The sequence below is a fragment of the Microvirga zambiensis WSM3693 genome, assembly GCF_016735695.1.
Classification (GTDB): Bacteria; Pseudomonadota; Alphaproteobacteria; order Rhizobiales; family Beijerinckiaceae; genus Microvirga; species Microvirga zambiensis.
Genome location: NZ_JAERQD010000003.1, coordinates 113,323 through 227,742, shown reverse-complemented (window position 1 = coordinate 227,742; position 114,420 = coordinate 113,323). Strand labels below are relative to the sequence as shown.

The 114,420-nt window shown below is 63.1% G+C and carries 105 protein-coding genes (2 of these 105 cut by a window edge); 46 read left to right on the top strand and 59 right to left on the bottom strand.

Annotated features, from left to right (window positions below; translation table 11 throughout):
• The 3 genes in view from JKL46_RS04560 to JKL46_RS04550 are tightly spaced (at most 4 nt apart) and all read right to left on the bottom strand, a layout consistent with a single transcriptional unit that may run on beyond the window.
• Positions 1-132: the 5' end (the start) of an MlaD family protein gene (locus JKL46_RS04560; protein WP_201830223.1), read on the bottom strand. It extends 1,446 nt beyond the left edge of the window; only the first 132 of its 1,578 coding nucleotides appear in the window; its start codon is at positions 130-132; the stop codon falls past the left edge of the window.
• A 2-nt stretch (positions 133-134) separates the two neighbouring features.
• A complete protein-coding gene (locus JKL46_RS04555) occupies positions 135-941 on the bottom strand; it encodes an ABC transporter ATP-binding protein (protein ID WP_201830275.1) in 807 nt (268 codons plus the stop codon).
• 4 nt (positions 942-945) lie between these two features.
• On the bottom strand, positions 946-2,094 hold the full coding sequence (locus JKL46_RS04550; protein WP_201830222.1) for an MlaE family lipid ABC transporter permease subunit: 1,149 nt from the start codon (positions 2,092-2,094) through the stop codon (positions 946-948).
• A gap of 79 nt (positions 2,095-2,173) precedes the next feature.
• On the opposite strand from JKL46_RS04550, the gene dgcA reads away from it, so the two are divergent.
• Positions 2,174-3,157, top strand: coding sequence for an N-acetyl-D-Glu racemase DgcA (gene dgcA, locus JKL46_RS04545; protein ID WP_201830221.1), 984 nt, complete (start codon positions 2,174-2,176; stop codon positions 3,155-3,157).
• Between the two features lie 71 nt (positions 3,158-3,228).
• Here the strand turns inward: dgcA and JKL46_RS04540 are convergent, their stop codons facing one another.
• Positions 3,229-4,422: an MFS transporter gene (locus JKL46_RS04540; protein WP_201830220.1), complete on the bottom strand. Its 1,194-nt coding sequence runs from the start codon at positions 4,420-4,422 to the stop codon at positions 3,229-3,231.
• A 157-nt stretch (positions 4,423-4,579) separates the two neighbouring features.
• Here JKL46_RS04540 and JKL46_RS36550 point away from each other — a divergent pair, with 157 nt between their 5' ends.
• Positions 4,580-5,080, top strand: coding sequence for a hypothetical protein (locus JKL46_RS36550; protein WP_201830219.1), 501 nt, complete (start codon positions 4,580-4,582; stop codon positions 5,078-5,080).
• A 5-nt stretch (positions 5,081-5,085) separates the two neighbouring features.
• Here the strand turns inward: JKL46_RS36550 and JKL46_RS04530 are convergent, their stop codons facing one another.
• Positions 5,086-6,093 carry a glycosyltransferase family 4 protein gene (locus tag JKL46_RS04530; RefSeq protein ID WP_201830218.1) on the bottom strand — a complete coding sequence of 336 codons (1,008 nt, stop codon included), beginning with the start codon at positions 6,091-6,093 and terminating at the stop codon, positions 5,086-5,088.
• On the bottom strand, positions 6,093-6,908 hold the full coding sequence (locus JKL46_RS04525; protein WP_201830217.1) for a UDP-2,3-diacylglucosamine diphosphatase: 816 nt from the start codon (positions 6,906-6,908) through the stop codon (positions 6,093-6,095). Before JKL46_RS04525 ends, JKL46_RS04530 begins: the two co-directional genes overlap by 1 nt.
• A gap of 183 nt (positions 6,909-7,091) precedes the next feature.
• Between JKL46_RS04525 and JKL46_RS04520 the strand changes: the two genes are divergently transcribed.
• From JKL46_RS04520 to JKL46_RS04510, 3 genes are all read left to right on the top strand, one after another.
• Positions 7,092-7,349, top strand: a complete 258-nt coding sequence (locus JKL46_RS04520) for a CBU_0592 family membrane protein (RefSeq protein WP_201830216.1) — start codon at positions 7,092-7,094, stop codon at positions 7,347-7,349.
• A gap of 111 nt (positions 7,350-7,460) precedes the next feature.
• On the top strand, positions 7,461-8,393 hold the full coding sequence (locus JKL46_RS04515) for an EamA family transporter (RefSeq protein ID WP_201830215.1): 933 nt from the start codon (positions 7,461-7,463) through the stop codon (positions 8,391-8,393).
• Positions 8,394-8,499: 106 nt separating this feature from the next.
• Positions 8,500-9,117 (top strand): helix-turn-helix domain-containing protein, encoded by a 618-nt coding sequence (locus JKL46_RS04510; RefSeq protein WP_201830214.1) that lies wholly within the window; start codon positions 8,500-8,502, stop codon positions 9,115-9,117.
• 163 nt (positions 9,118-9,280) lie between these two features.
• Here the strand turns inward: JKL46_RS04510 and JKL46_RS04505 are convergent, their stop codons facing one another.
• The 6 genes from JKL46_RS04505 to uraH form a co-directional block, all read right to left on the bottom strand.
• On the bottom strand, positions 9,281-10,216 hold the full coding sequence (locus JKL46_RS04505) for a c-type cytochrome (protein WP_201830213.1): 936 nt from the start codon (positions 10,214-10,216) through the stop codon (positions 9,281-9,283).
• 59 nt (positions 10,217-10,275) lie between these two features.
• Positions 10,276-10,713 carry a c-type cytochrome gene (locus JKL46_RS04500; RefSeq protein ID WP_201830212.1) on the bottom strand — a complete coding sequence of 146 codons (438 nt, stop codon included), beginning with the start codon at positions 10,711-10,713 and terminating at the stop codon, positions 10,276-10,278.
• Between the two features lie 131 nt (positions 10,714-10,844).
• Positions 10,845-11,159, bottom strand: coding sequence for a rhodanese-like domain-containing protein (locus JKL46_RS04495; RefSeq protein ID WP_201830211.1), 315 nt, complete (start codon positions 11,157-11,159; stop codon positions 10,845-10,847).
• Between the two features lie 226 nt (positions 11,160-11,385).
• Entirely contained in the window at positions 11,386-11,832 is a 447-nt protein-coding gene (lysM, locus tag JKL46_RS04490) for a peptidoglycan-binding protein LysM (RefSeq protein WP_099511264.1), read from the bottom strand.
• A 76-nt stretch (positions 11,833-11,908) separates the two neighbouring features.
• Complete coding sequence (puuE, locus tag JKL46_RS04485; RefSeq protein WP_201830210.1) at positions 11,909-13,351, bottom strand: allantoinase PuuE; 1,443 nt, start codon at positions 13,349-13,351, stop codon at positions 11,909-11,911.
• A gap of 1 nt (position 13,352) precedes the next feature.
• Entirely contained in the window at positions 13,353-13,706 is a 354-nt protein-coding gene (gene uraH, locus JKL46_RS04480) for a hydroxyisourate hydrolase (protein WP_201830209.1), read from the bottom strand.
• A gap of 211 nt (positions 13,707-13,917) precedes the next feature.
• Here uraH and JKL46_RS04475 point away from each other — a divergent pair, with 211 nt between their 5' ends.
• The 7 genes from JKL46_RS04475 to ligD all read left to right on the top strand — a co-directional run bounded on the left by JKL46_RS04475 (position 13,918) and on the right by ligD (position 22,974).
• Positions 13,918-15,144, top strand: a complete 1,227-nt coding sequence (locus JKL46_RS04475; protein WP_201830208.1) for a urate hydroxylase PuuD — start codon at positions 13,918-13,920, stop codon at positions 15,142-15,144.
• A gap of 45 nt (positions 15,145-15,189) precedes the next feature.
• Positions 15,190-15,624, top strand: coding sequence for a GlcG/HbpS family heme-binding protein (locus JKL46_RS04470; RefSeq protein ID WP_201830207.1), 435 nt, complete (start codon positions 15,190-15,192; stop codon positions 15,622-15,624).
• Positions 15,625-15,796: 172 nt separating this feature from the next.
• The gene (locus JKL46_RS04465; protein ID WP_201830206.1) at positions 15,797-17,383 is read left to right on the top strand and encodes a peptide ABC transporter substrate-binding protein; all 1,587 of its coding nucleotides are present in this window, start codon (positions 15,797-15,799) and stop codon (positions 17,381-17,383) included.
• An 85-nt stretch (positions 17,384-17,468) separates the two neighbouring features.
• A complete protein-coding gene (locus JKL46_RS04460) occupies positions 17,469-18,389 on the top strand; it encodes an ABC transporter permease subunit (protein WP_201830205.1) in 921 nt (306 codons plus the stop codon).
• An 8-nt stretch (positions 18,390-18,397) separates the two neighbouring features.
• Positions 18,398-19,540, top strand: coding sequence for an ABC transporter permease subunit (locus JKL46_RS04455; protein WP_201830204.1), 1,143 nt, complete (start codon positions 18,398-18,400; stop codon positions 19,538-19,540).
• A gap of 1 nt (position 19,541) precedes the next feature.
• Positions 19,542-21,176 carry an ABC transporter ATP-binding protein gene (locus JKL46_RS04450; protein WP_201830202.1) on the top strand — a complete coding sequence of 545 codons (1,635 nt, stop codon included), beginning with the start codon at positions 19,542-19,544 and terminating at the stop codon, positions 21,174-21,176.
• Between the two features lie 235 nt (positions 21,177-21,411).
• The gene (gene ligD, locus JKL46_RS04445) at positions 21,412-22,974 is read left to right on the top strand and encodes a non-homologous end-joining DNA ligase (protein WP_201830201.1); all 1,563 of its coding nucleotides are present in this window, start codon (positions 21,412-21,414) and stop codon (positions 22,972-22,974) included.
• 3 nt (positions 22,975-22,977) lie between these two features.
• Here the strand turns inward: ligD and JKL46_RS04440 are convergent, their stop codons facing one another.
• Positions 22,978-23,697, bottom strand: a complete 720-nt coding sequence (locus tag JKL46_RS04440) for a glutathione S-transferase family protein (protein ID WP_246529138.1) — start codon at positions 23,695-23,697, stop codon at positions 22,978-22,980.
• 55 nt (positions 23,698-23,752) lie between these two features.
• On the opposite strand from JKL46_RS04440, the gene JKL46_RS04435 reads away from it, so the two are divergent.
• Positions 23,753-24,577 (top strand): polyphosphate kinase 2 family protein, encoded by an 825-nt coding sequence (locus JKL46_RS04435; protein WP_201830200.1) that lies wholly within the window; start codon positions 23,753-23,755, stop codon positions 24,575-24,577.
• Between the two features lie 23 nt (positions 24,578-24,600).
• On the opposite strand, the gene JKL46_RS04430 is transcribed toward JKL46_RS04435, so the two are convergent.
• Positions 24,601-26,361: an adenylate/guanylate cyclase domain-containing protein gene (locus tag JKL46_RS04430; protein ID WP_343074013.1), complete on the bottom strand. Its 1,761-nt coding sequence runs from the start codon at positions 26,359-26,361 to the stop codon at positions 24,601-24,603.
• Positions 26,362-26,571: 210 nt separating this feature from the next.
• Here JKL46_RS04430 and JKL46_RS04425 point away from each other — a divergent pair, with 210 nt between their 5' ends.
• The 9 genes from JKL46_RS04425 to greA all read left to right on the top strand — a co-directional run bounded on the left by JKL46_RS04425 (position 26,572) and on the right by greA (position 35,171).
• Positions 26,572-27,408, top strand: a complete 837-nt coding sequence (locus JKL46_RS04425) for a universal stress protein (protein ID WP_201830199.1) — start codon at positions 26,572-26,574, stop codon at positions 27,406-27,408.
• Positions 27,409-27,425: 17 nt separating this feature from the next.
• Positions 27,426-28,340, top strand: a complete 915-nt coding sequence (locus JKL46_RS04420) for an SMP-30/gluconolactonase/LRE family protein (protein WP_201830198.1) — start codon at positions 27,426-27,428, stop codon at positions 28,338-28,340.
• A gap of 421 nt (positions 28,341-28,761) precedes the next feature.
• A complete protein-coding gene (locus JKL46_RS04415) occupies positions 28,762-29,697 on the top strand; it encodes a DMT family transporter (RefSeq protein WP_201830197.1) in 936 nt (311 codons plus the stop codon).
• 108 nt (positions 29,698-29,805) lie between these two features.
• Complete coding sequence (locus tag JKL46_RS04410) at positions 29,806-30,996, top strand: substrate-binding domain-containing protein (RefSeq protein WP_201830196.1); 1,191 nt, start codon at positions 29,806-29,808, stop codon at positions 30,994-30,996.
• Positions 30,997-31,006: 10 nt separating this feature from the next.
• Positions 31,007-31,786, top strand: a complete 780-nt coding sequence (locus tag JKL46_RS04405) for an ATP-binding cassette domain-containing protein (protein ID WP_201830195.1) — start codon at positions 31,007-31,009, stop codon at positions 31,784-31,786.
• Positions 31,779-32,504: an ATP-binding cassette domain-containing protein gene (locus JKL46_RS04400; protein ID WP_201830194.1), complete on the top strand. Its 726-nt coding sequence runs from the start codon at positions 31,779-31,781 to the stop codon at positions 32,502-32,504. The genes JKL46_RS04405 and JKL46_RS04400 overlap by 8 nt, the downstream gene beginning before the upstream one ends.
• The gene (locus JKL46_RS04395; protein ID WP_201830193.1) at positions 32,501-33,523 is read left to right on the top strand and encodes a branched-chain amino acid ABC transporter permease; all 1,023 of its coding nucleotides are present in this window, start codon (positions 32,501-32,503) and stop codon (positions 33,521-33,523) included. Before JKL46_RS04400 ends, JKL46_RS04395 begins: the two co-directional genes overlap by 4 nt.
• Positions 33,520-34,638: a branched-chain amino acid ABC transporter permease gene (locus tag JKL46_RS04390; RefSeq protein ID WP_246529137.1), complete on the top strand. Its 1,119-nt coding sequence runs from the start codon at positions 33,520-33,522 to the stop codon at positions 34,636-34,638. The genes JKL46_RS04395 and JKL46_RS04390 overlap by 4 nt, the downstream gene beginning before the upstream one ends.
• Before the next feature lie 65 nt (positions 34,639-34,703).
• Positions 34,704-35,171, top strand: a complete 468-nt coding sequence (gene greA / locus JKL46_RS04385; RefSeq protein WP_201830192.1) for a transcription elongation factor GreA — start codon at positions 34,704-34,706, stop codon at positions 35,169-35,171.
• A gap of 148 nt (positions 35,172-35,319) precedes the next feature.
• Here the strand turns inward: greA and JKL46_RS04380 are convergent, their stop codons facing one another.
• The 8 genes from JKL46_RS04380 to JKL46_RS04345 form a co-directional block, all read right to left on the bottom strand.
• Entirely contained in the window at positions 35,320-36,795 is a 1,476-nt protein-coding gene (locus JKL46_RS04380; protein WP_201830191.1) for a sensor domain-containing diguanylate cyclase, read from the bottom strand.
• A gap of 157 nt (positions 36,796-36,952) precedes the next feature.
• A complete protein-coding gene (locus tag JKL46_RS04375; protein ID WP_201830190.1) occupies positions 36,953-37,390 on the bottom strand; it encodes a RidA family protein in 438 nt (145 codons plus the stop codon).
• Between the two features lie 13 nt (positions 37,391-37,403).
• Positions 37,404-38,591: an acyl-CoA dehydrogenase family protein gene (locus JKL46_RS04370; RefSeq protein WP_201830189.1), complete on the bottom strand. Its 1,188-nt coding sequence runs from the start codon at positions 38,589-38,591 to the stop codon at positions 37,404-37,406.
• A 1-nt stretch (position 38,592) separates the two neighbouring features.
• On the bottom strand, positions 38,593-39,429 hold the full coding sequence (locus JKL46_RS04365) for an enoyl-CoA hydratase family protein (protein WP_201830188.1): 837 nt from the start codon (positions 39,427-39,429) through the stop codon (positions 38,593-38,595).
• The gene (locus JKL46_RS04360) at positions 39,426-39,935 is read right to left on the bottom strand and encodes a MarR family winged helix-turn-helix transcriptional regulator (RefSeq protein ID WP_201830187.1); all 510 of its coding nucleotides are present in this window, start codon (positions 39,933-39,935) and stop codon (positions 39,426-39,428) included. The genes JKL46_RS04365 and JKL46_RS04360 overlap by 4 nt, the downstream gene beginning before the upstream one ends.
• A 2-nt stretch (positions 39,936-39,937) precedes the next feature.
• Complete coding sequence (locus tag JKL46_RS04355; RefSeq protein ID WP_201830186.1) at positions 39,938-40,705, bottom strand: SDR family NAD(P)-dependent oxidoreductase; 768 nt, start codon at positions 40,703-40,705, stop codon at positions 39,938-39,940.
• Position 40,706: 1 nt separating this feature from the next.
• Positions 40,707-43,061, bottom strand: coding sequence for a bifunctional salicylyl-CoA 5-hydroxylase/oxidoreductase (locus tag JKL46_RS04350; RefSeq protein WP_201830185.1), 2,355 nt, complete (start codon positions 43,059-43,061; stop codon positions 40,707-40,709).
• Positions 43,062-43,134: 73 nt separating this feature from the next.
• Positions 43,135-44,784 (bottom strand): benzoate-CoA ligase family protein, encoded by a 1,650-nt coding sequence (locus tag JKL46_RS04345; protein ID WP_201830184.1) that lies wholly within the window; start codon positions 44,782-44,784, stop codon positions 43,135-43,137.
• A 385-nt stretch (positions 44,785-45,169) separates the two neighbouring features.
• Here JKL46_RS04345 and JKL46_RS04340 point away from each other — a divergent pair, with 385 nt between their 5' ends.
• The 7 genes from JKL46_RS04340 (at position 45,170) to JKL46_RS04310 (ending at position 51,347) form a co-directional block, all read left to right on the top strand.
• Positions 45,170-46,345: an ABC transporter substrate-binding protein gene (locus JKL46_RS04340; RefSeq protein WP_201830263.1), complete on the top strand. Its 1,176-nt coding sequence runs from the start codon at positions 45,170-45,172 to the stop codon at positions 46,343-46,345.
• 141 nt (positions 46,346-46,486) lie between these two features.
• Positions 46,487-47,407, top strand: a complete 921-nt coding sequence (locus tag JKL46_RS04335) for a branched-chain amino acid ABC transporter permease (protein ID WP_201830183.1) — start codon at positions 46,487-46,489, stop codon at positions 47,405-47,407.
• A 9-nt stretch (positions 47,408-47,416) separates the two neighbouring features.
• Complete coding sequence (locus JKL46_RS04330) at positions 47,417-48,448, top strand: branched-chain amino acid ABC transporter permease (protein WP_201830182.1); 1,032 nt, start codon at positions 47,417-47,419, stop codon at positions 48,446-48,448.
• Entirely contained in the window at positions 48,441-49,196 is a 756-nt protein-coding gene (locus JKL46_RS04325) for an ABC transporter ATP-binding protein (RefSeq protein WP_201830181.1), read from the top strand. Before JKL46_RS04330 ends, JKL46_RS04325 begins: the two co-directional genes overlap by 8 nt.
• Positions 49,196-49,894 (top strand): ABC transporter ATP-binding protein, encoded by a 699-nt coding sequence (locus JKL46_RS04320; RefSeq protein WP_201830180.1) that lies wholly within the window; start codon positions 49,196-49,198, stop codon positions 49,892-49,894. The genes JKL46_RS04325 and JKL46_RS04320 overlap by 1 nt, the downstream gene beginning before the upstream one ends.
• Positions 49,895-49,905: 11 nt before the next feature.
• On the top strand, positions 49,906-50,727 hold the full coding sequence (locus JKL46_RS04315) for an alpha/beta hydrolase (protein ID WP_201830179.1): 822 nt from the start codon (positions 49,906-49,908) through the stop codon (positions 50,725-50,727).
• Between the two features lie 74 nt (positions 50,728-50,801).
• The gene (locus JKL46_RS04310) at positions 50,802-51,347 is read left to right on the top strand and encodes a histidine phosphatase family protein (RefSeq protein ID WP_343074012.1); all 546 of its coding nucleotides are present in this window, start codon (positions 50,802-50,804) and stop codon (positions 51,345-51,347) included.
• 3 nt (positions 51,348-51,350) lie between these two features.
• Here the strand turns inward: JKL46_RS04310 and JKL46_RS04305 are convergent, their stop codons facing one another.
• Complete coding sequence (locus JKL46_RS04305) at positions 51,351-51,578, bottom strand: hypothetical protein (RefSeq protein WP_201830177.1); 228 nt, start codon at positions 51,576-51,578, stop codon at positions 51,351-51,353.
• Positions 51,579-51,695: 117 nt separating this feature from the next.
• On the opposite strand from JKL46_RS04305, the gene JKL46_RS04300 reads away from it, so the two are divergent.
• Complete coding sequence (locus JKL46_RS04300; protein WP_201830176.1) at positions 51,696-53,081, top strand: L,D-transpeptidase family protein; 1,386 nt, start codon at positions 51,696-51,698, stop codon at positions 53,079-53,081.
• A 111-nt stretch (positions 53,082-53,192) separates the two neighbouring features.
• Here JKL46_RS04300 and JKL46_RS04295 read toward each other — a convergent pair whose 3' ends face one another.
• Complete coding sequence (locus tag JKL46_RS04295; RefSeq protein WP_201830175.1) at positions 53,193-53,567, bottom strand: hypothetical protein; 375 nt, start codon at positions 53,565-53,567, stop codon at positions 53,193-53,195.
• A gap of 201 nt (positions 53,568-53,768) precedes the next feature.
• Entirely contained in the window at positions 53,769-53,966 is a 198-nt protein-coding gene (locus JKL46_RS04290) for a hypothetical protein (RefSeq protein WP_201830174.1), read from the bottom strand.
• Between the two features lie 373 nt (positions 53,967-54,339).
• Here JKL46_RS04290 and JKL46_RS04285 point away from each other — a divergent pair, with 373 nt between their 5' ends.
• Together JKL46_RS04285 and JKL46_RS04280 are read left to right on the top strand one after the other, a co-directional pair.
• On the top strand, positions 54,340-55,767 hold the full coding sequence (locus JKL46_RS04285; RefSeq protein ID WP_201830173.1) for a protein adenylyltransferase SelO: 1,428 nt from the start codon (positions 54,340-54,342) through the stop codon (positions 55,765-55,767).
• Positions 55,768-55,945: 178 nt separating this feature from the next.
• Positions 55,946-56,596, top strand: coding sequence for a hypothetical protein (locus JKL46_RS04280; RefSeq protein ID WP_201830172.1), 651 nt, complete (start codon positions 55,946-55,948; stop codon positions 56,594-56,596).
• 126 nt (positions 56,597-56,722) lie between these two features.
• Here the strand turns inward: JKL46_RS04280 and JKL46_RS04275 are convergent, their stop codons facing one another.
• The 13 genes from JKL46_RS04275 to glgA (JKL46_RS04215) form a co-directional block, all read right to left on the bottom strand.
• Entirely contained in the window at positions 56,723-57,292 is a 570-nt protein-coding gene (locus JKL46_RS04275; RefSeq protein WP_201830171.1) for a HupE/UreJ family protein, read from the bottom strand.
• Between the two features lie 12 nt (positions 57,293-57,304).
• A complete protein-coding gene (gene ureG / locus JKL46_RS04270) occupies positions 57,305-57,928 on the bottom strand; it encodes an urease accessory protein UreG (RefSeq protein WP_201830170.1) in 624 nt (207 codons plus the stop codon).
• Complete coding sequence (locus tag JKL46_RS04265; protein WP_246529135.1) at positions 57,925-58,638, bottom strand: urease accessory protein UreF; 714 nt, start codon at positions 58,636-58,638, stop codon at positions 57,925-57,927. The genes ureG and JKL46_RS04265 overlap by 4 nt, the downstream gene beginning before the upstream one ends.
• Complete coding sequence (locus JKL46_RS04260) at positions 58,619-59,092, bottom strand: urease accessory protein UreE (protein ID WP_201830169.1); 474 nt, start codon at positions 59,090-59,092, stop codon at positions 58,619-58,621. The genes JKL46_RS04265 and JKL46_RS04260 overlap by 20 nt, the downstream gene beginning before the upstream one ends.
• 1 nt (position 59,093) lies before the next feature.
• Positions 59,094-60,821, bottom strand: a complete 1,728-nt coding sequence (gene ureC, locus JKL46_RS04255) for an urease subunit alpha (RefSeq protein WP_201830168.1) — start codon at positions 60,819-60,821, stop codon at positions 59,094-59,096.
• Positions 60,821-61,441 carry an urease subunit gamma gene (locus JKL46_RS04250; RefSeq protein WP_201830167.1) on the bottom strand — a complete coding sequence of 207 codons (621 nt, stop codon included), beginning with the start codon at positions 61,439-61,441 and terminating at the stop codon, positions 60,821-60,823. Before JKL46_RS04250 ends, ureC begins: the two co-directional genes overlap by 1 nt.
• 9 nt (positions 61,442-61,450) lie before the next feature.
• Positions 61,451-62,164 (bottom strand): urease accessory protein UreD, encoded by a 714-nt coding sequence (locus JKL46_RS04245; RefSeq protein WP_343074011.1) that lies wholly within the window; start codon positions 62,162-62,164, stop codon positions 61,451-61,453.
• 115 nt (positions 62,165-62,279) lie between these two features.
• On the bottom strand, positions 62,280-62,975 hold the full coding sequence (gene urtE / locus JKL46_RS04240) for an urea ABC transporter ATP-binding subunit UrtE (protein ID WP_201830166.1): 696 nt from the start codon (positions 62,973-62,975) through the stop codon (positions 62,280-62,282).
• 2 nt (positions 62,976-62,977) lie between these two features.
• The gene (urtD, locus tag JKL46_RS04235) at positions 62,978-63,730 is read right to left on the bottom strand and encodes an urea ABC transporter ATP-binding protein UrtD (protein ID WP_201830165.1); all 753 of its coding nucleotides are present in this window, start codon (positions 63,728-63,730) and stop codon (positions 62,978-62,980) included.
• Positions 63,731-63,733: 3 nt separating this feature from the next.
• A complete protein-coding gene (gene urtC, locus JKL46_RS04230) occupies positions 63,734-64,870 on the bottom strand; it encodes an urea ABC transporter permease subunit UrtC (RefSeq protein ID WP_201830164.1) in 1,137 nt (378 codons plus the stop codon).
• Entirely contained in the window at positions 64,867-66,456 is a 1,590-nt protein-coding gene (gene urtB, locus JKL46_RS04225; protein WP_201830163.1) for an urea ABC transporter permease subunit UrtB, read from the bottom strand. Before urtB ends, urtC begins: the two co-directional genes overlap by 4 nt.
• 69 nt (positions 66,457-66,525) lie before the next feature.
• A complete protein-coding gene (urtA, locus tag JKL46_RS04220) occupies positions 66,526-67,782 on the bottom strand; it encodes an urea ABC transporter substrate-binding protein (protein ID WP_201830260.1) in 1,257 nt (418 codons plus the stop codon).
• A 278-nt stretch (positions 67,783-68,060) separates the two neighbouring features.
• Positions 68,061-69,587, bottom strand: coding sequence for a glycogen synthase GlgA (glgA, locus tag JKL46_RS04215; protein WP_201830162.1), 1,527 nt, complete (start codon positions 69,585-69,587; stop codon positions 68,061-68,063).
• Positions 69,588-69,838: 251 nt separating this feature from the next.
• On the opposite strand from glgA (JKL46_RS04215), the gene treZ reads away from it, so the two are divergent.
• The 4 genes from treZ (at position 69,839) to glgX (ending at position 81,195) form a co-directional block, all read left to right on the top strand.
• Positions 69,839-71,656, top strand: a complete 1,818-nt coding sequence (gene treZ, locus JKL46_RS04210) for a malto-oligosyltrehalose trehalohydrolase (protein ID WP_201830161.1) — start codon at positions 69,839-69,841, stop codon at positions 71,654-71,656.
• On the top strand, positions 71,653-76,527 hold the full coding sequence (locus JKL46_RS04205; RefSeq protein WP_201830160.1) for a malto-oligosyltrehalose synthase: 4,875 nt from the start codon (positions 71,653-71,655) through the stop codon (positions 76,525-76,527). Before treZ ends, JKL46_RS04205 begins: the two co-directional genes overlap by 4 nt.
• A 115-nt stretch (positions 76,528-76,642) precedes the next feature.
• Positions 76,643-78,907, top strand: a complete 2,265-nt coding sequence (glgB, locus tag JKL46_RS04200; RefSeq protein WP_425493235.1) for a 1,4-alpha-glucan branching protein GlgB — start codon at positions 76,643-76,645, stop codon at positions 78,905-78,907.
• A gap of 80 nt (positions 78,908-78,987) precedes the next feature.
• A complete protein-coding gene (glgX, locus tag JKL46_RS04195; protein WP_201830158.1) occupies positions 78,988-81,195 on the top strand; it encodes a glycogen debranching protein GlgX in 2,208 nt (735 codons plus the stop codon).
• Positions 81,196-81,214: 19 nt separating this feature from the next.
• On the opposite strand, the gene glgA (JKL46_RS04190) is transcribed toward glgX, so the two are convergent.
• The 3 genes from glgA (JKL46_RS04190) to JKL46_RS04180 form a co-directional block, all read right to left on the bottom strand.
• Entirely contained in the window at positions 81,215-82,666 is a 1,452-nt protein-coding gene (glgA, locus tag JKL46_RS04190) for a glycogen synthase GlgA (protein ID WP_201830157.1), read from the bottom strand.
• The gene (gene glgC / locus JKL46_RS04185) at positions 82,663-83,946 is read right to left on the bottom strand and encodes a glucose-1-phosphate adenylyltransferase (RefSeq protein WP_201830156.1); all 1,284 of its coding nucleotides are present in this window, start codon (positions 83,944-83,946) and stop codon (positions 82,663-82,665) included. The genes glgA (JKL46_RS04190) and glgC overlap by 4 nt, the downstream gene beginning before the upstream one ends.
• Positions 83,947-84,095: 149 nt before the next feature.
• Positions 84,096-84,434, bottom strand: a complete 339-nt coding sequence (locus tag JKL46_RS04180) for a DUF2934 domain-containing protein (RefSeq protein WP_246529134.1) — start codon at positions 84,432-84,434, stop codon at positions 84,096-84,098.
• A gap of 315 nt (positions 84,435-84,749) precedes the next feature.
• Between JKL46_RS04180 and JKL46_RS04175 the strand changes: the two genes are divergently transcribed.
• Positions 84,750-86,255, top strand: a complete 1,506-nt coding sequence (locus JKL46_RS04175; protein ID WP_343074010.1) for a phospholipase D-like domain-containing protein — start codon at positions 84,750-84,752, stop codon at positions 86,253-86,255.
• A gap of 3 nt (positions 86,256-86,258) precedes the next feature.
• Here JKL46_RS04175 and JKL46_RS04170 read toward each other — a convergent pair whose 3' ends face one another.
• From JKL46_RS04170 to JKL46_RS04160, 3 genes are all read right to left on the bottom strand, one after another.
• Positions 86,259-87,203, bottom strand: a complete 945-nt coding sequence (locus JKL46_RS04170; RefSeq protein ID WP_201830155.1) for a lysylphosphatidylglycerol synthase domain-containing protein — start codon at positions 87,201-87,203, stop codon at positions 86,259-86,261.
• An 81-nt stretch (positions 87,204-87,284) separates the two neighbouring features.
• Positions 87,285-88,058, bottom strand: coding sequence for an endonuclease/exonuclease/phosphatase family protein (locus tag JKL46_RS04165; protein WP_201830154.1), 774 nt, complete (start codon positions 88,056-88,058; stop codon positions 87,285-87,287).
• 152 nt (positions 88,059-88,210) lie between these two features.
• Positions 88,211-89,515 (bottom strand): O-antigen ligase family protein, encoded by a 1,305-nt coding sequence (locus JKL46_RS04160; protein WP_201830153.1) that lies wholly within the window; start codon positions 89,513-89,515, stop codon positions 88,211-88,213.
• Between the two features lie 517 nt (positions 89,516-90,032).
• Here JKL46_RS04160 and serA point away from each other — a divergent pair.
• From serA to JKL46_RS04145, 3 genes are all read left to right on the top strand, one after another.
• Positions 90,033-91,280, top strand: coding sequence for a phosphoglycerate dehydrogenase (serA, locus tag JKL46_RS04155; RefSeq protein ID WP_201830152.1), 1,248 nt, complete (start codon positions 90,033-90,035; stop codon positions 91,278-91,280).
• Positions 91,281-91,395: 115 nt separating this feature from the next.
• Positions 91,396-91,986 (top strand): hypothetical protein, encoded by a 591-nt coding sequence (locus JKL46_RS04150; protein ID WP_201830151.1) that lies wholly within the window; start codon positions 91,396-91,398, stop codon positions 91,984-91,986.
• 164 nt (positions 91,987-92,150) lie between these two features.
• Positions 92,151-92,768: a hypothetical protein gene (locus JKL46_RS04145; RefSeq protein ID WP_201830150.1), complete on the top strand. Its 618-nt coding sequence runs from the start codon at positions 92,151-92,153 to the stop codon at positions 92,766-92,768.
• A 31-nt stretch (positions 92,769-92,799) separates the two neighbouring features.
• On the opposite strand, the gene JKL46_RS04140 is transcribed toward JKL46_RS04145, so the two are convergent.
• From JKL46_RS04140 to JKL46_RS04125, 4 genes are read right to left on the bottom strand one after another with little or no spacing between them, the layout of a single operon-like run.
• Positions 92,800-93,759 (bottom strand): Rossmann-fold NAD(P)-binding domain-containing protein, encoded by a 960-nt coding sequence (locus tag JKL46_RS04140; RefSeq protein WP_201830149.1) that lies wholly within the window; start codon positions 93,757-93,759, stop codon positions 92,800-92,802.
• Positions 93,760-93,767: 8 nt separating this feature from the next.
• Entirely contained in the window at positions 93,768-94,730 is a 963-nt protein-coding gene (locus tag JKL46_RS04135; RefSeq protein ID WP_201830148.1) for a pyridoxal-phosphate dependent enzyme, read from the bottom strand.
• Positions 94,727-96,124, bottom strand: coding sequence for a M20/M25/M40 family metallo-hydrolase (locus JKL46_RS04130; RefSeq protein ID WP_201830147.1), 1,398 nt, complete (start codon positions 96,122-96,124; stop codon positions 94,727-94,729). The genes JKL46_RS04135 and JKL46_RS04130 overlap by 4 nt, the downstream gene beginning before the upstream one ends.
• A gap of 12 nt (positions 96,125-96,136) precedes the next feature.
• Entirely contained in the window at positions 96,137-97,252 is a 1,116-nt protein-coding gene (locus JKL46_RS04125) for an aminotransferase class I/II-fold pyridoxal phosphate-dependent enzyme (protein ID WP_201830146.1), read from the bottom strand.
• A 186-nt stretch (positions 97,253-97,438) separates the two neighbouring features.
• Between JKL46_RS04125 and JKL46_RS04120 the strand changes: the two genes are divergently transcribed.
• Together JKL46_RS04120 and JKL46_RS04115 are read left to right on the top strand one after the other, a co-directional pair.
• Positions 97,439-98,554 carry an aminotransferase class I/II-fold pyridoxal phosphate-dependent enzyme gene (locus JKL46_RS04120; protein ID WP_201830145.1) on the top strand — a complete coding sequence of 372 codons (1,116 nt, stop codon included), beginning with the start codon at positions 97,439-97,441 and terminating at the stop codon, positions 98,552-98,554.
• Complete coding sequence (locus JKL46_RS04115; RefSeq protein WP_201830144.1) at positions 98,551-99,192, top strand: helix-turn-helix transcriptional regulator; 642 nt, start codon at positions 98,551-98,553, stop codon at positions 99,190-99,192. Before JKL46_RS04120 ends, JKL46_RS04115 begins: the two co-directional genes overlap by 4 nt.
• Here the strand turns inward: JKL46_RS04115 and JKL46_RS04110 are convergent.
• The 5 genes from JKL46_RS04110 to JKL46_RS04090 all read right to left on the bottom strand — a co-directional run bounded on the left by JKL46_RS04110 (position 99,183) and on the right by JKL46_RS04090 (position 103,844).
• Complete coding sequence (locus JKL46_RS04110; protein ID WP_201830143.1) at positions 99,183-100,016, bottom strand: inositol monophosphatase family protein; 834 nt, start codon at positions 100,014-100,016, stop codon at positions 99,183-99,185. The two genes, JKL46_RS04115 and JKL46_RS04110, sit on opposite strands and share 10 nt — an antisense overlap.
• Positions 100,017-100,046: 30 nt before the next feature.
• Positions 100,047-100,883 (bottom strand): aldo/keto reductase, encoded by an 837-nt coding sequence (locus JKL46_RS04105; RefSeq protein WP_201830142.1) that lies wholly within the window; start codon positions 100,881-100,883, stop codon positions 100,047-100,049.
• 46 nt (positions 100,884-100,929) lie between these two features.
• The gene (locus JKL46_RS04100; protein WP_201830141.1) at positions 100,930-101,910 is read right to left on the bottom strand and encodes a S1C family serine protease; all 981 of its coding nucleotides are present in this window, start codon (positions 101,908-101,910) and stop codon (positions 100,930-100,932) included.
• 190 nt (positions 101,911-102,100) lie between these two features.
• Positions 102,101-102,313, bottom strand: a complete 213-nt coding sequence (locus JKL46_RS04095) for a hypothetical protein (RefSeq protein WP_201830140.1) — start codon at positions 102,311-102,313, stop codon at positions 102,101-102,103.
• A gap of 196 nt (positions 102,314-102,509) precedes the next feature.
• Entirely contained in the window at positions 102,510-103,844 is a 1,335-nt protein-coding gene (locus JKL46_RS04090; RefSeq protein WP_343074009.1) for a protoglobin domain-containing protein, read from the bottom strand.
• 259 nt (positions 103,845-104,103) lie between these two features.
• Between JKL46_RS04090 and JKL46_RS04085 the strand changes: the two genes are divergently transcribed.
• Positions 104,104-104,289: a hypothetical protein gene (locus tag JKL46_RS04085; protein ID WP_246529133.1), complete on the top strand. Its 186-nt coding sequence runs from the start codon at positions 104,104-104,106 to the stop codon at positions 104,287-104,289.
• 221 nt (positions 104,290-104,510) lie between these two features.
• Positions 104,511-104,708 (top strand): hypothetical protein, encoded by a 198-nt coding sequence (locus JKL46_RS36545; RefSeq protein ID WP_343074008.1) that lies wholly within the window; start codon positions 104,511-104,513, stop codon positions 104,706-104,708.
• Positions 104,709-104,720: 12 nt separating this feature from the next.
• On the opposite strand, the gene denD is transcribed toward JKL46_RS36545, so the two are convergent.
• The 4 genes from denD to JKL46_RS04060 all read right to left on the bottom strand — a co-directional run bounded on the left by denD (position 104,721) and on the right by JKL46_RS04060 (position 108,664).
• Positions 104,721-105,704 (bottom strand): D-erythronate dehydrogenase, encoded by a 984-nt coding sequence (gene denD / locus JKL46_RS04075; protein WP_201830138.1) that lies wholly within the window; start codon positions 105,702-105,704, stop codon positions 104,721-104,723.
• A 96-nt stretch (positions 105,705-105,800) separates the two neighbouring features.
• Complete coding sequence (locus JKL46_RS04070) at positions 105,801-106,811, bottom strand: TRAP transporter substrate-binding protein (RefSeq protein ID WP_201830137.1); 1,011 nt, start codon at positions 106,809-106,811, stop codon at positions 105,801-105,803.
• A 30-nt stretch (positions 106,812-106,841) separates the two neighbouring features.
• Positions 106,842-108,125: a TRAP transporter large permease subunit gene (locus JKL46_RS04065; protein WP_201830136.1), complete on the bottom strand. Its 1,284-nt coding sequence runs from the start codon at positions 108,123-108,125 to the stop codon at positions 106,842-106,844.
• A complete protein-coding gene (locus tag JKL46_RS04060; protein ID WP_201830135.1) occupies positions 108,122-108,664 on the bottom strand; it encodes a TRAP transporter small permease subunit in 543 nt (180 codons plus the stop codon). The genes JKL46_RS04065 and JKL46_RS04060 overlap by 4 nt, the downstream gene beginning before the upstream one ends.
• A 337-nt stretch (positions 108,665-109,001) precedes the next feature.
• Between JKL46_RS04060 and JKL46_RS04055 the strand changes: the two genes are divergently transcribed.
• A complete protein-coding gene (locus JKL46_RS04055; RefSeq protein WP_201830134.1) occupies positions 109,002-110,201 on the top strand; it encodes a mandelate racemase/muconate lactonizing enzyme family protein in 1,200 nt (399 codons plus the stop codon).
• 109 nt (positions 110,202-110,310) lie between these two features.
• Positions 110,311-111,687: an FAD-binding oxidoreductase gene (locus tag JKL46_RS04050; RefSeq protein WP_201830133.1), complete on the top strand. Its 1,377-nt coding sequence runs from the start codon at positions 110,311-110,313 to the stop codon at positions 111,685-111,687.
• A gap of 581 nt (positions 111,688-112,268) precedes the next feature.
• Here JKL46_RS04050 and JKL46_RS04045 read toward each other — a convergent pair.
• Both JKL46_RS04045 and JKL46_RS04040 read right to left on the bottom strand, forming a co-directional pair.
• Entirely contained in the window at positions 112,269-114,380 is a 2,112-nt protein-coding gene (locus JKL46_RS04045) for a response regulator (RefSeq protein WP_201830132.1), read from the bottom strand.
• Positions 114,377-114,420, bottom strand: the final stretch of a protein-coding gene (locus JKL46_RS04040; protein ID WP_201830131.1) for a HAMP domain-containing protein. It continues 5,806 nt past the right edge of the window; the window shows 44 of its 5,850 coding nt (coding positions 5,807-5,850); its start codon lies off the right edge, out of view — the gene reads right to left on this strand; the stop codon is at positions 114,377-114,379. The genes JKL46_RS04045 and JKL46_RS04040 overlap by 4 nt, the downstream gene beginning before the upstream one ends.

Sequence of the window (114,420 nt, the reverse complement as noted above, 5' to 3'; positions counted from 1 at the left end):
GAACACGATGCGGATGCTCTGGCGCGCCTGACCGCGCTCGCCACCGGAGAACCAGTAGACGAATCCGAACGCGGCCGCGATCACCGCCAGGGTGAAGAGGCCGATCAAGGCGTAATTTGCACGCGTTTCCATCGTTACCCTTGCGCGCCGCCGGCCATGACCGCGCGTGCCCGTTTCCCATGAAAGTAAGAGCGGAGCCACGGATGATCCGATTCGAGCATCGTCTCGATGGGACCTTCCGCGAGAATTTTTCCCTCGCCCAAAGCCGCGATCCGGTCGCAGACCGAATACAAGCTGTCGAGGTCATGGGTTACCATGAATACGGTCAGGCCTAAAGTCCGCTGTAACGTCGCAATAAGGTCGTCGAACTCCCCGGCGCCGATGGGGTCGAGGCCCGAAGTCGGCTCGTCGAGGAAAACAATATCCGGGTCGAGAGCGAGCGCCCGCGCCAGAGCCGCGCGCTTGATCATGCCGCCCGAAAGCTCGGAGGGAAGCTTGTCCGCAGCGTCCGGATTGAGTCCCACCATCTCGATCTTGAGCATGGCGATCTCGTCGAGCAGGCGGTCCGAGAGGTTCAGATATTCCCGCATCGGAACCTGGATGTTCTGCTTGACCGTCAGGGCCGAGAACAATGCCCCCTGCTGGAACAGCACGCCCCAGTGCCGCTCGAGCTGCCGGCGCTGTTCGACGGAAAGATCGTCCAGGTTCTGACCCAGCACCTCGATGGTGCCCGCCCGCTTGGGCACGAGCCCGAGGATGGCGCGTGTCAGCACCGACTTGCCCTGGCCGGAACCACCGACGAAACCTAAGATCTCGCCGCGGTAGACGTCGAGATCGAGACCCTTCAGGATCGTCCTCTCGCCGAATCCGACCTCGACCCCGCGCACGCGGATGATCACGTCGCGGTCCTTCGTCGGGTCGGTGTGGCGCCGTTCGAGCATCATCTCAGTAATTAATCGCTGCGAAGAACATGGCGAAGAGGCCATCGAGCACGATGACCATGAAGATCGCCTTTACGACCGAGGAGGTCACATGGCGGCCGAGCGACTCGGCGGACCCCTCGACGGCGAGCCCTTCCAAGGTCGCGATGATGCCGATGACCAGCGCCATGAAGGGCGCCTTGATCATGCCGACCAGGAAGGTGTTCAGGCTGACGGCGGCCCTGAGGCGGGTCAGGAAGATGTCGGGGCTGATGTCGCCGTAGATCCAGGTGGTCAGCCCGCCGCCCACGAGGGCTGCGATGGAGGAGATGAAGGTGAGCAGCGGCAGGCCGATCACCAGCGCCATGATGCGCGGAACGATGAGCACCTCGATGGGATCGAGCCCCATGACCCGCAGGGCGTCGATCTCCTCCCGCATCTTCATGGAGCCGATCTCCGCCGTGAAGGCCGAACCGGAACGGCCCGCAACCATGATGGATGTGAGCAGGACGCCCAATTCGCGCAACACGAGGATGCCGATCAGGTCGATGACGAAGGGCGTCGCCCCGAACTTGATCAGCTGGAAGATGCCCTGCTGCGAGACGATACAGCCGACCAGGAACGAGATCAGCACGATGATGGGCACGCCCCGGTAGGCGATCTGCTCCAGCTGGTTGATCACGGCCGTACCGCGGAAGCGGCCAGGATGGACGATGACCCGCACCAGTGCGGAGACGAGCTCGCCCAGGAAGCCGACGCCGCCGACGAGATCCTTGCCCGCGTCAACGACGGTTCTGCCCACATCGACGAAGAAATCGACCAGGCGGGAATGCCGGGGTCTCTGATCGCCCTGAAATTCCCGATAGGCCGTCTCTTCCATGAGGGTGGCCTGCTCGGGCGAGGCGTTGGCGATGTCCGCCTTGCCCTTGGCCGACAGCTCATGCCGGGTTCGGTTGAGGGTCCAGGCGCCGAGAGTGTCGAGCCGCTCGATGCCGCCCATATCGAAAATCAGGGGATAAGTCTCGACTTCCGAGGCGATCGCCTCGGCAACGGCCTCGACCCGTTCGGCATGGGGCGCCGTCCAAGGGCCGGACAGACGAACCGTCGTCTGCCCCTCGGCTCGCTCGATTGTCGCTTGCGGCTCGTGAGCCAAAGTGCTCTGCGCCACGATCATCCCTTCGGCACTGATTCCGTTTGGTGATAGCGTGTCGCTGCGCCACAAGTCGAGCCGTAGTTAACGAGAATCCGAGAGAATGCCCAAGCTCACAATCTCCATCGACCGTTTCCCCATCGCCGGAAAGTTCACCATCGCCCGCGGCTCCCGGACGGAGGCGGTGGTCGTCAAAGCCACGATCGAGGAAGCCGGCGCCATCGGCCACGGGGAATGCGTGCCTTATGCCCGCTACGGCGAGACGGTCGAGGGGGTCGCAGCCGCCATCGAAGCCGTCCGGCCCAAAATCGAGACCGGGCTAACCCGCGAGGCACTCCAGGACCTGATGCCGCCGGGAGCTGCCCGCAATGCAGTGGACTGCGCCCTGTGGGATCTCGACGCCAAGCGCTCCGGCATCCGCGCCTCTGTCACGGCGGGCCTGACCCGCTGGCCGCCGGCCACCACCGCCTACACGATCAGCCTCGACACCCCGGAGGGCATGGCGGAAGCCACGGCAAAGGCGGCCGAGCGGCCGATCCTGAAGGTGAAGTTCGGCGCACCGGACGGCGATATCGAGCGCATCAGGGCGGTCCGCCGCGCCGCGCCTCAGGCGACGCTGATCGCGGATGCCAACGAGGGCTGGACCGAGGCGAATATCGAGGCTCATCTCGCGGCCTGCGCCGAGGAGGGCTACGCGCTCGTGGAGCAGCCCCTGCCCGCTCAAGGCGATTCCTATCTCGGCCGCATCGAGCGGCCCGTTCCGATCCTGGCCGACGAGAGCGTGCACGACCGGGCTAACCTCGACCGTCTGGTCGGCCTCTATGACGTGGTCAACATCAAGCTCGACAAGACCGGCGGACTAACGGAAGCGCTGGCCTTGGCCGATGCGGCGGAGGCAAAGGGTTTCTCCCTCATGATCGGCTGCATGGTGGGAACCTCGCTGGCGATGGCGCCGGCCCTGGTGCTCGCACCCCGCGCCCGCTTCGTCGATCTCGACGGCCCCCTCCTGCTCGCCAGGGACAGGGAGCCTGGCCTGCGCTACGACGGCAGCATCGTCTATCCGCCGGAGCCAGCTCTCTGGGGCTAGAGCATCGGACCCAAAAGTGGACACCACTTTTGGGATCCATTCGATGCTCAATCTTTTGGGCAGCGCATCGTTCAGGGCGGAAAACCGGAACCACTTTTCCGCACGATGCGCTGATTCTTCTGAAGCCGGACGACCACGAGCATCAGCACAAATCCGATGGCGCCCAAGGGCGCCATCGCGGCGAAGACCCCTGCCCCCGCCTCGCTGTAGATCATGCCGCTGACGATCGTGGAGGCTGCCGTGGTGAGTGCGGCTAGAGAGCCGTAGATGCCCTGCGCCCGTCCCCGCGCCTTCATGGGCGCAAGTGCCGCGAGGGCCGCCATGGTTCCGATATGTGTGGCGGCGAAGGACAGGCTGTGCATCGCCTGGAGCACGAACATGAGCTCGGTGCCCGGCTGCAGCGACATGATCGTGAAGCGGATCACGGCCGCACCTGAGCCGATCAGGATCAGGCCGACGCCCGAGCTGCGGCCCACATGCCGGCCGAGATAGAGGAAGACCAGGATCTCCGCGATCACGCCGGCGGCCCAGAAATAGCCGATGACCGCATCCGAGAAGCCGATGGAGCGCCAATAGATGCTGGCGAAGGCGTTGAGCGCGCCGTGGCTCCCTTGCGTCAACGCTCCTGCGATCAGCACCAGCCAGAGGACCTGCGGTAGTTTCGGGGATTCGCTCTCCGTCGGGCCGGGTTCCTGGCTCACGGGCTCGGGAGCTCCTGCAGGTACGGCGACCAGCGTCGCGCCGATTCCGAGGATCGGGATGAGGGTCAGGGCCACGATCACGACATTGGGCCCGAAGGCTCCGACGAGATAGCCGCCGACGATATTGGTGATGAAGAACGCCACCGACCCGGCGCCCCGGATCCGGCCATAGTTCAGGCCGGGATGCCGCTGGACCGCATTGGTCGAAACGAGATCGTTGCCCGGGATGATGCAGGATTGCGCCACGGCCACGAGCGCGACAAGGACGACGATGGCGATGCTGCCATCGGCGAGCAGGAACAGGGGAAAGCCGATGAGCTGGCCGAAATGGCTCGCGAGCAGAAGCCGCCGCGCACCGACCGACCGGTCGGCGAGGCTCAGGAGCGGCGCGGTCGCCAGGATTCGCACGATGATCGGGATGGCGACCACGAGCCCGATGAGCGTCGGCGACAGGGACTTGCTCTGCAGCCACAGGGGAAAGAACGGCAGGTAGATTCCGTGGCTGGTGAAGCTGGCGGCCTGCAATGCACCCAGACGGAGTTCGAGAGCTTTGTGCGGATGCATCGGGAACGGGTCTTCTGGCGTCACATAGGAGGTTAAAAAGAGCAAGAACGCGGTGCACGACTCCCCTTGAAAGCCTTGCAGGGGTTGAGCTTGCCCGCGCTTTGCACACATCTGTTGGAGACGGGAATCAAGCCCGGCAGAGATGGATGTCGTTACCATGCCCGATGAAGAGACCGACGTCACGTTCGGCGACCTGGATTTCGACGCCATCGAGACAGCCGTCATGGAGACAGCCCGCGGCCGCTGGTTCCTGAAGGAATATGCAAGGCGCAACCGCCATGCGGACACGCAGACGATCCTCGAGGCCGTGGAACGGCTCAAGGAGCCGGTGGTCGATGAGAAGGCCGTCGCGCGGCTCCGATCCGATCTCGAGGAGATGGCCGTCGCCATCCGACAGACCAGGGAAGCCATACGCTCCTTCCCCATGATCGACGGCAATGATCCCTCGAGCGCTCCGTCGGAGGCCGAACTTCAGGCGGCCGCAGAGCAAAGGATCAGGCATATGGTCCTGACCTTCCAATACCTGGAACGGCACGTCCGGGCGATGATCGCCCTCTGCGATGCGAAGGCCGGACAGGCAGAGAATGCATCGGAACCAAGCCCTTTCGAGGGTGAGAAGGCCCGGCATCTCCATCCGCACCCCGCTTTCCTGATGTAGGCGATCTATGCTTCCGCGTGGGCTACCTCGATGTTCGAGAAGAACTGCCGCGCGCTCTCGTGCCAGGTGAAGGTCTCGCCGTAGGCGCGGCACTTGTCCCTGGGAAGCGCGAGCGCTGCGAGAGCGGCCTGCCTCAGATCCCGATCCAGGATGCCGCAGCCCGAGGCGCCGATTACATCGAGCGGGCCGGTGACCGGGAAGGCGGCGATTGGCAGGCCGGAGGCAAGAGCTTCCAGAAGGACAATGCCAAAGGTATCAGTGAGGCTCGGGAACACGAACACGTCGGCCGACGCATAGACCCGCGCCAGGTCCTCGCCCGATAGGGCGCCGAGGAAGCGGGTCTCCGGGTATCTCCGCTCCAGATCATCGCGGGACGGCCCGTCGCCGACGATCACCTTCGTGCCGGGCAGGTCGAGGCTCAGGAAGGCCTCGAGGTTCTTCTCCACCGCCACCCGCCCGACATAGAGGAAGACCGGCGATGCAGCGTCCAGCACCCGCTCGCGCCTCGGCCGGAACAGGCTCGTATCCACGCCCCGGGTCCAGCGCATGATGTTCTGAAAGCCTCGACCGGTCAGTTCCCGCTCGAGGGAGGGGGTGCTGACCATCATGGCGCGCGCGGCCCGATGGAACCGCTTGAGGGCCCTGTAGGACCAGGCTTCGGGAATCCTCGTGCGGGCCGCGACATATTCGGGGAAGCGAGTGTGATAGCTCGTCGTGAAGGCCCGCCCCTCGCGGGCGCATGCGAGGCGCGTCGCCAGCCCGATCGGACCCTCGGTCGCGATGTGAATATGGGTGGGCCTCATCGCCTCGAGATGGCGGGCGACGGAAGACTGCCACACCAGGGACAGGCGGATTTCCGGATAGGTCGGCATGGGCAGGGAGCGGAAGCGTTCCGGCGTCAGGAAGATCACTTCGGCGCCGAAATGCGGCGCCTCGTCCGCCATATGCTCGAGGGAGCGCACCACGCCATTGACCTGCGGGCGCCACGCGTCGGTCGCGATCAGAAGACGCATCAGGCCGCTCTCTCGCTGATCTCAGCCTCGACGAGGGTCGGGGATACCACGGCCACCGGCTTCGCCTCCGCCCAACGGATCAGCTCGAAGGTCCCGTCGTAATGTTCGACCACGGCCGTGCAGGATTCGACCCAGTCGCCGGTGTTCACATAGGCGATGCCGGAGAACTGGTCGTGCATGATCGCGTGATGGATATGACCGCAGATGACGCCGTCGGCCCCCTGGCGCTGGGCCTCGGCGGCCAGGAGCTCCTCGAAGCGGCTGATGTAGTTCACTGCGTTCTTGACCTTCAGCTTGGCCCAGGACGAGAGCGACCAATAGGTCAGGCCGAGGCGCCGGCGCACCATGTTGAGATAGGTGTTGACGAGCAGGGCCGCCGAGTAGGCTCCGTCGCCGAGAAGCGCGAGCCAGCGGGCGTGGCGGACCACGAGATCGAACTGGTCGCCATGGATCACGAGGTAGCGCTTGCCGTTCGCAGCCTCGTGCAGGGCGTAATCCGAAAGCTCGATGCCTCCGAGATTGACGCCGATGTAGTCGCGCAGGAACTCGTCGTGGTTGCCCGGAAGGTAGATGAGACGCGCCCCCTTTCGGACCTTGCGCAGGAGCTTCTGCACCACGTCGTTATGGGCCTGTGGCCAGTAAAAGCCCGATTTCAGCTTCCAGCCGTCGACGATGTCGCCGACCAGATAGATCGTGTCGGCATCGTAGACCTTGAGGAATTCCAGCAGCGCACCCGCCTGGCACCCCTTGGTGCCGAGGTGAAGGTCCGACAGGAACAATGTCCTTACGCGCACAGCATTCGCTTCCTGAGCCATGGGCTCCTCCGACGGGCTTGCTGAACAAACCAAAACCGGATTCGCGTCTCGTCCCCATGACGGTTTTCCTGCAGATTTGTGACGGCAGGCCGCAGCCGACCCTCCGCAGGTGAGGCAAAAGCCCGCTTTCAAGAGCAAAAGATTTGCCCTACAGGCTCCGCAGCGGATCGCGCGGAGATCGTGATGAACCTACCTGACCTCGTCGGGCTGATCGGGGTGGCGGCCTATTTGTCCGCCTATGGGCTGCTGCAGCTCGGCACCTTGAAAGTCGAGGACAATCGCTATGCGCTTCTCAACGCGTTGGGCGCATTGCTGATTCTCTATTCGCTGCTGTTCGACTTCAATCTGGCGTCTTTCGTGACCCAATCGGCCTGGCTGGTCCTGACGGCGATCGGCTACATACGCTCCCACATCAAGCGTTCGAGGGCGGTTCAATCCTGAGCCTATGCGTCCGACGCAGGGGCTTTGGCACCGATTAGGGGTTCACGGGGCGGCCCGTCCGTGATTGGTTGCGTTCCTCAAAGCGACGCCAGCCGTGAAAATCCATTTCCCGTGAAACCTCTTCTGGGGATCTCCCTCAAAGTCATATCCGCCGTCGTCTTCACGATGATGTCGGCGACCCTCAAGACGCTCACCGTCCGCTATCCCGTCGGAGAGATCGTGTTCTTCCGCTGCGCCTTCGCGCTGCTGCCGCTGCTGCTCTGGCTGAAATGGCAGGGGGATCTCATCAATGCGGTGCGCACGAAGAATGTGGCCGGGCATTTCAAGCGCGGCTTCATCGGCACGAGCGCCATGTATCTCGGCTTTGCCGCCCTCTCCTACCTGCCCCTGCACGATGCCATCGCCATCGGCTACGCCTCGCCGCTCATCGCCGTGATCCTGGCGGCGCTTCTTCTCAAGGAGACGGTGCGGGCCTATCGGTGGACGGCGGTGGGCATCGGCTTCGTCGGCGTCCTGATCATGCTGTCGCCCTACCTGAAGCTCGGGACGTTTGGCGGAGAACTGAATGCGGGCCCGACCATCGGAGCCATGTTCGCCTTCGCCGGAGCCTTCTGCTCCGCCGGAGCCATGATCCAGGTCAGGCGCCTGACGGAGACGGAAAAGACCGGCGCCATCGTCTTCTACTTCTTCCTCATGGCCGCCGGTCTGTCGCTCTGCACCATCCCCCTGGGCTGGCACATGCCGGATGCCATGGACCTCGCCCTGTTCATACTCGTCGGCATCCTGGGCGGCGTCGGCCAGATCCTGGTGACCCAGTCCTACCGCTTTGCCGATACCTCGGTGATCGCGCCCTTCGAATACACCACCATGATCTGGGCGCTGCTGTTCGGCTGGTTCCTCTTCGACGACCTGCCGACCGTCGCCGTTCTGGTCGGCGCCGCCATCGTCGCCGCCACCGGCCTGTTCATCGTCTGGCGCGAGCACAGCCTCGGCCTCCTGCGGACCAAGGAATTGCAGGCAACGCCCCAAAGGCCGGGCGTCTGATCCCGAAAAGGCGGCCCCTACTCCTCTCCGGCGCTTGACCCGTCCTGTCGATTACCCCACAACCGTTTTGAGGAACGAGCGTACGTTTTCCAGAACAGAGGCAGTCATGGGCGTCGAGGGCAAAGAACGGAGCCGGGACCTGGAAACGGGTGCGCAGGTTCTCTCCGGCAACATGGGCAAGACCATTCAGCGTCTGCGCAAGGCCTACAACCTGTCCCTGTCGGAGCTGGCCGAGCAGTCCGGCGTCGCTAAATCGATCATCAGCCAGATCGAACGCAACGAGACGAACCCGACGCTCGCCACCATCTGGCGCCTGAGCCAGGCCCTGGACGTCTCGATCGAGCGTGTTCTGGCCTCGGGCGACGAAGAGCCCTTCATCGACAAGTCGTCCAAGGCGGATACCCCTATCCTCGTCTCCGAGGACGGCAAGATGCGCCTCGCCATCATCGGCTGGCTCAAGACCATCGAATGGCTGCAATGGTACGACGTGCAGTCCGAGCCTGGCGGCGTGCTCGATTCCGACAGCCACCAGCGCGGCTCGGTCGAGTGCCTGTCCGTGCTCGAGGGCGAGTTCGAGGTCGAGGTCGGCGGGGTCGTGCAGCAGGCCAAGTCCGGCGAGAGCCTGCGCTACCGCTGCGATCGCCCCCATTCCGTGCGCTGCGTCGGCACCACGCCCGGCCGCGCCACCATGGTCTGCATCCTCAAAGCGGCGGTGATGGATTGAGGTCGTTCAAGTGGCGCCTGCGTCCTTATAGAACTCTGCATGTCATGGCCGGGCTTGTCCCGGCCATCCCGGTCCGAAAAGCGCCGCGCCTCACCGCATCGGGATCACCGGCCCAAGGCCGGTGATGACGTGAAAGGGCGTGCTTATTCTCGCACGCCCCTAACTATTCAGGCTTCTTGAACCCCACCCTTGGCGGCAGGGACAGCAGGTACTCCGCCATGGCCTGACGATCGGCGTCGGGGAGTTGAGCCGTGTTGCCGACGACTGCGCCCATCGGGCCGCCGACGGTGTCGAAATTGGGCGTTTCGCCGGTCTTCAGCACGGTCGCCACTTCCTCTGGGCTCCATCCGCCGATCCCGGTCGGATGCGGCGTGATGTTGGGCACGGTGCCCCTGCCGCCCTCGGGATCCGGGCCACCCGCAAAGCGGCGATCCTCGACGATGGCGCCCGCAAAATTGCGCTCGCTGTGGCACTCGGCGCAATGGCCCGGCCCGTTCACGAGGAAGGCGCCCCGGTTCCAGCTCGCGGGCTTCGACGGATCGGGCCGGAAGACCTGACCGTCCAGGAAGGCCAGCTTCCAGAGGCCGACGCCGCGGCGGATGTTGAAGGGGAACGGCAATTCATGATCCGGGGCTTTCCCTTCGACCACAGGGAGGGTCTGCATGAAGGCGAAGAGGTCGCCGAGATCCTCAGGGCTCATCCGCTGGTAGCTGGCATAGGGAAAGGCCGGATAATAATGGCGCCCGTCCGGAGACACGCCCTCGCGCATGGCGCGGATGAAATCGGCCTGCGTCCAGGAGCCGATGCCGTCCTGCTTGTGCGGCGAGATATTGGGAACGTGGAAGGTGCCGAACGGGGATTTCAGGGCATAGCCCCCGCCGAGGCGGAGCTTGTCGGCCTGATTGGGAACCGCGTGGCAGGAGGTGCAGCCTCCGGCGAAGAACAGAACGCGGCCGTTCTCCACGTTCGGCGTGCGGCCAGCAGCGGCAGCGGCGGGTTCCGGACGGATGAGGCGATAGGCCGAGGGCGATGTCAGGGCCAGGAATCCGATCACGCCGAGAACCGCCAGGGCAACCAGCCCGATGAGCGCCTTACGCATTCGCTGTTCTCCAAATGAAACGGGCGGCCGAAAGGCCGCCCCTTCCTCATAACCTCAGATCAGGAACTCTTCTTGCGGAACTCGTTGTGGCAGGTTCCGCAATTCTGAAGCACCTTCGGCATTTCCGCCTTGAACGAGGCCTCATCCTTGATGTTGGCCATGGCGGTCTGGGCGTCCTGGCTCATCTTGTTGCCGATCGACTCGAACTTGGCCTTGTTCTCCCAGATCGTCGGCAGGGCCTCCGTCTTCGGCGCGTCCTTCGAGTTCTCGGGAAAGAGGGTTACGAACGTCTTGGGGTTTTCCGCAAAGACCTTCAACCCGGCCTGGACTTTCGCGAGATCGAAAGGCTCCTGACCCCGCATCATGGCGCCGACAGGCCGCGTCTGCGCGGCCATCTCCTTCATGAGGTTCTGGCGCTGCTCGACGACATTGCTCTGGGCGATGGCGGCAGTCACTCCGAAGGCCACGAGGCCTGTGACGAAAAGTGTACGCTTCATATGTTCTCCCCTATGGGCGCGATTCGACGGTGTTCCTGCAAACCGTCGTCAGCGGGCCGGCATTAGCGCACAAGTCCTTAAGCTTGAGCACTACACTTTAGAACAAATCTATGTGAAGTGCTGCCGGTTCCCTATTCGATCGGCTCGCCTGCGGCCGCCCAGTCCTTGAAGCCGCCTTTGTAATGCTCGCGGATATCGAGACCGGCTCCCTGCGCGGCCTGGAGGGCCCTGACCGAGCGGACTCCGGCGGCGCAGGAGAACACGACCCGCTTGCCCTGCGGCAATGCGGCGGGATCGAAGGTCGACAGGGGATGGGACACGGCTCCCGGAATGTGCCCGGCGGCAAATTCGTTCGGCTCGCGCACGTCCAGAACGAGCGAGCCTTCGCGAAGCCCCTGCTTGACGGCCTCGCGGTCGAGATCGATGACCTTCGGCGCTTCACTCATGAAAAATCCTCCCTGCGATAGCCGTTCATATCGGCTTCGCAGGGAGGAACGCAATCTAACCCTAGCGGCAGTCCCATAAAACTCGAACCTCATCCTGAGGAGGTCGCGCAGCGACCGTCTCGAAGGAGCATCCAGTACTCTCTGGAGACGCCCTCGTCCTTCGAGACGCCGCCTACGGCGGCCCTCAGGATGAGGGCTAGGGTGGATGGCCTTTACGAGTAGACTCTCACGCCAGCGGCGGGATTCGCAGCACCCAGCCCGGCTGGATCAGGTCGGGATCCTTGACCGGCGGTGAATTGGCTTTGACGATCTCCGTGTATTTCGCGCCCTTGCCCTTGCCGTAATGCTTCTCGGCGATCTCCCAGAGGGTATCGCCCTTCTGCACCGTGTACATGGTCGAGGGCGACGAAGGCTGCTGGACCTTCAGCTCGGACGTGTCGACTTCGGCCACGCCATAGGTGTTGCCGAGGGAGAGAATGATCTTCTCGGCCTCCTCCTGGTTGGTGGCTTGGCCGGAGAGCTTCACCTTGTCGCCCTCGACCTGGATTCCGAGCTTCGTCGCATCGAACCCGTGACCCTGAACCTCCTGCTGCAGCTTCTCGGGAGTTGCGGCAGCGGCGCTTCCGCCGAAGATCTTGGCGCCTGCTTCCTTGATGAACTTGAACAGACCCATGTCGTCCTCCTCTGTTCCACCTGGCATGTGATAGCCAAGCTGTGATGAAGACGCGTGGTCGTGCCAACGGTTCCGCTCAGGCCAGGTTCGAGAAGACGTCGGCGAGCGACGGCAGACGATCCTTGAGCCGGAGCAGCGCGATGAGTTCGATCTGCACGACGGCGGTCTCGAACTCCTGGTCGGTCTCGTGGTCGAGCCTCTCCTCGAACGCCTCCAGGATCTCGTCCTTGGAGCGTCCCTTCACCGCCATGATGAAGGGAAAGCCGAATTTCTGCTTGTAGGAATCGTTGAGCTTCAGGAACCGGTCGCGCTCCTCCGGGGTGAGCCGGTCGAGCCCGGCGGAGGATTGCTCGCCGCGTGAATCGTCGGTGAGATCGGCAAGCTTCAGGCGCCCGGCGAGATCGGGATGGGCGTTGATGAGCGCGAGCTTCTGCTCGTGCGTCGCCTCGGAGAGCACCTTCACCATGGCGGCGTGAAGCCCCTCGGCACTATCCTGCCCGTTAGTGAGACCGGCATCGTAGGTGCGCTCGGCGATCCAGGGCGAATGCTCGAAGATGTCGCCGAAGAGCTCAACGAACAGCACCCGGTTCATGGTGCTGGGCTTCAGATCGACAGGACGATGGCTTCGGATCCAGTGCCGGGCGATGTCGACGCGCCTCGCGACCCAGACGTTCTCGTGGGAGGCGACGTAATCGAGGAAGCGGGCGAGCGCCGCGGCGCGTCCGGGACGGCCAACGAGACGGCAATGGAGCCCGACCGAGAGCATCTTCGGCGCGGTCTCGCCTTCCGCGTAGAGCGTGTCGAAACTGTCCTTCAGATAGGCGAAGAACTGGTCGCCGGAATTGAAGCCCTGCGGCGTGCCGAAGCGCATGTCGTTGGCGTCGAGCGTGTAGGGCACGATCAATTGCTGCCTATCGCCGTGCTGCTCCCAGTAAGGCAGTTCGTCCGCATAGGAATCGGCGCTGTAGAGAAAGCCGCCTTCCTCGGCGACGAGGCGGTTGGTGTGCTCGGAGGTGCGGCCCGTATACCAGCCGAGCGGGCGCTCGCCCGTCACCTCGGTGTGGATGCGGATCGCCTCGCTCATGTGGGCTTTCTCTTCCTCAGCGGAGAAGTCCCGGTAGTCGATCCATTTAAGGCCGTGGCTGGCGATCTCCCAATCGGCTTCCCTCATGGCGGCGACCGCTTCCGGGTTGCGCTTCAGGGCCGTGGCGACGCCATAGATCGTGACCGGCATGCCGCGCTCGGTGAACATCCGCCACAGGCGCCAGAAGCCGGCGCGGGAGCCGTATTCGTAGATCGACTCCATGCTCATGTGCCGCTGGCCGAGCCAGGGTTGAGCGCCGACGATCTCCGACAGGAACGCTTCCGAGGCGCGGTCGCCGTGGAGAATGTTGTTCTCGCCGCCCTCTTCGTAGTTGATCACGAACTGGACGCAGATCCGCGCGTCGTTCGGCCAATGCGGATGCGGCGGGTTGCGGCCATAGCCGACGAGGTCGCGGGGATAGGAGGTCTCGGTCACTTCAGCTTCCTCGATATGTGGAATAGCTCCAGGGCGAAACGAGGAGCGGCACATGGTAATGCCCGTCGGGCTCGGCGATGGTGAAGCGGATCGGCACCACATCGAGGAACGGCGGATCGGCAGCGGCCGTGCCTACGGATCGGAAATAGGCACCGACCTCGAAGACGAGCTCGTAAGTGCCGGTGCGAAACGCATTGCCGATCATCAGCGGCGCATCGGTGCGGCCATCGGCATTGGTGGCGGTCTTCACCACCGAACGGCGCTTTCCGCCATCGATGGCGAAAAGCTCGACGGCGACGCCCTTGGCGGGCTTTCCGTTGGCGGTATCGAGAACGTGGGTGGACAGGCGTCCCATGGAACCTCGTGCGGGGATGGAGGCGGATCGGATAGTCCCTGAAATCTGTCGGGCCGATGTCCCCCGCGTCAAGCCGCATCCGCAGAACAGCCCGCCAAAGGGCCGGCTTTTCGAGATCGACTTCCTGTTGAAAAAGCGCGGAACCGGGCCTTCCGCAAATGGTATCATCGCCCTACGGTAAGCGCTCTTTATACATCGCCCAAGGACCTGCATGATCGACCCGCAGATTTCCGAGTGGATCAGCCAGATCATCCGCTGGACCCACGTGATCACAGCCATCGCCTGGATCGGCTCGTCCTTCTACTTCATTCACCTGGATCTCAGCCTGAAGAAGCGGGAGGGGTTGCCGGAAGGCGTCGGCGGCGAGGCCTGGCAGGTCCATGGCGGCGGGTTCTACAACATGCGCAAGTACCTCGTTGCGCCGCCCGAGATGCCGAAGGAGCTGACCTGGTTCAAATGGGAGAGCTACGCCACCTGGATCAGCGGCTTCTTCCTCATCGTCTGGGTCTATTATCTCCACGCCGATCTCTACACCATCGATCCCTCCGTGCGGGCGCTCGAGCCCTGGCAGGCATCGGTCATCGGCATCGGCGGCCTCGCGGTCAGCTGGTTCGTCTATGAGGGGCTGTGCCGTTCGCCGCTCGGCAAGAACGGCATCGTGCTCGGCGTCGCGCTCTTCGTCTATATCCTGCTCGCGGCATACGCTTTTACGCAGGTGTTCAACGGCCGCGCCGCGTATCTTCATACCGGTGCGATGATTGCCACCTGGATGTCGGCCAGCGTCTTCTTCATCATCATCCCGAACCAGAAGAAGGTAGTCGCCGAGCTGCTGGCCGGCCGCTCGCCCGATCCGAAGCTCGGCAAGGAAGCGAAGCTCCGCTCGACCCACAACAACTACCTGACGCTTCCGGTCATCTTCCTGATGCTGTCGAACCATTATCCGCTCGCCTGGCAGTCGCGCTATGCGGTGGCCATCATCGGGCTGATCGTGATCGCCGGCGCCGTCATCCGGCACTTCTTCAACTCGCAGCATGCGGGCAAGGGTTCGCCCATGTGGACATGGGCCGTTGCCGCGCTCTGCCTCTGGACGGCGATCTGGCTCTCGATCATCGGCAAGCCCGGCTATGCCAACCTGTCGAGCGCTCCCCCCGCCGCGACGCCGGCTTTGGTCAGGGCGTCCTTCGACGAGGCGGTACTCACCATCCAGTCCCGCTGCTCCATGTGCCACGCGGCCGAGCCGGTCTGGGAGGGCATCGTCACCGCGCCGAAGGGCGTGCGCCTCGACACGCCGGAGGAGATCGCGCGCCATGCGGAGGTCATCCGCATCCAGAGCGTGCTCACCCACGCCATGCCGCCGAACAACGTCACCGACATGACCCTGGACGAACGCAGGGCTGTGGCGACCTGGCTGGCGGCGAAGGACACCGCCACGCGCTGAACGGCTGCGCCCACCGTCAATCATCATATTATATGGAGGAATAGAATGACCGATCTGAACCTGGAAACCGCCCAGAAAATCGCTGCCGCCACGCTCAAGACGGCCCGCGAAAAATCCTTCAAGCCGCTTGCGGTGGTCGTCTACGACGCCCGCGGCGCTCTCAAGGCTCTCCTCGCCGAGGACGGCACGAGTCTCAAGCGGGCTGAGATCGCCATGGGCAAGGCCTATGGTGCCCTGGCTCTCGGCGTCGGAACGCGCGCCCTGCACAAGATGGCGGTCGACCGGCCCTATTTCGTCGCCTCCGCCACCCATGCGGTCGGCGGCCAGCTCGTACCCGTTCCCGGCGGGGTTCTGATCAAGGACGCCCAGGGCGCGACACTGGGCTCCGTGGGCGTTTCGGGCGACACTTCCGATAACGATGAAATCGCCGCCGCGGGCGGGATCGAGGCCGCCGGACTGGTCTTCGACACGGGGGCCTGAGGCCCCCAAATATAATCAAGTCTTTGTTATTGCAGGTTTCTCTAAAATTTTCGGATAGTACTGGACATAAACAGTTGATTGATCAACAAATGGGGCAAGGTTACTGCCCTACCCGGCTTTAGCCGAGATAATTCCAAAACCCAGAGATAAAACCAGAAAGGGAACGCGTCCGATGTCATCATGGATCAAACGCACGGCTCTCGCTGCCGTCGCCACGGCCGCTCTTATCAGCGCCGCGTCGGCTCAGGTCGTCTATAACCGCGCCAATTCCGGCGAACCCGAGACCCTCGACACCCACAAGACCTCGACCGTGCAGGAAGCGCACATCCTGCGCGACATGCTCGAAGGCCTCGTCACCTACAGCGCCAAGGGCGAAGCGGTTCCGGGCCAGGCCGAGAAGTGGGAAGTCAGCGACGACGGCAAGACCTATCGCTTTACGCTGCGCAATGGCCTGAAATGGTCGAACGGCGATCCGATCACGGCCGAAGACTTCGTCTATTCCTATCGCCGCATCATGGATCCGGCGACGGGCGCGAAATACGCTAACATCCTCTACCCGATCAAGAACGCCGAGAAGATCAACAAGGGCCAGGGCAAGCCCGAGGAACTCGGAGTGAAGGCCGTCGACGCCAAGACCGTCGAGATCACCCTCGAGTCACCGACCCCCTATTTCATCGAGCTGCTGACCCACCAGACCAGCCTTCCCGTCCACAAGGCCTCGGTCGAGAAGTTCGGCAAGGACTTCGTGAAGCCGGGCAACATGGTGACGAACGGCGCCTACAAGCTCGTCGAGTTCGTGCCGAACTCCCACATCAAGCTCGCCAAGAACGAGAACTACTACGACGCGAAGAACGTCCAGATCGACACCGTCAATTACTTCCCGACCCCGGACTTCGCCGCGATGGTCCGCCGCTATGAAGCCGGCGAGCTCGACACCACCGACGACGTGCCGGCCGACCAGATGAAGTCGCTCAAGGAGCGCTTCAAGGATCAGGTCCGCCTCGGCCCGTATCTCGGCACCTGGTACCTCGTCGTGAACTCCTCCAAGGCCCCCTTCAACGACGTGAAGGTGCGCCAGGCCCTCTCCATGCTGGTCGACCGGGAATTCGTCGCCGAGCAGATCTGGGGCCAGACCATGCAGCCGGGCTACTCGTTCATGCCTCCGGGCGTGGGCAATTACGGCGAACCGGCCTACATGAGCTACAAGGACCAGTCGCCGATCGACCGCGAGGACGCCGCCAAGAAGCTCCTGACGGAAGCAGGCTTCGGCCCCGGCAAGCCGCTGAAGGTCGAGATCCGTTACAACACCACGGACAACAACCGGAATTCGGTCATCGCCATCTCCGAGCAGTGGAAGCAGGCCGGCATCGAGACCTCCTTCATCAACACGGACGGCAAGACCCACTTCGCCCATCTGCGTGACGGCGGCGACTTCGACGTGGCCCGCTACGGCTGGATCGCCGATTATTCGGATCCGAACAACTTCCTGTTCCTGCTCAAGAGCGACAACAAGGGCTTCAACTACGGCAAGTACAACAATCCGGAGTTCGACAAGCTGCTCGACGGCGCCGCCAAGGAGCTCGATCTCAAGAAGCGTGCCGACATGCTCAAGCAGGCCGAGGCGATCCTCATGAAGGACATGCCCTGGATCCCGATCATGTACTACGGCAAGAGCAACCTGATCTCGCCGAAGATCAAGGGCTTCGTCCAGAACACCCGGGGCGTCTATCCGACGCGGTATCTGTCGAAGACACAGTAAAAATAATTCTGATAAGGGGGGCGGTCTGCTTGTCAGGCCGCCCTATTCTTTTACTGTTATGCTGTAGCAGCAGGAGGAGCTATCCGTGCTCTCCTTCATCATTCGCCGTTTCCTATCGGCCATCCCTACCCTTTTCATCATCATCACGATCTCGTTCTTCCTGATCCGGCTCGCCCCAGGCGGACCGTTCGATCTGGAGAGGCCTCTCGAGGCCAAGGTGATGGAAAACCTCAACCGGATCTATCAGCTCGACAAGCCGCTGATCCAGCAATACTGGCTCTATCTCGGCGCCGTCATGCGGGGCGATTTCGGTCCCTCCTTCATCCTGCGGGACTTCTCCGTGGCTGAGCTCTTCGCCCGCGGCCTGCCGATCTCGATGACGCTGGGCGCGCTCGCCTTGTCCTTCGCCGTCATCGTGGGCGGGACGCTCGGCGCCATCGCCGCCATGCGCCAGAACAGCACCGTCGACTATCTCGTCACGGGCATGGGTGCGCTCGGCCTGACCATCCCGAACTTCGTGGTGGCGCCGATCTTCCAGATCGTCTTCGGCTTGACGCTGGCCTGGCTGCCGGTCGCGGGCTGGGCCAACGGCAACCTGCGCAACCTCATCCTGCCCGTGCTGGTGCTGGCCCTGCCGCAAATCGCGGTCGTCTCGCGCATGACCCGCGCGGCGATGATCGAGAACCTGCGCTCCAACCACATCCGCACCCTGCGCTCGCTCGGCCTGCCCACACGGGTCGTCGTGATCCACGCCCTGCGCGGCGCCGCCCTGCCCGTGGTGTCCTATCTCGGTCCCGCGGCGGCCGCCCTGCTCACCGGTTCGGTGGTGGTCGAAACCATCTTCGGTCTGCCGGGCATCGGACGCTACTTCGTCGAAGGGGCGCTCAACCGCGACTACACGCTCGTCATGGGCACGGTCGTCGTTGTGGCCGTCTTCGTTCTGCTCTTCAACCTCGTGGTCGATATTCTCTACGCCCTTATCGATCCGCGCATTCGCTACGAGTGAGATCTCCCATGGCTGAAGGCGCCGTTATTCCCATCGAAACCGTGACAGGTCCGATCACCGGACGCTCCCTCTGGGCCGAGGCCCGGGGACGTCTCGTCCGCAACCGGGCCGCTCTCACCAGCATCATCGTGCTCGCCCTGATCGCGCTCGCCTGCGTGTTCGGGCCGTTCTTCACCGGCCATCCCTTCGACCGGGTCTATCCGGATTACGTGAAGGTGCCGGCGAGCCTGGAGGCCTATCCGAAGGCCGACCAGATCGAGCCGAACATCGAGCGCATCGGCGCCCGCGTCCGCGCGAAGGCCGAGAACATCGTCATCGACAACGATGCCGTTCACATGACCCTCGTCAGTTCGAGCGCCCGCCCGATCGACGAGCGGCTTCTCGCCTATTTCGAGCGCTCGGATCTCTTCGGTCCGGCCCGCGTCGTCGAGAAGCAGCAGGAAGGCCAGCGGCTCGTCGTCGACGTGCCGTTGAAGCGCCAGCACTTCATCTTCGGCACCGACACCAACGGCCGCGATCTTCTGACCCGCACCATGAAAGCGGGCCAGGTTTCGCTCGCCATCGGCCTGCTCGCGACCTTCGTCGCGATCCTCATCGGCGTGATCTACGGCGCGACATCAGGCTATCTCGGCGGACGCGTCGACCTCGTGATGATGCGCGTGGTCGACATTCTCTACTCGCTGCCGTTCATCTTCTTCGTGATCATGCTGGTCGTGTTCTTCGGCCGCAATTTCGTGCTGATGTTCATCGCGGTCGGCGCGGTCGAGTGGCTCGACATGGCGCGCATCGTCCGCGGACAGACGCTCTCGATCAAGCGGCAGGAATACGTGCAGGCGGCCGAGGCGCTCGGCGTCGAGACGAAAGGCATCATCCGCCGCCACGTGATCCCCAACACGCTCGGACCGGTCGTCGTCTACATGACGCTTCTCGTGCCGAAGGTGATCCTGCTCGAAAGCTTCCTCTCCTTCCTCGGCCTCGGCGTCCAGGAGCCGAACACCAGCCTCGGCGTGCTGATCTCGGAAGGCGCCAAGAACATCCAGGGCGCCACCTGGATGCTGATCTATCCCTCCATCACGCTCGTCACGATCCTCTTCTGCCTGAACTTCATCGGCGACGGCCTGCGCGACGCTCTCGACCCGAAGGATCGCTGACATGACAGAACCCGTTCTTTCCGTCCGCAACCTTCACGTCCGTTTCCGCACCGGCGACGGCATCCTTCATGCGGTGAAGGGGATCGACCTCGACATCAATCCGGGCGAGACCGTCGCCATCGTCGGCGAATCCGGGTCGGGCAAGAGCCAGACCATGATGTCGGTCATGGGTCTTCTCGCCTCGAACGGCTGGGCCGAAGGCTCGGTGAAGTACAGGGGCGACGAGCTCGTCGGTCTTTCGCCCGACAGGCTCAACCATTATCGCGGCTCGAAGCTCACCATGATCTTCCAGGAGCCGATGACCTCGCTCGACCCGCTCTACCGGATCGGCGACCAGCTGGCGCTGCCGCTCACCACCCATGGCGGCTTGAGCAAGGCGCAGGCGCGCAAGCGCGCCATCGAGCTGCTGGAGCTCGTGCGCATCCCGGATCCGGCGCGGCGCATCGATGCCTATCCGCATGAAATGTCCGGCGGCCAGCGCCAGCGCGTGATGATCGCCATGGCGCTCGCCAACAACCCGGACGTGCTGATCGCCGACGAGCCGACGACGGCCCTCGACGTCACGGTCCAGGCGCGCATCCTTGAGCTGCTCGCGGACCTGCAGAAGCGCCTCGGCATGTCGATCGTGTTCATCACCCACGATCTCGGCGTCGTGCGCCGTTTCGCGGACCGCACCTATGTGATGAAGCGCGGCGAGGTCGTCGAAAGCGGCGTCACCGGCGACATCTTCGCGGCTCCGAAGCATCCCTATACCCAGATGCTGATCGATGCCGAGCCGACCGGGCGCAAGGAGCCGGTGGCCTCCACCGCTCCGCTGGTGCTGGAAGCGAAGAACGTGGCCGTCCAGTTCACCCTGGAAAAGAGCTTCTTCGGCAAGGCCAAGCATGTGCTTCGCGCCGTCGACGACGTGAGCCTGCGGGTCCGCGCCGGCGAGACGGTCGGTGTGGTGGGTGAATCCGGCTCCGGCAAATCGACCCTCGGCCGCGCGATCCTGCGCCTGCAGCCGGCCTCCGGCCTCGTGCGCTTCGAGGACCGCAACCTCATGCCTCTCGACCGGGGCGGCATGCGTCCGTTGCGGCGACACTTGCAGCTCGTCTTCCAGGATCCGTTCGGCTCGCTGTCGCCGCGCATGACGGCGGGCGAGATCGTGACGGAGGGCCTCCTCGTTCACGAGCCGAGCATCTCGCGCAAGGAGCGCGACCGGCGCGCGGCCCAGGCCTTCGAGGAGGTGCAGCTCGATCAGGCCTGGCGCAACCGCTTTCCGCACGAGTTCTCCGGCGGCCAGCGCCAGCGCATCGCCATCGCCCGCGCCATGATCCTGCATCCGAAGCTTGTGGTCCTCGACGAGCCGACCTCGGCGCTCGACCGCTCGGTGCAGAAGGAGATCGTCGAGCTGCTGCGCGGCCTGCAGAAGGCGCATGGCCTCGCCTATGTCTTCATCAGCCACGACCTCGCGGTCGTGCGCGCCCTCTCCGACGAGATCATGGTCATGAAGAGCGGCAAGGTGGTTGAGCGCGGCACGGCGGAGGAGATCTTCGAGCGGCCGGCTGAGGACTACACCCGCGATCTCATCGCGGCAGCCTTCCTCACGGAGCGCCAAAACGCGGAGGCGGCGGCCCAGCCCCTCGCCTCCTGAGGGTCTGGCTCATAGATCTCTGACCTCATCCTGAGGAGCCACGCAGTGGCGTCTCGAAGGATCAACCAGCATGCACTGGTAACGCCCTCGTCCTTCGAGACGGTCGCTGCGCGACCTCCTCAGGATGAGGGCTTGGAGGCAGAACCCCTCTTCGAGCCAGCCTCTGCGGTGTGGAACCGGAGCAGCCGGCGGGGATTGGATCTTTGTCCACCCCGTCGGAACATGCTCTGGCACCATGGCAAAGCTTGCGGCCTATCGCGCCAAGCGCGACTTCACCAAAACCTCGGAGCCGGCCGGCAAGGCCTCCCGGCGCCGTGGAGCCTCCTTCGTCGTGCAGAAGCACGACGCCTCCCGCCTGCATTACGATTTCCGGCTCGAGCTCGACGGGGTCCTGAAAAGCTGGGCTGTGGCCAAGGGGCCGAGTCTCGTCAAAGGCGAGAAGCGCCTTGCAGTTGAGGTCGAGGACCATCCCCTCGGCTACGGCGATTTCGAGGGCACGATCCCAGAAGGCCAATATGGCGGCGGCACGGTTCTGCTGTGGGATCGCGGCACCTGGGAGCCGGAGGGCGATCCTCACGAGGGTATCGAGAAGGGCCGCCTCACCTTCCGCCTCGACGGCGAGAAGCTGCAGGGCACCTGGCATCTGGTCCGCATGGCCAAGCGGCCGCGCGAGCGCCAGGAATCCTGGCTCCTGATCAAGGCCGAGGATTCCCATGCCCGCAACGAGGACGACGCCGATATCCTCGACGAAGCCCCCCTGTCTGTGAAGACCGGCCGCTCGCTCGAGGAGATCGGACCGCCGCAGCCGGCCAAGCGCAAGGCCCCAGCAAAGAAAGCGGCATCCGCGAAATCGGCCGCACCCGCGAAGCGTGCAGCCTCGTCCGCCAAACCGGCCAAGGACGACGGCGCGATCGAAGTCGCTGGCGTGAGGCTGACCCATCCGGACCGCGTGCTGTGGGAGGATCAGGGCGTCACCAAGCTGGAGCTGGCCGAATATTATCTGGACGCCGCCGAGTGGCTTCTCCCGCATCTGGCGAACCGCCCACTCACCCTCATCCGCTGCCCGGGCGGCGTAGAGAAGAAATGCTTCGTCCAGCGTCATTCCTGGGCCGGCATGAGCGACTTCATCCACCGCACCATGATCCCGGACAACAGCGGCAAGCAGGAAGCTCTCTCCGTCTCCGACATCCAGGGCGTCATCGCCCTCGTGCAGTCCGGCGTTCTGGAGATGCATGTCTGGGGCGCGACGCTCTTCGATCTGGAGCGGCCCGACCGTCTCGTCTTCGATTTCGACCCCGGTGAGGGCGTCGACTGGCCCCGCGTGATCGAGGGAGCGCTCGCGCTCCGCAAGCGCCTGGAAGCCATGGATCTCATGAGCTTCGTAAAAACCACCGGCGGCAAGGGCCTCCATGTGGTCGTGCCGATCAAGCCGAAGGCCACTTGGAAAGACGCCCTCGCCTTCACCCGGACGATCGCCGAGGCGATGGCCGGGGACGAGCCGGAGCGCTACACCACGACCTCGGTAAAGCAGGAACGCGAAGGAAAAATCTTCATCGACTACCTGCGCAACAACCGCGAGGCCTCGGCGATTGCGCCCTATTCGAGCCGTTCCCGCCGCGGCGCCCCCGTCGCCGCGCCCGTGGACTGGAAGGAGCTGACGCCCGGTCTCAAGCCCAACGGCTACAATGTCGAAAACATCGGCAAGCGCCTTGCGTCGCTCAAGCGCGATCCCTGGGCCGATATGAGCAAGATCGATCAGGTGATGCCGGAGATTAAGGCTCCGAAGAAAAAGCGGTAGCCGTCAGAAAACCGGTGCCGTGATCCCTTCCACCTCGAGCGCTTTCTGAACAGCCGGCCGCGCCAGCACCCGCTCGGCAAGGGCGTTCAGGTTCGGAATGCTGCGCGGCGGCCGCGGCATGCCCCTGCCCCAGCGGATCAGCATGAACAGGAAGAGATCGACTGCCGAGAAACGGTCGCCGAGGAGCCATGTCTTGTCGCCGAGCTGCTCGGAAATCACGTCGAACATCCGATTGAGGCGCTGCCCTGCGGCCTCCTTGACACTCGGTGCCGCTGCCTCGTCGGTCACATGCTCGTTCGGGTAGAACCAGGCGCGGAATTCGACCTGCGGCGTGTTCGTCAGATGGATCAGCCAACGGTAGAAGGCGGCACGCTCCGGCGTCCCGGCAGCAGGAGCAAGCCCCGCCTCCGGGAATTTGTCGGCAAGATACAGGGCGACCGCGGCGGTTTCGAACTGGACGAGGTCGCCGTCGATCAGAACCGGGATGCGCCCGCTCGGATTGAGCTTGAGATATTCGGCGCTCTTCTGGGCATTCTGCCCCCGGTCGACGAGGCGCAGCTCGAATTCCGCACCGATTTCCCGCAGCATCATGTGCGGCAGCAGGCTGGCATTGCCGGGGTAGTAGTAGAGAGCGAGCATCGCGAGCGCCTTTCGAGCATCCCAGATCGTCTCTTCGTACGGCTCGTTCCCAACGCCGTAAAGATGCTTCCGGCCGCCATCCAAGGCTTCCTTTCGGGGCCGCTCGCCCTATCGTCCTGGTAGCAACGGGAGAGCGGATATGGCGGATCGGGCAAAGGACTTGATTGAAAAGCTTCGGGTGAAGCCCGGAGCGAAGGTCAAGCTGAAGGACCGCGATCCGCGGGACAAATCCTCCTTCAAGGATGAAGAGGAAACGAAGGTGGAGACGGCAGCTCTCGCAAGGGAAATCGACGTCCTCCAGGACCGTCTCTATGCGGAAGGCTCGCGCGCACTCCTGGTCGTCCTGCAGGGCACGGACACGGCAGGCAAGGACGGCACCATCCGGGGTGTCTTCAACGAAACCGGTCCCTTGGGCGTTTCCGTCCAGGCCTTCGGCGCGCCTTCGGTCCTTGAGCTCGAGCACGATTATCTCTGGCGCGTCCATGCCGCCTGCCCGCGGCGCGGCACCATCGGCATCTTCAACCGCTCGCATTATGAGGACGTGCTGATCGGCAAGGTCAAGAAACTCGCGCCGGACAAGGTCATCGAGCAGCGCTACGGCCAGATCAACGATTTCGAGAAGATGCTCGTCGAGAACGGCACGACGATTTTGAAATTCATGCTGCACATTTCCAAGGACGAGCAGAAGGAAAGGCTGCAGGAACGTCTCGACGATCCGGAGAAGCACTGGAAGTTCAACCCCGGCGATCTGGAAGACCGGAAGCTCTGGGACGATTACCAGGATGCCTATGAGACCATGCTCCATCGCTGCTCGACCGATTGGGCGCCCTGGTATGTCATCCCGGCCGACCGCAAATGGGTTCGCAACGCGGCCATCGCAACCATCGTCAGGGCGACGCTCGACGAGATGAACCCGCAATATCCGAAGGTCTCGTGGAAGCAGGAAGATTTCGAAATCAAGTGAGCTTTGGCTGGCATCGTTTGGAGCTAATGGTTCAAGCCTCCGCGAACCAGCCCATCGACATGACGGGCACGATCCTCGGCCGTTGCAAAGGCCGACATCTTCTCGAGCGATGCCCGCGTGATGTAGGGTGCGATGACCTTCAGGTCCTTGAGCATGCCTGCCGCCGCATCAGCATCGCCGAGGTGACCTGCACAGGAAATGCCGATGAGCAAAGGGTAGACGTGCCCTGGCCGCAGGCGATGGGCTTCCTGCGCGTATCGCAGTCCGAGGTCGTAGCGGGCGCCCTGGAAATAGGCGACGGCATAGAAGAAGCAGTAGTCGCCGTGAAACGCCTCGCGCGGGCTCAGTCGCAGGGCATGATCGATGCAGGCGACAGCCTCGACGGACCGTCCACCCATGGCATGCGCGAGGCCCAGCTGACCATGAGCGAAGGCGAAGTTGGGATTGATCTCGATTGCCCGGGTGATCGTTGCCACGCACAGGGCGTTGTCGCGTGCCGCGAAGCCTACCATCGCTTGGGCAAGGTGGATCCAGGGCTCATCCTCGTTCACGGCGAGAGCGCGTCCGATCTCCACATCCGCCAACGCGATTGCCTTCCCCATGTCGACAAAGCCCTGATGCCCCCGCCACATGGTAATCCATGCCCGCATGGCACGGGCCTGTGCGTAGTCGGGATCGAGGTCGATGGCCCGATCCAGGAGGACGAGTGCGTCGCGGCTGCACTCATCCGAAAGTTGGGAAAATAAAAACAGCGCCCGCACGACGCATTCCCAGGCATCCAGACGGTGCGATGGCTTGCGAGCTGCCCTCGCACGCTCGGCGGCCAGGAGTTCAGGACCGATGCGGCCGACGACGCTGGCGGTAATCTCGTCCTGGATGGCAAAGATGTCGTCGAGCTTTCCGTCGTAGTGATCGGCCCACAGATGGCTGCCTGTCGCCGCTTCGACGAGCTGTGCCGTCACCCTGACCCGGTCCGTCGCGCTGCGGACGCTGCCTTCGAGGACATAGCGGACACCAAGCTCACGGCCGAGTGCGCGCACATCCACCGACTTCCCCTTGTAGGTGAACATCGTGTTGCGCGCGATCACGAAGAAGCCTTTGAGGCGAGACAGCGCCGTCGTGATGTCCTCGGTGATGCCGTCGCTGAAAAAATCCTGTGCGGGGTCGGCGCTCATGTTGTTGAAGGGCAGCACGGCGATCGAGGGTCGATCCGGAAGAACAGGCGCCGACCGACGCGGCAAATCGGAAGCACGACCGAGCACGGCCTGATAGACGCGGACAGGCCGTTCGATGTTCTTGAGCCTGTATTCGCCGAGCCCTTCGAAGACGCAATCGAGCTTGCCCTGGAGGTGATCGTAGACTGTACCGGAGATGCATATGCCGCCGGGTTCAGCCTCGGCCTCGAGCCGGGCCGCGACATTGACCCCGTCGCCGTACAGATCCCCGTCCTGCTCGTGGATGACGTCGCCGAGATTGATCCCGATCCGAAAACGGATGCGGTCTTCCTCGGGAAGATTGGTCTCGCGCTCCGCCATCGCCTCCTGAATGAGGATCGCACAATCGACCGCCTGGACGACGCTTTGAAACTCGCACAGAGCCCCGTCGCCCATGAGCTTGACGATCCGGCCGTGATGATCGGCGATGAGCGGCTCGATCATCTCCTGCCGATGCTGCTTCAGACGTTGGAAGGTGCCGTGCTCGTCCCTCTCCATCAACCGCGAATAGCCGACCACGTCGGCCGCGAGAACGGCAGCCAGCCTGCGCTCGACTGGTGGAGAGGTCACGGCGCAACCCTCCGGCGGATCCTCGGAACGCTTTCATTCTACAGGAGATTGAAGGTGAGGGGAACGCGGCGCGGCAAGGGCTCGGGATCCGGCCTCCGATGAGGGGATCGCCTTACCGGGAGTTGCATTCGGACGCCGATGATTTCACAGGGAGAATTGGACTTTCGGATGGCCTTGCCGAAGGCCGGTTTAAGCGCGACAATAATCCTCATGAAAAACATTCTCGTTCCGATCGAAGACCACGGCATCGTCGAGCCCCAGCTGGAGGCGGCCCTGCAGCTGGCCCGGATGTTCGACGGCTATGTCGAAGGCATCGCGATCACGCCCGATTACCCGGTCGTTCTCCCAGTGGACATCGCCATCGGCGTGCCCTCCCCGATCACCCCGGAGAACCGGCTGGAAATGGCCCGGGCCTGCAGGGAACGTTTCGAAGCCTTCATGACGACGAAGCAGATCGCGCGCTCCGCCGGAGGCATCGCGGGTCCGAGCTTCGGCTGGCGCCAGGACGGGCTGATGGAGGATGCGTTTCTCGGCGCCTACGGACGGGTTTTCGACACCGTCGTGGTGGGGCGTCCCGATGGATCCAACGGCCAGACGCGCCTGTCCACCGTAGAGGCCGCCCTGTTCGAAACCGGACGTCCGGTCCTGATCGCTCCGCCGAGTCCCACCCGCACCTTCGGCGAGACGGTCGTGATCGCCTGGAACCGAAGCACCGAGACGGCCCGCGCCGTTCTGGGATCGATGCCGCTGCTCAAGAAGGCGCGGCGCATCGTGGTGCTCGAACTCGACGATTGGGGCGTGCCCGGCCCATCCGGCTCCGAGCTCGCTCGACACCTGCGGATGCACGATCTGCCTGCGGAAGCCATGACCGCGCCGGATCCGTCGAACCGGGCCGGCGAGACCATCCTGACCGAGGCAACGGCCCTCGGCTGCGATCTTCTCGTCAAAGGTGCCTATACCCAAAGCCGCCTGAGGCAGATGTTCTTCGGCGGTGCCACGAGCCATATCTTAAGCAACACAGCCATGCCGGTTCTGATGGCTCATTGAGAGGGCGTTTTGCTTCCATGTTCAGGGATGTCGCCGTTGTCCTCGACGATCGCTTCAAGCGCCTGTTCAACGGTTCGGCGCGACTTGAGAAGCTGGCGGAAGGCTGCCGCTGGGCCGAAGGTCCCGCCTATTTTCCTGCCGGGCGCTATCTGATCTGGAGCGACATTCCCAACGACCGCATGATGCGTTTCGACGAAACGTCGAATGCCGTCAGCGTCTTTCGCTATCCTGCCGGCCATTCCAACGGCAACACCGTCGACCGCCAGGGCCGCCTCGTCACCTGCGAGCACGGCAACCGTCGCGTCAGCCGGACCGAGCATGACGGCTCCATCACGGTGCTGGCGACACATTATCAGGGCAAGCGCCTCAACAGCCCCAACGATGCTGTGGTGAAGTCGGACGGGTCGATCTGGTTCACAGATCCAGCCTACGGAATCGATTCCGATTACGAGGGGCACAGGGCGGACAGCGAAGTCGGCGCCTGCCATGTCTATCGCATCGACCCGCAGACGGGCGAGGTCAGCGTCGTCGCCGACGACTTCGAACGTCCGAACGGGATCGCCTTCTCCCTCGACGAACGGCGTCTTTATGTCGCCGATACCGGCGCAACCCATGTCGAGGATGGCCCACGCCATATCCGGGTCTTCGATGTCGACGAGAAGGGCAGTCTCTCGGGTGGAGATGTCTTCGCGACCTGCACGGAGGGCCTTTTCGACGGCTTCCGGCTGGACGAGGCCGGGCGGATCTGGACCAGCGCCGGCGACGGCGTGCATTGCTACGAGAGCGACGGCACCCTGATCGGCAAGATCCTGGTGCCGGAAGTGGTGGCGAACGTGGTCTTCGGCGGCCCGAAACGCAACCGCCTCTACATCTGCGCGACGACTTCGCTCTATTCCATCATGCTGCCGGTCAACGGGGCGAAGACGTTTTAGCGGGAACCTCGGTGTCATTCCGGGGCGAGCGAAGCGAGAACCCGGAATCCATAACCGCTAGCGTTGCAGAAAGAAGCGCAACGCCGATCGCCCATTCTTGAAACGGCGTGTTTATGGATTCCGGGCTCCGCTGCGCGGCCCCGGAATGACAGAGGTCCACACGTCATGGCCGCACTTGTTGCGGCCACCCACGCCTTGCGAACCACCACGTTGCAAAGACGTGGGTCCCCGGCACAAGGCCGGGGATGACGACGGAGGGTGGGATGCCGCCCCTGGCGGACGAAGCTTCCTCGCACCCGCGCCTCGTAGTCGGGATCCTTCGGTGTCGGATCTTTCATAGGGGTATCTCCGGCCACCTTCGACCTAAGTCAGACCTCAAAAGTCTTGGAATCAAGAGGTTTTTCCCTCATTGATCCGGCCTATGAGTCGCCCCGTTTCCTCCTCCGCCCCAAAAGTCCGCTCGGGCATCCTCGTCGGCATCGGCCTGATGCTGCTCGGCGTGTTCATGTTCGCCTTGAACGACGTCATGGGGAAATGGCTCGTCGCCACCTATTCCGTCGGGCAGGTGCTGCTCCTGCGCAGCATCGCGGCCCTTGCGGTTCTCCTGCCGATCATGCGCCAGCGAAAGGTGCCCTTCGCGATCCCGCCTCAGCCGGGCCTGCATGCGGTTCGGGTCACGCTGTCGACCCTCGAGGTCGCCTGCTTCTATTGGGCGGTCACTTATCTGCCGCTCGCGGACGTGATGACCTATTACTTGGCCGGGCCGATCTATGTGGCGACCTTCGCGGCCTTGTGGCTCGGGGAGCGGATCGACAAGCCGCGCATCATCGCCATCGGGCTCGGCTTCGTCGGGGTTCTGATCGCGCTTCGTCCCTCGCCCGCCACACTCTCCCTGCCCGCTCTCATCGCCCTCGCGGGAAGCCTGTTCTATTCTCTCCTGATGATCACCACCCGCAAGCTGCGGGAAACCGCCGACGAAACGCTCGTGCTCGGGCAGATCTTCGGCACGCTGATCTTCGGCCTTATCGCTGCGCCTCTGGCCTGGGTGACGCCGAGCCTGCTCGATCTCGCAGGCCTCCTCCTGCTCGGCATCGTGTCCATGGCCGCCCATGTCTGCGTCAACCGCTCGCTGAAGATCGCGCCGGCCTCCGTGGTCGCGCCTTATCAATACACGTTGATCGTCTGGGCGATCGTGCTGGGCTACCTCGCGTTCGGCGACGTCGTCGGCTTCTGGACGCTCGTTGGCGCGGCCGTCATCTGCGGCGCGGGATTGGCGCTCATCCTCCTGGAACGCGAGGCCGCCCGACGCGGTCGCGAGGCGAAGGACATCGAGACGCCGGTCCTCCCGGAAGCCTAATTTATGAGCAGGAACAAGGTGCCATTTTCCTTGCGGATGGTCCGAGAGTCGAACTTGACAGGGCGGAAGGCAACGCGGTCAATGACCCCATAAAACATGGGGAGTCCGATGCGCCTGAAACTCACGATTACTGCCGCTGCGGCAGGCATTTTCTTTGCCTCCGCAGCTTTCGCGCAAGACATCAAGATCGCTCTGATCGCCGGCAAGACCGGGCCGCTCGAGGCCTACGCCAAGCAGACCGAAGCCGGCTTCATGATGGGGCTCGAATACCTCACCAAGGGCACGATGGCGGTGGGCGGCCGCAAGATCAACGTGATCGTGAAGGACGATCAGCTCAAGGCCGATCTCGCCAAGACCTTGCTGGAGCAGGCCTACAACGACGACAAGGTCGATCTCGCCATCGGCACCACATCGTCGGCCGCGGCTCTCGCGATGCTCCCCGTGGCCGAGGAGAACGGCAAGGTTCTGATCGTGGAGCCAGCGGTTGCCGACGCGATCACCGGCGACAAATGGAACCGCTTCATCTTCCGCACCGCCCGCAATTCCACGCAGGACGCTTACGGTGCCGCAGCAGCGGTTCCTGCAAGCGGCGACGTGTCGATCGCGACGCTCGCGCAGGACTACGCCTTCGGCAAGGACGGCGTCGCGGCGCTGAAAAGCGCGCTCTCCCAGATCCGGCCGAACGCGAAAGTGGTGTTCGAGGAATATGCGCCGCAGAACGCCACCGACTTCACCGCTTCCGCGCAGCGCATCTTCGACGCGCTCAAGGACAAGCCGGGCAAGAAGATCATCAACATCATCTGGGCCGGCCAGCATCCGCTGCCGAAGATCGCCGACCTGAAGCCGGAGCGTTTCGGCATCGAGCTCGCGCCGGGTGGCAACATTCTGCCCGCCATGCAGATCTACAAGAACTATCCCGGCATGGAAGGCGCAGTGTATTACTACTACGCCTTCCCCAAGAACGCGATGAACGACTGGCTCGTGGCCGAGCACCAGAAGCGCTTCAATGCGCCGCCGGACTTCTTCACCGCCGGCGGTTTCGCAGCCGCTTCCGCCGCCGTCACGGCGATCCAGAAGGCCGGCGGCACCGACACCGAGAAGCTGATCACCGCGATGGAAGGCATGACCTTCGAGACGCCGAAAGGCCCCATGACCTTCCGCAAGGAAGACCATCAGGCCCTGCAGGACATGTATCACTTCAAGGTCAAGGCGAACGGCAAGGACGCGAACGACCTGCTCGATCTCGTCGCCACCATTCCGGCCGACAAGATGCCGATCCCGGTTCGCAACAAGCGCTAAGCGGCGATCTGTGACACCTGCAACGACAACGACGCCCGCGCTCGAAACGCGCGGGCTTACCATTCGCTTCGGCGGCCACGTTGCCGTCAACGACGTGTCGTGCCGGTTCACGCCCGGCACGCTGACCGCCATCGTCGGCCCGAACGGCGCCGGCAAGACCACCTATTTCAATCTCATCTCCGGTCAGCTGAAGGCCACGTCCGGCAAGGTGATCGTCGAGGGCGAGGATATCACGACGCTTGCGCCCGCCGCGCGAACGCGGCGCGGGCTCGGGCGCGCCTTCCAGCTCACCAACCTGTTTCCGCAATTGACCGCGCTCGAGAACGTGCGCCTCGCCGTCCAGAGCCGTGCCGAGGCGGGATGGTCCCTGTTCAAGGTGTGGAATACGCGCCGCGACCTGATCGAGCAGGCCGAAAGCGTGCTGGAACGGGTGCGCCTCGCCGACAAGCGCCACATCGCGCCGAAGGCTCTCTCGCATGGCGACCAGCGCAAGCTCGAAGTCGCGCTGCTGATCGCGATGGAGCCGAAGGTCTTCATGTTCGACGAGCCCACCGCCGGCATGAGCGTCGACGAGGTGCCGACCGTGCTCGAGCTCATTCACGACATCAAGCAGCGCGGCGATGCCACGGTGCTTCTCGTCGAGCACAAGATGGACGTGGTGCGCTCGCTCTCCGACCGCATCATCGTGCTGCATAACGGCACGCTCGTTGCCGATGGCGAGCCTGCGGAGGTGATCGCCTCGCCGGTCGTGCAGGAAGCCTATCTCGGCGTGGAGGCTGCCCGTGGCTGAGCCCCTCCTGCAGCTTTCGGGCGTGCACACGCATATCGGCCCCTATCACATTCTGCATGGCGTGGATTTTGCCGTGCCCGCCGGCGAGCTGACCATGCTGCTCGGCCGCAACGGCGCCGGCAAGACGACGACGCTGCGCACCATCATGGGATTGTGGCAGGCCTCCTCCGGCAGCATCCGTTTCGACGGCCGCGACATCACCGCTTCCTCCACGCCGGACATCGCACGCTCCGGCATCGCCTATGTTCCGGAGGCGATGGGAATCTTCACGGATCTTACCGTGCGCGAGAACATCGTGCTCGCCGCGCGCAGCGGCCCCGTGGACAGGAACCGCCTCGACTGGATCCTCGGCCTGTTCCCGGCCCTCAAGCGCTTCTGGAACCTGCCGGCGGGCAATCTCTCCGGCGGACAGAAGCAGATGCTCGCGATCGCCCGCGCCATCGCCGAGCCGCGCCGCCTTCTGCTCATCGACGAGCCCACAAAAGGCCTCGCGCCCGTGATGGTGCGCTCCATGATCGAGGCGTTCAAGGCGCTGAAGGCGGCCGGCGAGACCATCCTGCTCGTCGAGCAGAATTTCTATGCCGCCTCGGCGCTCGGCGACAATGTCGTCGTGATGGACGATGGACGCATCGTGCATGCCGGCGCCATGCGCGAACTTGTCGAGGACAATGCCATGCAGCAGCGCCTGCTCGGCCTTTCCCTGGATGCGCATCAATGAGCGACATGGCTGCCGAATCCTCCGCCCCGACCGAGCTGCCGCGCGCCAAGACCGATTGGCTCCCACTGTTCCTCGTACCCGCTCTCGCTCTGCTGGCACTGCCCTTCGTCGGCAGTCCCTCGACCTGGGTGACGCTCACCCTCGCAGGCCTCGCCATGGGCATGATGATCTTCCTCATGGCGTCGGGCCTCACCCTCGTCTTCGGCCTGATGGACATCATCAATTTCGGCCACGGCGTCTTCATCTCGCTCGGCGCCTACGCCACGCTCATCGTGCTCGGGCCTCTGGCCGGCTGGGCGCAGGCGGATTCGATCGGGCTCAACCTCGCGCTGCTGGGGCTGTGCATCCTGTGCGCCATGGCGGTGACCGGCGTGGTCGGCGCGGTCTTCGAGCGCGTCATCGTGCGCCCGGTCTATGGCAGCCACCTGAAGCAGATCCTCGTCACCATGGGCGGCCTGATCGTCACCGAGCAGGCGATCCACGCGATCTGGGGCGCCTCGCCGATCCCGATCCCGCTGCCGCAATCGCTTCGCGGCGCCTTCGTCTTCGGCGATGTCGTCATGGAACGCTATCGCGTGGTAGCGGTGGTGATCGGCCTTGCCGTGTTCCTCGGCATGCAGTTGCTCCTTAACCGCACCCGCCTCGGCCTGCTGATCCGGGCTGGCGTGGAGAATCCCGAGATGGTCGAGGCTCTCGGCTACCGCATCCGCCGCCTCTTCGTCAGCGTCTTCATCGCAGGCTCGGCGCTTGCCGGCTTAGGGGGCGTCATGTGGGCCTTCTACCGGCAGACGCTGACCGCCGGCATGGGCATGGAAGTGATGGTGCTGGTCTTCATCGTCATCATCATCGGCGGCCTCGGCTCGGTCGGCGGCTGCTTCGTCGGCTCGATCCTCGTCGCTCTCGTCGCAAATTATGTCGGCTTCATCGAGCCGAAGCTCGCCTTGATCTCCAACATCCTCGTCATGGCCCTGGTGCTGATCTGGCGTCCGCAGGGCCTGTTTCCGGTGGCGCGCCGATGAGCACATCCCCAGCCCTCGCCCTTCCCTTCGACGAAACCCGCCGGCGCAGCGGCTTTCTGAGCACGCTCCTATCGTCTGATCTTCCGCGCTCGCGCGTGCTCAGCGTCATTCTCCTCGCGATCCTGCTGCTGCTCGCCGCGACGCCGTTCCTCTTCTCCGGCAGCCAGCCGGTCGGCACTGCGGCGAAGATCTGCGTCTTCATCGTGCTCGTGGCGAGTTACGATCTTCTGCTCGGCTATTCCGGCATCGTCTCCTTCGCCCACACCATGTTCTTCGGCATCGGCGGCTACGGCATCGCCATCGCGCTCGAGCGCATGGGGCCGAGCTGGGGATCTGCCGCCATCGGGCTCGTCGCCGCCCTTGCCCTGTCTGCCGTGCTCGCGATCGCCATCGGACTTCTGTCCTTACGCGTCAGGGCCATCTTCTTCTCGATGATCACCCTGGCGGTGGCATCCGCCGCAGCCGTTCTGGCCTCGCAGCTGTCGAACATCACCGGCGGCGAGGACGGCCTTTCGTTCCAGCTGCCTCCTTCCCTGCGCCCGGCTTTCCGGCTTCTTTCCGAGCCAATCTTCGGCACCGTGATCAATGGGCGGCTCATCGCCTACTACCTCGTCTTCTTCGTCTCGCTCCTCGTCTTCCTGGCTCTGCTCCGCATCGTGAACTCGCCCTTCGGACGCGTGCTGCAGGCGATCCGCGAGAACGAATTCCGCGCCGAGGCGCTCGGATACCGCGTGGTCGCCTATCGCACCGCCGCCTCCGTCATCTCCGCTCTCGCTGCGACGATTGCCGGCGCTCTCATGGCGCTCTGGCTGCGCTATAACGGGCCGGACACCACTCTCTCCTTCTCGATCATGGTCGACATCCTGCTGATGGTGGTGATCGGCGGCATGGGCACCATGTATGGGGCCGTCATCGGCGCTGCTTTGTTCGTCCTGGCACAGAGCTACCTGCAGGTGCTGATGGGCGCCGGCAGCGCCGCCCTGGCGGGCTTGCCTATCCTTCCGAACATCATCCATCCCGACCGCTGGCTACTGTGGCTCGGCGCATTGTTCATCGTCAGCGTCTACGCGTTCCCGGGCGGCATCGTCGGCAGGCTCAGGCAAGCGAGGCAATAAAGGCTGAATCCGGAAACCTTAGGCAGCCTCGAACCGTTTTCTCTCGAAGAGCGGAGGAGACGTGAATGAGCCGTGCCTTTGTTCGCGAAACCGAGGGCGGAGAAGCCTTCGAGGACCTGCCGGACCGGATGATCAGCCCGCATCATCTCGTCACACCATCGGGCTTGGCCCAGATGGATGCCGAGATCGAGGATCTGGAAAAGCGTCTCACCGCCACCCAAGCCACCGACGATAAGGCCGAATTGGCGCGCCTCTCCCGCGACTTGCGCTATTGGTCCGCCCGGCGCGCCTCGGCAGAGGTCGCACCTCCGCCGACGGACGCATCGCATGTCCGGTTCGGCGCAAAGGTCACGTTCGAGCGGGAAGATGGGAGACGGCAGACCTATCGGATCGTCGGCGAGGACGAGGCTGATCCGGCGAAGGGAAGTCTCTCCTATGTCTCGCCGCTGGCCCAAGCGCTCATGGGCAAGGAAATCGGCGATGTCGTGCCGATCGGGCAGACCACCGCCGAGATCGTCGAGATCGGTTTGTGAAAGCCGGTTTTTCCCGCATGTCATCACCTCCCCGGACTTGATCCGGGGATCGGTGCCGGTGATCTCGATTTGAAAGGCGCGGCTTTCTTCTTATCGGGATGGTTGGTACGAGACCGGCCATGACGTGCGAAAGCATGACACGCCGTGCCTACCCCTTAGCAGCTGCGTAATAGGCGCGCTTCGCCTCGTACATGAGGAGATCGGCGCGCTTCACCACGGCCTCCAGCCTCTCGCCCGGCTGGCTCGTTGCGGCGCCCATGGCGAAGCTGAGCGGCAGACCCGTATAGAACTGGTTGTTCACTTCGAGCAGGTTCTCGATGCCTTCCATCACGCTCTTGGCATCGCGCTCGTCGGTGCCCGGCATCAGCAGGGCGAATTCGTCGCCACCGATGCGCGCGGCATAGGAGGGCTTGTCGACCGCCTTGCTGAGCACCTCGCCGGCGCGGCGCAGCAATGCGTCGCCGGACCCATGTCCGAGCTGATCGTTCGCGGCTTTCAGGCCGTTCAGGTCGATGATGACGATTGTGACCGGGAACGGTCCCTTCCGCTCGAGCCGGTTCAGCTCGTCGACATAGAAGGTGCGATTGTAGAGCTTGGTCAGAACGTCGTGCTTGCCGAGATATTCGAGATAGGCCTCGGCCCGCTTGCGCGCGGTGATGTCGGTCAGCGCGACCTGCACCAGAGACCAGTCCTTCTCGTAGCCGGGCAGCACGGAGAACTGCAGATGCAGGTGAAGCTCGTCGCCGGCGAGGGAATAATTCACCACCTCGCGCTGCTGGAAGATCTTTCCGTTCCACAGATCGATCAGCTGCTCCCTGAAATGCTCGTGCATCTCGTCGCGAAAGACATCGCCTAGGCGCATCAGCAGGGTCTGCTTGTCGGCGGCCGCAAACAGTTCCAGCGTATGCCGGTTGACGTCGATCACACGGATCTCGCTCATGCAGCGCGTGACAAATTCCGGATGCACATCGGTGAACACGCGAAAATCGATGATCCCCTGGCGACGCACCTCGTCGAGAAGCTGCTTGACCGCGCTGAAATCCTCGACCCAGAGCGAAACGGGAGAATGCTCGAACAGGCCGCGGGCATAGGTTTCGCTGCTGGAGAGCTGCCGGCGCGCGGATTCGCGCTCGGTGACGTCCTCGATGGCGATCAGGACCCGATCCCATCCGCCCTCATGCCCGGGCAGGATGCTGCCCTTGAGCTGTATATCGAGCCTGCGGCCGGAGAGAGTATAGTTCACCGTGTCGCTGAAGAACTCCGTCCGCCCCTCCCAGAGCTGCACGAGCTCCTCAATATGGGTCTTCAGCATGTCATTGCGAAAGATCCGGTCGAGATTGCCGACCAGATGCGACAGATCCTCCGCTTCGAACATGCCGAGGGTCCGGCGGTTCACCTTGATGACGCGGATCTGGCTGGAGCAGGCCTCGACGCGCGCGACGTCCTCCAGGAGATAATCCCGCAGCGATGTCACGCCCTCAGCACGCCAGCGTTCGAAGAGTGCCTTGAGGCCGCTGTAATCCTCAAGCCAGAGCGATACGGGCGCCAGCTCGAACATCTCTGCATCGTCGGCCAACTCGCTCGACGGCGGAACGGTGAATCTCTCGCTTTTGGAATGCAGCATAGAAGACCTGCTGATGGACCTGATTCAGGTGCTATTCAGCGCAGAGCGGCAATGTAATACTAGATCGGAAACGGCCGTTTTTCGGCCCGGTCCGACGGTTGTCGGGCCGGCAGGCATTCTTGCAACACTGTTGATTTGTCGCAGGATGGTCGACGACCTACCGTGTGCTTGGAACGACGGCCGTGGCTTCGATCTCGAGACGCGCCTTCCTCTCCACGAGGCGCACGACCTGAACCAGCGCCATGGCGGGATAATGGGTGCCGAAGACCTCGCGGTAGGCACGGCCAAGCTCGCGCAGGCTCGCCAGATATTCTTCGATATCGACCACATACCAGGTCAGCCGCACAAGATGCCGTGGCTCGGCTCCGCCCTCGGCGAGAATGGCGCGGATGTTGTCCAGGGTCTGACGCGCCTGCGCGACGAAGCCCTCGGGGAATGTTCCGGTCTCGTCCCAGCCGACGATGCCGCCGGTTACGAGCACGCGACCTTCTGCCATCATGCCGTTGGCATAGCCTTTCGGCACCGGCCAATGCTTCGGGTTGAGGACCTCCGGTCCGTCCGCAGGCATGGGAGTGCCTTCCATCGCGGCTGTCATTGTTGTTTCTCCCTTAATTGGCGGAACGCGGAGCGTCCATCATCTTCAGCATCTCGCGTGCGATCACGATCTTCTGCACCTCGGTGGCGCCTTCATAGATCCGCAGCGCCCGGATTTCCCGGTAAAGCTCCTCGACCTTCACGCCCTTGGTGACGCCGAGGCCACCGAAGATCTGCACGGCCTTGTCGATCACGCTCTGCGCGGTCTCCGTGGCATGCATCTTCGCCATGGCGGCCTCGCGCGTGACCCGAGGCGCGCCCTGATCCTTCGTCCAGGCGGCGCGATAGACGAGGAGCGCTGCGCTGTCCACGCCCGTTGCCATGTCGGCAAGAGAGCTTTGCGTCATCTGCAAGTCACCGAGCGGCGCGCCGAAGAGCTTGCGCGAAGCGGCATGCTGAAGTGCTTCCGACAATGCACGCCGCGCGAGCCCTAGCGCCGCGGCGCCCACCGTGGAGCGGAAGACGTCGAGGGTCGCCATCGCCACCTTGAAGCCTTCTCCCGGGCCGCCGATCCTGTGCGAGAGCGGCACGCGGCAATTGTCGAAGCGCAGGGTCGCGAGCGGATGCGGTGCGATGACGTCGATGCGGTTCTCGACGATCAGCCCCGGCGACTGTGCGGCGACCAGATAGGCCGAGAGGCCCTTCGCGCCGGGAGCCTCGCCCGAGCGGGCGAAGACCACATAATGGTCGGCAATTCCGCCGTTGGAAATCCAGGTCTTGACGCCGTCGATCCGCACATGGTCCGGCCCGTCCGGCGTCGCCGTCGTGCTCATGGCGGCGACGTCGGACCCGGCTTCCGGCTCGGACAGCGCGAAGGCCGCGATGGCCTCACCTCTGGCCACCAGCGGCAGATATTTCGCTCTCAGTGCCTCGGAGCCGAACAGCGTGATCGGCCCCGTGCCGAGCCCCTGCATCGCGAAGGCGAAATCGGCGAGGCCGTCATGGAAAGCGAGCGTCTCCCGCGCGATGCAAAGGGTGCGCACATCGAAGGAGGGATAAAGCCCGCCATAGGCTTCCGGCACCACCGCCTTGAGCCAGCCGGCTTCGCCCAAGTGGGTTACGAGACGTCGGCAGGAGGCGTCGACGTCGTGATGATCGACGAGCGGCTTGATATCCTTCGCAGCCCAGGCCTTCAGGCCACCGGCGAATTGCCGATGGCGGTCTTCGAAGAACGGCCAAGAGAGAAAGCTTGCGTCGATCACGTCAATCTCCCTGGAACACCGGCTTTTCCTTCGCCGCGAAGGCGCGGTAGGCGCGCGCGAAATCTTCCGTCGTCATGCACAAAGCCTGCGCCACGGCTTCCGCCTCGATGGCCTCCTCGACCGACATCGCCCATTCCATCGCAAGCATGCGCTTGGTCATGGTGTTGGCGTAGGTCGGGCCTGTGCCGATGGTGCGCGCAAGAGCCTGCGCTTCATCGAGAAGCGAACCGGCTTCAACGAGGCGGCTGAAGAAGCCCCAGCGCTCGCCCTCCTCCGCGCTCATGAAGCGGCCGGTATAGAGCAATTCGGACGCGCGGCCCTGCCCGACGATGCGCGGAAGGATGGCGCAAGCGCCCATGTCGCAGCCGGCAAGGCCGACTTTGTTGAACAGGAAGGCCACCTTCGCGCCCGGCGCCGCAAGACGCAGATCGGAGGCCATGGCGACGATGGCTCCAGCGCCCGCGCAGATGCCCTCGACGGACGCAACAATCGGCTGCGGCGCGGCGCGCATCGCCTTCACCAGTTCGCCCGTCATGCGCGTGAAGGCGGTGAGGCCCTTCGTGTCCATCGCGACGAGCGGACCGATGATCTCGAACACGTCGCCGCCGGAGGAGAAATTGCCGCCGGCACCCGTGATGACGATTGCCTTCACGCCCTCGTCCTTGGCGCAGGCATGGAAGAAATCGGCCAGCTCGCGATAGCTCTCGAAGGTGAGAGGGTTCTTCTTGTCCGGGCGATTGAGCGTCACCGTCGCAACGGGCCCGTCGACCGCCAGCAAGAAATGCTGAGGCTCGTAGGACGAGAGCGGCAGGGTCACGGAATTGGCGAATTGCGTCACTTTTCGTCTCCCATGATCGCACGACGCGCCGAGAGTTTGGTCTTGGCGAGAAGCCGCATGAGATCGCTGCGATCCTTAGTGTTGAGATCGCCGAAGAGATCGGCGATCCAATGCTCGTGCTCGCCTGCCATGGTGCGGAACTCGGCACGGCCGGCCTCGGTCAGGCTGATCACCATGGCGCGCCGGTCGGTGGGGGACACGGTTCGCGCTACGTGGCCGGATGCGACGAGCCGGTCGACGAGGCCGGTGAGATTGCCGTTCGACACCATCATGCGCTTCGACAGATCGGACAGGCTCATGCCCTCCGGCGCCTTGTCGAGCTGCGCCATCAGGTCGAAGCGGGGAAGCGTGACGTCGAAGCGCTCGCGCAGGCGGCGGCGCACCTCGCCCTCGATCAGGGTTGAGCAGGTGAGAAGCCGCAGCCAGAGGCGCAGCTCTTCCCGGTGATCCTCAGGCTTCTCGACCGCCTTGGTTTCGGCGTCGAGCGGAATGGCTTGATCATCCATCGTCAGATCTCTCCCCCGGCCACTGCGATGGCCTGTCCTGTGACGGAGCGTGCACCCTCGCCGCACAGCCAGAGCACGGCCTCGGCAACCTCCGACGGGTCGATGAGCCTGCCTTGCGGGTTGTGCTTCACGAGCTCAGCGAGCGCCTCATCGCGGGTTCTGCTGGTCTTCTCCATGATGCGGGTCAGGCTCTCGGCGACGATGTCCGTATCCGTGAAGCCGGGGCAGACCGCATTCACCGTGACACCACTCCTTGCAGTTTCCAAAGCCAGGGCGCGAACGAAGCCGATCACCGCGTGCTTGGCGGCGCAATAGGCGCTCACATAGGGATAGCCCTTGAGGCCCGCCGTCGATGCCACGGCAATGATGCGGCCGAAGCCGCGCTGGGTCATGGAGCCGAGCACCGCATGCGCCGCGTTGGTGACGCCGAGCAGGTTCACGTCCAGCATCTGCCGGAACATGTCAGGTCCCGTCTTCATGAAGGGTGCGGAGGCGGCCGCTCCAGCATTGGCAATCAGAAGATCGACCGGGCCATAGCGCATGACGGCATCCTGAACGGCAGCCTCGACCGCCTGCCTGTCCGTGATGTCGGCCACAGCCGCAGCATGCGCATCGCCCTGCATGATCGCCTGTTCGAGCGTTGCGGGAGAGCGCCCGACGATCGTGACGGTCGCCCCTGCTTTCACAAGGCAGCCGGCGATGGCGCGGCCGATCCCGCGCCCTCCGCCCGTCACCAATGCATGCCGACCTTTGAGACTTGTCATGGTCATCTCATTCCGCCGCAAGCGGCTTCTCGCCGGCTTCCAACTTCAATTCGGCACGCGTCTTCGGTTTCGCCTTCACCTTGAGATCGTCCAGATCCTGACGGTCGCGCACCGAGTTGCGGAAGATCTGATCTCGGCCTGCCAGATATTGCGGCGGGCAGTGGATGTCCTTCGCGCCGTACCAAGCGGCAGCCTTCATGGTGAAGAACGGATCGACCAGATGCGGCCGCCCGAGCGCGACGAGATCGGCACGTCCTGCGGCAAGAATCGTGTTCACCTGATCCGCCGCCGTGATGTTGCCGACGCACATGGTGGCGACACGCGCCTCGTTGCGCACCTGATCGGAGAACGGCGTCTGGAACATGCGCCCATAGATCGGCCGCGCCTCGCGCACGGTCTGGCCCGTCGAGACGTCGACGAGATCGACGCCGTGCTCGGCGAAGGCGCGGGCGATCTCGACCGCCTCGTCACCGGTGATGCCGCCCTCGGCCCAATCGGTCGCCGAGATGCGCACCGACATGGGCTTATGCGCCGGCCAGACCTCGCGCATGGCGTCGAAGATCTCCAGCGGAAAGCGCAGGCGATTTTCGAGCGAGCCGCCATACTCGTCCGTACGGCTGTTCGTCAGCGGCGAGATGAAGCTCGCGAACAGGTAGCCATGGGCGCAATGCAGCTCGAGCATGTCGAAGCCGGCCCGTTCCCCGCGCTGCGCGGCCTCCACGAATTGCCGCTTGATCAATTCCATGTCGGCGCGCGTCGCCTCGCGCGGCACCTGGCTGTCGGGGAAGTAAGGAATCGGCGAGGCGGAGCAGATGTCCCAGGCGCCCTCCTCCAGAGGCCGGTCCATTCCTTCCCACATGAGCTTGGTCGCGCCCTTGCGGCCTGAATGCCCGAGCTGCAGGCAGAACTTCGTTCCCGAGTTGTCTTGGATGAAATCGACGATCCGCTTCCAGGCCGCTTCCTGCTCGTCGTTCCACAAGCCCGTGCAGCCGGGCGTGATCCGCGCTTCCGGCGACACGCAGGTCATTTCCGTGAAGACCAGCCCCGCCCCGCCCATGGCGCGCGAGCCGTAATGGACGAGATGAAACTCTCCCGGAACACCGTCCTTCGCCGAATACATGTCCATCGGCGAGACCACGACACGGTTCGGAACGATCATCTCGCGCAGCCGGAAGGGCTGGAACATCGGTGCGCTCGGATCCTCGACCGATACGTCGAAGCCTTGCTTCTGCACCTGCCTCGCGAAGGTCTTGTCGACAGCAGCGACGAAATCCGGCGCGCGCAGGCGCAGGTTGTCGTAGGTGATCGCCTTGGCGCGGGTCATGACGCCGAAGGCAAACTGCACCGGATCGAAATCCCAGAAGCGCGCCACATGCTCGAACCAGACGAGCGACACGTCGGCCGCGTGCTGCGTCTTCTCGACCTCCTCGCGCCGCCCGGTCTCGTAGAGCGACAGCGCGCCTTCCACGCTCGGCTCGCGGCGGAGGGCTTCAAAGAGCGCGATGGCATCCTCCATCGCGAGCTTGGTGCCCGAGCCGATGGAGAAATGCGCCGAGGCCTTTGCGTCGCCCAGCAGCACCTTGTTGCCCATGACCCAGCGCTTGTTGCGGATCATCGGAAAATTGCGCCAGATCGAGCGGTTGGTGAGAACGCGATGCCCGCCAAGGAACCAGCCGAAGATCTTTTCCATGAGCGCCGCCGATTCGGCCTCGCTCATATCCTTCAGCCCTGCCCGCTCGAAAGTCTCCGGGTCGGTCTCGAACACCCAGGTCGAGCGGTTCGCCTCATACTGATAGGCATGAGCGATGAAGGGTCCCCACTCCGTCTCTTGAAAGATGAAGGTGAAGGCGTCGAGAGGCTTGGTCGAGCCCATCCAGGTGAACTTGTTGGGCCGCAGATCCACCTCCGGCTGGAAGTGGTCCGCATAGCGCTCCCTGAAGCGGCTGTTGATACCGTCGGCCACGACCACGAGATCCGCATCGGCGAAGAGGCTCTCGTCGTCCACATCGGCTTCGTAGCGCAGCCTGACGCCTAGCTCCTCCGCGCGGTCCTGCAGGATCAGGAGCAGCGTGCGCCGCGAGCAGCCGCAGAAGCCGTTGCCGCCGATCCGATGCTCGCTGCCGCGGAAATGAATCGCGATGTCATCCCAATAGGCGAATTCCCGAATGATCCGCTGATAGCTCGGCAGGTCGTATTTCTCGAAATTGTCGAGCGTCGCATCGGAGAACACGACGCCGAAGCCGAACGTTTCGTCGGCGCGGTTGCGCTCATAGACCGTGATGTCCGATTCCGGCCGAAGCTTCTTCAGCAGGATCGCGAAATAAAGCCCCGCCGGGCCGCCGCCGATGATCGCCGTCTTCATGGATTCCTACCCGGGAAATGACGCTTAATTTATTTTAAGCTTAAAATAATTTTAGATCAACCTGCACCGTTTGCTAGGCACTCAAAGCCTCCTGATGGGTGTCGGAGTCCTGAGCGATGCGGCGCAGCTCGAAGCGCTGCAGCTTGCCGGTCTGGGTCCGTGGGAGAGCCTCCACGAATTCGATGAGGCGGGGATATTTGTAGGGCGCGATCTCCGCCTTGACGTGATCCTGAAGCGCCTTCGTCAGCTCAGGCCCTGGAGCATGGCCAGAACGCAGGACCACGTAGGCCTTCACTACCGTCCCGCGCCCATCATCCGGAGCGCCGACGACGCCGCATTCGGCGACTGCCGGATGCGTGAGCAGCGCGGCCTCGACCTCGGGGCCCGCGATGTTGTAGCCGGCCGAGATGATCATGTCGTCGGAACGCGCCTGATACCAGAAGTAGCCGTCCTCATCCATGAGGTAGGTGTCGCCGGTGATGTTCCAGCCGTTCTGAACGTATTTGCCCTGCCGCTCGTCGGCGAGATAGCGGCACCCTGTCGGCCCGCGCACAGCCAGGCGACCGACGCTGCCGGGCGGCAGGTCGCGGCCCTCATCGTCAACGACTTTCGCCTCATAGCCGGGCACCGGCTTGCCCGTCGCGCCGGGACGGATCTCGTCTTCAGTCGCGGCGATGAAGATATGCAGCATCTCCGTCGCGCCGATCCCATCCATGAGACTGATGCCGGTCGCGTCCTTCCAGGCTTCGAAGGTGCCCTTCGGCAGGGGCTCGCCGGCCGAGACGCATTTGCGCAAGCTCGAGATATCGCGCCCTTCCAGCTTCGACAGCATGGCCCGATAGGCGGTCGGCGCCGTGAAGCAGATGGTGGCCTTGTGCTGCGCGATGGCGGGCAAAAGATCGTCGGGTCCGGCCTTTTCCAAAAGCACGGTCGAGGCGCCGACGCGCATCGGAAACAGCACGATGCCGCCGAGGCCGAAGGTGAAGGCGAGCGGCGGCGAGCCGATGAAGCGGTCGCCCGCCTCAGGCCGCAAGACATTCCCACCATAGCCGTCGCAGATCGCCAGCATGTCGCGGTGGAAATGCATGGTGCCCTTCGGCTCGCCGGTGGTGCCCGAGGTGAATCCGATCAGGCACACATCGTCCGCCGCCGTATCGACAGCTGTAAAGTCCGGCGAGGCTTCCGCCATCAGTGCCTCAAGGCTGTCGGACTTTCCCGAACCCCAATACACCACATGCTGCAGATCGGGCGCCATCGTCCTGGCACGCTCCATCTCCTCAGCGAGCCGGTGATCGCAGAGCGATATGGTGATCTTCGCCTTGTTCAGCGGATAGGCGATCTCCTTGGCGCGCAGCAGCGGCATGGTGGCAACGACGACGCCGCCGGCTTTCAGGACCGCCAGATAGGCCGCCACCATCATTGGATTGTTGGCCGAGCGCAGCAGCACGCGATTGCCGGGCACGAAGCCGAGCTTCTCGACCAGGATATTGCAGATCCGATTCACCCGCGCCTGAAGCGCGCGGTAGGTGAGAGTCTCTGTCGGGCTGATGATGCAGGGCTCGTCACCGCGTCCCTCGTCGACCCAGCGGTCGAGGAAGGCCGCGGCGCAGTTCAGGCGCTCGGGATATTGCAGCTCGGGACGGGTGAACAGGAAGGCCGGCCATCGATCCTGAGGCGGAAGATTGTCCCTCGCGAAGGTATCCACATGCGCCGTGTCCGCCATCGTCCGCTCCTCTGTCGTTATTGTGCGGCGCAAGATCCAGACATCGTGAAAGGGGCGATGAGGCAGGCTCTATCCGGAAGCCACGAGCAATGCGCATTCCGGATCCCGTCTCTTCATCGCCGATCACGCGCCTGTCATTTCGCCTGTCTTCCTCTGCGAAACAATCCGCTTGAAGAACCTGGAAAATATTTTAAACTTAAAATAATCCTTGGCAATCCCAAAGATTGGGGATGTGGGGATGAGCGCTCCCAGAAAGGGAGTGTTCGGCCGGGTCGTTTTGCGGCAGAGTACCGCCCGACTTGTTCGTCGGGCACCGCGCGTCCCGCTGGGAACAATCAACGCAGCACATAAAAGTGCGCAGGGAACAGCCATTCGGGAGACCATGATGAACGTAACGATCAAGACCCTTGGCCTTGCAGCAGCTGTCACTCTGGCTGCAGCACCGGCCATGGCGCAGGAGAAGCTGAAAGTCGGATTGCTGCTCACTCTTTCGGGCCCGTCGGCCGTCCTCGGCCAGCAGGCCCGCGACGGCTTCCAGCTCGCTGTGAAGGATCTCGGCAGCAAGCTCGGCGGACGCGACGTCGAAGTGATCGTCGTCGACGACGAGTTGAAACCCGACGTGGCGGTGACCAAGGTCAAAGGCCTCCTGGAACGCGACAAGGTGGACTTCGTCGTCGGCCCAATCTTCTCGAACGTGGCCGTCGCCGTCCACAAGCCGATCGTCGACGCGAACACGTTCTACATCAGCACCAATGCCGGCCCCTCGAACCTCGCGGGCAAAAGCTGCAGCCCGTATTTCTTCGCGACGTCCTATCAGAACGACCAGAACCACGAGGTTCTCGGAAAGGTCGCGCAAGACCGCGGCTACAAGAAGGTCTATCTGCTGGCGCCGAACTATCAGGCCGGCAAGGATGCGCTCGCGGGCTTCAAGCGCCATTACAAGGGCGAAGTCGTCGAGGAATCCTACGTCCCGCTGAACACTCTCGATTTCCAGTCCGAGCTTGCGAAGATCGCCTCCATGCAGCCCGATGCGATCTTCACCTTCATGCCCGGCGGCATGGGCGTGAACCTCGTCAAGCAGTACCGCGCGGCGGGCCTTGCCGACCGCATCCCCTTCCTCTCCGCCTTCACGGTCGATGAATCGACCCTGCCCGCGCAGCAGGATGCGGCGATCGGCATGCTCGGCGGCTCCAACTGGGCGCCGAATCTCGACAATCCACAGAACAAGAAGTTCGTGGCGGCCTACGAGGCGGCGTACAATTCCGTGCCCGGCTCCTATTCCATGCACGCCTATGATGCAGCTCTCCTCATCGACAGCGCGCTCAAGAGCACCGGCGGCAAGATGGACAACAAGGACGCGGTGCGCGCCGCCATCAAGAAAGCCGATTTCAAGTCCCTGCGCGGAGACTTCAAGTTCGGCAGCAACGGCTTCCCGGTTCAGGACTTCTATCTGGTGAAGGCCGCCAAGCGTTCGGACGGCAAGTTCCAGACCGAGATCGTGGAAAAAGTGTTCGACGACTACACGGATGCCTATGCCAAGGAATGCGCCGCCACGAACTGAGGCGCCCTTGCAAGACCGATCGGCCTGCCCTGCAATCGCATCAGGCAGGCCGATCCCGATCCGATCCAGCGATCATGGCGCTTTCGCAGGGAAGCGTCCGAGCGGAGGCTCGACTGATGGCGTGCTGCCCGTGATGTGCCGATGACAGCCACTCTCCTCTTCGTCCAGACTTTGAACGGCCTTCAGTTCGGGCTCATCCTCTTCCTCATCGCCGCCGGCCTGACCCTCGTGTTCGGCGTGATGGATTTCATCAACCTGGCGCATGGCGTGCAGTATATGGTCGGTGCCTATCTGGTCGCTGCGTTCAGCGTCTGGACCGGGAGCTTCGGCTGGGCGCTTCTTCTCGCCCTGCCCTCGGCCCTGGGCTTCGGGCTTCTGCTCGAAGTGCTCGTCTTCAGACATCTCTACGACCGCGATCATCTCGATCAGGTGCTCGCGACGTTCGGCGTGATCCTGTTCCTTAATCAGGCCGTGAAGTTCGTCTGGGGCGCAGCCCCTTTGAGCGTTCCCGTTCCAGACCTGCTGTCCGGCTCGGTGGAGATCGCCAGCGGCCTGCTCTACCCGGTCTATCGTCTCGCCATCATCGCGGCGGGCCTCATCGTCGCGGCCCTCCTTTATGTGCTCGTCAATCATACGCGCATCGGCATGCTGGTGCGGGCGGGCGCGAGCAATGCCGCCATGGTCTCGGCGCTCGGGGTGAACATCCAGCGCCTGTTCATGATCGTGTTCGGCTTCGGCGCCATGCTCGCCGGCTTTGCAGGGGCCATGGTCGCGCCGATCCTGTCCGTGGAGCCGGGCATGGGGGACAACATCCTCATCCTCGCCTTCGTGGTCATCGTGATCGGCGGCATCGGCTCCATTCGCGGCGCCTTTCTCGCAGCACTCCTGATCGGGCTCGTGGACACGGTCGGGCGCTCCTTCGCCCCGAACCTGCTGCGGCTCTTTCTCGATCCGGCAGCCGCAAGCCAGACCGGCCGCGCCATCGCGCCGATGCTGATCTACATCTTCATGGCGGCGGTGCTGTTCTTCCGGCCCTCCGGATTATTTCCCGTGAAACGTTAGAGCGCGACCATGACCGAACTTGCCGATACGGCTTCCGCGCCAGCGCCTTCCCTCTCCACGCGGTTCGAGGTCGTCCCCATCGTTCTCTTCGCGGCCTTCGCGGCGGCCCCGCTCTTCGCCACCTATTCCGGCGCCGAGGGCTATGTCCTGTCCCTGCTGACGCGGGTGATGATCTTCGGCATCGCCGCCATGGCGCTCGACCTCATCCTCGGCTACGGCGCTCTCGTCAGCTTCGGCCATGCCGCCTTCCTCGGCATCGGAGGTTATGCGGTCGGCATCCTCGCCACCCATGGCATCGAGGATGCGCTCATCCAGATACCGGTCGCGCTCGTGGCCTCCGCTCTCTTCGCCCTCGTCACGGGAGCGATCTCGCTGCGCACGAAGGGTGTCTACTTCATCATGATCACGCTCGCCTTCGGGCAGATGCTGTACTTCCTCGCCACATCGCTTGCGGCCTATGGCGGCGATGACGGCATGACCCTGTCGTCCCGCAGTCTCGTGGCCGGGTCGCGCATCCTGAAAAGCGATTTCGCTTTCTACTGGATGTGCCTGATCTGCCTCCTCGGCGCCTATGCCTTCTCCCGGTCGGTCGTCGCATCGCGCTTCGGCCGCGTCCTGCGCGGAACGCGGGAAAACGCCATCCGCATGGAAGCGATCGGATTTCAGCCCTTCCGCTTTCAGCTCGCAGCCTATGTGATCAGCGGCATGATGGCGGGGCTTGCCGGATGCCTGCTCGCCAACCAGGCGGAATTCGTCAGCCCGGCCTTCATGACCTGGCAGCGTTCCGGCGAATTGATCTTCATGGTTGTGCTCGGCGGGCTCGGCTCGCTCCATGGCGCGATCATCGGCGCGGCCGCCTTCCTGCTCCTCGAAGAATTCCTGCCGGAGATCCTGCACGGCGTCAGCTTCTTCCTCGCCGAGGAGACCCGTGCGCATCTGGCAGAGAACTGGAAGATGGTGTTCGGCCCCCTCCTCATCCTGATCGTCCTGTTCGTCAGGGGCGGGATCATGGGCCTGCTGCGGAGGCCCCGTCATGGCTGAGCCCCTGCTCGAACTTCGCAATCTGCGCAAAGCCTATGGCGCTCTCGTCGTGACCGACGATGTCAGCCTCGCCGTTCAGCCGGGCGAGCTGCACGCGATCATCGGCCCGAACGGCGCCGGCAAGACGACTCTCATCCACCAGATTTCCGGGACACTTCGTTCGGATTCCGGATCCGTCCTGTTCGCCGGCCAGGACGTGACCTCTCTGTCGATGCCGCAGCGCGTCGGGCGCGGGCTTGCCCGGTCCTTCCAGATCACCTCGATCCTGCCGGGTTTCTCGGCTCTGGAAAACGTGGCGCTGGCCGTTCAGGCGCGTTCGGGATCGAGCTTCCGTTTCTTCGGCAATGCCTCGCAAGAGAAGGCGTTGAACCAGCCAGCCATGGACTGTCTGCAGCAGGCTGGCCTCGGCGCCCGTGCCCACATTCCGTCGGGCCTCCTGTCCCACGGCGAAAAGCGCCAGCTCGAACTCGCCATCGGGCTCGCCACCGAGCCGAAGCTGCTTCTGCTCGACGAGCCGCTTGCCGGCACCGGACACGATGAATCCCAGCGCGTGGTCGAAACCCTGCGGCGCCTGAAAGGCCGTCTCACCATCGTGCTGATCGAGCACGACATGGAAGCGGTTTTCTCGTTGGCCGATCGCGTGTCCGTCCTCGTCTACGGACGCGTGATCGCGACCGATACGCCCGGGAGGATCAGGGCCAACCCAGAGGTTCGCGCCGCGTATCTGGGCGAGGAGGAGATGGTCTGATGCTCTCCGTTCGCAATCTCCAGGCCTCCTACGGCGCGGCACAGGTCCTGTTCGACATTTCCCTCGAGGTCAATGCCGGCGAGGTCGTGACGCTGCTCGGCCGCAACGGCATGGGCAAGACGACGACGATACGCTCCATCATGGGCCTGCTGCGCCCGCGCGGCGGCGAAGTGCGGTTTCACGGCGCCACCGTCACCGGGCTTGCCCCCTATCGCATCGCGAAAACCGGCATCGGCCTCGTGCCGGAAGGCCGCCAGATCTTTCCGACGCTCACCGTGGAGGAAAACCTCGTTGCGACCGCCGCGGCCCGAAGCGGTGAGCGACGCTGGACGCTGGACGCGATCTACGATCTCTTCCCGCGCCTGAAGGAGCGCCGGAACAACCTCGGCACGCAGCTTTCGGGCGGCGAGCAGCAGATGCTCGCCATCGGCCGCGCTCTCATGACGAACCCCAGACTGCTCATTCTCGATGAAGCGACCGAGGGACTGGCCCCGCTGATCCGTACCGAGATCTGGACCTGCCTCAAGCGCCTGAAGGGCGAGCAGCAATCCATCCTCGTCATCGACAAGAACATCGGTGCGCTGGCGAGCTTCGCCGACCGGCATGTGATCATCGAGAAAGGCCGCTCGGTCTGGACCGGCACGAGCGCGGAGCTCATGAGCGATACGAGCCTCAAGGACCGGTATCTCCACGTTTAGGACAATTCGCGATGGCAGCGGAAGAACGCGATCTCGAAGCCGAGTACAACAACCGGGCCCGCGTGCCGGAGCATCCGGCTCATATCGCGGGCTGGCAGCGGGATGCGGCGGCCTATCGGGACCATGCGGCCGGCGAATTCGATCTCGCCTATGGACCGGGCGAGCGTCACCGCCTCGACCTCTTCTACCCTCGGACGGGCGACGCTGGCGGTCCGATCGTGCTGTACATCCATGGCGGCTACTGGCAGGCGCTCGACAAGTCCTTTTTCAGTCATCTGGCCCGCGGTGCCAATGAGCGCGGCTTCACGGTCGCGATCCCGAACTACACGCTGGCACCTGCGGCGACACTGGCGGAGATCGTCGCCGAGATGGAGTCGGCCGCCGACTTCCTCATGCGGCGCACAGGCCGCCCGCTGGTCGCGACCGGACATTCGGCCGGCGGGCATCTCGCTGCCTGCCTGATGGCCCGCCCTGAGCCTCGAGCGATGCCGGTGCGCGCCGCCATGCCGATCTCCGGCCTGTTCGACCTGCCGCCGCTTGTTCCGACCTCGATCAACAAGGCGCTCGGCCTCACGATCGAGGAGGCCCGGCGCCTGAGTCCGCTGGAATGGACACCGCCGGAGACAGGGCAACTCGTCGCTGTCGTCGGCGGCGCGGAGAGCGGGGAGTTTCTGCGTCAATCCCGGGCCATCGTCGAACGCTGGGGCAAGGCGGGGATCGCGACCCGGTATCACGAGGTTCCGAGAGCGCATCATTTCGATGTCATCGCGGGTTTGGCCGATCCTGGCGATCCGCTCGTCGATATCGTCGTCGAGCTTGCAGCGAAGGCCTGATCGTCCGGCGGGAACAGAGATCCCGGTCTCACGTTGCGTCGCTGACAACCAACTGGTGTCTCATGCCGATTGCGGTGGCATTTCTGTTTCTGCTTGCGGCCATCTGGCCGCAAGCTCTCCTTGCTTCCGAAGCGGCCTGGCAAGCCTTGCGTGACGGCGATACCGTTGCCCTCTTCCGGCATGCCCGTGCCCCGGGAACGGGGGACCCGCCGCAATTCCGGCTCGAGGATTGCTCGACCCAGCGCACTCTCTCGGCGGAGGGGCGACGGCAGGCCGAAACCATAGGGGAGCAATTCAGAATCCGGCAAGTTCCGGTCGAGCAGGTGCTCTCGAGCCGCTGGTGCCGTGCCCTCGATACCGCGCGCCTCGCCTTCCGGGGGCTGACCGAGCCATTCCCACCCCTCGACTCGTTCTTTGTCGGACGAGAGCGCGAGGAGGCTCAGACCCGGGCCGTCCGTGAGCGCATCGAGGCATGGCGGTCACCGGGCGTGCTTGTGCTGGTGACACATCAGGTCAATATCACCGCTCTGACCGGCATCTTTCCCGAGGAAGGCGAAGCTCTGGTGCTGAAACCGAAGGCCGGATCGGGTTTCGATCTTGTCGGCAGAGTCCGCCCGTAAGCATCAGGCTCCGGCGCGCAGCTGTTCGACCACGCCCTGGCTCATATAAGGGTGGCCGGCCTCGTTGAGGGTCCGGTCCAGGGCCTCGATGGCCATCAGGATCTTCGTCAGCTCCTCGGCCATCTCGACGGACGGGAGCGGAGCGCCGGAAATCTGCCGCGCCATCTCCCTGCGCCGCTTCACGAGGTTTTCACGGGCGGCGTTCAGTTCCTTGATTTCCTCGGACGTCATGGGCTCCTCGCAATCGGGTTTGTTTTAGTACTAATTCCCATTCCCGGCTTCCGTTCACCCGGACCGTGATCGAAGCGTTGCAGCACTTTATAAACCATCCTCTCGCATAGTCTGTGGATGACGTATCGGAATGCACAACGCCTCCTCGGATGGGCCCTGCTCTCAAGCTTTACCCTCTGGGGCGCTCCTGGCACCGCCGCTCCGGCCGAACCTGCGGCCGCCGGCAAGCCGGCACAGGCGGTAGCCGAACCCGTAGCCGCGCCGCCGGCGGCACCGGCCGTGCGACAGAAAGCTGCAGCCTCGGATCAGACGAAGTCGGAGCAAACTCCTCCCACGCCGCCACCGGCCGTGTCGATCTCGCAGGATTCCCGCCCGACCCTCGATGCAGCCACCTTCATCAATACCATGCGGGCGGCATGGACTTATAAGCGCCTGGCAGAGTCCGGAGGATGGCCCTCGCTGCCGTCCGGCACGGTCCTGAAGACGGGCGACAAGGGGCCGCTCGTGGCCTTGCTCCGACAGCGCCTCGCGCGTGAAGGCGACCTCTCCACGAATGCCGCCTCCAGCATGCTTTTCGATGCCGAGCTTGCAGGCGCTGTCAAAAGGTTTCAGGCCCGGCACGGCCTGCCGGAATCCGGCGCCGTGCGCGCCAGAACGCTGGAGGCGATCAACGTTCCCGCCCTCACCCGCCACCGCCAGCTCACAGCTTCCGCACAGCGGCTCGCCGGTTCCACCTTCGCCTTCGGCGACCGCTACGTGGTGGTGAACATTCCATCCGCCGCCGTCGAGGCGGTGGAGCGCGGAGAAGTGGCCCGCCGCTACGTCGCGATCGTCGGCAAGGTCGACCGTCCCTCGCCTGTCGTCGAGACGCGCGTCACAGCCGTCAACCTCAACCCGACCTGGACAGTGCCCGTCTCCCTCATCAAGAAAGACATCATTCCCCACGTTCGCAAGGATCCCGCCTATCTCGACAAGATGAAGATCCGCATTCTCGATGCGAAGGGCCAGGAGGTCGATCCGAAGACCCTCGACTGGTCGACGGAGAAGGCGGTGAACTACACGCTGCGCCAGGATCCGGGCGCGATCAATTCGCTCGGCCAGATGCGCATCGACATGCCGAACAAGCACGCAGTCTACATGCACGACACGCCGAAAAAGCAGCTCTTCGCGCAGGATGCGCGCTTCCATTCCTCCGGTTGCGTACGCGTGGCCGATGTCCGCGATTTCGCCGAATGGCTGCTGCGCGGCACGAGCGGATCGTCAGGCCAATGGACCCGCGACGGGATCGATGCGGCGATCGCGGGCAATGCACGCCAGGACATCCGTCTCGATAAGCCGGTCCCGGTGGCGTGGGTCTATCTCACCGGCTATGCGACGGCGGACGGTGCAGTGCATTTTCGCGACGACGTCTATGGGCTTGATGCACCGAAGACCGATGTGATGCCGGAGCCGCAGGTGGTCGACGTTCCGGCAACGGCATCGATCAAACCCAAGCGTCTGTGACGCGACCTGCAGCGATCAAAAGCTAGAGCATCGGACGGACCGATGCTCTCATTCAATGAGAGAGCATCGGATTCATCCCAAAAGTGCAAGTCCACTTTTGGGTCCGAAGCTTTAGAGGCTCTTCCTGCGCAGCAGCCGGCCGGACGAGGGAAAGATGGTGCGGGTCTTGCGATATTCGAAGGCGGCATCCTGGAACAGGTCGATGGCTGCGACGGCCTGGGCCCGCGATATTGCGATCACGGCGGGATCGCGCTGGGCGAAGCGGTCTGTTGCCTGCGCCAACTGCCTGCACCGCTCCTCGACGACGCGCCGTGCCTCCTTCAACCGTACATCGGGCTCATCCGTGTCCGTCATCTCGTCGCAAATGAGCAGAACGTCACGGGTGAGGTTCTCGCCCGCATAAAGTCCGGAATAGTGATCGATCAGGCTGCGCACGAAACCCAAGGATTGACGGATTTCCTGCCTTAGAAGTGTCTCGCTGCTCATCGCGCCTTTCCCGGAAAAGGAGCCGCATTCCCGCCGTGTCCCGGCGACGACGTGATATGAACCGGAGAGTTCTAAAAAGGCGTTAGCCTAGCGCATCATGCAGAAAAGCGGACCCGGCTTGCTGCACTCAACGATGCGCTCTCCTAAGAGTGGAGCATCGGATTTGATCCCAAAAGTGGGTCCACTTTTGGGTCCGATGCTCTAGCCCCCGGCATTGGCCTGGACTGGCGGGGCAGGCGGAACAGGGCTGGGAACCGTATCGTTTTGAGTGACGGTGGTCGGGTGGGACGACCAGATTTTTTCAAGGACTGGCCCGGCAACGATTCCTGCAACGAACGCGAACGCTGTCACGATCAGGCCGATACGGCCGCAAAGGCTGAGCACATCCTTGAATGCCATTGACCCGCCTCCCGCTTGCTTCGTTAACAAGGGATCTTAGGGGAGCGCGCAAGGCCCGCCAATAGACCAACGTTCGAATGCGCCGGGACAACGAGGCCGTGCGCTTCAGCATCCGAACCGAACTTCAGGAAAATCCAGATGTTTTTAGCAAAGCTTTCACCATGAATTATTTTTGAACAGCCGCGTTCGGAGCCGCCAAAACATCGGTTTTCGCAACATTGGAACCCGGTTGTCGCAGCTCAATTTTGTTCAATCCGTGGCAAAGCGAGCATGCTGCAGGCATCGTGAGCCGATCCTGCGCTTGACCGGCCGCATTCCGTCTGAACATTCGGTCGGGGTCAGGAATTGAACACGAGTTCACAGGACCAGCGACATGCCCCCTTCCGCCGCCTATCGGGCCGAAACGCGCCATCGGGAACTCGGTTCGGACTTTTACGACATCGTGCAACCGGCCCGGTTTCCCGATCACATCCTGCGCCATCGCAACCAAAGATCGGCTGAGCGGGTCGGCCTCGGCTCGCTGACCGACGAGGAATGGATCGCGCATTTCGGCCGCTTCGCGCCCCTGCCCGACAACCTCGAACAGCCGCTTGCCCTGCGCTATCACGGCCATCAGTTCCGCAGCTACAATCCTCATCTGGGTGATGGGCGCGGCTTCCTGTTCGCACAGGTTCGCGACGCAACGAACGGCAGGCTTCTCGATCTGGCCACCAAGGGCAGCGGACAGACGCCATGGTCGCGCCATGCGGATGGCCGCCTGACTCTCAAGGGCGGCGTGCGGGAGGTGTTGGCGACCGAGATGCTCGAGGCGCTCGGCGTCGACACGTCGAAATCCTTCAGCCTGATAGAGACTGGAGAAGAACTCGAGCGCGGCGACGAGCCCTCGCCGACGCGCTCGTCCGTTCTCGTGCGCCTCAGCCACTCCCACATTCGCATCGGAACATTCCAGCGCTTTCTCTACCTGAACGAGCCCCACAACATCCGCAAGCTGCTCGATTACGCGATCCAAACCTACATGCCGGAGATCTGGCGCGACGACGAGGCATCGCGCGCCGTGGCCTTTCTGGAGGAGGTGTGCCGGCGCGTCGCACGAATGGGCGCGCAATGGATGGTGGCCGGCTTCGTGCATGGCGTGCTCAACACCGACAACATCAACATCACGGGAGAAAGCTTCGATTACGGCCCCTGGCGCTTCCTGCCCTCTTACGATCCCGCATTCACAGCCGCCTATTTCGACGAGACGAGCCTCTATGCCTTCGGCCGCCAGCCCGATGCGCTTTTGTGGAATCTCTATCGTCTCGCGGAATGCCTGCTTCCACTCGCGCCGCAGCCCAGCCTGGAACACGCGCTGACAGCATTCGAGCCGGCGCTTCATCGCGAATTTCCGGCAGCAATCGCACGCCGCCTCGGGGTGCGATCGAAGGGGTTTGAGCAGGACGGCGCATTGGCCAGAGCCGTGTGGACGTTCCTGCACGAGAGCAAAGCGCCTTTCGAGCAAACCTTCTTCGATTGGTATGGCGGCGCGCTGAGTGCGGAGCGCGCGAAGAAAAATTCCTCGTCTGCGATCTATGACGACGCCTCGTTTCAACCGGTCCTGGCGGCCTTGCGCGAATTCGAGCCGGAGCCGGGCATTCGGCTCGATCACCCCTATTTCGCGCGGGAGAAACCCTGCACCATGCTGATCGAGGAAGTGGAAGCGCTGTGGGCGCCAATCGTGGCACAGGATGACTGGTCGGCTTTCTCGGCGAAGCTCGGCGATATTCGCGGCATGGCTGAGGCCTATGGCTCAGCCGACAGCTGAACCAAGCATTCAGTTTGATCGGCGAGTCAACCTCGAAAACCGCTGAAGTTCCAAAGCCAGGCAAGAATAGATTTTGCCGTCATATTGGAACGTTATTCCTACACCTGCGTCTTTAAGCCGTGCGAGCTGCTGTCATCGCAGCTCATCATCAACAATCGACTCTCTACAGGTGAACACGATGTTGCGTTCATACGCTCTTGCTTTGTCCGGCGCCGCCATTGTCCTCGCGCTTGGAACGCCTGCCAATGCCCAGCCAGTCATGCCTGGACAGCAATGCGTTCCCGCTGTCGCAGACCCATCCCTCTACCACAATTGCCGGCTTAGCATCGTGCGGGGTCAGGAGACCTGTCGTTGTGCCATTCGGCCACAAGCCCTGCGCAGGACGGACAATCCCGCCGATGCGGACCGGGACAGCATGGCGACCGGCTCGATTGGCGGCACGCTCGGCGCTTCGCCTGGTTCGGGGCCTGGAACGGCGGGCGGCGTCAGCAGCGGCTCGGCTGGCGGCAGCATCGACAACGGCGCGAGCGCGGGCCGCGGCGGCGCGGTCGCTGACAGCGGCACGGGAGCAGCCGGAGGCTCCGGCGGCACGGCCGGCAACGGAGGCGGCAACGGCCAGGGCAACGGTTCCGCCAACGGCAATGCCGGAGGCCATGGCAACAACGGGCACGGCAATGACGACGACGGCAATGATGCATCCAATCCCGGTGGATCCAACAACGGCGACGGCACCGACCAGGATGGTCCGGCTGGAAATGGCGGCGGCAACGGGAACGGGAATGGGAACGGCAATGGAAATGGAAATGGAAATGGCGGCGGCAAACGCTGACGCCAGGTGTTCGCCTTAAGAAGGAAAGTCCTTGGCTGCGGAAGGGAGCCAAGGGCTTTCGCTTAGATCGCAGTCACGAGTGCGGCACCGACACTGAACCGATGACGACGATCCGCTCGACGCGCGTCACACGAAGAACAGCAGGACGCCTGCCGCAGCAACACCTGCTCCGGTGATCCGAAGCGCATATTCATGGCGCAGCGAGATCAAGCCAACACCAATGCCAAGCCCATGCAGCATCGCGCTCGCAAGCGCAAAGCCGAGGCAATAGAGCGTCGCCGCAGACCCTGCCGGGATTTCCGCTCCATGCGCGTAGCCGTGAAAGATCGCAAAGCCTCCGACCAGCGCCATTGCCGCGGCCAACGGCCAGCGCAGGCCGAACGACACGATGGCGCCGAGAGCGACAACGGAGGCGGCAATCCCGAACTCGACTGCGGGGACCTCGATTCCCAACAGCCCAAATATTCCGCCAACAAGCATCATGCTCACGAAGCTCGCCGGGACTGCCCACAAAGCCCGCCCGCCAAGAAAGGAGGCGAACAGGCCGACGCCGACCATTGCAAGCGTGTGATCGAGGCCGGTCAAGGGATGGGCGAAACCCGCCAGGAATCCGGGCGCTGTGTGGATGCCCGTATGGGCCAGGGCCGGTGTCGCCGCTGCCAGCAGCGTCGCGACGAAAATAGAGCGCTTGAACATGATGGACTCCCCTTAAGCAGTCGCGGACAGGCCGCCGGCCTTTTCGATGAATTGTGCGATGGCCTCGACGCCGACGCCGTCGCGGATGTTGCTGAACACGTAAGGGCGCTGGCCGCGCATGCGCTTCGTGTCCTCCTCCATGATCGCAAGATCGGCGCCCACGTGAGGTGCGAGATCGATCTTGTTGACGACGAGGAGATCGGAGCGCGTGATGCCGGGGCCGCCTTTGCGCGGGATCTTCTCGCCACCCGCCACGTCGATGACATAGATCGTCAGGTCGGCGAGCTCGGGCGAGAAGGTCGCGGCAAGATTGTCGCCGCCGGATTCGACGAGCACGATGTCGAGCGCAGGAAAGCGCTTGCGCATGGTCGCAATGGCCGCGAGGTTGATGGAAGCATCCTCGCGGATCGCCGTGTGCGGGCAGCCGCCGGTCTCGACGCCCATGATGCGCTCGACCGGCAGAGCGCCTGCCACCGTCAGGAGGCGCGCATCCTCCTTGGTGTAGATGTCGTTGGTGATGGCGCAGATGTCGTAACGCTCGCGAAAGGTCTTGCAGAGCGCTTCCATCAGCGCCGTCTTGCCTGACCCGACCGGCCCGCCGATGCCGACGCGAAGTGGTCCTGTATGAGAAGTCATGAGCGGAAGAGCCTCGTATACTGATTTTCGTGATGGAACGAGCCGAGATCGGCGCGGAAGGTCGCGCCGCCGATATCGTCGAGCGTGAGTTGCATCCCCTGCCCTGCGATCTCGCGCACGGTGCCGGCGAGCGCAGCAGAGACGCGGATGCCGGCCGTCTGACCGATGGGAGCGAGGCGGATCGCGGCAGAGACGAGCGTCTGCACGAGACCGAACAGGTAGGCCTCGCACGTGACCGCAAGCGGAATATCATGCGCCGCAGCAGCCATGCCGATTGCGACGGGAAAGGCCACATCGCCTTCAAGTGCGATCAGGCGCGGCGATGGCCATGCTGCAAGCGTCGCGTCGAGAAAGCTGCGCCCCTGCTGGCTCGTTTCGAGGTAGAGCTCCGACGACGGCGAGAGCGCCAGTGCCAGCTCGTTGACCTCTTCGAGAGCGGCCCTGTCGCGCACCTGAACCGCGTGATAGGCGTGGCTCAGGAGAATGGCATCGTTGCGCCCGAAACCCAGCTTGAGCAGATCGGCGAGCCAGGCGACTAGCGTCGCCTCGTCGGTCACATCGCCTGCCTCAACCGCCCATTCGAGCGCGTGCGAATAGGCATAGCAGCCGACGGGATAGGACGGCGACAGCCATGCGAAGAGCGGCAGAATCGCGGACGATCTCTCGTTGAGCAGTGGATTCGCCACGGCCTCATCCATGACCGTGTCCATGGTGATGACCTCCATGCTCGTGATGGTGGTAGGCCCCACGCACGGGACGGAACGGGCGCTCGACGATCTCAACCCTGGCGCCGAGGCCGACCAGCATGTCGACGAGCACATGGTCGTAGCCGATGTAGATCGCCTCGCGCGTAATCTCAGCAGGCACATGCCGGTTGCCGATATGCCAGGCGAGCGTCAACAGATCGAGGGAATCGTCGGTCCTGATCTCGACGAGGCGCTCAGGTGCGGCCTTCACCTCGACGAGCCAGCCGCTGTCGAGCAGGACTGCATCGCCATCCTCGAGAACATCGGCCTTGTCGAGGTCGAGGAGGAAGGCGGTGCCGCCGTCCGCGTTGAGCAGGATGCGGCGGCGGTGTCGGTCGCCATGGTCGAGGGTGATCACATCGACGATGCGGTCCTGATCGACGGCTTCACGGCGAATGATGGATGTGGCGCGGATCATGTCAGAACAGGAAATAGCGTTGGGCCATGGGAAGAACTTCTGCGGGCTCGCAGACGAGCAGCTCGCCGTCGGCGCGCACGTCATAGGTCTCGGGATCGACCTCGATCACGGGCGTGGCATCGTTGTGGATCATGTCCTTCTTGCCGATGCCGCTGCGCACGTTCTCGACGGCGACGAGCGGCTTTCGAACGCCGAGCTTCGCGGCAAGCCCGTTCTCCGTCGCCACCTTCGAGACGAAAGTGAGCGATGTGGAGGCGAGAGCCTTGCCATAGGCGCCGAACATCGGACGGTAATGGACCGGCTGCGGTGTCGGGATCGAGGCATTCGGATCGCCCATCATCGCCGCGGCGATGGCACCGCCCTTGACGATGAGATCGGGCTTCACGCCGAAGAAGGCCGGCGTCCAGACGACGAGATCCGCGAGCTTTCCGACCTCGACCGAGCCGATATGTCTCGACACGCCGTGCGCGATGGCCGGGTTGATCGTGTACTTCGCAACATAGCGGCGGGCGCGGAAATTGTCGTTGCCGCCGGTCTCGCCCGGCAGTGCGCCGCGCTGCACCTTCATCTTGTGCGCCGTCTGCCAGGTGCGGATGATGACCTCGCCCACGCGCCCCATGGCCTGGCTGTCGGACGACATCATCGAGAGCGCGCCGATGTCGTGCAGGATGTCCTCGGCCGCGATGGTTTCCTTGCGGATGCGGCTCTCGGCGAAGGCCAGGTCCTCCGGGATCGATGGCGAAAGGTGATGGCAGACCATGAGCATGTCGAGATGCTCGTCGATCGTGTTCACCGTATAGGGCCGCGTCGGGTTGGTGGAGGACGGCAGAACATTCGGCAGACCCGCCACCTTGATGATGTCAGGCGCGTGCCCGCCGCCTGCTCCTTCCGTGTGGAAGGCATGGATCGTGCGGCCCTTGAACGCCGCGATCGTGTCCTCCACGAAGCCGGATTCGTTGAGCGTGTCGGTATGGATCATTACCTGAATGTCGTAGGCATCCGCGACCGACAGGCAGCAATCGATGGCGGCTGGCGTGGTGCCCCAATCCTCGTGCAGCTTGAGTGCACAGGCCCCGGCCTGGATCATCTCTTCGAGCGCACCGGGCTTCGAGGCATTGCCCTTGCCGGTGAATGCGAGGTTCATCGGGAACGCATCCGCCGCCTCGATCATGCGCGCGATGTGCCAGGGGCCGGGCGTGCAGGTGGTGGCGAAGGTGCCGGTCGCAGGGCCGGTACCTCCGCCGAGCATCGTGGTGATGCCCGACATCAGCGCCTCTTCGATCTGCTGCGGGCAGATGAAGTGGATATGCGAGTCGAAGCCGCCGGCGGTGATGATCTTGCCCTCGCCGGCGATGATCTCGGTGCCAGGCCCGATGATGATGTCGACATTCGGCTGCACGTCCGGATTGCCGGCCTTGCCGATGCCCGCGATCCGCCCGCTCCTGATGCCGATATCGGCCTTCACGATGCCCCAATGATCGAGAATGACCGCATTGGTGATGACCGTGTCGACGGCGCCTTCGGCCCGCGTGGTCTGCGCCTGTCCCATGCCATCGCGGATCACCTTGCCGCCGCCGAACTTCACCTCCTCGCCGTAGATTGTGAAATCCTTCTCCACCTCGATCACGAGGGCGGTGTCGGCGAGGCGGATCTTGTCGCCTTTGGTCGGACCGAACATGTCCGCATAGCCGGAGCGTGGAAGGGAGGCCGGCTTTCTTGCATTCGACATCAGAGCGCTCCCATCACGCCTTGGCGGAACCCGTAGACCTCGCGTTTGCCGGAAAGCGGCACGAGCACGACCTCGCGCGTGGAGCCGGGCTCGAAGCGCACCGCCGTACCGGGCGCGATGTCGAGCCGCATGCCGCGCGCTTTCTCCCGGTCGAACGACAAAGCGGGATTGGTCTCGAAGAAATGATAATGGCTGCCGACCTGGATCGGCCGGTCGCCTGTGTTGGCGACCGTGAGGACGGTGCGCTCGGCGCCTTCGTTGAAGATGATCTCGCCCGCCTGCGCCATTACCTCGCCGGGCACGTCCTTGGAGGCCGCGCCGCGGATGGGATGATGCACGGTGACGAGCTTGGTACCATCGGGAAAGGTCGCCTCCACCTGCACGTCGTGGATCATCTCCGCAACGCCTTCCATCACCTGGTCGGCAGTGACCACATGAGCGCCGGCCTCCATCAATTCGGCCACGGAGCGCCCATCGCGCGCGCCCTCCACGACCGTGTCGGTGATGAGCGCGATCGCCTCAGGATGGTTGAGCTTCACGCCGCGTTCCAACCGGCGGCGCGCGACCATGGCCGCCATGGCGATCAGGAGCTTGTCTTTTTCACGAGGTGTGAGTTGCATGGTTCGACCCTAGCTGAGCCAGACGCGAGGCAGAGGTTCGCCGCGAAAGGCGACAAGGAAAGGAATGACAGCTCTGCGAAGCACTTCGATCCTCTCGGCGCAGAAGCGCACGGCGAGAAGCCCGTTCCAGGCGCTGGCCGCGGCATCGCAGCCGGCGATGGATGAAAGGCTTTCGCGCAGAGAATCAAGTCGCGCTTCCGCATCCGGCGACACATGGATCAGGGTCGCGAAGGCGCGCGCGCCTCTGCCGACGACCGGTTTGCTAAGGAGATCGGCAATCGGCCCATCGAGTCGCAGCGTATCGGCATAGATGAGTCGATCGCCGCGCCGGATGCGCCAGCGATCCTCGAACAGGCCGTCCTCGATCCGCTCCGCCCTCGCCTCACGCCCGAAGACGGCCGCTTCGAACAGCGTCAGATGCGCCGTCTCCGGCATGCGGACATCGAGCCGCCGCAGGAGACGCGCCCGATCGAACAGAATGGTTTCCTGCGGAATCCAGTCGAGCCGCGCATTGTCGTGCAGAGCTAAATTGACGTTCAATTCCGCAACCGGACCGTCCGAGCGATAGACCTTCTCGGCGGCCGGCGTCGCAACCGTCACCGACGCACCGGCACGCGCCTCGATTTCCACGGAGAAGCGATCGCCGCAGGCGATGCCGCCTGCCGTGTTGACGAGAACCGCGTCGATCCCAAACCCCTCGCCTTTCGGGAGCCTGATCCGCATGGATCCGCTCTCCTCGATGCGCGCCGGACGCGTGCGGCCGCCGAGTTCCGTTGCACTGAATGCAACACGACCGACGGCTCGCTGGCGTTGTGGGGACGGGAGCTGGGAGGCGGCTTCAAATGGCCAGGCGCTGACGTACATCATCTCCCTCAAGCGCCGAGCGGTCGCCATGCTGGACGATCTCGCCGCGCTCCATCACCACAAACCGGTCTGCCAGGTCGCGGGCGAAGTCGAAATATTGCTCGACCAGGAGGATGGCCATATCCTTCCGATCACGCAAGTAGGTAATCGCCCGCCCGATATCCTTGATGATCGAGGGCTGAATGCCTTCCGTGGGCTCGTCGAGCACGAGGAGGCGCGGCTGCGTGACGAGCGCGCGCCCGATGGCAAGCTGCTGCTGCTGCCCGCCCGACAGGTCTCCCCCGCGACGGCCAAGCATGGATTTCAACACCGGGAAGAGTTCGAAAACCTCCGCCGGGATCGTCTTTTCGCCACGCTTCAGCGGCGCAAAGCCGGTCTCCAGATTTTCCTTGACGGTGAGGAGCGGAAAGATCTCGCGGCCCTGCGGCACATAGGCGATGCCGAGCGCGGCGCGCTCGAAGGGCTTCAGCCGCGCAATGTCGCGGCCCTCAAAGAGGATGTTTCCGCCGGATATCGGCCGATGCCCGGCGATCGCGCGCAGAAGCGAGGTCTTGCCGACGCCGTTGCGGCCCAGCACGCAGGTGACCTCGCCGAGGGAGGCAGACACGGACACGCCGCGCAGGGCCTGCGCCGCGCCGTAATGCAGGGAGAGATTTTCGACTGCAAGCATCGTCATCGCCCGAGATAGACCTCCACCACACGCTCGTTGGCGCTGACCGCATCGAGCGTTCCCTCGGCCAGAACAGAGCCCTCATGAAGACATGTGACTTTCACGTCGAGGTCGCGCACGAATGTCATGTCGTGCTCCACCACGATCACCGCCTGGGTTCTGGCGATGTCGCGCAGGAGATCGGCCGTATCGGCGGTCTCCTGGTCCGTCATACCAGCGGCTGGTTCATCGATCAGCAGGAGCTTGGGCTGCTGGGCGAGCAGCATGCCGATCTCGAGCCATTGTTTCTGACCGTGGGATAGTTCCCCTGCCTTGCGGTAACGCTGGCCGGTGAGCCGGACCCGTTCCAGAAGCGCATCGATCCGCTCGCGCTCCCTCGCCGTTCGCCGCGAGAGCAACGTCGCGAAGGGCGAACGATCCTCCTTGAGCGCAAGAAGAATGTTGTCTTCGACATTATGCATCTCGAACACGGTGGGCGTCTGGAACTTGCGGCCGATGCCCAGTTCCGCAATGGCCGCCTCGTCCAGCGCGGTGAGATCGTGGGTTCCCTCGAACAGGGCGGTGCCCTCGTTCGGTCTCGTCTTGCCGGTGATGACGTCCATCATCGTGGTCTTGCCGGCGCCGTTCGGTCCGATGATCGCGCGCATCTCGGCGTGATCGACGGCGAGCGACAGCGCATTGAGCGCGCGAAAACCGTCGAAGGACACTGAGACATTGTCTAGATAGAGCAAGGCGGGCGTGATGGGTGCGCTCATGGCTTACTCCGCCGCCTGAGAGACGGGCTCGGGCGCGGCGGGCGATCGCATTCGCTGTCTCGCCCATTCCCAGAAATCCTTCGCCGCTCCCAGGATGCCGCGCGGCATGAGCAGCGTGACGAAGACGAAGAGACCGCCGAGCGCGAAGAGCCAGAACTCCGGCAGCATGCCGGTGAACCAGGTCTTGCCCGCATTGACCAACAGCGCGCCGATGATCGGGCCGGCGAGCGTGCCGCGTCCGCCGACGGCCACCCAGATCACGATCTCGATGGAATTGGCCGGCGCGAACTCGCTCGGATTGATGATGCCGACCTGCGGGACATAAAGCGCGCCGGCAACGCCGGCCAGCATCGCCGAGAGCGTGAAGACGGCGAGCTTGTAATGCTCGACCCGGTATCCGAGGAAGCGTGTGCGGCTTTCGGCGTCGCGCACCGCCACGAGCACCTTTCCGAACTTCGACGTCACCACCCAGCGGCAGAGCAGGTAGCCGCCGGCAAGTGCCGCCACCGAGAGGACGAAGAGGACGATACGGGTGGATGACGATTGGATCGGGAAACCCAGGATATCCTTGAAGTCGGTGAGGCCATTGTTGCCGCCGAACCCCATGTCATTGCGGAAGAAGGCGAGCATCAGCGCGAACGTCATGGCCTGCGTGATGATGGAAAGATAGACGCCCGTGACACGCGAGCGGAAGGCGAACCAGCCGAACACGAAGGCGAGGATTCCCGGAACGAGCAGAACCATCAGCATGGCGAAGGGAAACCAGTCGAAGCCCTGCCAGAACCAAGGCAATTCCTTCCAGTTCAGGAACACCATGAAGTCGGGAAGGATCGGATCGGCGTAGACGCCGCGCGGCCCGATCTGGCGCATGAGATACATGCCCATGGCATACCCACCGAGCGCGAAGAAGGCACCGTGGCCAAGCGAGAGAATGCCACAGAAACCCCAGATGAGATCGACCGACAGGGCGAGCAGCGCGAAAGAGATATATTTACCGAGCAGCGGCACCAGATGGTCGGACAGGTGGAAGGGCGATCCAGGATCCACCGCGACGTTGAGAACAGGAACGAGGATGGCAGCCGCTGCCAACAGGCAGAGGACGACGATGCTCTGACGGTCGAGCACAGTTCGCTTTGTCATGCTTCGACCGCCCTGCCTTTGAGCGCGAAGAGGCCGCGCGGACGCCTTTGGATGAAGAGGATGATGGCGATGAGCAGCACGATTTTGCCGAGCACGGCGCCGGCATAGGGTTCGAGCAGCTTGTTCGCGATGCCGAGGGTCATGGCGCCGACAAGCGTGCCCCAGAGATTGCCGACGCCGCCGAACACGACCACCATGAAGCTGTCGATGATATAGCCCTGCCCGAGATTGGGGCTGACATTGTCGATCTGCGACAACGCCACGCCCGCAATGCCGGCGACGCCTGAGCCCAGGCCGAAGGCGAGCGCATCGATCCGGCTCGTGCGAATGCCCATGGAGCCCGCCATGCGCCGGTTCTGCGTGACGGCGCGCACGAACAGGCCGAGCGACGTATAGCGCAGCACGAGCAGGAGGATGGCGAAGACGGAAAAGGCGAAGATCACGATGGCGACGCGGTTATAAGTGAGGCTCAAGCCTCCGATCTCCAGCGCACCGCTCATCCAGGCCGGCGTTCCGACCTCGCGGTTGGTGGGACCGAAGATCGTGCGCACGCCCTGCTGCAGAATGAGCGAGATGCCCCAGGTGGCAAGTAGCGTCTCGAGGGGGCGCCCGTAAAGGAAGCGGATGACCGTGCGCTCGATCAGAATGCCGATCAAACCGGCGACGAGAAAGGCGAGCGGCAAGGCAATGAACAGCGAGGCGCCGAACAGATAAGGTGCCTGCGTGCGGATCAGCTCCTGCACGATGAAGGTCGTGTAGGCCCCGATCATCACCATCTCGCCATGTGCCATGTTGATGACGCCCATGGTGCCGAAGGTGATCGAGAGGCCAATGGCCGCAAGCAGGAGAACGGAACCGAGGGACACGCCGTACCAGACATTCTGCACGGCGTTCCAGAGCGCAAGCCGGCTGCGGATCCCCTCCGCGGCCTTGGCAGCAGCCTCGGTGACTTCGGTCGGCGTGCCGGCGGGCAGGTTTGAGAGAAGCGCGAGGGCGTCCTGGTCGCCGCGGGCACGAAGGGTTTCGATGGCGGCGAGCTTTTCGGGAGCGGGCGCATCGGCCTTGTTGAGAAGAATCGCGGCACGGGCGCTCTCGAGCGCTCCCTTCAGGTTGCCATCACTCTCCTTCGCAATGGCTTGTTCAAGCGTCGGGAGAGCGGCAGCATCGCGCGAGCGAAAAACGGCGCGGGCGGCGTCGAGCCGGGTTCCCGCATCCGGGCTGAGAAGGGTCATGCCGCCGAGCGCGGCCTCGATGGCGCGGCGGACGCGGTTGTTGAGGCGCACAGCCTTGGCGCCGGCAGCGGGCTCCGCGGCCTGGCCTGTTGCGGCATCGACAGACTTGCCGTCGGCATCGCGGATATAGACCTGGCTGCCCGCGATCATCAGCCGCCCGTCACGCAGGGTCTCGACCAGCTTCAGAGCGAGAGGGTGTCCGCTGCCGGCGACAGCGCCGATGGCGGCCTCGGTGTCGGAATAGCTGTCGGCGGCGAATTTCGGCAATGCGTCTTCGTAGGGCCCGGCCGTGGCGGCGGACACCATGCCGGTCAGCAGAACGAATGCCTGCAGAATGCTGCGCAAGCGTGCCATGCAATCAACTTCGAACGGAGGACAAGGCGAGGACGGCTTTTTCAAGCCGTCCTCGTTTTCGTCAGGCGATCAGGCGCCGCACTTCTTCGTGACGGTGTTGTAATTGCCGCACTTGAGGTCCTTCCAGTCGGCAATCAGGTCCTTCGAACCGTCGAGGTACTTGGACCAGGCATCGCCGGGCACGAGCGCGTCGGTCTGCGACACGGTCTCGAACTGCCCGTCGTCCTTGATCTCGCCGATGAGAACCGGCTTCGTGATGTGGTGATTGGCGAGCATCTTCGAGGTGCCGCCGGTCAGGTTCGGGACCTCGACGCCGACGATGGCGTCGATCACCTTGTCGGGATCCGTGCTGCCCGCCTTCTCCACTGCCTTCACCCACATGTTGAAACCGATCACGTGCGCTTCCATGGGATCATTGGTGACGCGCTTCGGGTTCTTGGTGAAGGTCTTCCACTTCTCGATGAAGGCCTTGTTCTCGGGCGTCTCGACGGACTGGAAGTAGTTCCAGGCGGCCAAGTGGCCGACGAGCGGCTTGGTGTCGATGCCGGCGAGTTCTTCCTCACCGACCGAGAAGGCCACGACCGGAATATCCGTCGCCTTCACGCCCTGGTTGGCGAGCTCCTTGTAGAAGGGAACGTTGGCATCGCCGTTGATGGTGGAGACGACGGCGGTCTTCTTGCCGGAGGCTCCGAACTTCTTGATGTCGGCGACGATGGTCTGCCAATCGGAATGGCCGAAAGGCGTGTAGTTGATCATGATGTCCTCGGACTTCACGCCTTTGGACTTCAGATAGGCTTCGAGAATCTTATTGGTCGTGCGCGGATAGACATAGTCGGTGCCGGCGAGAACCCAGCGCTCGACCTTCTCCTCCTTGGCGAGATAATCGACGGCCGGAATGGCCTGCTGGTTCGGTGCAGCGCCGGTATAGAACACGTTGCGCTCGCTCTCCTCGCCTTCATACTGGACGGGATAGAAGAGGACGCTGTTGAGTTCCTTGAACACCGGCAGCACGGACTTGCGCGACACGGAGGTCCAGCAGCCGAACACCGCGGAAACCTTGTTCTGGCTGATCAGCTCACGGGCCTTCTCGGCGAAGAGCGGCCAGTTGGAGGCCGGATCGACCACAACCGCCTCAAGCTTCTTTCCGAGCAGACCACCCTTCTTGTTCTGCTCCTCGATGAGCATCAGCATGACGTCCTTCAGCGTCGTTTCGCTGATCGCCATCGTGCCGGACAGAGAGTGCAGAACACCGACCTTGATGGTCTCCTGCGCCTGCGCCGTTCCCATCACCGCGCCGGAAACCAGCGCGGCGGAAGCCAGCGCCATCAGGTGTCTGCGGGTCAAATTCAACATCGACATAGATCCTCTCCCATGGCCGCCCTGTTTCAGGTGCAACACGGGGCATTACGCAAGAACCATGCCAGAGCTGTTTTCAGATCATGCCGTAGACGGCGAAGCTGCGTCTCGTCGAACGAAGAGACGCACATAGCTGGGCCGTGCCTCAAAAAGCGGCACGGGCTCAAGAATGAGGCTGCAACTCCGTTGCATTGCAGCGAGAAGATTCATCGCTTTGATGGAAAACTGTGCTGCGCGACGCGTGAGCGCTATGCGAAGGCTTTCCGGCACGCGCGCTCGTACACTTCCTGGTATCGCGATGCGGACCGATCCCATCCATGGGGTCGCTTCATGGCCGCGCGCCGCATGGTGATGAGGCGAGAGCGCGAGCGGAACGTCTCGAGTCCGCGGCTGATCGCATCCTTGAAGCGCCTGAGCGAGGGCTCGCCGAAAAGGAAACCGTTGACGCCATCCTCGATGGTGTCGGCGAGCCCGCCCGTTCTGTGCGCAATGGGCAGGGAGCCGAATTTCTGCGCATACATTTGGCTCAGCCCGCAAGGCTCGAAGCGCGAGGGCATGAGCAGGAAATCGCTGCCGGCATACATGCGCCGCGCCGCGCCTTCGTCATAGCCGATCTTCACGCCGACGGAGCCGGGATGGCGCTGCGCCAAGGCTTCCAGCTCGGCCTCGAACCGGGGCTCGCCCTGGCCGATGACGGCGATCTGACCGCCTTGCGAGACGATGGTTTCGGCCGCGGAGATCGCCAGATCGACGCCCTTCTGGTGCACGAGACGCGACACGACAGCAAAGAGCGGACCATTCGAGAGCGCGAGCCCGAAATTCCTGCGCACATTCCTGGCATTGGCGCGCTTGCCGCCGCAGTTATCGGCCGAGAACGGGCTCACCAGATAGGGATCGCTGCTCGGATCCCAGCTGGCGTCGATACCGTTGATGATGCCGTCGAGGCGGCCCTGCTCGGCGCATGTCCTCAGGAGGCCGTCAAGGCCGCAACCGAATTCCGGCTGCGTGATCTCATTGGCGTAGGTGGAACTGACCGTCGTGATATGGGACGAGTAATAGATGCCGGCCTTGAGGAAGGAGAGCTTGCCGTAGAACTCGACGCCATTGATGTCGAAGGCGGCATCGGGAATCCCGAGATGCGAAAGGCGCCTGCGGTCGAAAAGACCCTGATAGGCCAGATTGTGAATGGTCAGGATCGTCGGGATCTGCTTGCCGCGCCATGCGAGGTAAGCCGATGCCAGGCCGGACGGCCAATCGTTGAGATGCAGCAGGTCCGCGCGCCACAGGTGATCGCCGTTGCCGCAGGCGATGTCGGCCGCAGCGAGACCGAGGCGCGCGAAGCGGACGTCGTTGTCGCTCCAATCGACGCCGAAACCGTCCACATAGGGTGAGCCGTCGCGGTCATAAAGTTCGGGGCAGAGCAGAACATAGACGGTCAGACCATCCCGCGTGTTGCCGCGCCCCAGGCCGCAGGCGGGAATACCGAACGACGCCGGCAAACGGGCGATCTCTTCGACCGGCCCGATCTGCGACAGAACCTGACGGTAGCCGGGGATAAGGATGCGAACATCGTAATGATGCCGCAGTGCTCGCGGCAGAGCCGCGGACACCTCACCGAGGCCGCCGGCCTTGATGTAGTCTGCAATCTCGGATGTCACGAAAAGAATGGACTGCCGCCGCTTGACGGAAATGGACGCCTGGACGCCACCCTGCAATTCGGCAAGCGCCGTCGTCGGGAGAGCCGAAGCGGCTTCCAGTTGAAAAGAGTCCAGCATGTTCGCTCAGCGGCGCAATCCCCAGCGACCCCCGCGCCATAGGCAGTCGCGCCTTTAACTCGCTGCACCTGCGAAGTGTTCCGAAAAAATTTCAACTTTTTTTTGCAGTGCGGTCAAGCTGAGTAGAAACCGTACTCTGATGGCGCAGCAATGTTGCAGCAAATTCGAGCTTGGCTGTTTTTTTGATTTGCACCGGAACCTTGCCTTAACATGTCCGTTCGCAAGTGCTTTCCTCGGTACCCGGAGATCAGATGCGGTGCGTTCACTCCATGCCCTTCGGGGCTGAGCTAACCTCCGAAGGCGTCCGCTTTGCCCTGTGGGCGCCGACCGCCGGCGATGTGCGCCTTGTCCTGGACGGTGCCGAACACTCTCTCGATGCGGCCAAGGATGGCTGGTATCGCCTCGTATCGAAGGAGGCACGCGTCGGAAGCCGCTACGGCTACAGGATCGACGGCAACCTAATCGTGCCCGATCCCGCCTCCCGTTTTCAGCCCGATGATGTTCATGGCCTCAGCCTCGTGGTCGATCCCGCCTCCTATGCGTGGTCCGAAACATCGTGGATCGGCAGACCGTGGGAAGAGACAATCCTTTATGAAGTGCATGTCGGAACGGCGAGCCCGGAGGGCACCTATGCCGGCCTGTCCGAGAAGCTGCCGTTCCTGCGCGACCTCGGCATCACGGCTATCGAACTCATGCCCATCGGCGACTTTCCGGGCAAGCGGAACTGGGGTTACGACGGCGTTCTGCCCTACGCGCCCGATTCAGCGTATGGCAGCCCGGACGACCTCAAGCGCCTCATTGAACGTGCACACGAGCTTGGCCTGATGGTCTTCCTCGATGTGGTCTACAACCATTTCGGCCCCTCGGGGAATTATCTGCACGCCTACGCCAAGAGCTTCTTCACGGAGCGCCATCCGACCCCCTGGGGTGCGGGCATCAACGTGGATGGCGAAGGCAGCCGCGTCGTGCGCGACTTCTTCTTCCACAACGCCCTTTATTGGCTGGAGGAATATCGCATCGACGGATTGCGTTTCGATGCTGTCCACGCGATCACCGATGACGGGACACCTCACTTCATCGAGGAACTTGCAACGCGCATCCGGCAAAATATCAAGCACCGCCATGTCCATCTGGTCCTCGAGAACGAAGCCAACCAGGCGCGCTGGCTCGGCCGCGAGCAGGACCGAAGCGTGAGCCTCCATACGGCTCAATGGGCGGACGACATTCACAATTCCTGGCATGCTCTCCTGACGGGAGAGAATGAAGGCTATTATGAGGACTATGCGAACAAGCCGCTCGACCATCTGGGGCGAGCTCTTGCGGAGGGCTTCGCCTATCAGGGCGATCCGTCGCCGCACAAGAACGGTGTCACCCGCGGCGAACCTTCACGCCATCTCCATCCAGCGGCCTTCGTCGCCTTCCTCCAGAACCACGACCAGATCGGCAACCGCGCCTTTGGCGAACGCCTGTCGCACCTGATCCCGCAGGAGCGCCTTGCCATGGCTCAGGCCCTGTTCCTGCTCGCGCCGCAGATCCCCTTGATGTTCATGGGCGAAGAATGGGCGGCATCGACGCCCTTCCAGTTTTTCGTCGATTTCGAGCGCGAACCTGATCTTGCCAAAGCTGTGCGAGATGGCCGTCGCGGCGAGTTCAAGCGCTTCAAGGCCTTCGCGGACCCTGAGATGTCGCAAAGGATACCCGATCCGACAGATCTTGCGACATTCGAACGCTCGAGGATCGATTGGTCGGAGCCGGAGCGGTCCCCGCATCGAGAAGCCCTCGCGCGGACCCGCGAGTTCCTCGATCTGCGGCGCCGCGAGATCATCCCACTCCTCAAGAGTGACTATCAGGGTTCGCGCTACACTGTTTCACCAGAGAAGGCACTGGACGTAACCTGGACCTTCTCGGCCGGAGCACTGCACATGATCGCCAATTTCGGCGACACTCCCATGCAGATGAATGGGGATCCTTCAGCGCGCATCCTCTGGGCAAGCCCCGGCATCGATCCTGCAGGCGAGAATATTCTCCCACCCTGGACGGCCATCGTGGCGAAAGGACCATCGGCATGAGCAAGCTGAACGCTCTGCTGGAGCGGATGGCCGCGCTTGTGGGAATTTCCCAGGATTACACCGATGCGTTCGGGAAGACCGTCGCGACGGCGCCAGAGACTCGCAGGGCCATGCTCGCCGCTCTCGGTCTCGATGTCATGTCCGAACAGGGAGCAATGGATTCCGTGAAGCGGCTGGAGCGGCTGAAGACGGGACCGGTTCCGGCCGTCATCACGCTCGACGCGGAGAAGCCTTCGACGATCGCGTTCCGCAGCCCTCCCGGAGAGCAGGACTGGATCCTTATCGAAGAGAAAGGTGCGGTCCATGAAGGCCGCCTTGGCAGAAGCGAGGCCACTCTCGACATCCCGGCCCTGCCGATGGGCTATCACCGCCTGCGGCTCGGCAAGACCGAGACGACGATCATCACCGCTCCCGCCCGATGCTGGGAGCCGGAGGCGCTGAAGGGCGAGGCACGGCTTTGGGGCGCGACGGCGCAGGTCTATTCGCTGCGCTCGGAACGAGATTTCGGCATCGGCGACTTTTCCGATGTGACGCTGGCGGCGGAAAGCATCGCCCATGCCGGCGGCGCCTTCCTCGGCCTTAGCCCCGTCCATGCGCTCTTCGCCTCGGACCGCTCGAAGATCTCGCCCTACTCACCCTCCTCGCGGCTTTTCCTGGAGCCGATCTATATCGACCCGACGAAGGTGGACGGCTTCGCCGAGAGCGGCGCTGCCGAGTTCCTTGACAATCCCACTGTGCAGGCGCGCCTCGCCCGTCTCCGCAGCGCACAGCTGATCGACTATGGTGAGGTCTGGGCGATCAAGCGATCCCTACTCGATACGCTCTGGACACATTTCCAGAGATCCGGCGACCATCCCGCCTTTGATACGTTCCGGCGCGCAGGCGGCGAGGCCCTGGAGGCGCATGCGAGTTTCGAAGCGCTGTCCGAGCACTTTCGCGAGCAGGGCCGATTCTGGCTCGGTGAATGGCCGGAGGAATATCGCTCGGTCCATTCGGTGGCTGTCCGACGCTTTCGCCTGGATCATGTGGAGCGCATCTCCTTCCATGCCTGGCTGCAATGGCTGGCCGATCATCAGCTTGCGCAGGCGGCCGAGCAGGCCCGCGCCGCCGGATTGCCCATCGGGCTTTATCGCGACCTTGCCGTCGGTGCCGATGGCGGCGGGTCCGAGGTCTGGGCGACGCCTGAGCGCTACGCCCCGAAACTCTCGACAGGAGCGCCGCCGGATCCTCTTGGGCCGCAGGGACAGGATTGGGGCTTGCCGCCGTTCAATCCCCTCACCCTGGAGGAGCAAGGCCTCGCCGCCTTCCGCGATCTCGTCTCCTCCAACATGCGCCATGCCGGCGCCATCCGCATCGACCATGCCTTCCAGTTGCAGCGCCTTTTCCTGATCCCCTCCGGCGCGCCGGCCTCGCAGGGCGCTTATGTGGATTACCCGTTCGAAGCCATGCTCGCCGTGCTGCGCGTGGAGAGCCACCGCGCGCAGTGCCTGGTGATCGCGGAAGATCTCGGCACCGCGCCGGAAGGTTTTTCCGATGCCATCATGGCATCGGGCGTCCTGAGCTACCGGGTCCTGCCGTTCGAACGCATGGGCTCGGCGTTCAAGAAGCCGGACGAGTATCCGCGATCGGCCATGGCCGTCGTCACCACCCACGACCTGCCGACCCTCCCCGGCTGGTGGCAGGGCCTCGATATCGATCTGCGGCAGACGCTCGCCATCTTCGATCCAGCAAGGGCTGCCGACGAGCGTGTGGCCAGAGCGGCCGACAAGCGTCACTTCGCAAAGGCGCTGGCGGAGGAGGGCCTTCTCGCCACGGGCCTTGTTCCGGACCTGCCGCCGATCGAGGAGACGGTGCGCTACCTCGCCCGCACCTCCTCCGTTCTCACGGCGCTCCAAATCGAAGACGCATCCGGCGAGTTGAATCAGCCGAACATGCCGGGCATGGATGCCGGCCACCCGAACTGGCGCAGGCGCCTGTCGCGCACGGTCGAGGCGATTGCATCGCCCGGAAGCCTGATGGCTAGGCTCGCCGTGGTGCTGGCGGAAGAGGGCCGCGATCTGCACGCGCGGGGCAACACCCTTTCTGGTCCTCCACCGCGGGCCACCTATCGACTGCAGTTTCACAAGGACTTCACCTTCGACGATGCCGTGAAGATCGTGCCTTATCTGGCAAAGCTCGGCGTCAGCCATCTCTATGCCTCGCCGATCCAGAAGGCGGCCCCCAGCTCGACCCACGGCTACGACATCGTCGATCATGCCGTCATCAACCCGGAGCTCGGTGGAGAGGCGGGCTTCCTGCGTCTCTCTCAGGTCCTGAAGGAGAACAGCCTCAAGCTCCTGCTCGACATCGTGCCGAACCACATGGGCGTCGGCGGCCAGGACAACGGCTGGTGGCTCTCGGTGCTGGAATGGGGACAGCTTTCGCCTGTCGCCAAGGCCTTCGACATCGATTGGAAGCGTCCCGGTGCCGATGGCAAGCTCATCGTCCCCTTCCTCGGCGGGCTCTACGGCGAGGTTCTGGAGAGAGGTGAGCTGCAGCTGAAATTCGATGCCAAGGAGGGCAGCTTCAGCGTCTGGCATTGGGAGCATCGCTTTCCGATCTCCCCACTCACCTATCCGGCTTTGCTCGATCAGGCTCTTGCTTCGCCCGACGTCGGCACCGCCGATGCCGGCAAACTTCGTCGCCTGACGGAGCGACTGCGCGCGATGGCGGAGCCGACATTGCGGGAGGATGGCACATCCCTGCCTGAAAAATGCGAAGTGCTGAAGCAGGACCTTGCCCGCATCGCGTCCGCTTCGCCCTCTCTACGCAAAGCGCTCGACCGCGCGCTCATCCTCTTCAACGGCACACCCGGGAATCCTGAGAGCTTCAATGCCCTGCACCGGCTTCTGGAGGCACAGGCCTATCGTCTGTCCTACTGGCGCGTTGCATCGAGCGACATCAATTACCGGCGCTTTTTCGATATCAACAGCCTGGCCGGAATCCGGGTCGAAGTCCCTGAGATCTTCGAGAAGACGCACGAGCTGATCGTGCGTCTGGTGGAAGAGGGCCATGTGCACGGCTTGAGGATCGATCATATCGACGGGTTGGCCGACCCGGAGGGTTATGCCCGTGTCCTGCAGCGGAAGGTCGGCCCGGGCTTCTATGTCGCGGTCGAGAAAATTCTGGAGCCGGGCGAGAGGCTGCGCCCCTGGCCAGTCGCCGGAACCTCCGGCTACGATGTGCTGAACGTGATCGACGGCGTGCTGGTCGATTCCAGCGCAAGCGAGGCTTTCGAGCGGATCTACCGGGAAGCATCCGGCCTATCCGGTTCCTATGACGAGCTTCTCGACGAGGCCAAGCTGGCGATCACCGAGAACAATTTCGCGAGCGAGCTCGAGGTTCTGGCCTATGACATCAAGGCTATCGCCGATGCCAGCCGTCTAACTCGGGATTATACTCTCTTTGCGTTACGTCGGGCGCTCATCGAGATCATCGTCGCGTTTCCGATCTACCGCAGCTACATACGAGATGAAGTGCCGTCACCAGAGGATGTACAGCTGATCGAGACGACGATCGCAGCCGCTCAGGAGAACAGCACCCTCCCCGATCTCAGCGTGCACGATTTCGTGGCGGCGGCACTGTTGGGTCGGATCGAGACCGCTTCACCGGACGATGTTCGCCGCTTCCGCCGGCGTTTTCAGCAGCTGACCGGTCCGGTCATGGCGAAGAGCCTTGAGGACACGCTGTTCTATCGCTACGGCCGCCTGATCGCGCTGAATGAAGTGGGCGGCGATCCCGGCCATTTCGGGCTTTCGCTGGAGGCTTTCCATCACGCCAACACGGAGCGCGCCAGGGCATGGCCGCATGGGATGATCGCAACGACCACCCATGACACCAAACGCGGCGAGGATGCCCGCGCGCGCCTGCTTGCTCTCTCCGAACTGCCGGAGGAATGGTCGGAGGCGCTCGCTCTCTGGCGAGAGCTTGCCTCCTCTCACCTGTCCAACCTGGGCGACAGCACGGCGCCGGATGCCAACGATCAGGTCATTCTGCTTCAAGCGCTTCTCGGTGCATGGCCGCTCGCGCTTCTGCAAGGAACCGACGCCAAGCAGCTCGCCTCCTTCCGCGAGCGCATCGAGGGCTATCTCATGAAGGCCCTGCGCGAGGCGAAGCGGCATACGAGCTGGGTGCATCCGAACGAGACCTATGAACAGGCAGCCCTCACGCTGCTGCAGGCCGTGCTCGACCCGAAGGGCCCATTCATCGAACGCTTCCGTCCCTTGGCCAAGCGCCTTTCCGTGCTCGGTATGCTGAACAGTCTCTCGCGCACGGTGCTCAAGCTGACGCTGCCGGGTGTGCCCGACATCTACCAGGGCACCGAGTTCTGGGACTTTTCGCTCGTCGATCCCGACAACCGGCGTCCGGTGGATTACGACGTGCGGAGCGGAGCGTTGAAGCCGGGCGCGTCCCTCGACGAGCTGATGCGCACCTGGCCGGACGGACGCATCAAGCAGCATGTCCATAGGGCGCTTCTGCACGACCGGTCGCGCTCCCCGGCTCTCTATGCCGAAGGCGACTACCAGCCTCTGACGATCGAGGGCGCGCGGGCATCGCACATCATCGGCTATGCAAGACGGCACCGCACCGACGCGCTCGTCATGATCGCACCGCGCTTCTGGTCCGCTCTCCCGGCGGAGGCTGACGACCCGATCTTCGATTCGTCCCGCTGGCAGGACATTTCAGTCAGCCTGCCGCACGGCGAATGGCGGAACGTGCTGACCGGAGAGAAAATTCTTATTGCGGGAGACAGGAACCGGATGTCGGATTTCACGGGCGAGTTCCCCCTCGTCGTGCTCAGGCTTGTCGACGGCGAAGGCGGTCGAGATTGACGAAGGGCCCGGCCGCTTCTGGTCCGGACCGGGGCCTGCCCCATAATGAGGTCTTCTGGAAGAAGCAGCGGCACAGCCGGAGCATGGCGCTCCGCTCGTCGCCATAGGATGGAATATGAAAGGGGTTGCCGGAATGGATCAGCACCGTCGTGGACCGCAGGGCGCGGGAAAGCGCCGGGCCGAGCCGCCATCGGTTGCCGAGATCGTCAATTCCGGCGATCCCTTCGCCACGCTCGGCCCTCATGAGGTCGGGCCGGGCCGGTGGGAGATCCGCATCATCCGGCCGGATGCCAATGAGGTCACTCTGCTGGACCGCGATGGAGAAACGGTTCTCGGCACCATGGAGCGACGGCTGCCCGAGGGCTACTTCGTCGGCTCGGTCAGCGCCACGGACCGGCCGGATTACCGGCTGCGCATCGAACGGCCGGACGGATCCGAGATCCAGCACGATCCGTACAGCTTCGGCTCGTTCCTCACGCATGACGATCTCATGCGCATCGGCGATTCGACGAGCGACGCGGTTTATACCAAGCTCGGAGCCCATTTCCTCGATCTCGGCGGCATTGCGGGCTTTCTCTTCACGGTCTGGGCTCCGAACGCGCGTAGGGTCAGCGTCGTCGGCGACTTCAACGGCTGGGACGGACGGCGGCATCCGATGCGGCGGCGCCACGAGGGCGGGATCTGGGAACTTTTCATCCCCGATATCACGCCGGACCAGCGCTACAAATTCGAGATCGTCGGCCTGAACGGCGATCTTCTTGCGCTGAAGGCCGATCCCATCGCCTTCGCGGCGGAGCATCCGCCCGCCACGGCATCGATTCTGCAGCGCGAACAGAGCTTCGACTGGCAGGATGCGGAGTGGATGAAGGAGCGCGCGGCGCAGAACCACCGCAAGGCGCCGATGTCGATCTACGAGTGCCATCTCGGCTCATGGGCAAGGGTACCCGAGGAAGGCAACCGCTATCTCACCTATCGTGAATTGGCGGTGCGGCTCATTCCCTACGTGAAGAATCTCGGCTTCACCCATATCGAGCTTCTGCCGATCACCGAGTTTCCCTTCGACGGCTCATGGGGCTATCAGCCGATCTCCCTCTATGCGCCGACGAGCCGCTTCGGCACGCCGGAGGATTTCGCGGCTTTCGTCGAGGCAGCTCATGCGGCCGGGATCGGCATCATCCTCGATTGGGTGCCGGCGCATTTCCCGAACGATCCGCACGGCCTCTCCTATTTCGACGGAACGCATCTTTACGAACACGCCGATCCGCGTCTCGGATTCCATCAGGACTGGGGCACCTACATCTACAATTTCGAGCGCCAGGAGGTGATGAGCTTCCTTGTGGCCAATGCACGCTTCTGGCTCGAGCGCTACCACCTCGACGGCCTGCGCGTCGATGCGGTCGCATCCATGCTTTATCTCGACTACTCGCGCAAAGCCGGAGAGTGGATTCCGAACCGCTACGGCGGCAACGAGAACCTCGGCGCCATCGACTTCATCCGCAAGATGAACGAGGTCGCCTATGCCACCTCGCCCGGTGCCATCACCATCGCGGAGGAATCGACCGCCTGGCCAGGCGTCTCGCATCCCACCTATACCGGCGGCCTCGGCTTCGGGTTCAAGTGGAACATGGGCTGGATGCACGACACCCTGCGCTATATCGGCAAGGATCCGGTCTTCCGGCGCTATCATCACCACGACCTGACATTCGGCCTTCTCTACGCTTTCTCCGAGAACTTCATCCTTCCGCTGAGCCATGACGAGGTCGTGCACGGCAAGGGATCGCTGATCGGCCGGATGCCGGGAGATCAGTGGCAGCGCTTCGCGAACCTGCGCGCCTATTTCGGCTTCATGTGGGGACATCCCGGCAAGAAGCTTCTGTTCATGGGCGGGGAATTCGCGCAGGAGCGGGAGTGGGATCACGATGAGAGCCTCGATTGGCACCTCCTCGACAACTCCTTCCACAAGGGCGTGCAGAATCTCATCAAGGATCTCAATCAGGCCTATCGCTCCATTCCCGCGCTGCATGAGCGGGACTGCGAAGCGAAAGGCTTCGAGTGGATCGTGTCGGACGACCGGGACAACAGCGTCATCGCCTGGCTGCGGCGCGGTGATGACGGCGAGGCTCTGGCCGTCGTCGTATCGAACTTCACGCCCGTCCCGCGGGAAGGCTATCGCATCGGCGTTCCGCTGCCGGGCACCTATCGCGAGGCCGTCAATACGGATGCCGCGCTCTATGGCGGCGGCAACTTAGGCAATCTCGGCGGGGTGAAGGCGGAGAGGACGCCGAGCCACGGCCGCCCCTGCTCGCTCGCCCTCACGATCCCGCCTTTGGCGACGCTGATTCTGGTCCGGGACAACGAGGCTTCGGGAGCGAACATATAGTTCCGCTTGGGCGGGACTTCCTGAAAGCTCGTGCGTTGATACGGTGAAGTTTTGCTCCGTTTGGCTTTTTGGGATTTTGGATGAACGACAAGGTTGATATTCGCGAGGTCTCGGCTGCTCAGATCGTTGCTCCCAACATGCGGCGCACGTCCCGCGTCCGGGAGGGATTGCCCTACCCGCTCGGCGCGACATGGGATGGATTGGGCGTCAACTTCGCGATCTTTTCCGCCAATGCTACGAAGGTGGAGCTGTGCCTCTTCGACGAGGAGGGCCGGCACGAGCTGGAGCGGATCGAACTGCCGGAATATACCGACGAAGTCTGGCACGGCTACCTGCCCGATGCACGTCCCGGCACAACTTATGGATTCCGCGTCTACGGTCCCTATGAGCCCGATGCCGGCCATCGCTTCAATCCGAACAAGCTTCTGCTGGACCCTTATGCCAGACAGCTGATCGGGGACCTGCAATGGAACCCCGCACTGTACGGCTACACGATCGGCTCGCACGATGCCGATCTCTCGTTCGACAAACGGGACAGCGCGCGCTTCATGCCCAAGTGCCGCGTCGTCGAGTCGGCGTTCACCTGGGGACGCGTGCGCCGGCCGCAGACGTCCTGGGAGCGCACGATCGTCTATGAAACGCATCTGCGCGGCTTCACCATGCAGCATCCTGCCGTGCCGCGGGAGTTTCGTGGCACATTCTCCGGGCTTATGCAGCATGAGGTGATCGAGTATATCCGCAATCTCGGCGTCACCGCGGTCGAGCTGCTGCCGATCCACGCCTTCGTCGACGACAGCTATCTCATCGAGAAGGGATTGCGGAACTATTGGGGCTATAATTCCATAGGCTTCTTCGCGCCGCAGCCGCGCTATCTCGCAACACCCTTCGTCAACGAGGTGAAGGAGATGGTGAGCCATCTCCACGATGCCGGGATCGAGGTGATCCTCGACGTGGTCTATAACCACACCGCCGAAGGCAACGAGCTCGGGCCGACCCTGTCCTTCAAGGGCATCGACAACGCATCCTACTACCGGCTTGCTCCGGACAAACGCTACTACATCAACGACACGGGCACCGGAAACACCGTCAATCTCAGCCACTCGCGCGTGCTGCAGATGGTGACCGACAGCTTGCGTTATTGGGCGCAGGAGGTGCAGATTGACGGCTTCCGCTTCGATCTCGCGACGATCCTCGGGCGTGAGCCGCACGGTTTCGAGGAGGACGGGCGCTTCCTCGACACCTGCAGGCAGGATCCGGCGCTGAGTCAGGTGAAGCTCATCGCGGAGCCGTGGGATTGCGGACCCGGCGGCTATCAGGTCGGGCGCTTCTCGCCCGGGTGGGCGGAGTGGAACGACCGCTATCGCGACGCGATGCGGGCCTATTGGAAAGGTGAGCCGGGCAAGCTGCCGGAACTCGCCTCCCGTCTCACCGCGTCGGCCGACATCTTCAACAAACGGGGGCGCCGGCCCTGGGCATCGGTAAACTTTATCACCGCCCATGACGGGTTCACGCTCAGGGATCTCGTCTCTTACAACGACAAACACAACGAGGCGAATGGCGAGGACAACAAGGACGGGCACGACCACAACCTGTCCTTCAATTATGGCGTCGAGGGTCCGACGGATGACCCGAAGATCCGCGAGGTACGGCTGCGCCAGATGCGCAACATGCTGGCCACCCTGCTCTTCTCGCAGGGCACGCCGATGCTGCTCGCCGGCGACGAGTTCGGCCGAACCCAGAACGGCAACAACAACGCCTATTGCCAGGACAACGAAATCTCCTGGATCGACTGGGAGGGCATCGACGAGGACGGCATCGAGCTGCTCGAGTTCACCCGCAAGCTCATTCAGCTGCGCCAGGACCTGCCGATCCTGCGCAGGGGCCGCTTCCTGTCAGGCATCTACAACGAGGAGCTCGACGTCAAGGACGTGACATGGCTCACGCCCGCAGGCGACGAGATGACGCCCGAGCATTGGCAGGATGCCAATGCCCGTTGCATCAGCATCCTCCTCGACGGCCGCGCGCAGCCGACCGGCATCCGTCGACGCGGAACGGACGTGACGCTGCTCCTGATCCTGAACGCCCACCATGATGTTGTGAAATGCACGCTGCCCGAGGTGGTCGGCGGTGCATCCTGGATGTGCCATATCGACACCAACCAGCCTGACCTGGAAGCACCGAGCGAATTCAGATTCGGCAAGGAATACACGGTGACGGCACATTCTCTCCTGCTGTTCCAGCTGAAGCCGGCAAAGCAGCAGAAGGCAACCAAAAGGAAAGGCGCCTAGCTCAGGCGCCCTCTTCTACTCACGTCTCCGGAACGCAAGAGCGATAAAGATCGGCATATTGCTTCGCAGGGCGGTGCCAGCTGACATCGGCCTTCATGCCGTTTGTCTGCAGGCGCCGCCACGCATCCTTGTCACGCCAGAGGCGCTTGGCGCGGTCGAAGGCGTCGATTGCCGCACCGAGAGTGACAGGGCCGAACTGGATGCCGGTTCCGGATCCCGTCGCGATGGCCATCTCGTTGGCGTCGACGATGGTGTCGGCAAGCCCGCCCACCCGCGAGACGACGGGAATGCTGCCGTAACGCATGGCGCAAAGCTGGGTGAGGCCGCAGGGCTCGAAGCGCGACGGAACCAGAAGTGCGTCGCTGCCACCCTGGATCTGGTGCGCAAGCGCCTCGTCGTAGCCGAAGAAGCAGCCGACCTGACCGGGATAGACGACGCGCGCGCTCTGGAAACTGTCCTCGAGCGTCGTGTCCCCGGCCCCGAGCAATGCCAGTTGAGCACCGCCCGCAAGCAGTCGCGACAGGCCGGCGAGCACGAGATCGAGCCCCTTCTGCTCCGACAGCCGGCTGACCACGCCGAACAGCATTGCGTCGGAATCCGGCTTCAGACCGAGACGCTCCTGCAATGCCCGCTTGTTGACGGAGCGCGCATCGAGGCTGTCGCGGTCATAAGTCCGTGCGAGAAGCGCATCGGTCGAGGGATTCCAGACTCGCTCGTCGATGCCGTTGAGGATGCCGGACACGATGCTCGAGCGGGAACGCAGCAATCCATCGAGCGCCATTCCGCCCTCCGGCGTCTGGATCTCTCTCGCGTAGGTGGGCGAAACGGTGGTGATGCGGTCGGCGAGCTGAAGACCAGCTTTGAGGAAGCCGATCTGTCCGTAATATTCCACACCGTCCACCGTGAACATGCTCGCCGGCAGTCCGAGTTCGAACAGCAGATCGGCCGGGAATATGCCCTGGAAGGCGATGTTGTGGATGGTGATCACAGTGGCCGGCCGGGGCCCCGCTACGAGACGCAGATAGGCGGGAACGAGCCCGGCCTGCCAGTCATGGGCATGGATGATGTCAGGAACGAAGGCCGGCACCAGTCCTTGGCCGATATCGGCGGCGGCTCGCGCGAGCGCCGCGAAGCGCCGGGCATTGTCCGGCCAATCCCTGCCGTTCGGCGCGAGATAGGGTGAGCCCGGCCGCTCGAAGAGATGGGGCGCGTCGATGACGAAGAGATCGAGATCGGCGCCGGTGCCAGAGAGAAGGCGCGCCGCTCCTCCGAAGAATGCCGGATATTCGTGCAGGATTTCGGCGCCTTTCAACGCCTTCAGCACCGCCGGGTAGCCGGGAACGAGCGTAATGACCCTTACGGCCTCCTGCGCGAGCGCCGCAGGCAAGGCACCCGCCACATCGGCGAGGCCGCCTGTCTTGATGATCGGAAAGATCTCTGACGTGACCGACAGAACCTTCAGAGGCCTCATCCTTCCAATCTCTCGATCATCGGCTTCGTGATCAGGCAGATGCCCTTTTCAGTGCGGCGGAAGCGTCGGCCGTCCAACTCGGGATCTTCTCCCACTACCAGTCCGTCAGGGATGCGCACTCCGCGGTCGATGACGACGTCCTTGAGCCGGGCATCCCGCCCGACATCGGCGTAGGGGAGAATGACCGCCCCCTCCACATCGGCGTGGGAATGGAGATGAACGCCGGTGAACACCAGCGACCGGCGCAGGGCCGCGCCGGAGACGATGCAGCCGCTCGAGACGAGCGAATTGATGGCATGGCCGCGCCGTCCATCCTCGTCATGGACGAATTTAGCCGGTGGCCACGTCTCGGAGAAAGTGGAGATCGGCCACTCGCGGTCGTAGAGATCGAGCGACGGCACGATCGCCGTCAGATCGATATTCGCCTCCCAATAGGCATCGACCGTTCCCACGTCGCGCCAATAGGCCTCCGCTTCGCTGCCGCCGGCCTCTGCGCCGGAGCGGACGCAGGAATTGGTGAAGCGATGCGCGACGGCTTTTCCGTGCTGAACGAGGTAGGGGATGATGTCCTTGCCGAAATCCCGGTTCGAGCCGGGCGTCTCCGCATCGCGTCGCAGCTGCTCGAACAGGAAGCGGGTGTTGAAAACATAGATGCCCATGCTGGCGAGCGCCATGTCGGGCTTGTCGGGCATACCTGGCGGATCGGCGGGCTTTTCCAGGAACGAGACGATGCGGTCCGTCCCGTCGACCGCCATCACGCCGAAGCCGACGGCTTCCATGCGCGGCACCTCGAGACAGCCCACGGTCACATCCGCGCCCGTATCGACGTGCTGCCGGAGCATGATTTCGTAGTCCATCTTGTAGATGTGATCGCCGGCCAGGATGATGATGTATTCCGGATCGATGCTCGCGATGATGTCGATGTTCTGATACACCGCATCGGCCGTGCCCTCGTACCACATGGTCTCGGATACGCGCTGGCTCGCCGGCAAAATATCGAAGCTCTCGTTCCGCTCGGCGCGGAAGAAGTTCCAACCGCGCTGGAGATGGCGGATGAGGCTGTGCGCCTTGTACTGCGTCGCGACGCTGATGCGCCTGATGCCGGAATTGAGCGCGTTCGACAGGGCGAAGTCGATGATCCTCGTGTTGCCGCCGAAATAGACTGCGGGCTTCGCGCGGATATCGGTCAGCTCCAGCAATCGACTGCCGCGCCCGCCGGCGAGAATGTAGGCCATCGCATTTCGGGCGAGAGGTGCGTAGGAAACGCTTGATTTGGGCAAGGCTGGGTCCTCACGTCAGGGGCACCAACAGCCCCGTTATGTAGACGCTGAAATCGGCCGCAGGTTCTTTGGCGTGTTCCGACTTCAGTTGAGTTCCTGCCCCGAAGCCTCCGGCCATATGGTCGAAGGCTCATGTTGCGATGGCTCGTTCAGCTCACGCGCGTCGGTCGACGACGCTTGGGCGTCGGCGTGGACGCCTCGGTTCCTTCGACGCCAGAGACCACGGGTGCTGCGGCTGGCGTGCGCTTCTTGCGGGTCTTGGGCGCGACGGGAGGAGCAAGCTCCTCGTCATCCGTTGCGCTCGTCATTCCCAAGGGTGCCGGATCGATGATCGGCGCAGGCCGCGTGTCGTCATCGTCGCTTTTACCGAGAACTTCACGTTCGGCCTGATACCAATATTCATCCGCACGGCCGTGGATGCTCCCATGGCGCATCCAGAGCTGATAGGCCCTTTCGCGGATTCGTTCTTCAAGCTTCTTGTCCATCATCGCCCTTCAATCCTGATGCCGACCCCGACCGGGTGCGGCGCGACGAGAGCTGGCCTAATCGGCCAACCACGAAAATGCCCTTAACCGGATGCGAACTGCTGTAAATTATTAGGCGCGTCTCGCGATTGGCAACGTCTCCCCGCTCAATCGGCCGCAAATGTTTGCCCAGAGTTCGAACGTATCCCGATCAGGATTTGTGCAGCCCGCCGGATCTTCCGCGAAGCCGCCGCCGCTCTCGGCGGGAAGGCGCCCTCACCCGGCCGATCCGGGAACCTTGGCTTCAGTCCCGAGTTGGCAAGGAACTGGTGAACGATCGTGGCTGACGTGCAACTTCTGGAAGAGACGACAAGCCTGCAAGCCCTCGACGCGACCCGGCAGCCGATGCGGCTGCCCGAGGGACCGATTCTGCGTCCGGGCCAGAATTGCTGGCGCGTGGCCCAAGCGGACCGGGCGGCAGTCCTCATCGATGGCGCACCCTATTTTGCCCATCTCGAAACTGCCTTGCGCAATGCTCAACGCTCAATCCTGATCGTCGGCTGGGATTTCGACGGCAGCATCCGCCTCTGCCCGGACAAATGCGCCGAGGATTCGCCGCCGCTCGGCCCGCTGCTCCGCTCTCTCGTCGAGGAGCGGCCGGAGCTCGAGGTCAGGATCCTCGTCTGGAGCGTGGCCGTCGTTCATGCCCCAGGAGCGCCGGGCCCTCTCATCTTCGGCGCCGAGTGGCAGAACCATCCGCGGCTTCACATCAAGCTCGATACCCACCACCCGCTCTATGCTGCCCACCACCAGAAGATCGTCTGCATCGACGATGCGCTGGCCTTCGTCGGCGGGATGGATCTGACCGTGGAGCGCTGGGACACGGATCGCCACGCCTGCGACGACCCGATCCGCGTGAAGGACGACGGGACGATCTACGAACCGGTCCACGACCTTCAGATGGCGGTCGACGGCGAAGCCGCGCGCTCGGTGGCCGAGGTGGGCTATTGCCGCTGGAAATTCGCCACTGGCGAAGAGGTATCGCTTTCACCCGTTAGCGCCGCCCCCTGGCCCTCCGGTCTAATGCCGGATTTTCACAATGCATCGGTTGCTATCGCCCGAACCTTCCCGGCCTGGGGCGAGCAGTCCGCCGTCCACGAGGCAGCCGCCCTGACTCTCGATGCGCTCGCCGCTGCCAAGAAAGCGATCTACATCGAAGCGCAATACATGACCGCGCCTTATGTCGGCGACGTGCTGGAGCGGCACCTCGCCAATCCGGACGGCCCCGAGATCGTGGTGATTCAGACCCATGAATCCCATGGCTGGGCCGAGGAACTGGTGATGGGCACCAACCGCGACCGGCTGATCCGCCGTTTACGAAAGTGCGAATACCAGGACCGGCTGCGGGTCTATTACCCGGTCATCCCCGACGGCAAGGACGGGGAATGCCAGGTGCTGATCCATTCCAAGCTCGTCATCGTCGACGATGTCTTTCTTCGCATCGGGTCATCCAACCTGAACAACCGCTCCATCGGCCTCGACAGCGAATGCGATCTCGCCATCGAGGCGACGACGGACGAGATGAAGAGCACGATTGTCCGCCTGCGCGACCGCCTGCTGGCGGAACACCTGGAGGTGGATCCCGACCTGTTCACCCGTACCCTGGCGGACGAGGACGGCTCGCTGATCCGTGCCGTCGAGCGGCTCAATGCGGGCAAGCGGGGCCTGCGCGCCTTCGATGCCATGGCGGATGACGGGCCGGATGTGCCGGCTCTGGGTACCGGGCTACTCGACCCGCTGGAGCCCTTCGAGCCCCTGTCCCTGTTCCGGCGCCGTTACGACTGATCTTCAGGCCTTCGCCCCAAGTCCGGCGCCTTCCGTATAAGACGGATTGCGGCGGCGGTAATAGAGTTCCGTGATGGCGAACAGGATGCTGCCCAGCCCGAGCGGAACCAGGAAATAGACGAACCTGAACACCAGGAGCGGGCCGATCAGGTCCTTTTGCGGCAGCAGGTACATGACCACGCTCTCGATCACCCCCAGGCCGCCCGGCACATGGCTTACCAAGGCAGTTGCGTTGGCGATCACGTAGACCGAAGCGACGCCGAGATAGGCCACCTCGGCCACAGCCGCGAGCGCCTGATGCAGGCAGGCCGCCACGAAGGCGAAATTGACCGAGCCTACCAGCACCTGCCCGACAGCCAGCCGGAGCGGCGGCACTTCGAGAGACCAGCGTCTGATCCGTAGCGTCTTGCGGACGAAAGCGGACAGGATCAGGTAGATCGCCGGCACAGCCAGGCATCCGATGCCCAGAGCGATCACCACGGGCAGCGACAGCCCCGTAATCTCGACCGCAAGGCCGGAGCGCAGCAGAAGAGCTGCTCCCCCGAGCACCATGAGCCCGAGCCCGACGGTGATGCCGCAGAAGACGATCACCTTGGCGACCTCCCCCGTGCTCAGGCCCCAGCGGTTGTAGAAGCGGTAGCGGACGGCACCGCTGCTGAGTGCCGCCAGCCCGATATTGTGACCGAGAGACAAGGCGGTGAACGAGGCCAGGGCGGCCTTCGGATAGGGCAACGGCTTGCCGACATAGCGCAGAGCGAGATAGTCGAAGCAGGTCAGGCAGAGATAGCTTGCCGCCGCGAAGGCGGCAGCGCCCAGGAGCCTTGGAACGGGAACCGCCGACACGGCTTCCACCAGCTGGTCCAGGCTGTAGCGGCTGAGGGTGCGGTAAAGGAGGAAGGCTGCGAGGCCGATGGCCGCCGCAGCGATCAGATATTTCCAGTTCCGCATCTGCTCTCCTCACCTGCTCCGTGTCATGAAGTTCAACACGATGAAGGGATCCGCGATCCCTCAGGCGGATGAAGCGAACAGCTATTCCTGTGCATGGGCGAGGCTTGGCTTCTGCCCCTTGCCGTGAACGATCTGGAACTCCACCAGGAGCGGCAGATGATCCGAGGCGATCCGGGCGAGGGGCGTCCGGACGGTTTCGATCCGCTGCACGCGGATGGAACGGCTGACGAAAACATGGTCGATCCGCAGCATCGGCAGGCGGGAGGGGAAGGTCGCCTTGGGCTTCGGCAGCCGCGCCTCCGCCTGCGCATCGCAGAGCTGGGCCGCCAGACGCCGATAGACCCGCCCCCGTGGCGTGGCATTGAAATCCCCTAGCAGGATCACCGGCTCCCGGCAGGAATGATGGCCGAGCCAGTGCGGGCCAAGCAGGGTTTCGATCTGGGCCAGACGCTCGTGCCGGCGAAGGCCGAGATGGGTGTTGATGACCTGTACCTCCGCGCCCCCGAGCTGGACGGAGGCCCAGAGCGCCCCGCGCGGCTCGAGGCTCGGCCGCCTCGCCCATCCGGGAAGCGCCTCCGCCTTGACCAGCTGCGAAGGCCTGTGGGTCAGGATGGCATTGCCGTATTGCTCTTCGAGCACCCGCAGGCTGGCATGAAAATGCACCTGCATTCCCAGCGCTTGGGCGATGGCCTGGGCCTGATCGATGCCGCCCGACCGCAACCGGCCCACATCGAGTTCCTGAAGCGCGACCACATCCGGCTCATAGGCCGCGATCACGTCGGCAATCCGCTCAGGCGAGATCCGACCGTCGGTCCCAAGACAGCGGTGGACGTTGTAGGTCAGAATCCGCGGCATTCGCCCCCTTCTCCTCAGGCCCTTCGCATGAGCGCAACCGCCCACGCCAGCCTGTCCGATACGGTCGCAAGCCAAACACGCAGCCAAGGCGCTTGGATCCCGGCAAGCCTGACAATTTAGGCGGTGGGCTCAAAAGCGCCCGCCGGCTGCAGTCATTCCACAGGCGAAGAACGGATCGGGCGGAGGGTCAGCAATGCGGCGGCAAGGGAGACAGCCGCGATCCACCAGCCCTGCCAGGCGCCATGGCTGACAAGCGCGATCGCACTGCTCGTCATCAGCGTCACCAGCCCAATGCGGCGGATATCGGTTGGGGCATCCGACAGGCATTTCAGCACCCAAAGGACGAGTCCTGTCAGGAACAGCGCGCCGATTGCCCCCAACTCGACCCAGGCTTGCAGAAATCCGTTATGGGGATGACCCACGCTCAGCAGTTTACGGTAAGCCGGGTCGATCTCGGCGGCTACCGGATGACTGCCCATATGCGGGGACGATGAAAAACCTGTCCCAAAGACGGGGTAGCGCCGGGAGACGTCGCTGAAGGCCTGCCAGAGTTCGATGCGCGCGCGCGAGTTCCCCGCCTTGGTGGCTTCGATCACGCTTTCGGGCACGATCCTGTCAACCGTGCTTCCGAAAAAAGGCTGCATCCAGATCAGTCCGAGCAGAAAGACCGCGAGCAGCCGCTTCACCCAGACGAAGGGAGCATAGCTGAGCGCATAGGTCCCAGCCGCAGCGACCAGGCCGAGTTTTGCCGCCTCGCTTTCGGAAACCAGGACGGCGGCCACGGTTGCCAGCAATAACGACCAGCAGAGCATCCGCCGCCTTTGGAACCCGATCAAGACGAGGACAGGCCCGAGCAGGAGAAGCAGCGTCACGACCGGCCTGTTGTGAACGAAAGTCGCGAGGCGCCCCCCATAGAGATGCCTCAACGGCAGGCCGAGCTGGAGTTCGGCGATGATGAACCCTGCAGCGGTCAGCATCGCTATCGCAAGCGCTCCCACCATCCACCGCGGCGGGGGTGCGATGCGCCAGCTGATGATTAGGACGGCGCTCGAAATCGCGGGAAGCACCGCCTCGCCCCAGGAGAACAGGCCGAGGGCCGGCTTCAGCGCCCAGGCGAGCGTCACGAGTGGATAGACAATTCCACAAATGGCGAAAACGAGGGCGGATGTCCGCACCCCTTTCAAAGCCAGGCGATAGGAGTCGATGCCGCCAGAGGTAAGGCGCGAGGCAAGCACAAACAACGCAGCGCAGGCGATAAGCAACGGAGAAGACCGATTGGCAACCGCCATCGCCACTGGAAGGAGAACGATCAGTCCATGACCGATGTTTTCCAAATGAATGCTAAGGCCACGATCTTTACCGGTGGCCGGTTTGGAAAATATCTCTTCCGAAGTTATGCGATTTGGCATGGATGCTGTAGATTTTCGCCGAACCAATTCTCTGTATTCTGCAAACATGCACTTTCCGTCGCATGAACCTTCGAGCGGGCCATCAGCTTCGTGCGATATCGACTCATCGCAGCGGGCCTACAGGACCAGCCAGGGCATAACTAAGCGAGAAGCAACTATATTCATAGTCCCGGCAGGTTCCGCCGAATAAAGAATGGCGGTTTGTCGCGCCTGAGGCTGTCTACCCGTGAGCAGACCTCCTCGAAGATAACCGAACCGCGAAGTGCACGGCAATGAGCGAGAGCAGTGCGTTGGGTTTAGCTATGGAGCCAGCGGCTCAAAAAAGGAACGGGAGCCGTGCGTACATCCGGCACCGGCTCCCGCCTCCTTGACCGGCTGCAGCTGCGGCCGGATTGGCTCATCATAGCCCAGTCCCGCCGGGCCGGGAGTGATCATTCGGGGTACGGCCCCTCCTCCGCCCGGGAGATGCCCCGATCTCGTGGGGCATGGCCAGGATGCGCCAAAAGGGATGTTCGTCTTGCGTTAGGCGGGGTATGGCATCTCGCGCACGGCATATGGAGCTGACATGAGCGAGATGTTCTCTCTTCAGAAAGACAAGATCCGCGTTCTTTTGCTCGAGGGAGTGAACGACAGCGCTGTCGAGCTGATCAGGGGCGCCGGCTACACCAACCTGACGCATCTCAAAACCGCTCTCGACGAGGCTCAGCTGATCGAGGCCCTGCAGGGTGTCCACCTGCTCGGCATCCGCTCCCGGACGCAGCTGACCGGCAAGGTTCTGGATGCGGCGAACAGGCTGATCGCGGTCGGCTGCTTCAGCGTCGGCACGAACCAGGTCGACCTCGACGCCGCCCGGCACGCGGGCATTCCGGTCTTCAACGCTCCCTTCTCGAACACGAGGAGCGTGGCGGAACTGGTCATCGGCGAGATCGTCATGTTGCTCCGCCGCACCTTCCCGAAATCCACCGGCGCCCATGCGGGACAATGGGACAAAGCGGCCGTCGACAGCCATGAGGTGCGCGGCAAGACCCTCGGCATCGTCGGCTACGGCAATATCGGTTCGCAGCTCTCGTATCTGGCCGAGGCCATGGGCATGAGGGTCATCTTCTTCGATCAGACCGACAAGCTGCGTCACGGCAATACGGAACCGGCCGACAGCCTGCATGCGCTCTTGCGCGAGAGCGACGTGGTCAGCCTGCACGTGCCGGAAACGCCCGCAACGCACGGCATGATCGGCAAGGCCGAGATCGCGGCGATGAAGAAGGGCGCTTATCTCATCAACAACAGCCGCGGCACCGTGGTCGACCTGGAGGCGCTCGCTGCGGCCTTGAAGGATGGGCATCTGCGCGGCGCGGCCGTGGACGTCTTCCCCGTCGAACCTGCCTCCAACAAGCAAGCCTTCGTCACGCCGCTGCAGGGCCTCGACAACGTTATTCTGACACCTCACATCGGCGGCTCGACGGAAGAAGCCCAGGAGCGCATCGGCGCCGAGGTGGCAAAGAAGCTTGTCGATTACTCCGATGTCGGCACCACGATCGGCGCCGTCAACTTCCCGCAGGTGCAGCTTCCGCCACGGCCCACCGGCACGCGCTACATCCACGTGCACAGGAACGTGCCCGGCATTCTCGGGCGTCTCAACAACGTCTTCTCGCAGCGCGGCCTCAACATCACGGGGCAGCATCTGCAGACCGACGGCGAGATCGGATACGTGGTGATCGAAGCGGAAGGATCGCCCGAGCACAGCAGGGAGACTCTTCGCGAGATCCGCGCGCTCGATGGAACGATCCGCGCGCGCCTGCTCTACGCGCGTGGATGACAGATCGATTCTCTTAACCGCATCAAGAGCTTCCTGAAGCATTCGATCCGCAGGCATGATACGGTCTGCCGCTCTCTCGCGAGGGCCCGATGCTGGTGGGAGCGGAAGTGGGAACGTGATTGCAGAACTTCACGTGAAGCTGCGTCGTCTGCTGCAGCAGGCCGCCTCCAAATTCGCGCGGGCGACACGCATGCCCGCGGTCGTTGCCGAGGAGACGCATGTCGCGCACGACGAGGAGGACGTGCCGAGAGCGGAGAGGATGGCGGAGCAGCACGATCGTGTTGCATCTCTGCTGCCTTCGCTGGCGCACGCTTTGGGTCATCAGGCCTCCGACCGCCTCCCCCGCGCCGTTCCGCCAAGCATCGAAGACCTGGACCGCCCGACAGACATGAACGCCTCGCTGGACACCCTGGCCGAACAGATGCTGACCCTCGTCGAGATCGTCTCGGCGCAGGAAAAGGACATCAAGGCGCTCAAGGAGCAGTGCCGCAGGCTGGAAGAACACGACCAGGCCATCGCGGTCGCCTTTTCCACCTTCTTCCACGTGCTCTCGGCCAGCAGGGTTGCCAAGCTCGGCGAGATCGCCAACATCCTGAATCACATCATCACGATTGCGGAACAGGAGGGCCGTCCGCCGGCTTCGATCAAGTTCCTGCGAGACCTCGCCGGCATGCTGCAGGATGAACCGCGCGACGAGACGCCCTGAAGCCGGACTTATCCCCTGGTCTGTTGGTTCCGGCAGGTGCCATTAACCATTTGTTAACCATATTCTCTACAGCTTCGGGGTTGCCCCTTCGGTATCTCGGCCTTGCGCATGGCGTTCCTTTGCCCGCAGACCGGCGAACGGGGCATCGGGGGAGGAAGCTGCGAATGTCGTCGGAAAGGGCTGAGGCCGCTTTGGAGAGCGCGATCGCCGCTCACGTTGCAGCGTCCTTTCAACGGAGCGATCAGGATAATGGGTCCGAGACCACCGCTGCGCAGATTCGCAGCCGCATCACGGACCGCTTTCAGCCCGGCGAACTCACGACCGAGCAGGACAATCAGCCGCCTGCCCTCGTCGTCTTCTACCGCCGCATCGCCGCAGCCTTCGCGCCGATTGCGCAGGAGCCGGAGTCAGCCGAGAGGTCGGCGGGTCTCACCACTATCAAAAGCGGACTCGAGACCCTGCGAAGCGCTTTGCCGGCTGCACCGCAAAGGTCCAGGCTCGATCACGCCAAGACACGCCTCCTGATGGAGCGTCAGCAACTGCTGATGCAGAACGAGTTCACCGAAGGTTTCGGACGCATCGAGGTCTGGATCCTGTCGATTGGGTCCCTGACCATAGTTCTGCTCCAAGCCATCGGCATTCTCTGGGCGCTTCCGATTCTGGCGCTCAGCATCGCCAGATCCTGGCAGATGGACAGGCGCTGCAAAGACCGCCTGAGAAAAGTGGCGGAGATCGATGCCCTGATCGAACGCATCGATCTCGCCGCTCAAGGCGTAGCCTGATGGGACGAGTTTGGGCGCAGCGGATTTAGCGTCATGATCGCTTCAGGATTGCCGTTGCCATGGCGATGTCCTGAACTGCGAGCCCTGAGAAGGCCGAGACGGTGATCTGATCCGCTCCGCCACGCCCTCCTGCTTCTCCTGAAACGATCTCGCCGATCTCGACGACTTTGCTCATGGACGAAGCATCGTTGTCATAGGCATGGCCGAACTCCCCACGTGATCGCGCCTGAACCCGGCTGTCCGTGACCACGATATCGGCCTTGCGGATGATGGCCTCGTCCAGCTCCTGCTTGTCCGCGCTGTCGGCGCCGATGGCCGTGATATGGGTGCCGGACCGGACGTCGCGCCAATGCAACAGCGGAGCAGCGCTCGCGGTCGCCGTTACGATCAGGCGGCACCGATCCGCCACCTCCGCCGGCGAGCGCGCGATGTCGACGATAAAATCCTGATTCCGCATCCGCTCCGCATAGGCCGATGCGCGCGCCGGGTCGCGGCCCCAGACAACCACGTTCCGGCACGGTCGGACCGATTGAAGCAGACGAATCTGCAGCTCTGCCTGGATGCCGGTTCCGAGCACGCCGATGGCATCCACGCTTGTCGGCGCGAGATGCTTTGCTGCAACGGCACCTGCAGCCGCGGTGCGAAGATCCGTCAACCGTCCGCGGTCGTTGAGCACGGCCATCAGCTCGCCGGTCGCCTTTCGGAACACCAGCAAGAGGCCGTCGCTGCTGCTTAAGTTCAGCGCAGGATTGTTCCAGAAGCCCGAGGCGATCTTGACGACATAGGTGTCACCGCCGGTCAGGTACCCATACTTGATGTGCACTTCGCCGGGCGGATCGCTGAGAAGAAGCTCACCCGGCGACGGGATCACCGCCTCACCCCGCGAGAAGGCAGCGAAGGCCTCCTCCATCAGGCCCACCAGATCGAGACCCTCGAGGCGTTGCTCGATCTGCGGCAGCTCGAGAATGGTGATCGGGGTTGCAGCAGGCATGATCGCGGCTATCGGTTCAGGACAGAGAAGATCGTGTCGCGGTCGAAATTGGCACCGCAGAGCACGACGACATTCGACTGGCCCTTGCAACGCTCGGCCACCTTGAGGAAACCGGCGAGCGCCAAAGCTGCCGCACCTTCCACAATCTGGTTCTCCGTGAAGGCCAGCTCTCTGAGAGCATGCGCGATCTCTGCTTCCGAGCACGTGACGACCTCGTCGACGACGGCGATGGCAAGCGGCAGCGTCATGCTGTCCTCATCCATGCCGCCAGCAACTCCATCCGCGAGCGTGTCGAGATGCTCGGTCTCGACGACGCGTCCTGCGGCAATGGAGGCGGCGAGAGCGGCCGAGTTCTGCGCGGCGATGCCGAAGACCTGCGTTCTCGGACTGAAGCTCTTCAGCACGGACCCGATGCCGCCGATCAGACCGCCGCCACCCATGGCGATGAAGACGTTGTCGATGGCCTCTGCCTGTTCGAGCAGCTCCAGCCCGATGGTCCCCTGCCCGGCGGCGACCTCGGGATCGTTGTAGGGAGACACGTAGACGAGACCACGCGCGGCCGCCTGATGCTGCGCGTGAAGCTCGGCGAGTCCGCTCTCGGCTCCGTGCAGGATCACGTCGACATTATACGAGCGGATTTTTTGGAGCTTCGCCTGAGCCACCGTCTCGGGGAGAACGACAGTCAGGGCCTGGCCGATGGAGGAGGCAGCCTGTGCCGAAGCGATGCCGTGATTACCGGACGAGGCCGTGATGACGCCACGCTCAATGCCGAGCGACGTCATTTTACTCGCTGCGCCACGGATCTTGAACGAGCCGGTGAGTTGAAAATTCTCAGCCTTGAAGAAGAGAGAGGAAGCGGCCTCGCGTCCAATCTGACGCGACGGCAGCAGCGGCGTCTCGAAGATATGCCCGCGGATGCGCCGGCGCGCCTGCACCGAACGGGCGGCGGATTCAAGAACGATGCTGTTCATGGCGTCCCTCCGATCTCCGAATTTTCTTGTGGCCGAGCATCCGCATGCAATCGTCTGCTCGCCCGCTGCGCAAGCCTTTCGAAGAGCGCAGCCGAGCATTCGGTCATTGCGACGAACTGCGCGATGATGATGTTCTCGTTCGGCGAATGAAGCATGGCGCCGTGATGTGTCAGGCCGATGCCGACGATATTGGCGCCGAGCTGCTCGACGAAGGGATGCGACGTGCCTGAGGCGGGCGAACTCGGCTGCACGATGGCGGCTTGCCCGAAATACTTCTCCAGAAGCTCCCTGGCATCCTGGATGAACCAATGCTCCGTCGAGGAGCGGACCGGCTTGACGTTCGCGTCGTGCACGATGAGCTCGATGTCATGGAAGCCGTGACGGTCGAGATGGGCTCGAAGCAGGCGGACGACGTGCCGCGGATCCTGGTCGGGTACAAGGCGGAAATCGATCTTCACGCAACCCGATGCGGGAAGCACCGTCTTGGCTCCTTCCCCGGCATAGCCGCCGGAAAAGCCGTTGACGTTCATGCACGGCGCGAAATTCATGACCTGATAGAAATTCGTTCCGTCGACGCCCTGCAGAACGCGCTGCCCGCCGGTCGCTTGGACGAGGCTCTCGAAGGTGAAGGGCGGATCCGATGCGAGATCGCTTTCCGCAGGCGAAGGCGCCCGAACGGCATCGTAGAACCCATCGATGAGAACGCGCCCCGTTTCGTCGCGAAGGGATGCGGTGGCAGCAGCAAGGCGCCAGAGGGGATTGTCGAAGACGGCGCCGAGGCTCGAATGCAGATCGGCCTTGGCGGTCCTGCAGCGGAGTTCCACGGCCATGACACCCTTGAAGCCGCAGAGGATGATGGGGCGTCCGCTCGAATCGATCTCGCCGTATTCCCACCAGCAGACATCGACCCGCTCGCCCGGAAAGCGCTGCTTGAGAAAGCCTTCGAGCGATGGGCTGCCGATCTCCTCCTCGCCGTCCACCAGCCAGATCAGCCTGAACGGCAGGGGCCCTGGATGCCGCTCCCGGAACAGACGCCAGCCTGCGAGGCGGCTGATGAACTCACCCTTGTCGTCGGCAACGCCACGTCCGTACCATCGCCCTTCCCGCTCGGTGAGCTCGAAGGGCGGGCTCTGCCAAAGTGCGATGGGATCCTCGGGCTGCACATCGTAATGATTGTAGATCATCACCGTCAGTGGACCGGCGCCTGTCTCTCCCACGACATAGGGACCAATCTCTCCGCCGCACAATTCCGTTTGAAAGCCGGCCTCGTCGAGCAGATCGCGCACGACTTGCGCGCATTCGACGAGGTTGTCTCCCCGGGCGCTGACCGACGGCAGGCTGACCAGATGACGCAGATCATCCAAGGCTCGGAGGAAGTGATCGTTCGGGATCATCGCCTTCGCTCGTCAGGCAAGGCCGCGGCGGGTAAGGAATTTGTCGAGCCGGGCTAGTCCTTCCTCAAGATGCTCGGTCTGCACGCCGATGCCGATGCGGATGTGGTTCTCGATGCCGAACCAGCTTCCGGCAACCACGAACACGCTTTGCTCCTCGCGCAGCTCGTTCGACAGTTCTTCCGACGGCATCGCGAAGTCGTAATGCAGGAAGGCCATGCCGCCGGCAGCGGGACGCTGCCAGGACCAGCGATTGCGCTTCGTGACCCATCTCTCGACAAGATCCGCGTTCTCGCGCAAAAGCGCCCGTCCCCGTGCCAGGATCCGCTCGCGGTTCGTCGGCTCCATGACGGAGGCGCCCAGGATCTGGCTCAGGATTCCGCTGCCGATGGTGGTGTAATCCTGGCGCTTCGCCGCCTCCTCGACCACCTCCTGCGGCCCGACGATCCAGCCGAGGCGCAGGCCCGGGCAGGCGAAGGACTTCGACAGGCTGCTGGTGACGATGACGCGCTCATAGGCGCCGTAAAAAGTCTCCGTCTCGGCCCCGTCGATCTCGCCACCGCGATAGATCTCGTCCACGAGAAGCCAAGCCCCCGTTTCTCTTGCCGCGTCAAGCAGCGCTTCACGGCTTCGCTGCGCCAGCACGGCGCCGGTGGGATTGCCTGGATTGGTGACGGCAATCAGCTTCACGCCATCCTTGGTCGCGGTCTTCAGGGCTTCCGGATCGACCTGCCATCCGCGGTCGGCCAGCAGCGGCAGCCGCCGGACGTCCATCCCCAAAGCACGACCCAGGCCGTCGACCTGCATGAAATTCGGAACGGCGAAGAGCACCTTGTCGCCAGGATCGATCATCGCCATCAGCGTGATCATCGTCGCCTCCGAGGAACCGTTCGTCACCAGCACGTTGGTGGCGGAGGCTCCGGGATACCAGGAGGCAATCGCCGACCTGAGATCAGGCCTGCCATCCGTCCAGCCATAGCCGAGCGGCAGGCGCAGCAGCGCCTCCGCTTCCTGTGCCGGCAGGATTTCCTCGATGGTGCAGGGATGAATGCCGCTCTCGGTGAGATTGATCTCGACGCCGTTCTCGAACAGCGTCTGATTTCGCTCCATGAGGAAAGTATCGAACTGCAACCCAGTGCTCCTCTTCGGACAAGCGACGCGACGAGGATGGCAGCCCTGATCGGCCGTTCCGATCCTCGGACGCGGCACAGACCATGGCAGGAGACAAATTAAACCGTCAAGTCCATTTTGGACTTTGAAGTCTAAATTTCCGATGCTAGACGATGTCCGCAAGAATGCTTGTCCTGCGGGGATGTCATGAAGATCGAAGAATTCACGCTCGAGCGCATCCAGTCGCTCTACGAGAACACCGTCGAGTACAATCTCTCCGACAGCGGCGTGCATCCCTATTCCCTGCGCGAGCTTCTCACCCCCGAACAACAGAGCCAGCTGCTCGATGTGGAGCTGGGCTATGGCTGGACGAATGGTCGCGTGGAGCTGCGGCAAGCCATCGCCAATCTTCACCCGAACCGCAATCCCGATCATGTGATCGTCACCAACGGATCGGCGGAGGCGAATTTCCTGCTCGTCATGTCGTTGCTGGAGCCGGGCGACGAACTCGTGGTGTTCGTACCGAACTACCTGCAGATCTGGGGCTGGGCGCGCGCCATCGGCGTGACGGTGAAGGAGATCCTGCTGCGCGAGGAGCTCGGCTGGATTCCAGATCTCGACGACGTGCGCAAGGCCGTTTCCCCCCGCACGAAGATGATGACGATCTGCAATCCCAACAATCCGACCGGCAGCGTGCTGCCGCACAAGACCATGGACGGCCTCGTCGCGATCGCGCGCGAGCACGGGATCTATGTCCATGCGGATGAGGTCTACAAGGGAGCAGAGCTCGATCAGGACGAGCCTCCGAGCTTCGCCGACCTCTACGAGAAGGCCATCGTCACCAACGGCCTTTCGAAGGCGATGGCGCTTCCGGGTCTGCGCATCGGCTGGCTCGTCGGCCCAACCCAGGAGATCTATGCCTCCTGGCAGCGCAAGGACTACACCTCGATCACCACGGGAGCCGTCAGCGAGTTCGTGGCGGAGATTGCCGTGCAGCCCGCCAAGCGACAGGAGATCCTCTCGCGCAGCAAGCGCATTCTGCGCGAGAACCTCGCTCTGCTGCAGCGCTGGATCCATGCCAACGGCGACCTGTTTTCCTTCGTGCCGCCCAAAGCCGGCGGCATGGCCTTCATCCGCTACGCGATGCCGATAAACTCGACCGAGCTTGTGCATCGCCTGCGCGAAGAGCGCGGGATCATGCTTCTGCCTGGCGATGTCTACGGCATGGACAACTACATCCGCATCGGCATCGGCGCGCCCGCTCATCATCTCGAAGCGGGGCTGGAGCGGCTTGCGGCCTTCGTCCGCGCCAAGCTCGCATGAGCCGCGCCCGCAAACTGGATGTGAAGACGAGCCTCCCCCCGGATCTCGCAGGCTATGCGCCTGTCTGCGATGCCATCACCCTCCTCTTCCAGCCCTATGCGGAGGTGGTGCTCCACGATCTGTCCACCGAGACCGTGGTTCATCTCTCCAATCCCTTCTCGAAACGGGAACTCGGCGAGCCATCGCTGCTGCACGAGATCGATTTCAAGCCGACCGACATCATCATCGGCCCCTACGAGAAGGTGAACTGGGACGGGCGGCGCATCAAGTCGGTCAGTGCCGTCCTGCGCTCAGGCGAGAAGGCCATCGGCGTTCTATGCATCAACGTGGACGTCTCGCATTTCCACGCCGTCATGCAGACCCTGACCGCGCTCGTGGCCGTGCCGCAATCGCCGGAAAAGCCCGCCTCGCTGTTCAAGGAGGACTGGCACGAGCGCATCAACGAATACATCCAGAGCTGGACGCGCGAACGCCGCCTCACCATCGCCGAGATGAGCCGGGCTCAGAAACAGCAGCTCGTGACGGATCTTGCGGGCGACGGCGCTTTCGGTGGGCGCAACGCGGCCGCCTATATCTCGCGCATCCTCGGTTTGGGTCGCGCGACCGTCTACAATTATCTCAAGAGGGATCAGGCCTGAGGCGGCAGCAGCGCGTTGCGCAAGGCCTGCCAGCTCTCCTCGTCCGGCGCACTGATGAGACCGCCGCCGCGATTGACGGGGCGATAGGGCGAGCCGTCGAAATGCGCCGTGTAACCGCCAGCCTCGCGGTGGATCAGCCATCCCGCAGCGTGGTCCCACGGCATCACGCTCGACGAGAACGAGAAGTGCAGATGTCCGCCCGCGGTCTGGCGATAAGTATGCGCCGAGCAGCGCAGATCCGCTGCCATGGCGACCTGTGGCAGGTTTCCGGTAACGACGGGCCGAAGCTCCTTCGGCAGATAGCGCCAGGAGACGTTGCCTGTCATCTCCGCCAACGGCACGGCAGGCGCGACTCGAAGCGGGATCGTGCTCCCGTCGAGGCGCTGGATCCAGGCGCCCTCGCCGCGCACGGCAATGGCCCAATCGTCGGAAATCGGATCGAGGATGATCCCGCCGACGATCTCGCCCTTCATGACGGCCGCTGCCATGACGCCGAACAGCGGCAGGCCGCACGCGAAATTCATCGTGCCGTCGACGGGATCGAGAATGAAGGCGAGATCGGCCTCGTCGAGCCCGTCTAGCAGGCGCGCATCCCGGCTGACGCCTTCCTCGCCGATCACGCGCGCTCCCGGAAACGCCTTCAGCAGCTCCGCCTCGATCATCCGTTCGGCCGCCTCGTCCGCATCGGTGACGAGATCGAGCTGGGAGGTCTTCGTGCGGATGGCGCCGGCCGAGAGATTGCGGAACCGCGGCAGGATCTCGGTCTTCGCGGCGCTCCTGAGAATCTCCGCAACAGTGAGGGCATCGGCTTTTGAGAATGGCATAGGACTCATCAATTCCTGCGTTTTCGCCGGTCAGATCATCTCCAGCGGACGCTTGCGCCGCGGCGGCGGAAACTCTGCTTCGATAGCGGCAAGATCCTCCGGATCGAGCCGGATCTCAAGCGCGCGTTGGTTGTCTCGCACATGATCGGCGGCGGCCGCCTTCGGAATCGCGATGACACCTGGCATCTGCAGAAGCCAGGCCAGGGCGATCTGAAATATGCTCGCATCGTGCTTCTTCGCAACGCCCTGCAGCGCGCCTCCGTGCGGTATCCTGCCTCGCTCGATCGGAGAGTAGGCCATCAGCGGCATGCCGCGCTCCGTCATCCAAGGAATCAGATCGAATTCCGGGCCCCGTCGCGTCAGGTTGTAGAGCACCTGATTGGTCGCGCAGTTTTGCCCATCCGGGGTCTCAAACAGCTCCTCCATGTCGTCCGTATCGAAATTGCTGACGCCCCAATGGCGGATCTTGCCGGCGCGGCGCAGATGCTCGAAGCCGGCCACCGTTTCCTCCAGCGGCACGCTTCCACGCCAGTGCAGCAGATAGAGGTCGAGCCTGTCCGTCTTCAGACGCTTCAGGCTGCGCTCGCAGGCCTCGACGACGCCACGCCGGCTCGCATTGTGAGGGTATACCTTGCTCACGAGGAAAAGATGTTCGCGCTGTCCTGCAAGAGCCTCGGCGACAAGTTCTTCTGCCGCTCCCTCGCCATACATCTCCGCGGTATCGATGAGGCTCATGCCGAGTTCGACACCGAGGCGCAGGGCTTCGATTTCCTGTGCCCGACGAGCGGCGCTCTCCGCCATCTGCCAGGTCCCCTGCCCGAGCGCGGAAACGGCAACGCCTTTCGGCAGTGTGACGGTGAGGCTCATATGCTTGTCTCCGTTGGTCCTAGCTGCCGTTTCTGCCAGCGCCAAATTATTGCAGGCGTGGCGGCTTCATGAAGCGGCCGCGATCGGCGGATCTGATGGTGACGTCGAACCTGTCGCCCTCGCGCTCGAGGGTCAGCGGCACGTCGACGCCCGCCGGTCCGAGCGCCCAGATCGCCCGATAGAACTCGGCAAGGGACGTCACGCCCTGTCCTGCAACCGCATGGATCTGGTCGCCGGCCCTCAGGCCCGCACGCTGCGCCGGCGCGTCGCCTGCCAGCCCGATGATCGTGATCTGATCGTCCTCCGCCTCGGCAACATAGAATCCCAGCCACGGCCTCGGCTTCCGCTTCACCTGTCCGCGGGTCAGAAGATCGTCCAGGATCGGCTTCAGGAGATCGATCGGCACGCTCATGTTGAGCGGAACCACCGCACCGCCGGAAGCCTGATGCTGAAGCTGCAACGATCCGATTCCGACCAGATCGCCGCGCGGGCCGATCAAGGCTGTCCCGCCCCAATTGGGATGGGCAGGCGCGGTGAACACCGCTGAATCGATCAGGTACTCCCAATAGCCGGCAAATTCCTGACAGGCGACGACCTGCGCCGCGAGCGAATGGCGCTGCCCTCCGCTGCCGCCCATCACGACCTGATCGCCGGGGGACAGGCGACGGGAATCGCCCAGAGCGAGAACCGGCACGCCCAGCGGCTCGAGCGACTGCACCAATCCGAAGCCGCTCTCATAATCATAAGCGAGCACATGCGCCTGTACGACCCGGCCCTTGTTCGTGGTGAGCCAGACCTCCTCCGCCTCCGCGATCAGATACCCGATGGTGACGACGAGCCCGTCATCCCGGATGGCGACGCCCTGCCCCGCCCGCTCGGTCCCAAGCGTCTCGGCGGTGAACGCGTCATCGGGAACCGTTGCCCTCAAGGAAACGACGGCAGCCAGGGCATTCTTGAGATCGTAGCCAAGCGTTCGCGGATCGGGCTGATACTCAGGAGGGATTTCCCATTCTTCGGGCGATTGCATGAAAAGCTCCTCAGGCCCTCTGGCGAGAGACCTTACCCCCTCAAGATGGCAGGAAAAGCGGAGCCTTCAACCGGCCCTCCAGCCGCAACGCACAAAAAGCCGTGAGCCAGCTCATAGCCGAGCAGTACAGGGCGGGAGAACTCCCAAGGTTCAAACTTGAGAGAGTACCGACGCGAAATGCCAGCGTAGCTCAGGCAGCTTCAAACGCCTGGTAAGGCAGTACTTCACGGGGCACGGCCCAAGCACGTTCCTGGCTCTTCTCGATCATGCCGATAGCCTGCCGGGCATAAAGGCGAAACTCGTGCTTGAGGATCCTCGATGCAGCCTCCCAGGAGGCGTCCTGGTGCCAGGCAACAAAAAACGCGCGAGCGATGTGCTCGATATCCTGATCTGCCTGTTCCACCTGCGCCCCCGCAGCAGCGAAGCCTCACGGCCCTGCTTTCCGGATCGAAAGCCCTTTCGATCCCGCCTTGAACAAGGTGTCTGATTTGCGGGGTTGTGTCTGTATCAAAAAAGACACGGATCGGCGGCAAATCTGTCGCTGCGGAATGACCCGACGGCAGGATGAATCTTTGCACGCTGCGGTGCTGCTGCCCGGCTTATGCCGCTCGCGCGGTGGCGAGAAATGAGTCGATGTCCAGCTTCAGGCGTCGGAGCTGATGATCCAGAGTCTGCCTGGCATCGGATACGTGCTGCGCCGCCGCAGCAGCTGAGGCTGTCGAGCCCGTCAGAGCCTCGATGCTGCGCACGACCGAATGGGTGTGGTCGGTCGTCTGATGGACGCTGACCGCAATCTCGGATGTAACCGCAGCCTGCTCCTCGACAGCCGCAGCAATTGCGGTGGCAATGGTGCTCAACTCCTCCATGATCCGGCCGATGCCGTCCATGTCGGCCACGCTCTGCTCGGTTGCCTCTTGAATCGCCCCGATGCGCGAACCGATTTCCGTCGTCGCTTTGGCAGTCTGATTGGCCAGGGTCTTGACCTCCTGCGCGACGACGGCGAAGCCCTTGCCCATCTCGCCGGCGCGGGCCGCTTCGATGGTTGCATTCAGAGCAAGCAGATTCGTCTGCGCCGCAATCCGTTCGATCAGGTCGACCACATCGCCGATCTGCCTCGCCTGCTCCGCGAGCCCTGTCACGGAAACCTTCGTGCGCTGCGAACTCTCCAGGGCATGCCGCGCCACGTCCGCCGAACGGCTCGCCTGCTGTCCGATCTCGCGGACGGATGCTGCGAGTTGCTCGGTGGCCGCCGCGCCGGATTGCATGTTCGATGCCGTCCGCTCCGCAGCCGTCGTGACCTGGATCGCCAAACCGCTGGCATTCCCTGTCGCCGCATCGAGTGCATTCGCACTCTCCGACAGGGCATCGCTCGCCTGCCCTGAGATCTGGAGGCTTTCCTGCACAGCATCGGAAAAGGACGCGACGGCATGCGACAGAGCCTTGCCCCGCCGCTGACGGTCTTCGACGAAGGCTTCCTGATACACCGAGATGGCAAGATCCATATCGAGCATCACCGCCCGATTGACCGAACTCAGCTTGCGCGCCAATGAGACACCACTAAAACGATGCTTTCTTGAAAGGACCTGTACCAGCTCGTTGAGAATGAAGGCGTAGCCTCCGATATACCAACGCGGCTCCAGGCCGATCTTGTTGTGAATGAGTCCGATGCGGCGGATGCCTTCGACATAGGACGCATCAAAGCTTCCGCTGAAAAGCCGTCCCCAATGCTGCAGCTGAGCGGAAACGAGTCGGGATTGCTGTGTGCCGATCAGCTTCGACAATGCGGGCTGACGATGCATATACTCGTAGAAGTGCTCGAGGATCTTCGGCAATTCCGGCGATACCTGCAGCCATATCGAGCGCAGGTCCTGGCACGTCATCTCGTCGATGCCCATGAACCTGAGCCGCTCTGCGAGAGATGGATCGGTCTGCACAGCGTTTCCCCAATAGCTTCGATGGGGAGGTTCTACGGCGTTTGGCTTTGCCGAGGCTTGCACCGGCGTACTCACCGCGCCTGCGGCAATTTTGTCCGCAACCCGGGGAAACAAACGGCTTAACCAAGCATTAACCTAGGCACTATTGCGGGGGAAATCGATGCTTGATAACATTGCAGACGATCCTGGGTCCTTCGTTGTTTCCACACGGCGTAACGCACCGCTCCTGCCACATTCGGTCCAGGAGCATCTCGGTCGGATGCTTAGGGCTGATTATTACGAGCGCTCGGAAAAGCCCCGCTATCTCGGCGACCCCGCCCTCCCGCTTGAATTCGACCCCTATCTGTACCGCCTCGAGCAAAGGGATAGAGCGGCCAGGATCAAGCAGATCCACGAGCAGGGAACGCAGGCGGTTGCCAACGCCCTGTCCCGACTCGCATTTTAGCCTTTTGCGGACAGTTCATCGGAGGTTCAGAGGCTCCGTCATATCTGTCGCCCAATGGAACTTCATCGTCGTCAACGAATTCGTCTGCGAGCATGACATCGCTTAGCGGCCGAGCCGTTCTAAGGCAGGCATTCAGGCACCTGGAACAGGAGGTGCCGGAGAAATTTGCACGCGTCCTTCGCAATCTCCGCCATCCGCAGGCGAGGTGGATCAGAATCCCCGTGGGCATTCTCTTGATGCTGGGCGGCGTCTTCGCGATCCTGCCTTTCCTAGGGGTGTGGATGCTTCCCCTCGGGCTCCTCCTGATCGCCTACGACATTCCCATCCTGCAGAAGCCCGTCGGGCGCTTCATGCTGTGGGCGATCCACAAATGGGCTAAGTTCCGGGAAAGATTCTTTCCGGATCGCTCGCAAGGCTGATGTCCATGACATTCAATGGGCGGGCAGAACACCGCCCAGTTCGTCCTCGATATAGACCGAGATGATGTCGTCGAAGCTCTTCTCTGCGCGGAAGCCGAGACTTTCGGCACGCCGGGCGTCGAAGCGGCGCGGCCATCCTTCCACGAAGCGCACGATCGTCGGATCGATTTCGTGTCGGATGCGGGCGGCAACCTGCTCGCCGGCGATGCGCCGCAGCGCATCGATCTGCTCGCCGACCGTGACCGATACGCTCGGCATGGTGAGGCTGCGTCGCGGACCGATGAGGCTGGTATCCATCGTCGCCGCATGAATGAGGAAATTCACGGCCGAGCGCGGCGAAGCATGAGCATGGCGCACATCGAGGGATACCGGCAGCACGACATCCTGACCGTTCAGCGGCTCGCGAATGATGCTCGAGAAGAAGCCGGACGCGGCCTTGTTGGGCTTGCCCGGTCTGACGCAGATGGTGGGAAGGCGGATCCCGACGCCGTCGAAGAAGCCGCGCCGCGAATAATCGGACAGCAGCAATTCGCCGATGGCCTTCTGAGTGCCGTAGCTCGTCAGCGGCGTCAGAAAGAACTCGTCGCCGATGGCGTCAGGGAACGGTGCTCCGAAGACGGCGATGGATGAGGTAAACACCACACGCGGCCTATAGCCCCCACCCACGGCGCGAATGGCATCGAAGAGATACCGCGTCCCGTCGAGATTGATCCGATATCCCTTCTCGAGATCGGCCTCGGCCTCGCCCGAGACGATCGCTGCGAGGTGGAAGATGACATCCGGGCGGCCCGCAACCAGTTTCTCCGCCTCTCCCGGGTTGGAAAAGTCGGATGTCAGCGTCGCGACGGGGAAGGACACATCGGGGCGCTGAGGCTCGACGACGTCGTGCAGAACGAGGCGGGCGATCGCCTTCTCGCCCAGTTTTCCGTCCTTCACCAGACGTTCGGTCAGCTTGCGACCGACCATGCCGGCCGCTCCGAGAATGAGAATCTGCATCGATCGAGGTTCTCTCGGTTTCAATTTCTGCAATGGGCAAAACAAATCGGCCCTGCGCCGTTCAAGGATAGCTCGAACGGCGCAGGGCTCGGCACTTTACTTCTGGCGGATCTTGTCGAGTTCCCCCTGCATCATCTTCACCGTCTCGGGCCCGATCGTGGCCGCATGCTTCTCCCAAACCGCCTTGGACTGGTCGCGCATCCGATTGGCTTCCTGGGCATTCAACTCGTTGACCACGGTTCCCTCGCCCTTGATCTTGTTGAGCGAGGCTTGAGACAGCTCGCGCGATACTTTGCGCTGCTCATCGCGAGCGGTGACGGCACAATCCCGGAGCGCCGCCTGTTCATCCTTCGACAGCCCGTCCCACAGCTTTTTCGAATAGAGGACGAGGAATGGCGTGTAGGCATGCCGGGTCACCGAGAGATATTTCTGAACCTCGTAGAACTTGGAGGTGTCGATGGTCACGAAGGGGTTCTCCTGACCATCGATGGCCTTGGTCTCGAGCGCCGTGAACACCTCGCCGAACGCCATGGGCACGGCATTGGCGCCCATGTTCTTGAACGTGTCGAGGAACACGTTGTTCTGCATCACGCGGACCTTCAGGCCTTTGAAATCTTCCCACTTCTCGACCGGCCGGCGCGAATTGGTGAGATTGCGGAAGCCGTTCTCCCAATAGGCTAGGTTGACGAGCCCGACCGTTTCAAGCTTGCCGTCAACATATTTGCCGAAGCTGCCGTCGAGGACCGTATCAGCCTCCTTCTCGTTGGCGAAAAGGAAAGGCAGATCGAAGACGCCGAGATCCGGCAGGATCCCGATGAGCGGTGAGCTTGAGGTGACAACCATTTCCTGCGTGCCGGAGCGCAGCGCCTGAGTGGCCTGAAGGTCACCGCCAAGGGCATTGCCCCAGAAGCCCTGCACCTTCAGCTTGCCGCCGGATTTGTCGGTGAGGCATGCCTTGAACTTTTCGACGCCCTTTCCATTGGGGTGATCCTCGTTCACGCCGTTGGATATGCGGATATTGCGCTCGGTGAACTGCGCGTAGGCTGGAACTGCGGCAAGCACGCTTGCTGCGACGCCGGCTACGAGAACGAATTTGAAGGCTTTCATGGTCGTTTCCTCTCTTTTCGTTTTTCCTGCTTATCGCCCTCTCAACCAGGAGAAGGGAACCATAACCAGATCGGGGAAGATGATGAGTATGACAAGCACGATCAGCTGGGCGATCAGGAACGGATTCACGCCGCGGATGACGGCGCCCATGGGCACGCGGGCGACGCCGCTCACCACGTTGAGAACGATCCCGACCGGAGGCGTGATCAGGCCGATGGCATTGTTGATGATGAACAGCACGCCGAAATAAACCGGATCGATTCCGGCCTGCTTGACGATCGGCATGAGAACCGGCGTCAGGATCAGAACGGTCGGCGAGAAGTCGAGGGCCGTTCCGACGATGACGACCAGGAACATCAGGGCGAACATGAGCAGGGTCTTGTTGCCCATCAAAGGCTCGATCAATCCGCTGATCTCGCCCGGAATATTGGCCTGCGTGATAAGCCAGGCGGACACGAGGGCGGCCGCGACGAGAAACATCACCACGGCAGTCGTCTTGGCCGCCGTGAGGAAAACGCCATAGAGCATCGACGGCTTCAGCTCGCGATAAACGAACATGCCGATGATGAGCGCATAGACGGCCGCGAGCACCGCCGCCTCGGTCGGCGTCACGATTCCCCATTTGATGCCGCCGAGGATCATGACGGGCATGAGCAGGGCGTAAAACCCATCGACGAAGGCTTTGCCACGCTCGCGCATGCTGGCGCGCGGCGCCGTCTTCATCTTGTCCCTCCGGCTGACGATGGCCCAGGCGACGACGAGCGAAAGCCCCATCATCAGTCCCGGCGCAACGCCAGCCAGGAAAAGCTGCGAGATCGAGACATTGGCCGCAACACCGAAGACGATGAAGCCGATCGAGGGCGGGATGACTGGGGCGATGATGCCGCCGGCTGCGATGAGACCCGCGGAACGCGGAATATCGTAGCCCGCATTGCGCATCATCGGAATGAGAATAGCGGCGAGAGCAGCCGTATCCGCTGCTGCGGAACCGGACAGGGCAGCGAGGATGAGTGCAGCAACGATGGCCACATAGCCCAAGCCGCCATGAATATGCCCCAGGCACGCCAGCGCGAAATTGACGATGCGCTTCGACAGGCCGCCGACATTCATCAGCTCGCCGGCAAGCAGGAAGAAGGGGACCGCCAGAAGCTGAAAGTTATCGGCGCCGATGATCATGTTCTGGGCGACGATCTGACTGTCGAAATTGCCGAGCCAGAGCATGAGTGCCAGAGCACAGACGATCAGAGCGAAGGCAATCGGCATTCCGAGCGCCATGGCGCCGAGCAGCGAGGCGAGGAAGACGACGATCGTCATTCAAGTCGCTCCCTCAAAGCATGAGCTTCATCGCCCGTATAATCTCCGGCAAAAGCCTTAAGCTCATGCTCGCTGATACGTCCGCTCACCACCCGCAGAATCCGCAAAGCCGCCATGAGCCCCAGGCCGATGCTGGTGAAAAATCCGACGCCATAGACCCAGAGCATCGAGATTTCGGTGATCGGAGCATAGTTCGTCGCGTTGATCTCGGCCTGCTGCCACGTTCCCCAGAAGAACACGGCGCAGCACCCGATGATGAACAGATCGGACAGGACCATGCAGACCTTCCGCCCTCCGTCGCCGAGACGGGCAACAAGCGTCTCGACGCCCAGATGGGCGTTCTCGCGGCCAACCACGACCGCACCGATGAAGGTCAGCCAGACGAAGAAGAAGCGGGAGAGCTCCTCCGAGACGTCGATTCCGGTATCGAACAGGTAACGCAGCACGACATTGCCGAAGACCATGACGACCATGGCAGCAAGGAGGAGGACCAGAAGCCCCTCCAGACCGCGGAAGAAGAAGGATATTATCCTGCTCACGGGCGCTCCCTGTTTTGGGCGCCCTCGTGGACGCTCTCTGATTCTGTTCGCGTTCGCGGACTCTTCAAGTCCTTGGAACGACGAAGCTATGCGATCTAAGGCTCTGTTTCGGGGAGTGTCAATCGAGCGCGCGGGCGAGCGCAACCCTTGCACCGACGGGATCCCCGGCGGATCACAAGGGATCGGGTGCAATTGTTACTTTGTTATATTCAACTTTTGAATACTGCTCGCGCGGCTGATTTCCGTGGATATGATGGGAGGTGCAGCGTCGGCGATTCAAGTTTGGCCCTGCATTCCGGCCTTCATTTCCAGGTGGCCCCATAGCGAAGAGGATCCCATGAAGATCACGGCCATAGAAACGATCCGCCTCCAGGAATTTGCAAATATCATCTGGGTGCGTCTCCACACGGATGAAGGGATTCACGGTCTCGGCGAAACCTTCATGGGCGCAGCCGCGGTCGAGGCTTATCTCCATGAGACGGTCGCGGCCAAACTGATCGGCCGCGATCCGCTTCAGATCGAAGGCATCAACCGCGATCTCCAGAACTATCTCGGCTGGCGCTCGGCCGGCGTCGAGACTCGCGGCAATTCCGCCATCGACATCGCTCTGTGGGATCTATTCGGCAAAGCCCACGGCAAGCCGGTCTGCGACATGCTCGGCGGCCGCTCGCGCGACAGGATTCGGGTCTACAACACCTGCGCAGGTTATCGATACATCCGCGACAGCCGCGCCCAGAAAGTCGCCAATTGGGGCGTCGGCGAAGCCGAAGGAGCCTATGAGGATCTGGACGCTTTCCTGCACCGTGCCGACGAGCTCGCCCATTCCCTTCTGGAGCAGGGCATCACGGGCATGAAGATCTGGCCTTTCGACGTCGCGGCGGAGCGCAGCCAGGGATACGACATTTCACCGGACGAGCTTAGGACCGCGCTGGAGCCTTTCGCGAAGATCCGCAAGGCGGTCGGCGACAAGATGGACATCATGGTCGAGTTCCATTCCCTATGGAGCCTACCGATGGCCAAGAAGCTCGCAGCCGTTCTTGCCGATTACAACACCTACTGGCACGAGGATCCGTTCCGTCTCGACAATGTTGGCGACCTCAAGGACTACGCGCAGCACTCGAAAGCCTGGGTCTGCGCATCGGAAACGCTGTCCTATACCCATGCTTTTCGCGAATATCTCGAAACCGGCGTCGCGGGTGTCGCGATGCTCGATCTGTCGTGGTGCGGCGGCCTGACGGAGGCGCGCAAGATCGCGGCCCTCGCCGAGGCCTGGCATGTTCCGGTGGCGCCCCATGACTGCACCGGGCCGATCGTCTATGCCGCATCCTGCCACTTCTCGCTCCATGCACGGAATGCCCTGATTCAGGAGAGCGTGCGAGCCTTCTATACCGGATGGTACACCGAACTCGTCACCGAACTCCCTGTCATCACGAAAGGCGAAGTCACGGTGAACATGAAACCGGGCCTCGGGCTTGAGCTTCTGCCCGATCTCTGGAAGCGGCCCGATGCCATCGTGAAGGTGACCGAGATAGCCTAGAGCATTTTTTGGCGAAGTGGATCCGGTTCGCCGTCAAAAAATGCGGCAAAGCAAAGAGGAGAGCTGATTCCACGCCAGTGGAAGCAGCTCTAGAGAACGTGTGACAATCATGACCATAGTGATCGATGAACTCGTAGCGGCCTTGGGCACCCAGATACGGCTCGGGCCAGATATTCCGGTTCGCAACCATGCCGACGCCAGCGGGCTCGCCCCCGCAGCACCTCTTGCGCTCGTTCTCCCGCAAACCACCGACGATGTTTCGACCGCTTTGAGAATTTGCCATGCCCATCGCCAGAGCGTCGTGACGCAAGGAGGGCTGACCGGCCTGTCCGGCGGTGCCCATCCGCAGGCGGGAGAAGTCGCACTCTCGCTCGAACGCATGAGCGGAATCGAGGAGATCGATTCCGCGAGTGCAACACTCACGGCGCTTGCCGGCACACCGCTCGCGGTGATCCAGCAGGCGGCCGACGAGGCGGGGTTTCTGTGCGGGATCGATCTCGGTGCGCGGGGCACGTGCACGATCGGCGGAAACATTGCCACAAATGCCGGAGGCAACCAAGTTCTGCGCTATGGCATGGCGCGCCGCAACACCCTTGGCCTCGAGGTGGTTCTCGCAGACGGCACCGTGGTCCGCTCGCTCAACAAGATGCTGAAGAACAATGCCGGTTATGACTGGACGCAGCTCTTCATCGGCAGCGAGGGAACGCTCGGCGTCATCACCCGGGTGGTTCTCGGTCTGCACCCCAAACCTCTCGGCCTTCAGACGGCTCTTTGCGCCGTCGCTAGCTTCGAGGATGCTCTCGTCGTCCTGCGTCAGTTCCAGCGGAAGCATCCGGGAAGGCTACTCGTCTTCGAGGCGATGTGGCGCGAGTTCATGACGGTCGCGACGCAGATCTGCGGCCTTCCGCCCGCCTTCAAGGACGAGCACGACGTGACGCTTCTGATCGAGGCGGATATGGGCGAGGACCCGGAGGGAACCGAAGCGTTCTCCGCACTTCTGAGCGAGTTTTTTGAACAGGGTCTGATCAAGGATGCTGTCATCGCCCAATCGCGGGCTGACAGGAACCGGTTCTGGGCCTACCGCGAAACGCCTTATGAATACGGCCGCTTCCTGCCGGAGGAGATCCGCTTCGATGTGAGCGTGCCGCTCGATCGCATGACGGACGCCGTCGCCCATCTGCGCCAGGAAATGCCTAAGCAATGGCCCGATGCCGTTTATGTCATCTATGGACACGTGGCCGACAGTAACATCCATATCAATGTCGCCATCCGCGATATGAGCGATGCTACCAAAAAGGGCGTTCAATCCCTCGTCTACGGCTTGGTATCGGGGCTGGGCGGCTCCATCTCCGCCGAGCATGGGATCGGCCGGATCAAGCGGCCCTATCTCCCGATGAGCCGGACGGAGCCGGAACTCGCCCTCATGGCAACGATGAAGCATGCGTTGGATCCGGCGGGCATTCTGAATCCGGGGCGAATTCTTTAGCAGAGCGGCGACGACCGGCGACCCGCTCCGCGTGACTTCTCACGCCTTTGACAGACTCATTTTCGATGCCGAAACGCCTCTTTAAGATTTGGCGGTAAAAATCGTCATTCGTTGTTGCCAACGCATCTCAAGATGGTTAGCAACGGCACCTGCAATCTGTCAGAAAGGCTACTTGGGAGGTGCATTTGATGCCCCACGGAGCGTATTGCGTCGCATTTAAGCATAATCGTTGGACTGTCTCTCAATTCGGCCGCGACCTCGGCTCATTCTATTTTCGTGCAAAAGCTCTGAAATTTGCCGTTGAATCGGCTTGTTGGTCGGCCGCGGCGAGCCCGACAGTTTTCGTCCTGGACCGTACAGGCGATTTTTACACAGCATGGTGCGGCGACCGAGACACGCTCACCGCCGAAGCGTGATCCCTTGGGCAACCCATAAAGTTGAGTGATGAAAGCGATCGAGATCGGACCTCCCGATCGCCGGTTTAAGCGCTAGAACCGTTTCCACTTGCGTGGAATCAGCTCTCCTCTTTGCTTTGCCGCATTTTTTGACAGTGAACCGGATCCACTTCGCCGAAAAATGCTCTAGGCTACTGCAACCTTCGGTCGCTTCGACGTATCCTCGAAATCGATGCTTGGCCGCTGCTCCACCAATGACTGGATCTTCTCGGCAAGGTCGGTCGCGCGATAGGGCTTGTAGAGAAGATTGAGCCCTTCCAGCTCCTCTTCGCCATCGAAATAACCGGTCGTCAGAAGGACCTGCATCTCCGGCCTTTCGCGCTGAATGAGACGGGCGAGATCGATGCCGCTCAATTCACCTGGCATCCGGACGTCGGAAAGGACGATGTCGATATCCTTCCCCGCCTTCACAAGGCGCGCCGCCTCATCGCCATTCTCTGCTTCCAGAACCTCGAATCCGAGAGAATGGAGCGTCGAACGCGCGACCTGCCGCACGGCGGGGTTATCCTCGACAACCAGAACCGTCCGTCCATCGCCGAAGGGGTGAGCGACGGATGTCTGATTGTTTGTCACGTTTTCCGGGGCTTCATGCGAACGAGGCAGGAAGATGCGGATGGTCGTTCCTGCGTTCGGCTCGCTCTCGACTTCCACATATCCGTGGCATTGCTGAACGAAGCCATAGACCATGCTGAGGCCGAGTCCGGTGCCTTTGCCGCTTTCCTTCGTGGTGAAGAACGGCTCGAAGACTTTTTCGATCACATCAGGCGGCATACCGATTCCGGTATCGCTCACGGAAATAACGACGAACTCGCCGCCGGAGGATGATCTACCCTCCTCGACCAATCGGTTCTCGACGCCAATGGTCAAATCGCCACCATCCGGCATCGCATCGCGGGCATTCACCGCCAGATTCAAGAGAGCAGCTTCGAGCTGGGCGCGATCAACCTGGATCGGCCAGATGTCCTCGCCAGCCTTCTTAAAGCTCGCATGGATGTTCTCGCCAAGCGTTCGACCCATCAGTTCGAGCAGACTCGGCATTAGGCCGGTCACATCGATCGTGGAGACCTGCAATGCCTGGCGTCGTGAGAAGGTCAGCAATCGATAGGTGAGATCGGCGCAATGCTGCGCACTCTCCAGCGCCATATGCACGCGACGCTCGGCCTTCTCGTTGCCCTGGATGGATTTCTTCAGAAGGTCCAGATTACCGATGACGACGCTCAGCATATTGTTGAAGTCGTGAGCGATGCCGCCCGTCAGACGGCCCACAGCCTCGAGCTTGCTGGCATGCAGCAGGTTCTGCTCCATCTGCTTGCGCTCGGTGATATCGAACCACATCCCGAAAAATTCATGGGGCGAGCCATCGTCGTCGCGGGTGAGAACGGTCTGATCGAGGAAATGTCGCTCGACGCCATCGGCGCAGCGCCAGCGATATTCCAGATTGACCGCCCCCTCCTCTTCGAGATGCCGCAGCTGCGCGAGCACGCGGTCCCGGTCCTCCGGATTGACTCGGGATAGCCAGAAATCCGGGCTCTCCAGAAACGCCGCCGGTGAGAATCCGGTGATGCGCTCCACGCTTTCATTGGTGAAATGAAGCTGCCGCTGATCTTCGCCGACCGACGCCGTATAGAGCGCGATGGGCAGCGACTGCAGGACGATCGACTGATGCTCCTCGCGGCGGCGTAAAGCCTGCTCCGCCTTCAGCTTCTCGCTGCGGACGTGCAGGTTGTCCATCAGAAGGCGACGCTCCTGTTCGGCCTGCCGCCGGATCTCCTCCGTCTTTCGATAAAGATCGACGAAGATATCGACCTTCGACTTCAGGATCAGAGGCTCGATCGGCTTGAAGACATAATCGACCGCGCCGGCCGAGTATCCCTTGAAGACATGCATGTCGTCCTTGTTGAAGGCGGTCAGGAACAGGATCGGGACGCGGGAGGAGCGCGGCCGGTTCCTGATCAGGCTCGCGACCTCATAGCCGTCGAGGCGCGGCATTTGCACGTCGAGAAGAATAACGGCGAAGTCGTGGTTCAAAACGTGACGCAGGGCAGATTCGCCGGAATCCGCCGTCACGATCTCGACTCCGGGAGCCCGCAGCACCTCCTCGACCGCAATGAGGTTCCGGGGATCGTCGTCGACCACGAGGATCTTCGCCGCAATCGGGTCCGACAGGGAGCGAGCCGAGACCAGACGAAACTCGTCTGGCGTAACGCCTGTATCGTCCTGCCTCACGCTGCCCGTCATGAGTTCAACCCGGTCTCTGCCGCGCCCGTAGGAGCCGTTC

What these genes read in the sequence shown, in the direction of transcription:
- JKL46_RS04555 (WP_201830275.1), bottom strand. Translation starts at nt 941, where the DNA reads ATGCTCGAACGGCGCCACACCGACCCGACGAAGGACCGCGACGTGATC.
- JKL46_RS04550 (WP_201830222.1), bottom strand. Translation starts at nt 2,094, where the DNA reads ATGATCGTGGCGCAGAGCACTTTGGCTCACGAGCCGCAAGCGACAATC.
- dgcA (WP_201830221.1), top strand. Translation starts at nt 2,174, where the DNA reads ATGCCCAAGCTCACAATCTCCATCGACCGTTTCCCCATCGCCGGAAAG.
- JKL46_RS04540 (WP_201830220.1), bottom strand. Translation starts at nt 4,422, where the DNA reads ATGCATCCGCACAAAGCTCTCGAACTCCGTCTGGGTGCATTGCAGGCC.
- JKL46_RS36550 (WP_201830219.1), top strand. Translation starts at nt 4,580, where the DNA reads ATGCCCGATGAAGAGACCGACGTCACGTTCGGCGACCTGGATTTCGAC.
- JKL46_RS04530 (WP_201830218.1), bottom strand. Translation starts at nt 6,093, where the DNA reads ATGCGTCTTCTGATCGCGACCGACGCGTGGCGCCCGCAGGTCAATGGC.
- JKL46_RS04525 (WP_201830217.1), bottom strand. Translation starts at nt 6,908, where the DNA reads ATGGCTCAGGAAGCGAATGCTGTGCGCGTAAGGACATTGTTCCTGTCG.
- JKL46_RS04520 (WP_201830216.1), top strand. Translation starts at nt 7,092, where the DNA reads ATGAACCTACCTGACCTCGTCGGGCTGATCGGGGTGGCGGCCTATTTG.
- JKL46_RS04510 (WP_201830214.1), top strand. Translation starts at nt 8,500, where the DNA reads ATGGGCGTCGAGGGCAAAGAACGGAGCCGGGACCTGGAAACGGGTGCG.
- JKL46_RS04505 (WP_201830213.1), bottom strand. Translation starts at nt 10,216, where the DNA reads ATGCGTAAGGCGCTCATCGGGCTGGTTGCCCTGGCGGTTCTCGGCGTG.
- JKL46_RS04500 (WP_201830212.1), bottom strand. Translation starts at nt 10,713, where the DNA reads ATGAAGCGTACACTTTTCGTCACAGGCCTCGTGGCCTTCGGAGTGACT.
- JKL46_RS04495 (WP_201830211.1), bottom strand. Translation starts at nt 11,159, where the DNA reads ATGAGTGAAGCGCCGAAGGTCATCGATCTCGACCGCGAGGCCGTCAAG.
- lysM (WP_099511264.1), bottom strand. Translation starts at nt 11,832, where the DNA reads ATGGGTCTGTTCAAGTTCATCAAGGAAGCAGGCGCCAAGATCTTCGGC.
- uraH (WP_201830209.1), bottom strand. Translation starts at nt 13,706, where the DNA reads ATGGGACGCCTGTCCACCCACGTTCTCGATACCGCCAACGGAAAGCCC.
- JKL46_RS04475 (WP_201830208.1), top strand. Translation starts at nt 13,918, where the DNA reads ATGATCGACCCGCAGATTTCCGAGTGGATCAGCCAGATCATCCGCTGG.
- JKL46_RS04470 (WP_201830207.1), top strand. Translation starts at nt 15,190, where the DNA reads ATGACCGATCTGAACCTGGAAACCGCCCAGAAAATCGCTGCCGCCACG.
- JKL46_RS04465 (WP_201830206.1), top strand. Translation starts at nt 15,797, where the DNA reads ATGTCATCATGGATCAAACGCACGGCTCTCGCTGCCGTCGCCACGGCC.
- JKL46_RS04455 (WP_201830204.1), top strand. Translation starts at nt 18,398, where the DNA reads ATGGCTGAAGGCGCCGTTATTCCCATCGAAACCGTGACAGGTCCGATC.
- JKL46_RS04450 (WP_201830202.1), top strand. Translation starts at nt 19,542, where the DNA reads ATGACAGAACCCGTTCTTTCCGTCCGCAACCTTCACGTCCGTTTCCGC.
- ligD (WP_201830201.1), top strand. Translation starts at nt 21,412, where the DNA reads ATGGCAAAGCTTGCGGCCTATCGCGCCAAGCGCGACTTCACCAAAACC.
- JKL46_RS04435 (WP_201830200.1), top strand. Translation starts at nt 23,753, where the DNA reads ATGGCGGATCGGGCAAAGGACTTGATTGAAAAGCTTCGGGTGAAGCCC.
- JKL46_RS04425 (WP_201830199.1), top strand. Translation starts at nt 26,572, where the DNA reads ATGAAAAACATTCTCGTTCCGATCGAAGACCACGGCATCGTCGAGCCC.
- JKL46_RS04420 (WP_201830198.1), top strand. Translation starts at nt 27,426, where the DNA reads ATGTTCAGGGATGTCGCCGTTGTCCTCGACGATCGCTTCAAGCGCCTG.
- JKL46_RS04415 (WP_201830197.1), top strand. Translation starts at nt 28,762, where the DNA reads ATGAGTCGCCCCGTTTCCTCCTCCGCCCCAAAAGTCCGCTCGGGCATC.
- JKL46_RS04410 (WP_201830196.1), top strand. Translation starts at nt 29,806, where the DNA reads ATGCGCCTGAAACTCACGATTACTGCCGCTGCGGCAGGCATTTTCTTT.
- JKL46_RS04395 (WP_201830193.1), top strand. Translation starts at nt 32,501, where the DNA reads ATGAGCGACATGGCTGCCGAATCCTCCGCCCCGACCGAGCTGCCGCGC.
- JKL46_RS04390 (WP_246529137.1), top strand. Translation starts at nt 33,520, where the DNA reads ATGAGCACATCCCCAGCCCTCGCCCTTCCCTTCGACGAAACCCGCCGG.
- greA (WP_201830192.1), top strand. Translation starts at nt 34,704, where the DNA reads ATGAGCCGTGCCTTTGTTCGCGAAACCGAGGGCGGAGAAGCCTTCGAG.
- JKL46_RS04380 (WP_201830191.1), bottom strand. Translation starts at nt 36,795, where the DNA reads ATGCTGCATTCCAAAAGCGAGAGATTCACCGTTCCGCCGTCGAGCGAG.
- JKL46_RS04375 (WP_201830190.1), bottom strand. Translation starts at nt 37,390, where the DNA reads ATGACAGCCGCGATGGAAGGCACTCCCATGCCTGCGGACGGACCGGAG.
- JKL46_RS04360 (WP_201830187.1), bottom strand. Translation starts at nt 39,935, where the DNA reads ATGGATGATCAAGCCATTCCGCTCGACGCCGAAACCAAGGCGGTCGAG.
- JKL46_RS04355 (WP_201830186.1), bottom strand. Translation starts at nt 40,705, where the DNA reads ATGACCATGACAAGTCTCAAAGGTCGGCATGCATTGGTGACGGGCGGA.
- JKL46_RS04350 (WP_201830185.1), bottom strand. Translation starts at nt 43,061, where the DNA reads ATGAAGACGGCGATCATCGGCGGCGGCCCGGCGGGGCTTTATTTCGCG.
- JKL46_RS04345 (WP_201830184.1), bottom strand. Translation starts at nt 44,784, where the DNA reads ATGGCGGACACGGCGCATGTGGATACCTTCGCGAGGGACAATCTTCCG.
- JKL46_RS04340 (WP_201830263.1), top strand. Translation starts at nt 45,170, where the DNA reads ATGAACGTAACGATCAAGACCCTTGGCCTTGCAGCAGCTGTCACTCTG.
- JKL46_RS04335 (WP_201830183.1), top strand. Translation starts at nt 46,487, where the DNA reads ATGACAGCCACTCTCCTCTTCGTCCAGACTTTGAACGGCCTTCAGTTC.
- JKL46_RS04330 (WP_201830182.1), top strand. Translation starts at nt 47,417, where the DNA reads ATGACCGAACTTGCCGATACGGCTTCCGCGCCAGCGCCTTCCCTCTCC.
- JKL46_RS04325 (WP_201830181.1), top strand. Translation starts at nt 48,441, where the DNA reads ATGGCTGAGCCCCTGCTCGAACTTCGCAATCTGCGCAAAGCCTATGGC.
- JKL46_RS04320 (WP_201830180.1), top strand. Translation starts at nt 49,196, where the DNA reads ATGCTCTCCGTTCGCAATCTCCAGGCCTCCTACGGCGCGGCACAGGTC.
- JKL46_RS04315 (WP_201830179.1), top strand. Translation starts at nt 49,906, where the DNA reads ATGGCAGCGGAAGAACGCGATCTCGAAGCCGAGTACAACAACCGGGCC.
- JKL46_RS04305 (WP_201830177.1), bottom strand. Translation starts at nt 51,578, where the DNA reads ATGACGTCCGAGGAAATCAAGGAACTGAACGCCGCCCGTGAAAACCTC.
- JKL46_RS04300 (WP_201830176.1), top strand. Translation starts at nt 51,696, where the DNA reads ATGACGTATCGGAATGCACAACGCCTCCTCGGATGGGCCCTGCTCTCA.
- JKL46_RS04295 (WP_201830175.1), bottom strand. Translation starts at nt 53,567, where the DNA reads ATGAGCAGCGAGACACTTCTAAGGCAGGAAATCCGTCAATCCTTGGGT.
- JKL46_RS04290 (WP_201830174.1), bottom strand. Translation starts at nt 53,966, where the DNA reads ATGGCATTCAAGGATGTGCTCAGCCTTTGCGGCCGTATCGGCCTGATC.
- JKL46_RS04285 (WP_201830173.1), top strand. Translation starts at nt 54,340, where the DNA reads ATGCCCCCTTCCGCCGCCTATCGGGCCGAAACGCGCCATCGGGAACTC.
- JKL46_RS04280 (WP_201830172.1), top strand. Translation starts at nt 55,946, where the DNA reads ATGTTGCGTTCATACGCTCTTGCTTTGTCCGGCGCCGCCATTGTCCTC.
- JKL46_RS04275 (WP_201830171.1), bottom strand. Translation starts at nt 57,292, where the DNA reads ATGTTCAAGCGCTCTATTTTCGTCGCGACGCTGCTGGCAGCGGCGACA.
- ureG (WP_201830170.1), bottom strand. Translation starts at nt 57,928, where the DNA reads ATGACTTCTCATACAGGACCACTTCGCGTCGGCATCGGCGGGCCGGTC.
- JKL46_RS04265 (WP_246529135.1), bottom strand. Translation starts at nt 58,638, where the DNA reads ATGGACACGGTCATGGATGAGGCCGTGGCGAATCCACTGCTCAACGAG.
- JKL46_RS04260 (WP_201830169.1), bottom strand. Translation starts at nt 59,092, where the DNA reads ATGATCCGCGCCACATCCATCATTCGCCGTGAAGCCGTCGATCAGGAC.
- ureC (WP_201830168.1), bottom strand. Translation starts at nt 60,821, where the DNA reads ATGTCGAATGCAAGAAAGCCGGCCTCCCTTCCACGCTCCGGCTATGCG.
- JKL46_RS04250 (WP_201830167.1), bottom strand. Translation starts at nt 61,441, where the DNA reads ATGCAACTCACACCTCGTGAAAAAGACAAGCTCCTGATCGCCATGGCG.
- JKL46_RS04245 (WP_343074011.1), bottom strand. Translation starts at nt 62,164, where the DNA reads ATGCGGATCAGGCTCCCGAAAGGCGAGGGGTTTGGGATCGACGCGGTT.
- urtE (WP_201830166.1), bottom strand. Translation starts at nt 62,975, where the DNA reads ATGCTTGCAGTCGAAAATCTCTCCCTGCATTACGGCGCGGCGCAGGCC.
- urtD (WP_201830165.1), bottom strand. Translation starts at nt 63,730, where the DNA reads ATGAGCGCACCCATCACGCCCGCCTTGCTCTATCTAGACAATGTCTCA.
- urtC (WP_201830164.1), bottom strand. Translation starts at nt 64,870, where the DNA reads ATGACAAAGCGAACTGTGCTCGACCGTCAGAGCATCGTCGTCCTCTGC.
- urtB (WP_201830163.1), bottom strand. Translation starts at nt 66,456, where the DNA reads ATGGCACGCTTGCGCAGCATTCTGCAGGCATTCGTTCTGCTGACCGGC.
- urtA (WP_201830260.1), bottom strand. Translation starts at nt 67,782, where the DNA reads ATGGCGCTGGCTTCCGCCGCGCTGGTTTCCGGCGCGGTGATGGGAACG.
- glgA (WP_201830162.1), bottom strand. Translation starts at nt 69,587, where the DNA reads ATGCTGGACTCTTTTCAACTGGAAGCCGCTTCGGCTCTCCCGACGACG.
- treZ (WP_201830161.1), top strand. Translation starts at nt 69,839, where the DNA reads ATGCGGTGCGTTCACTCCATGCCCTTCGGGGCTGAGCTAACCTCCGAA.
- JKL46_RS04205 (WP_201830160.1), top strand. Translation starts at nt 71,653, where the DNA reads ATGAGCAAGCTGAACGCTCTGCTGGAGCGGATGGCCGCGCTTGTGGGA.
- glgB (WP_425493235.1), top strand. Translation starts at nt 76,643, where the DNA reads ATGAAAGGGGTTGCCGGAATGGATCAGCACCGTCGTGGACCGCAGGGC.
- glgX (WP_201830158.1), top strand. Translation starts at nt 78,988, where the DNA reads ATGAACGACAAGGTTGATATTCGCGAGGTCTCGGCTGCTCAGATCGTT.
- glgA (WP_201830157.1), bottom strand. Translation starts at nt 82,666, where the DNA reads ATGAGGCCTCTGAAGGTTCTGTCGGTCACGTCAGAGATCTTTCCGATC.
- JKL46_RS04180 (WP_246529134.1), bottom strand. Translation starts at nt 84,434, where the DNA reads ATGATGGACAAGAAGCTTGAAGAACGAATCCGCGAAAGGGCCTATCAG.
- JKL46_RS04170 (WP_201830155.1), bottom strand. Translation starts at nt 87,203, where the DNA reads ATGCGGAACTGGAAATATCTGATCGCTGCGGCGGCCATCGGCCTCGCA.
- JKL46_RS04165 (WP_201830154.1), bottom strand. Translation starts at nt 88,058, where the DNA reads ATGCCGCGGATTCTGACCTACAACGTCCACCGCTGTCTTGGGACCGAC.
- JKL46_RS04160 (WP_201830153.1), bottom strand. Translation starts at nt 89,515, where the DNA reads ATGTTTGCAGAATACAGAGAATTGGTTCGGCGAAAATCTACAGCATCC.
- serA (WP_201830152.1), top strand. Translation starts at nt 90,033, where the DNA reads ATGAGCGAGATGTTCTCTCTTCAGAAAGACAAGATCCGCGTTCTTTTG.
- JKL46_RS04145 (WP_201830150.1), top strand. Translation starts at nt 92,151, where the DNA reads ATGTCGTCGGAAAGGGCTGAGGCCGCTTTGGAGAGCGCGATCGCCGCT.
- JKL46_RS04140 (WP_201830149.1), bottom strand. Translation starts at nt 93,759, where the DNA reads ATGCCTGCTGCAACCCCGATCACCATTCTCGAGCTGCCGCAGATCGAG.
- JKL46_RS04135 (WP_201830148.1), bottom strand. Translation starts at nt 94,730, where the DNA reads ATGAACAGCATCGTTCTTGAATCCGCCGCCCGTTCGGTGCAGGCGCGC.
- JKL46_RS04130 (WP_201830147.1), bottom strand. Translation starts at nt 96,124, where the DNA reads ATGATCCCGAACGATCACTTCCTCCGAGCCTTGGATGATCTGCGTCAT.
- JKL46_RS04120 (WP_201830145.1), top strand. Translation starts at nt 97,439, where the DNA reads ATGAAGATCGAAGAATTCACGCTCGAGCGCATCCAGTCGCTCTACGAG.
- JKL46_RS04115 (WP_201830144.1), top strand. Translation starts at nt 98,551, where the DNA reads ATGAGCCGCGCCCGCAAACTGGATGTGAAGACGAGCCTCCCCCCGGAT.
- JKL46_RS04110 (WP_201830143.1), bottom strand. Translation starts at nt 100,016, where the DNA reads ATGCCATTCTCAAAAGCCGATGCCCTCACTGTTGCGGAGATTCTCAGG.
- JKL46_RS04105 (WP_201830142.1), bottom strand. Translation starts at nt 100,883, where the DNA reads ATGAGCCTCACCGTCACACTGCCGAAAGGCGTTGCCGTTTCCGCGCTC.
- JKL46_RS04100 (WP_201830141.1), bottom strand. Translation starts at nt 101,910, where the DNA reads ATGCAATCGCCCGAAGAATGGGAAATCCCTCCTGAGTATCAGCCCGAT.
- JKL46_RS04085 (WP_246529133.1), top strand. Translation starts at nt 104,104, where the DNA reads ATGCTTAGGGCTGATTATTACGAGCGCTCGGAAAAGCCCCGCTATCTC.
- denD (WP_201830138.1), bottom strand. Translation starts at nt 105,704, where the DNA reads ATGCAGATTCTCATTCTCGGAGCGGCCGGCATGGTCGGTCGCAAGCTG.
- JKL46_RS04070 (WP_201830137.1), bottom strand. Translation starts at nt 106,811, where the DNA reads ATGAAAGCCTTCAAATTCGTTCTCGTAGCCGGCGTCGCAGCAAGCGTG.
- JKL46_RS04065 (WP_201830136.1), bottom strand. Translation starts at nt 108,125, where the DNA reads ATGACGATCGTCGTCTTCCTCGCCTCGCTGCTCGGCGCCATGGCGCTC.
- JKL46_RS04055 (WP_201830134.1), top strand. Translation starts at nt 109,002, where the DNA reads ATGAAGATCACGGCCATAGAAACGATCCGCCTCCAGGAATTTGCAAAT.
- JKL46_RS04050 (WP_201830133.1), top strand. Translation starts at nt 110,311, where the DNA reads ATGACCATAGTGATCGATGAACTCGTAGCGGCCTTGGGCACCCAGATA.
- JKL46_RS04045 (WP_201830132.1), bottom strand. Translation starts at nt 114,380, where the DNA reads ATGACGGGCAGCGTGAGGCAGGACGATACAGGCGTTACGCCAGACGAG.